The 115343-nt window shown below is 66.0% G+C and carries 46 protein-coding genes, 1 pseudogene and 1 riboswitch (2 of these 48 only partly in view); of the genes and pseudogenes, 29 read left to right on the top strand and 18 right to left on the bottom strand.

Features of this window, described 5'->3' with window-relative positions; all coding sequences use genetic code 11:
- On the top strand, window positions 1-63582 hold the 3' portion of the coding sequence (locus tag ACQP2U_RS36125) for a LacI family DNA-binding transcriptional regulator (protein WP_433711634.1). Its footprint begins 37062 nt before the window's first position; the window shows 63582 of its 100644 coding nt (coding positions 37063-100644); its start codon lies off the left edge, out of view; the stop codon is at window positions 63580-63582.
- A gap of 157 nt (window positions 63583-63739) precedes the next feature.
- Here the strand turns inward: ACQP2U_RS36125 and ACQP2U_RS36120 are convergent, their stop codons facing one another.
- Window positions 63740-64519: an ESX secretion-associated protein EspG gene (locus ACQP2U_RS36120; protein WP_433711633.1), complete on the bottom strand. Its 780-nt coding sequence runs from the start codon at window positions 64517-64519 to the stop codon at window positions 63740-63742.
- A gap of 10 nt (window positions 64520-64529) precedes the next feature.
- A complete protein-coding gene (locus tag ACQP2U_RS36115; RefSeq protein WP_433711632.1) occupies window positions 64530-66647 on the bottom strand; it encodes a hypothetical protein in 2118 nt (705 codons plus the stop codon).
- A gap of 276 nt (window positions 66648-66923) precedes the next feature.
- Between ACQP2U_RS36115 and ACQP2U_RS36110 the strand changes: the two genes are divergently transcribed.
- The 9 genes from ACQP2U_RS36110 (at window position 66924) to ACQP2U_RS36070 (ending at window position 72096) form a co-directional block, all read left to right on the top strand.
- Window positions 66924-67202, top strand: coding sequence for a hypothetical protein (locus ACQP2U_RS36110; protein WP_397047041.1), 279 nt, complete (start codon window positions 66924-66926; stop codon window positions 67200-67202).
- On the top strand, window positions 67199-67498 hold the full coding sequence (locus ACQP2U_RS36105) for a YbaB/EbfC family nucleoid-associated protein (protein ID WP_433711630.1): 300 nt from the start codon (window positions 67199-67201) through the stop codon (window positions 67496-67498). Before ACQP2U_RS36110 ends, ACQP2U_RS36105 begins: the two co-directional genes overlap by 4 nt.
- Before the next feature lie 122 nt (window positions 67499-67620).
- Window positions 67621-67932, top strand: a complete 312-nt coding sequence (locus ACQP2U_RS36100) for a hypothetical protein (RefSeq protein ID WP_433711628.1) — start codon at window positions 67621-67623, stop codon at window positions 67930-67932.
- Between the two features lie 3 nt (window positions 67933-67935).
- A complete protein-coding gene (locus ACQP2U_RS36095; protein ID WP_433711627.1) occupies window positions 67936-69261 on the top strand; it encodes a hypothetical protein in 1326 nt (441 codons plus the stop codon).
- 12 nt (window positions 69262-69273) lie between these two features.
- The gene (locus ACQP2U_RS36090) at window positions 69274-69570 is read left to right on the top strand and encodes a PE family protein (RefSeq protein ID WP_433711626.1); all 297 of its coding nucleotides are present in this window, start codon (window positions 69274-69276) and stop codon (window positions 69568-69570) included.
- A gap of 14 nt (window positions 69571-69584) precedes the next feature.
- A complete protein-coding gene (locus ACQP2U_RS36085; protein ID WP_433711625.1) occupies window positions 69585-70568 on the top strand; it encodes a PPE domain-containing protein in 984 nt (327 codons plus the stop codon).
- Window positions 70569-70593: 25 nt separating this feature from the next.
- Window positions 70594-71385 (top strand): ESX secretion-associated protein EspG, encoded by a 792-nt coding sequence (locus ACQP2U_RS36080; RefSeq protein WP_433711624.1) that lies wholly within the window; start codon window positions 70594-70596, stop codon window positions 71383-71385.
- 87 nt (window positions 71386-71472) lie between these two features.
- Window positions 71473-71769 carry a hypothetical protein gene (locus ACQP2U_RS36075; protein WP_433711623.1) on the top strand — a complete coding sequence of 99 codons (297 nt, stop codon included), beginning with the start codon at window positions 71473-71475 and terminating at the stop codon, window positions 71767-71769.
- A gap of 36 nt (window positions 71770-71805) precedes the next feature.
- Window positions 71806-72096 (top strand): WXG100 family type VII secretion target, encoded by a 291-nt coding sequence (locus tag ACQP2U_RS36070; RefSeq protein ID WP_433711622.1) that lies wholly within the window; start codon window positions 71806-71808, stop codon window positions 72094-72096.
- Window positions 72097-72156: 60 nt separating this feature from the next.
- Here the strand turns inward: ACQP2U_RS36070 and eccE are convergent, their stop codons facing one another.
- Window positions 72157-73881: a type VII secretion protein EccE gene (eccE, locus tag ACQP2U_RS36065; protein ID WP_433711621.1), complete on the bottom strand. Its 1725-nt coding sequence runs from the start codon at window positions 73879-73881 to the stop codon at window positions 72157-72159.
- A gap of 95 nt (window positions 73882-73976) precedes the next feature.
- Here eccE and eccB point away from each other — a divergent pair, with 95 nt between their 5' ends.
- The gene (gene eccB / locus ACQP2U_RS36060) at window positions 73977-75419 is read left to right on the top strand and encodes a type VII secretion protein EccB (RefSeq protein WP_433711619.1); all 1443 of its coding nucleotides are present in this window, start codon (window positions 73977-73979) and stop codon (window positions 75417-75419) included.
- A 28-nt stretch (window positions 75420-75447) separates the two neighbouring features.
- On the opposite strand, the gene eccA is transcribed toward eccB, so the two are convergent.
- Window positions 75448-77256 (bottom strand): type VII secretion AAA-ATPase EccA, encoded by a 1809-nt coding sequence (gene eccA / locus ACQP2U_RS36055; protein WP_433711618.1) that lies wholly within the window; start codon window positions 77254-77256, stop codon window positions 75448-75450.
- Window positions 77257-77373: 117 nt separating this feature from the next.
- Here eccA and eccD point away from each other — a divergent pair, with 117 nt between their 5' ends.
- From eccD to ACQP2U_RS36035, 4 genes and pseudogenes are all read left to right on the top strand, one after another.
- Window positions 77374-78846 carry a type VII secretion integral membrane protein EccD gene (gene eccD / locus ACQP2U_RS36050; RefSeq protein ID WP_433711617.1) on the top strand — a complete coding sequence of 491 codons (1473 nt, stop codon included), beginning with the start codon at window positions 77374-77376 and terminating at the stop codon, window positions 78844-78846.
- Between the two features lie 14 nt (window positions 78847-78860).
- On the top strand, window positions 78861-80264 hold the full coding sequence (gene mycP, locus ACQP2U_RS36045; protein ID WP_433711616.1) for a type VII secretion-associated serine protease mycosin: 1404 nt from the start codon (window positions 78861-78863) through the stop codon (window positions 80262-80264).
- 3 nt (window positions 80265-80267) lie between these two features.
- Window positions 80268-84338 (top strand): type VII secretion protein EccCa, encoded by a 4071-nt coding sequence (gene eccCa, locus ACQP2U_RS36040; protein ID WP_433711615.1) that lies wholly within the window; start codon window positions 80268-80270, stop codon window positions 84336-84338.
- Between the two features lie 87 nt (window positions 84339-84425).
- A pseudogene (locus ACQP2U_RS36035) lies at window positions 84426-84603 on the top strand (radical SAM family heme chaperone HemW); the annotation flags it as partial.
- 256 nt (window positions 84604-84859) lie between these two features.
- Here ACQP2U_RS36035 and ACQP2U_RS36030 read toward each other — a convergent pair.
- A complete protein-coding gene (locus ACQP2U_RS36030) occupies window positions 84860-85333 on the bottom strand; it encodes a hypothetical protein (protein ID WP_397037049.1) in 474 nt (157 codons plus the stop codon).
- A gap of 94 nt (window positions 85334-85427) precedes the next feature.
- Here ACQP2U_RS36030 and ACQP2U_RS36025 point away from each other — a divergent pair, with 94 nt between their 5' ends.
- Window positions 85428-86810 carry a cystathionine beta-synthase gene (locus ACQP2U_RS36025; protein WP_433711614.1) on the top strand — a complete coding sequence of 461 codons (1383 nt, stop codon included), beginning with the start codon at window positions 85428-85430 and terminating at the stop codon, window positions 86808-86810.
- A 7-nt stretch (window positions 86811-86817) separates the two neighbouring features.
- Here ACQP2U_RS36025 and ACQP2U_RS36020 read toward each other — a convergent pair whose 3' ends face one another.
- Together ACQP2U_RS36020 and ACQP2U_RS36015 are read right to left on the bottom strand one after the other, a co-directional pair.
- Window positions 86818-87339, bottom strand: coding sequence for a DUF4254 domain-containing protein (locus ACQP2U_RS36020; RefSeq protein ID WP_433711613.1), 522 nt, complete (start codon window positions 87337-87339; stop codon window positions 86818-86820).
- A gap of 452 nt (window positions 87340-87791) precedes the next feature.
- Window positions 87792-88967, bottom strand: coding sequence for an acyl-CoA dehydrogenase family protein (locus ACQP2U_RS36015; protein ID WP_433711612.1), 1176 nt, complete (start codon window positions 88965-88967; stop codon window positions 87792-87794).
- A gap of 100 nt (window positions 88968-89067) precedes the next feature.
- Between ACQP2U_RS36015 and ACQP2U_RS36010 the strand changes: the two genes are divergently transcribed.
- Window positions 89068-90213, top strand: a complete 1146-nt coding sequence (locus ACQP2U_RS36010; RefSeq protein ID WP_433711610.1) for a cystathionine gamma-synthase — start codon at window positions 89068-89070, stop codon at window positions 90211-90213.
- A gap of 155 nt (window positions 90214-90368) precedes the next feature.
- Here the strand turns inward: ACQP2U_RS36010 and greA are convergent, their stop codons facing one another.
- A complete protein-coding gene (greA, locus tag ACQP2U_RS36005; protein ID WP_433711609.1) occupies window positions 90369-90863 on the bottom strand; it encodes a transcription elongation factor GreA in 495 nt (164 codons plus the stop codon).
- Between the two features lie 297 nt (window positions 90864-91160).
- Complete coding sequence (locus ACQP2U_RS36000; RefSeq protein ID WP_433711608.1) at window positions 91161-91601, bottom strand: DUF4307 domain-containing protein; 441 nt, start codon at window positions 91599-91601, stop codon at window positions 91161-91163.
- Between the two features lie 141 nt (window positions 91602-91742).
- Between ACQP2U_RS36000 and mca the strand changes: the two genes are divergently transcribed.
- The 3 genes from mca to ACQP2U_RS35985 all read left to right on the top strand — a co-directional run bounded on the left by mca (window position 91743) and on the right by ACQP2U_RS35985 (window position 93722).
- Complete coding sequence (gene mca, locus ACQP2U_RS35995) at window positions 91743-92609, top strand: mycothiol conjugate amidase Mca (RefSeq protein WP_433716699.1); 867 nt, start codon at window positions 91743-91745, stop codon at window positions 92607-92609.
- Window positions 92609-92890 carry a hypothetical protein gene (locus tag ACQP2U_RS35990; RefSeq protein WP_433716698.1) on the top strand — a complete coding sequence of 94 codons (282 nt, stop codon included), beginning with the start codon at window positions 92609-92611 and terminating at the stop codon, window positions 92888-92890. Before mca ends, ACQP2U_RS35990 begins: the two co-directional genes overlap by 1 nt.
- Window positions 92891-93155: 265 nt before the next feature.
- A complete protein-coding gene (locus ACQP2U_RS35985; protein ID WP_433711607.1) occupies window positions 93156-93722 on the top strand; it encodes a TIGR03086 family metal-binding protein in 567 nt (188 codons plus the stop codon).
- A 21-nt stretch (window positions 93723-93743) separates the two neighbouring features.
- On the opposite strand, the gene ACQP2U_RS35980 is transcribed toward ACQP2U_RS35985, so the two are convergent.
- Complete coding sequence (locus tag ACQP2U_RS35980) at window positions 93744-94298, bottom strand: GyrI-like domain-containing protein (RefSeq protein WP_433711606.1); 555 nt, start codon at window positions 94296-94298, stop codon at window positions 93744-93746.
- A gap of 106 nt (window positions 94299-94404) precedes the next feature.
- Between ACQP2U_RS35980 and ACQP2U_RS35975 the strand changes: the two genes are divergently transcribed.
- Window positions 94405-95307 (top strand): serine hydrolase, encoded by a 903-nt coding sequence (locus ACQP2U_RS35975; RefSeq protein WP_433716697.1) that lies wholly within the window; start codon window positions 94405-94407, stop codon window positions 95305-95307.
- On the opposite strand, the gene ACQP2U_RS35970 is transcribed toward ACQP2U_RS35975, so the two are convergent.
- Together ACQP2U_RS35970 and ACQP2U_RS35965 are read right to left on the bottom strand one after the other, a co-directional pair.
- Complete coding sequence (locus ACQP2U_RS35970) at window positions 95259-96206, bottom strand: LysR substrate-binding domain-containing protein (RefSeq protein ID WP_433711605.1); 948 nt, start codon at window positions 96204-96206, stop codon at window positions 95259-95261. The genes ACQP2U_RS35975 and ACQP2U_RS35970 overlap by 49 nt on opposite strands.
- A gap of 23 nt (window positions 96207-96229) precedes the next feature.
- The gene (locus ACQP2U_RS35965) at window positions 96230-97246 is read right to left on the bottom strand and encodes a helix-turn-helix domain-containing protein (protein ID WP_433711604.1); all 1017 of its coding nucleotides are present in this window, start codon (window positions 97244-97246) and stop codon (window positions 96230-96232) included.
- A 365-nt stretch (window positions 97247-97611) separates the two neighbouring features.
- On the opposite strand from ACQP2U_RS35965, the gene ACQP2U_RS35960 reads away from it, so the two are divergent.
- Genes ACQP2U_RS35960 through ACQP2U_RS35950 form a run of 3 tightly spaced genes read left to right on the top strand, consistent with a single transcriptional unit; the run spans window position 97612 to window position 102987 of the window.
- The gene (locus tag ACQP2U_RS35960; RefSeq protein ID WP_433711603.1) at window positions 97612-98127 is read left to right on the top strand and encodes a hypothetical protein; all 516 of its coding nucleotides are present in this window, start codon (window positions 97612-97614) and stop codon (window positions 98125-98127) included.
- On the top strand, window positions 98124-100895 hold the full coding sequence (locus tag ACQP2U_RS35955; RefSeq protein WP_433711602.1) for an ATP-binding protein: 2772 nt from the start codon (window positions 98124-98126) through the stop codon (window positions 100893-100895). The genes ACQP2U_RS35960 and ACQP2U_RS35955 overlap by 4 nt, the downstream gene beginning before the upstream one ends.
- A gap of 31 nt (window positions 100896-100926) precedes the next feature.
- Window positions 100927-102987 (top strand): thioredoxin domain-containing protein, encoded by a 2061-nt coding sequence (locus ACQP2U_RS35950; protein ID WP_433711601.1) that lies wholly within the window; start codon window positions 100927-100929, stop codon window positions 102985-102987.
- Between the two features lie 416 nt (window positions 102988-103403).
- Here ACQP2U_RS35950 and ACQP2U_RS35945 read toward each other — a convergent pair whose 3' ends face one another.
- From ACQP2U_RS35945 to trhA, 3 genes are all read right to left on the bottom strand, one after another.
- Window positions 103404-104984, bottom strand: a complete 1581-nt coding sequence (locus tag ACQP2U_RS35945; protein ID WP_433711600.1) for an adenylate/guanylate cyclase domain-containing protein — start codon at window positions 104982-104984, stop codon at window positions 103404-103406.
- Window positions 104981-107266 carry an MMPL family transporter gene (locus ACQP2U_RS35940; RefSeq protein ID WP_433711599.1) on the bottom strand — a complete coding sequence of 762 codons (2286 nt, stop codon included), beginning with the start codon at window positions 107264-107266 and terminating at the stop codon, window positions 104981-104983. The genes ACQP2U_RS35945 and ACQP2U_RS35940 overlap by 4 nt, the downstream gene beginning before the upstream one ends.
- A 149-nt stretch (window positions 107267-107415) precedes the next feature.
- Entirely contained in the window at window positions 107416-108105 is a 690-nt protein-coding gene (gene trhA, locus ACQP2U_RS35935; protein WP_433716696.1) for a PAQR family membrane homeostasis protein TrhA, read from the bottom strand.
- Between the two features lie 123 nt (window positions 108106-108228).
- On the opposite strand from trhA, the gene ACQP2U_RS35930 reads away from it, so the two are divergent.
- Together ACQP2U_RS35930 and ACQP2U_RS35925 are read left to right on the top strand one after the other, a co-directional pair.
- Window positions 108229-109017, top strand: a complete 789-nt coding sequence (locus tag ACQP2U_RS35930; protein ID WP_397037021.1) for an isoprenyl transferase — start codon at window positions 108229-108231, stop codon at window positions 109015-109017.
- 622 nt (window positions 109018-109639) lie between these two features.
- Window positions 109640-110191 (top strand): hypothetical protein, encoded by a 552-nt coding sequence (locus tag ACQP2U_RS35925; protein WP_433711598.1) that lies wholly within the window; start codon window positions 109640-109642, stop codon window positions 110189-110191.
- Between the two features lie 33 nt (window positions 110192-110224).
- On the opposite strand, the gene coaA is transcribed toward ACQP2U_RS35925, so the two are convergent.
- Window positions 110225-111157 carry a type I pantothenate kinase gene (coaA, locus tag ACQP2U_RS35920; protein WP_397037017.1) on the bottom strand — a complete coding sequence of 311 codons (933 nt, stop codon included), beginning with the start codon at window positions 111155-111157 and terminating at the stop codon, window positions 110225-110227.
- Between the two features lie 177 nt (window positions 111158-111334).
- Here coaA and ACQP2U_RS35915 point away from each other — a divergent pair, with 177 nt between their 5' ends.
- On the top strand, window positions 111335-112531 hold the full coding sequence (locus tag ACQP2U_RS35915) for a DUF885 domain-containing protein (protein ID WP_433711597.1): 1197 nt from the start codon (window positions 111335-111337) through the stop codon (window positions 112529-112531).
- Window positions 112532-112902: 371 nt separating this feature from the next.
- Here ACQP2U_RS35915 and ACQP2U_RS35910 read toward each other — a convergent pair whose 3' ends face one another.
- Both ACQP2U_RS35910 and ACQP2U_RS35905 read right to left on the bottom strand, forming a co-directional pair.
- Entirely contained in the window at window positions 112903-113352 is a 450-nt protein-coding gene (locus ACQP2U_RS35910) for a nitroreductase family deazaflavin-dependent oxidoreductase (RefSeq protein ID WP_433711596.1), read from the bottom strand.
- Entirely contained in the window at window positions 113306-113812 is a 507-nt protein-coding gene (locus tag ACQP2U_RS35905) for a PaaI family thioesterase (RefSeq protein ID WP_433711595.1), read from the bottom strand. The genes ACQP2U_RS35910 and ACQP2U_RS35905 overlap by 47 nt, the downstream gene beginning before the upstream one ends.
- Window positions 113813-113978: 166 nt before the next feature.
- On the opposite strand from ACQP2U_RS35905, the gene ACQP2U_RS35900 reads away from it, so the two are divergent.
- A complete protein-coding gene (locus ACQP2U_RS35900) occupies window positions 113979-114578 on the top strand; it encodes a TetR/AcrR family transcriptional regulator (RefSeq protein WP_433711594.1) in 600 nt (199 codons plus the stop codon).
- A gap of 2 nt (window positions 114579-114580) precedes the next feature.
- Window positions 114581-114665: riboswitch (ZMP/ZTP riboswitch) on the top strand.
- 114 nt (window positions 114666-114779) lie between these two features.
- A protein-coding gene (glyA, locus tag ACQP2U_RS35895; RefSeq protein ID WP_396957360.1) for a serine hydroxymethyltransferase crosses the window boundary here: on the top strand, window positions 114780-115343 show its 5' end (the start). The gene runs 732 nt beyond the window's last position; 564 of the gene's 1296 nt are visible here — the first part of the coding sequence; its start codon is at window positions 114780-114782; its stop codon lies off the right edge, out of view.

Below are 115343 nucleotides of genomic sequence, written 5' to 3'. Positions count from 1 at the left end.
CAGACTCGCAGGGCGCTGCGACTATCCCTGCCATTGGTGGAGATCCTGACCCTACCCGAAGGCATGGATCTGACCAACACCGCACGGGATCGGTCTCTGGCGCGCGCCCTGTTCGCAGATGTCGATATCGACTGGGGCAATTTCGAGCCGGTGGACCGCGCGAACCTGGCCGCCTACCGGATTCCGGACACCTCCTTCGAGGTGCCGCTGATCGAATACGCCTTGGAGGGCGACCCGGCGAACTGCACCACGAATGTGGCCTGGTCCCAACATCGTAGGTGGCCGGACCGGGTTCCGGCGCCGGTGGATGCGCCCGGCCTGCACGGCCGCACGGCCGACGAATACGCGGAGCTGCTTCGAGCGGGCTGGCATCCGGGCGGCTTCCACGCCGACCCGGACGGCGGCCCCACCGCACACGACAAGATCGCCGACGAACTGCTGACCATGGGACCGGGTGCGACCGCCGCGGTGACCGACGAATACCTCGGTTTCGACCCCGAGAACCCCGACGTCGTGGGCTCGCACACCTACGAAATGTATGTCGCCGAGGACGGCAAGACGGTGAAGGTCCGCGACTGGACCTGGGAAAACCCGGTGCAGCGCACCGCGATTCAGCGTCCAGAACCCACCGGTATCACCTACGACCACGTCCGCGGGCAGCGCAAGGCCCATGTGCGGCAGACCTACGCCATCCTGCGCCACGGCGACGGCCGCCCGGCGGTCGAGCACGTGCCGCCGGGGTCCGCCGTCTCGGGCCGTGACAAGCCGAGGACCCGGATCGGGCAGGCCTTGGGCGCGTCCGACGGGAGCGGCCAGAGCCGGGACTTCCGCAACGTCCGCATCGGTGCCCGCATGGACGACGATGTGGCGGTCATACTCGCCGCCGCACATGCCAGCAGGGCTGCCGAGGAGAACCGCGCGCCGGACGAGCAGCGGCAGGCGCTGCCATGGGTCGGTGACGGCACCGCGGATCCGGTATCGGAGCAGTCGACACCCGCTGAGGAGCCCCGCGAACTGGTCGTCATTCCGGCAGAGTTCCGGGCGACCTATGAGGAGTTGATCGCCGAACAAGACCAAGCGCTCGTCGAGTTGACGGAGACGGCGCACAAGGCGAATGCCGCTGTGAAGTATCTGCAGTCGCATCAATACGACCAGGCATTGGAAACCGTGCGGCGCCGTCTGGACATGCGGGGGGCCGCCGGCGCCGCCCTCTCGGCTGATCTCTGGGCGACGACCATGCATTACCACGAGGTCGGTGCCATGATCCGCCGACTCGAGGAACTCGGTGCCGTGCGGCCGGAGGATGCGCCGGAACAGCATCGGTTGCTGACGAATCATGCTGTCGCGGTGGAGAATCGGCGTGAGCCGCTGCGCAACCTGCGCGAGGCCCTCGGAACCGACGCACAACCCGAGGCCGTGGATCGTTTTGTGGTGCACCGTGACTCGGTGCGTGAGGCGGCGCGAGTCCTCGCCGCACACGATCGTCGAGAAAAACGAGCGGTGGTCATCAAGCTCCGGGAAGATCACGGAGTCCAGTTGAAGGGTTGGGAGTACTCGGATGTTCCTCTCGACGCCCTGGTGACTCTCGATCACACCCTGCGCGAGCTGTTCGCGGAATACCGCGGAACACACACCCTCACTGAAATACGTCTCCTCGATGAGGAAGGCATGCGTGCTGTTGATGCCAGGACCCCGGTCTTCGGCAGCAAAAAGGACCGTGCCCCCCGCGCCCTGTGGCGTCTCATGTCGGCGGGCGGGCAGGTCTTCTCCGATATCTCTGTCGATCGACGAATCGTCACCGAGCGGAGATTGACCGCGAAGGCCGTGCGGGAGGCGCAGGCGAAGGGTGTGTGGGGCAAGTCGTCGGGTAAACCGATCACCGACTATCTGGTCCACGAGTTCTTGCATGCCGTCGACCAGGCTCTCCAACTGACCGCCCGCGGCACTCTCCGCAAGGAACTCCGCAACGCCTACAACGTTTACCGGCACCATCCGGTCCTGCGAGTGGACGAGGACTTCCCCACTTGGCTGCGGCGGCTGCCGCGTTATGCCTTCGAAAAAGGTAAACGCGGAAAGCTGAACGACCTGGAGGCATTTGCCGAAGGCGCCGCGACCGGGGGACGAGATCGTTCGCTGCCGCTGACCGATCCGTCGCGGATCGTGTATGCCTTCTCGCACGGCCTCGACGGTGGCGATCACGCCAGGACGATGGCGGACTGGGCATTGGCGCACGCGGTCAACCGGGACACCATGGCCGGTCTCCAGCCGTCGCTGGCGCAAGTGCGCGGCGAGGCGCCCGCCGACGAGGGCGATGCGGCCTACGTGCACCCGGACCCGCGCCGGCCGCATGCGGATAATCAGTGTGGTCCGTTGACGATGCGCGACATCGGGGTGGTGACGGGCCGCGATGATCTGGGTGAGTTCACCGCCGGGCTCGGGGGTATGCGGGTCAGCGTTATCGAAGAGAAGCTGGGCGGGCCCAAGCAGGCTTTCGCGAATATCGGCGAGGCTGTCTCGCGGTTGCAGGACTGGGGTTGGCGCGTCGATGCCGCGAACCAGGGCATCGATCCGGACAGGGCGTGGCGCAAGGGCATCGATCCGGAGGGCGACCCCCGTGACATGGTCGTGCCCGAGGCCGAGGTGGTCCTGCTGGTGCTCGATCCGACGCATGTCGATGGCACCGGTGCGCATGGTGATGTGGGGCATGCGTATTCGCTGGTTCGCAGGGTGGATGCGGATGGGACCGTTCGGATCGAGAAGCGTGACCCGGGTATGGGGGTGTTGCAACCGAATTTCGTCCCGTCGCGGGAGACAGACGAGCATGTGGTGTTCGGTATGTTCCTCGATGCCCGTGGTCAGCGGGTGGAGGTTCCCGACGCCGACGGAATGGTGCGGACCGGCAGAGACGACTTCTACGTCGGCAAGTCCGGCGGCGATGTCGGCGAGTTGCTGGCTGTCGTGCGTGCTGGAGATGCTGCGGATCCCGCTCGGCGACAAGAGGCTTTGCGTGACCTGGCGACCATATTCGGACAGCAGGTCTTCCAGCACGTGCGGGGCCAGCTCATTGATCGGCAGGCAGCGCCCCTGGCGCGTGCCGCCACCGATGACGTGCTCGCCACTGCGGCACAGCACAACTGGACCGCGCCCGCCGGGCAGGCCATCGGTGAATGGTTGCTCGCGATCGCGCCGATCGCGGTGGAGCGCCGGATCGCCCAACGCATTCGAGCCGGGGTTCTGGACCAGCTGCGAGAAGACGAGTCGAGCGACGATCCCGATACCGCCGCCCACGCACCGGTGCGCGCCCAGGCGGTCGCGTCGGCGCATCCGGCACTGATCACACGGGCATTGAACAACATCTCCCGTGCGCCACAACGAGAATGGATGCGTCGGCGGGTCGGCATGGGATTGCCGCGGGAGACGGTGGAGCCACTGGTGGTAAAGCTCGGATGGGCCACCGATATGGCGGCGCTGGACCTGAGCGCGATGCGCGCATTGGCGGATGTCCTGATCGAGATCCTCCCGATCTCGCTGCACGAAGTTCCGGCACCGGGCACACCGGAATACGAATTGCTGAACCTGTTGGTAGCGCGGCGTTTTCCTGCCGAAGTGGTGGAGGCCGTCGGCGGCGACATCGCCCGCCTGCGAGATGCGGTCGCGGAACTGACCGGCCGCAGTGCCGAATACTGCAATCTCCGGTTCTTGCGCGGTCTGTCCCCTGCTCAGGTGATGGACACCATGGGTATTGGCGTCGAGACCGAGTACTCGACACGTGTGCGCACCGCGGACAACCTGATGATTTCGCTGCTCGGTGTCCCCGAGCCGCCGGTGGTCGACATCGACGGTTGGCTGAGTCGGCTCCCCGAGGCCGGTCCCGAATACGACCGGTTGGTCGCGGAAGTCGGGGCCCGGTTGTCGCCGCCACTCGAGCGGATGATGGCAGGCGACCTGACGAAATTGGCCCAAGGGATCGCGCGTCTGCCAGCACAACAGCGGACGGCATCCTACTTGATGATCTTGAATGGCGAGTCGTTGCTCGACTCGAGCCGGGCAATGATGCAGCCCCGCCACACCGTCACCAGGTTCCACAGTCTTGCGTTGGCGGCGTTGGGCGAGTGGTTTACCGAAGTTCGACCCGATACTGAGGCGCCCGAGCTGGATGCGGGCGAGGACTCGGCAGCCGACGATTCGCGTGAGCATGCGGTTCAGCACAGCGAAATCGGCGAGGCCGTCATCGATTTCACGGAAGATGCGCCGCCCACGGCGGCCGATGTGGCGCGCATTGCGGATATCCCGCTCAGCACGGTAATTCTCGTGTTGAGCAGGAAGGCCGTCAGCCCGTGGATCCACGAGCAAGTCGTCCGGACGGCGCGGCGGATCGGGTTCGAGCTTTCCGAGGACGTCGCACGACCGCAGAAGCTGCCGCAGCCGGTTTCGGCGCATGCCGTGGGGCGCCGCGCCCGTGTGTCCTTCCGAGTCGTCTTGCGGATGGCCAGTGGGCAATCGGTCCCCGACACGATTCGGGAGCGTGTGACGGCGGCCATGCGGGAACTCGAACTCGAGTTCCGCAATGGTGAGCTGGTCTCGATTCATGAATTCACGCCCCGATTCGAGTGGCAGACTCTGGCCGCGGTAGCTGGGGTGAACAGGAAAACACTGCGCATAATGCTCAACGGTGGCTCGGTATCGGCCGAGAGTCGGCAGAAGGTCGCCGCGGCGGCAGTCGCGCTGGGCATCGAGCTTCCGCCGGAGCTGCTGATCGCACCGCCGCCCCCGCCGCCGTCACCGCCCTCTCGGACACTGCTGGCTCGTGAGGCGGGTGTATCGCACAACGAGGTCAACCGGGTCCTCAACGGCGAACGTGTCACATACACCACCTGGCGTAATGTCGTCGAGGCGGCCGCGCGCATAGGTTTCGAACTTCCGGAAGCTGCTCGGAGACCACCGATTTGGTGGAATGCCGGCGAAATCGCGCGCAGGGCCGGGGTTTCCAAAGTGTCGGTCGGCCGGGTCCGCAACGGGAAACAGGTTACTCCGGAGACGTGGGACCGGGTGGTCGCGGCCATCCGCGCAATCGCTCCCGAACTCGTAGATGACATTCCGCCTGCCCCGATGCCACAGGCGCGTCGCAACAACATGACCGATGTCGCGCGGGAGTCGGGGGTTCCGTACCACCGGGTTCGGCGGGTATTCGCGGGTCTGGAAACCGATGCACAAGTAGGACAGTCGGTGTTGGCGACCGCCGAACAACTCGGCGTTCCGATTCCCGCGGATATCAGCTTCCTGCCTCCGCCGCCGCCACGCCCCGTCACGTCGGCTGAAGTGGCGAGGGAAGCGGGTGTGAATCCGGGCAGCGTTCACCAGGCTCTCAATGGCGGGCGGGTGAGTGCGCGCGTGATGCGAGCGGTGCTGACTGCGGCAACCGCACTCGGATTCCCGCTGACATCGGTGGTTCTGGCCAGAATACGGTTGCCTGAGCAGCTTGCGGCGGACCTGGCCGAGGCCGCTGGTGTAGATCAGGCTGCGGTGCGCCGGGTGCTCGGTGGCAGTGAGGAGAATCTGGCGACTTGGCGGCGGGTGCGTGACGCCGCTACGCAGCTGAAACTGTTGCCGCCCCGGCCGACACGTGCAGATGTGGCCCGGCTGGCCGGACTGGGTGAGGTTGCGGCGGCTCGGATATTCAAACGCAGTGAGCCGAGGTACACCGAAGCCGAACAGCGGTTCCTCGTGGCAGCGCGGGTACTCGGATATCCGATTCCAGCGCGCCTTGCAGTGGCGATCGACCCGAGATTCGCGGAGGAAAGGTATACCCCCGATCACTACGTCGACGGTGAGCTCGTCAAGGCATCCTTCGCCCCTCAACCGACTCATGCGGAGGGTGCTCGCGAAGCCGGCGTGCAACAGTCCGTCTTTTCCAGGGTCTTGAGCGGCACTTCGAATGTGGACGCGAGCGTTCAGCAACGGGTGTTCGACGCGGCTGATCGAATCGGACTCTGGTACCCGCCAGTACGACGGGTGGGTGTCGAGCAAGTGCGGGCGCTGCGTGGGGAATTGGCGGAAATCTTGGGGGAGCAGGATTGGCGGGCGATAGATCGGGCTCGGGTCGAGGACGCTGTTGCCCGTCTCGCGCACGATCCAGAAGTGCCGCAACAATTCCTTCGGTTGGCTGAACGGTTCCTCGCACTCGGAGACATAGAACATGCCAAGCGGCCCACGCAAGACGACATAGCCCGGTTGGCAGGTTCCGAACAGTCGACGGTCGCAACGGTGTTCGGCAGGCAAACACCGGTGCTGGAGGAGACTGAGCAACGGGTACTTGTTGCGGCGCAATGGTTGGGGGTTCCGATTCCGGAAACCCTCCGGGCCGCAATCGATCCGTTCTTCGTGGCGAACAGGTTCATGCCGGCGCATTTCGTCGATGACCGTTTCGTGCCGGGACGTTTCGTCCCGCAGCCGTTGCAGTCCGATGTAGCGGCGCTGGCCGGTGTCTCACCGCAGACGGTTCACCGGGTGCTGCTGGAGGGCCGTGGAACCAAGAAGAATCAGAGGCTGGTCTTCGAGGCGGCCTTCGATCTCGACTACTGGTACCCGAGCAGCTATGTCCGGACCCGACAGTCCGACGTAGCGGCCCTGGCGGGGCTGTACCGGGGGACGGTTTCCGTCATATTCCGCCGGACCGAACCGGCCGGTACCGAACAGGAACGCCTTGCCGTCGCGGCAGCCCGGCAACTCGGTTATCCAGTACCACGCGGACTTCGGGTGGTACTCGAACGAGACGAAATTCCGACACAGCGCGAGATTGCGGAGCGTGCCGGTGTGGCTCAGTCCACTGTAGCCCGCGTTCTTACAGGTGAACTGTCAGCCGAAACCGACAGCGGTCGTAAGATTCTGGCCGCGATGGCCGAGCTCGGTGCCCGCGCCCCGCTGTCTGAATCGCAAACCGAGCCCCGACTCACCGCCAAGCAGGCGCAGGAACTGGTGGATCAGGCGCCGCGAGAGTTGCTGGCAGAGCTTGCCGCCGCCCTGAGATCTCCGGCTGAGCGGGAGTTGGGTGCGCTGTGGTTCGGCGACGAGCAAGTCAGCGACCGCCAAGAGCTTGCCGAGCGGATGGGTAAGACGCCGCAGGCGATCAGCGGCCTGCGGCACAGGGTCGTCGCAAAGCTGGGCAAGATTCTTGCAGAGCAGGCCCAACAGCCATCCGATCCAGCAGTTCCGGATGTCACTACCCACATTGCGCCCGCCTCCGACCATGTCCATGCGGATGGCCCCAAGAACTGCCTGCCGGTCGCGGCACGGGATGGATGGGCGGCGGTCGGGCGTCCGGCACCGGAAGGGTTGGCCGGTTTTACCGCCGGGCCCGACGGTGTGTTGCTGCGGGATGCGCCCGGGGTGGTGGGTGTCGGGTTCGACGAGAGCATCACCACGCTGGCGGGTGCGCGGGATCGGGTGGCGAATGACGGCGGCGCGGTGGTTGCGGTGCTGGTGTACGAGGGTGTCGATGGGCAGCCGGCGCAGTGGGGGCATGCGGTCGACATCAAGCGCGGCGCCGATGGGGTCGTGCGGCTGTTCGAGGAGGGAATGACCGGGGAGGGTGTGGCATTCGAGGAGTGGGAGCCGCCGGCGGGTGTGATCCCGCGCGATGCCGACGGGGAGCCCGTGGTCGTGGCCATGCGGCTGACGGGTTCGGCTGCCGACGATGTCCCGGTCAGTAGGGAATTGCCGGCTGCGGCAAGGGGATTCGAGCATATTCGGGTCGGTGTGCGCGCGCCGCAGCCGGACGATCATGTGGTGCCGCGGCCCGCGGTGCCGGCGATACCGAGCGAGGTTTCGGGGCATCAGTGGGAGAACTTCTGGGCGGGTGTGATCGCCGAGGCGGACCTGGCGGGCAGCAGGGGCTTCGGCGACCTCAACCCGCTGGCGGCGGATCTGTCGCGGTTGGTGATGGAGCAGAGGTGGGCGGATCTGCCCACGGCGGTCCAGGAGCAGATCGTGGGGCTTCTGAGTGATCCGGTGGAACGGTGGTTGGCTGAAACCGCTGGTGCACCTCTGCCGACCGCCGAGCAGTTGCCGGAGTCGATGGCCGACGAGCTGAACCGGATGCTGCTTGCCCGGCGCAGGCAGGAGTTGGAGGGTATCGAGCAGCCCAGTGCCGAGAATGTGCGAGACCTGGCCGAGGTCGACAACTGGATCAATCGGTTGCTGATCGCCGAGCGGTGGGCCACCCACCTGCCGGGACATCCACGGGTTCGGTTGCTGCGCTTGAACTTCGGCGACCCCCAACAGGTGGTGCTCACCATTGGGGACCCGAAATCCACGCAGGTGCCGGAAGTTCAGGTCCACGTCTTCGGCAGCGAGTCCGACGTGGCAGCCGATGACGGTCTGAATACAGTGCTCGACCACGCCTCGCGGGCGACGCCCGCGGATCCGCCGACGGCGGTGCTGTGGTGTGGACGGGACGCGAGGGGACTCGAGGCGTTCGTGACGGAGCTGGCGTCCGTACGTGGCGTGCAACCCTGGTCGAACACCGATATCACAGTTATCGGGCACGAAGAGGCTTCCCGAGATGTGATGCGTCCCCTGAACAGGGTTGGACTGAGCACTCAACGCCATCAGGTTTCCTCCAGCGCATCCATGCCCGAGGCGACGGTGTCGCCGGTGAACGATCCGGAAAAGATCATCCGCGACGCATTGCGGTGGGCCGGGATGTCGAGCCTCCAGGACATGGTGCTGCCCGCCGGTGCGACTGCGGACGAGGCGGCCCAGGTGGGTGCGGCCAACGCGAGGAGGTGGCGCGGGTGGCCGAGTTACGTGCGAGAGCTGCTCAGGAGGCGCCATCCGGAGGTCTTGGCCCAGGCCGTCGGTCTACCCCACGAGGTGCGTCACGAGGCCAACCAAACAACATTGGCGACCGATACGGCCGAAGCCGACGCGGCAATCGCCGCTGGGGCGCCGTCCGATGTCGCACACCGGCGGCGAGTCGCGGAGGTCAGCGACACGGACCGAGCGATAAAAATGGTTCGACAGCTCCTGCGGCGTGAGTTGGACGAGCATGGGGTTCAGTTGTTGTCGCGCACCCGCCTCCCGGACGGCGATCTGGAACTGAGGATCGGCCTCGGAAAGCCCAGCGCTGCGGACACAGTGCAGTGGCTCATGCTGGGCAGCGCGAAGACCGGCAATCTGAATTCGCCGATCTCCCTGGTGACCACGCAGTTCCGGATGCTGCGGCGGTCGTCGCCCGATGCCGCACTGGTCTTCACCGTCCGGGTGGCCGACACCGATCGGCCCGCGGGTTCCGGTGGTGTGGCCGAGTCGGCCACGGCCGAATCGGCAGCCGAGCGGTTCGTACTCGAAATCGTGGCCGAGCATGCTGCCCGCCGGGCGCTGCACCCGTACGGACAGCGCCCGTACGGCCATCTTGTCGGCCTGCCGGCCGGTGTACCGGGGCTACGGCATGCCGCGGCGCTGCTGTATCGGCGGCGCGAGATCGACGCTGTATCAGGGGATTCGGCTCCGGTCCGGTCCTCGACCCCCGTCGAGAGTGTCGCCCTGTTGCTGGCGGACGCTCAGGCAGAGGCGGCCGAAATCCGAGGCGAGATCGATCGGCTGATCGCAAACCTGCGGTTCGGCGGCTCCGCTCCGCGGCTGCCTGCGCAGGCACTGGAACCCGACCGGATAGATGACACCTTGCAGGATCTGCTCGCCGCGGGAAATCCCGCTGCGGGCAATGCGGCGATTCTCGACGAATGTGCTGGGCTCGCAGCACAATTGCGACTGGCTGCCGCGCTGCGGAACCGCCTCGGCGAGTATCGGCGCACGGGGCGTGACGCACAGCTCTCGACCGCGCTGAACCACCGCCGACAGATTCGGGAAGCGGTGGGTGCGCTCGCTCGGCGCCAGGTCCTCGCGGTGCGGATCGCCGATGTGATCCAGGAAGCGTTGTCCGACAGCACCAGCGAGCTCGACGCGGGCTCGGAGCTCTGGACTCTGGAAACGCTGAACGAGCTGGACCTGCGCCGGGTTCGGGACTGGGTCTCCGAACTGTCGGCCTCGGCACGCGCTCCTGAGCATCGGAACCGTCTTGTCGAATTGATAACCCTGGCAGCCGAATTGGCGATTATCGATATCGAAGCCGCGTATCTGCGCTCCCAGACTTGGGACTCGGTCGAGATGTCGAGCATCGGCACTCTGGAAAATGCCGTGGCGGAGGCCTATGCGCATCGTGGCGCCCTGCGGCGGGGACTGGAAGGGCAGTGCGGGGCCCTTGATGTGCCCATCGGCACGGGCACCGACCCGGATCGGGTGAGCAGGCTGCATGACGAGTTGCTCCGGGATCTGGGTGAACGGTTGCGGCTGCCGGACAGGGAAGTGGATCCGCGTCGGATACATGTCGCGATCGAGTTCCTGAAAACCATGAACGACCCGCGCGTGGCCGAGGTGTCCAGGCTGGAAAGCCGCCTGCGCGGTCTGAATCAACTGCTGGCGAGCTCCAAGCGACATGCCGCAGCTGACGAGGAGCTGCGATGGTTGGTGAATCAAGCAGACCTGCTGGCCGCCGGTCGTACCGTCGACGTCGCGCCTGACGACCTGGCCGTTTTCGCCGTCGGCATCGGCGTCGACATGGACGTGTGGGCGGAGGAACAGCTCGAGACCGCGCTGGCCGAGATCACCGAAAAGTACCGGCCCGCACTGCCTCCGCAGGCCCCCGAGGCGCCCACGATCCGGACCGTCCCCGAGGCCGACATGGCCACGACTGCTTACGATGTGGATGCGGCTCATACTCCCGAACTGGTGTGCGGCCCGAAGGTCCAGCAGGTGATCGTGGCCGGTGCAGGGGAGGAGGCCGCCGCCGGAATGAATCCGGCCTCGGTCGACGACTGGGAGATCATTACAGCGGGGATGACCGGGGCGGTGTTCGCGAAGGGTTTGGATGCGGACTGGGAGTCGAACTCGTCGTTGACGGGGCCGGCGGCGCTGGCCGACTTGGTGTGGCAGGTCGGTCTGGACGACAACGACGTGTCCATGGCCGCGGCGGTGCTGGATATCAGCGGTCAGGGTTTCGCGCACGCGGTCGCCGTGGTGTGGGTGAATCAGGCGCTGATCGAGGAGTTCCCGCAACTGCAGGGGCAGATCGGTCGAGTCGCGGTGTTCGACAATGGGTACGACGAGACCGACGGTGGGTGGATCGTCGGTGATGTCGCGATCACCCGGTGGATACACCGCGCCGGTCCGGATGTGCGGAAGGTGCACCGCCTGCTGTTCGGTGACGACGGCGCACCGAAGCAGAGATTGGGCGATCGGCAGCCGATGTCGCTGCTGGGACCCGCGAAGCCGGTGGGTGCGCGGATGGCCGGGCCTCCGAATGAAGACTCCGGCGGGGGAGACCCACCACAACTACCGCTGTGGCGTGCTGTGGCTGTGGATGCCGCGGTGTCGGTCCGGACGGTGTTGTCTGTGGTCAAGGGAATGCCGGTACCCGGTGTGATCGGCGCCCGGGTCGCCGCGGCGGCGGACGACCACGGCCTGGAGTTGACCGCGCCGGTGTCGGCGGATCCGGAAGTGGAAACCGAGTCGGATCCGTGGGCGACGGCGTGGGATGTGGCCGCTGCGGCTGGGGTTTCGCCCGCGACGGTGCGAGAGGTGGTGTCCCGGCGTGCGTCGGTGCGCGACCTGTCGCACCGTCGCGTGCTGGCCGCCGCCATGCAGTTGCGCTACCCGGACCTGCCGATCAGCCTGCATGCCGTCATGCGCCGAACCGCGGCGATCGCTGCGGCTGCCCGCGTCGACGAGGACGTTGTCGTTTGGGTGCTCGATGGGCGGCTCTCGGTCGAAACTGCGTCCGGGGCAAAGGTTTTCGAGACGCTATTGCAGCTGGTCGAATGGGAGGCTCAGCCGGCGCGCGGTGTCGAAGGATTGATTTCCGCCTCGGCACCGGTATACGCGGCAGCACCGAGGAGAATGCCGGATGCGCAGCCACCGGAAGGGGTGGGAGACGGCGTAACATCCTCGGCCGCAGGTGAATTCGATGCTTATGATGCGTTGGAGCAGCTACCCGAGCATGCCCGCATAAAGAAGGTGGCGGACAAGGCCGGGGTAGCCGAGGTCACCGTCGTGGATCTGCTGGCAGGTCTGGAAATCGACGAGCGTGTCGCGCAACGGATTCGGCGCGCCGCCACCCGGATCGAGTCTCGGTTGCCCCACCCGCGGACACCGGAGGCGGTCGCGTGGATTGCCGGGACCTCGGTGAACGCGGTCATGAAGGTGCGCAACGGTCAGCCGTTGCACAACGAGTCCGTCGAACAGCGCGTTCGTGATGCACTCGGGCTCGTCGGGCCCCTGGTTCCCGGGCAGCGCCGAGCAGACGCCACACCGGGTGCGGACCGAACTGTGCCGGGGCAGCGGCAACCGGAGACCGGGCCGGGTCGTGCGGATGGGCTGCTGCCCGGACAGCGGCAGCCGGAGGGCGAGTCGCCCGGCCGTCCACGCGGTTTCGTCGAATTGATCGCCGCCATGCTGCCGCAGTGGGCGACGGCGCAAATCGTCGGTGAGCAGGCGGCCGGCACCACCCAGGACGGTGCCACCACGCCGGTGACCCCGGATTCGGACGACCGGCGAGCCGCGTTGCTGCGCGCCGCGCAGAGCGGAGATCGCGATGCCGTCCGCGAATTCCGTGCCGCACAGGACGCCGCGCTGCTGGAGTGGCTGAAGTTCGAGGTGGAGGACAAGGAGGTAGCGGCCCGGCTGCGAGAGCGGGTCTTCGATCTGGTCTTCGCCAAGACGCTGCCGTCGGGACAGCGATCCAACACCTGGTTCATGAGCCAGATCGGCCTGGTGGTGGCCGAAGAACGGGCGCGCCGAGCACTCACCGAACGGGTGTGGGCGTCGTTCCTGCGCGCGGCCGGGGTCGACGACGACCTGATCGCCGGTGCGGCTTCGGGATCGGCCCCGGGCGGTCCGCTGACCGCCGTCGCGCCCGAGGTGCTCCAGGCCGCGCTCGCGTCGTTGGCATCGCCGGACGAGCGGTGGATCGTGTGGGAGCACCACGTCCATCGGCATGATCTGGATACCCTCGCCGCGGCCACACAGCGGTCGGTATCGGAGCTCGAGGAGCTGGAACGCCGGGCGGTGCGAGCGTTCGTCACCGAAGTGCGGTTGCTGTCGGACCCGAATGCGTTGATGCGCAGCGTCGATCGGGTCGAGGGTGAGGACAGCGAAAACGACCGGCTCGCGCACGACATGGAAGCGCGGATCGAACAATTGGCCGGCGAGGTCGCCGTCCAGCTGCACGAGAGCTTCCGAGAGCTGTTCCGCGACACCGAGACGACCTACACCAAGCAGCTGCGAATGCCGGACGGTTCGAAGATCCCGGCCGGCACACCGAAGAGCGCGCAAGTCGATATCGCGAATCTGACCTTCGAGAAACTGCCGCAATACTTCCAGAAGGTGAACCGGCGCCGGGCCGAGATCGCAGTGCGGATCGCGCTGGCGGTGCAGGCTGGTGGCGTGGATCTGTCCACACCGACGGCACTCGAGTTGGTCGCCGCGCAGATTCACGAAACATGGGTCGACGAACAGGTTTTCGTGCAGCGCGACCCCGACGTCACCTCCGAGCAAATGCAGCCGTTCGAGGGCCTGACCGTCGATGAGGACCTGCACGCCACAGACCGAGCGCAGAGCATCCTCGCCGCCGAGCTCGCGATCCGAGCACTGGCCCCACCGGCACTGGATCGCGCCGGTTGGCAACAGCGCCGCCACGAGGTTCTCGAAGAGTGCGCCGACCTGATGTATTGGTACGGCTGGCACGATTCGCCCGACACCCAGGCCGCGCTACCGCCGACGGAACCGACGGACGGACTGCCCGCGAAGTCGCTCCCGAAACCACCCGCGGTACTCGGGCTGGCGGCAACTGTCGTGGACGTGGTGCTCGCCCACACTCCAGGAGCGCGGGTGACGCTGCGGCCGCGCGTGGAGGGCAGCGCGGGTGGCCGGGAAATGCGGATCGATGTCGTCTTCACCGGGGCGGCATTGTCCGACGAGGCGATGATCGCGGCCTCCCGGGCGCTGGGGGAGTTGCCGGACCGCTGGCGATTCGAATCCGACAGTGACACCGATACTTTCCGGATCGAATTCGTGGAGCGTCCAGGGACCGGCCTGGAGGAGGACCGCCGCAAGCACGAGCAACTACTCGTCGGAATGGGGACCGGTGAGCGGCGGGCCGAGCTCTCGAAGGTGCGGGCCTGGCTGGTCGCGATCCTGAAAAAGGACAAGTGGCCGCAGGATTCGATAGACCAGGCCGAGCTGGCGATCTCCGAGTGGGCCTCCAACGCGTTGGACCACACTCAGGGGCCGGTGCTGGTGCGCGCGACGATTATCGAGACGCCGGGCAATGCGCGGGCTCCGAAGCGCGTACTGGTGGAAGTCCTCGATGTCAGCAGCCACTTCCCGCCACCGATGCCGAGCGGCGGGAAAGCCGCGGAGCAGGAACAGATCAGCGAGATCCCCGACGATGCCTCGTCGGGCGAGCGGGCCGACCTGTTCCTGGCCAGCTTGGAAGAGGGCGGTGACTTCGACCTGGGTTTCGATTTCGATCTGTCGGCAGCCGACGACCTCATGGCGGCCGAAGACGAAAGCCCGGCCGCCGCCACCGAGACGGAACCCGAAAAGCCGGTCGAGGACCGGAAGGTGGAGCGCAACCGCGGCCGCCTCATCGTCGCCGCGAGCGTGGATCAGCTGGGCGGATATGTACTCGTTCAGGACCGGCGCCATCCGTATCGCAAGGCGATGTGGTTCAGCATCTTCGCACCGGCCCAGGAAACCTCGCCGGCCGCCGATCCGCTCGAGCCGGTACCCACCGACATCTACGGAACCCGTGCTCTGCTGGCCGAGAACACCGATATCGACCCCGATACCCGGGCCCTGGTGGCGGCTGCCGTCGACACCGCGGTGGTGACGTCGGCATTCGAGATGGAGCGCGATCCCGCAACCGGCGCCGAGCGCGACGTCACCGCCGGTACGGAGCGCGGCTCCGGTCTCTATCGCTACGACCTGTACCCGGCCAGCGAAGTGCGCACCGAACAGCACCGGCCCGGGCACACCGCGGATGCCCCGGACTCGTCGGGCACCGGACAGAACGAGTCCGCGTACACCGGGTACCGGCTGGATCTGCTGGATATGGCCGAGACCGGCACGGCCCGGATGAGCTTGCGGGTAGTGGGCGGCGAACAGCTGGCGCTGGAAGTATCGGCGCGGCTCGATGACCGCCACCCGAGGCGTATCACCGCACTGGAACAGGTGATTCGCCGCCTGACTCAGGACTGGGCGACACCACGCCAGGCAGCCGACGCCGCAATGGCCGGTGTCGGCCGTCGGATCCGCGACGCGGTCGCCACGGGTGCCGCGTACGCGCACGCGTCGATATCGGGTGCGCCGGGCGAGCGAACCCTGACCGTCTGGAGCAGAACCGCGCAGGGACTCACCGGTGTGACGGTGACCGAAGCCGACGGAGCCGTCGCGGATGCGGATCTGGCAACGGCTCCGACCCAGGTGAATCAGGAAAGTGCCGAAAAGCCGGTCGGGACAACGAATTTCGCAAGCGGATTCGCCGATCTCCTGGGCGCACCGGTAACGGTGCGCGCCGCGAGGCGCAATGGCCCCCCGACCGAACACGCCAAGGTATGCGGTCGCGAAGTAGAGCTGAAATTCCAGCAACTGCTGGGCGCCAACGGATCTCGGATCACTCCCGCACCCTTGACCGGCGAGCTGGTAATGGACGGCATGACCGACCGGTCCTTCGCCGCCGGTCTGGCCGCGGGCTGGCGCGAGCAGCCGTTCGGCCGGGGCGTAGCCGGGCTGGAGAAGGCCCTAGACGCGGTGCGCAACGGCGAGATGCGCCGCGGAGACCGGGCCGCCATCGCGGGCGTAGTCGATCACGGTGCCATCGGCGCGCACGCCTTCGCTATCATGCGCGTGAACACGGCACTGGCCGAGACGAACTCGCAACTGCGCGAAGGCGATGTGGTTGTGTTCGACAACGCCGATCCCGTTGCGGCCCGCAATGGTGGCTGGGTTGTCGGAGATACGGCGATCGCGGCCTGGATGCAACGCGTGACCGCCGGCAGCGACGCCGTGATCAGCGGTATCGAGTTCGACGAAAACCTCGACGCGGTAGTCGATTTCGCTGAGCGCCCGAGTATCGGCCTGGCCGGTATGGTCGGCGCGCCGCCGGAAGCCGCAGACAATAACTGCGCCACTCGGGTGGAGCAGGCGGCTCGTATCCGGTTGGGCGCCCACGGCGCGAAGATCCGGCCGGTAATCGTCGAAGCGGGTATGGACGGTCAGACCGACGAGGAGTTTGCGACCTCCCTGCGCGGCGGTTGGCGCCGAGATCCCGATGGCAGCCCGAGTCCCTACGGACACGGCGTCGTGGGCCTGCGAATGGCAGTGAACGCGGTGAAGTTCGACCATCGGAGCATGGTCGCGGCGGTGGTCGAAGTCCTGCAGCCGGTCCTCGACCGCGGCGTGGGGCGGACCGAGCAGATCGGCCATCACGCCATCGCCGTCACCAAGGTCGACGAGGCTTTGGCCGACGCCTATCCGGTCCTGCACGACCGGGTGGGCGAGATCGCGGTTCTGGATTCCGGCGATCCGGAGGCGGTGAACGGCTGGATCGTCGGCGAAACCGCCGTATCCGACTGGCTTGCGCGCCAAGCCGACGCTGTGGGCCGGGTCGATGTCATCGAATTCGACAGCGAGGGAGAGCCGGTCGAACACTGGAGTCGCCGCGCCGCCCGGCTGTTCCCGGCCGGTGAAGAGCATTGGATCGCCGGGCGAGCGGATCTGAGCGTCACCGCGGATCCGGTCCGCCCGCATGAGCTGATGCCGGCCCCGCCTGCCCGGGTCTCCGACCCGACCACCGATTATCGACGTCCGAAATCACCTGGCGCGGCGGCTGCCGCACGCGAGACCGACGTGGCGGCGGAGCTGAATCGGCGGTATGGCAAGCAGCTCACAGATCGGCTGTCGGCCCAGACTCGCGGCAACCGTGAAGTCGTGGCAACCGTTGCGCGCGACACGTTCGAGCGAGCGGCCCGGGAATATCTGACACGCGGGCAACTCACCTCGAAGCGGATTCTCGCCATCGCGTCGGAACGGCTCGCATTCGACCACTTCCGACGCGAGTACTCGCACTTCCAACGCCGGATGTCCGAATTCCTGAGGTACTCTCCGCTGGCCGAGCGGCTGGCGCAGGTGGAAGCGGACCGGATGTGGGACGCGTTGATCGGACTGCGCAGCCAGGGCGAACGCACGATCGTACTGGGCCGGTTCCGCGACGGGGAAGCTCTCACCGCCCTGGCCGAGACCACCGGTTTCGACGGGTCCGTATTGGTCGACATGCTTCGTTCTGCCATTGCGGAACTGGCCGGAGCGCTCGATATCGAGGCGGCGCCGGTGCAGGCACCCGTTGAGCGGGAGCCACGTCCTTCGAGCCGTCCGTCGATCGCCGCGATCGCACAGGAAACGGGCCTTTCCGAGAGCGCGGTGCACAGGGCTCTGAGGAAGCAGCAGGGGTCCGCGGAGACCAAGCGCGTTGTGCGGCAAGCCTATGAGGATCTGGGCGGCACGCTCGCTGATCTCGACGACAACGCATCCCACCCACTCTTGGACCACGCGGGCCGACCGTCGGCCTTCGCGATCGCGCGTGAGACGGGGCTGTCCGAGAGCATTGTGTACAAGGTTCTCAACCAAGGGGGCGGTTCCGCACAGGCCAGGCGCGTCGTGCTGCAGGCATTCCAGGATCTGCAGGCCAGGGCGGCCGCCATCGCCGAGCAGGCATCACACACCGACACCGAGCAGACTTCGCGTCCGGCGGTTCGACCGTCGATCCCCGCGATCGCGCGGGAGACCGGATTGTCCGAGAGCACGGTGTACCGGATTCTCGGGCAGCGCAAGGGCTCCATCGAGAACAGACGGGTTGTGCTGCAGGCGTATTCGGATCTGGGCGGTGCCCTCGCCGATATCGCCGACCTTGTCGATGCGGCGCCGGCGGACAAAGTCCGGACCGTAACGCTTCAAGATGTGGCAAGGGCGGCCGGGGTTGTCCCCAGCACGGTCAGCAGGGTGATCAATGGTCTGCCGGTGTCCGAGGAAACGCGGCAGAAGGTGACCGAAGCGATCGCCGAAACCGGTTACCAGCCTCGCAAGCGGGGGCCGGTACGTCCGGGCGTGCGAATGCGGGTCGGGCTGGCCGAGGTGGCGGACGCGGCCGGAACCGGCCTGGCACAAGCACACCGAGCCCACCACGGACGTCCGGTGGCCGCGAATACCGCGCGGCGGCTGGCAACAGAAGGGGAGCGGCTCGGTTTCGACGTCGGCACCCCTCGCCGCCGGGTCACCATCGCTGATGTCGCCGAGCGTGCGGGAACGAGCTCGACGACTGTCGAACGGGTGCTGGCGAACCAGTCTGTCGACCTGTGGACCCGCGAGCGGGTGCTGCAGGCCATTCGTGACCTCGGCTACCAGGTGTCCGGCGGGTACGGCCGTGGCCGGGCGACCGCCGCCGACGGCAGCGTCGTGTCCTGGGAATGGGATCGGATCGGCGCCCATCAGCACCGGGGCGAACGGATCTGCGGTGCGCTCGTACAAGCGGAGGTCAAGGATTTCTTCGGCCCCTTGGGCGGTCGCATCGAACCCGCGAGGGTAACCAAAGACCTTGCAGCGCAAGGGATGACCGGGTTCTCCTTTGCCCGCGGACTCGATGCGAACTGGGAGGATTCGCCGGCCGGTCACGGCCTGAACGGCTTGAAAGCCGTGGTGGAACACGTGTGGTCGCATGGCGGTGCCATCGCCGGCACGATGGACTTCGCGGACAAGGGCGCGCACGCGTTCGCGGTATTCAAGGTCACCGCGGAATACGCGGCCCGCAACGCACATCTGAACCTGAAGCCCGGCGAAGTCATCGTTTTCGACAATGCCGTGGGCGGCATCGTGCGCGGCGCCGATGCGGACACCTGGATCGCCGAGGCCGCGGCCGCCGGTGCGACCGAGATCAACTGGATCATCTTCGAAGAGGCCGGTCGGCCGAAGGATCCACTCGGCCCCGAACGCCGGCCGAAGCCGCGCCGTGGTCCCAAGGGACCGATCGGCGCGCGCCCACCTGTCGAAGCGTCAGGATCCGACGGCGACCGCCGTGCCATGCAGCGCGCCGTGGAGGAGGAGCTCGAGCGCACCGGTGGCGGCGAGCAGCTCACCGGTCAGATCGCCTGGTTCCCGGAGCTGAACCAATTGTTCGTGGTGGCGCGGCGTGACCAGCATGTGGCGGCATTGAACGAATTGCTCACCGAACATGAGGAATTCGCCGACGCGCTGTGGCGGCCCGGATTGGGGATCCGGTATGTGCGAGCCACAGCATGGCCCCGCGGCGAGGTGGAATTCGAGCCCATCACCCGTGACGAGGCGGAGGGCCCGTACCGCCGCGCGACATTTGAGGAAGCCTGCGGGGCTTTGGTCGAAGGCTACGTGCAGGCCCGCAAGGCAGGCACTACCGCGGACTCTCTCGAAGACTGGCTGCTGTTGCTCGGCGACAATGTGTTCTACCAGAAGAAGGACGTACCGACCCGGCTCCGCAAGGGCGCGTACAACGCGCGGAAACCGGAATACGATGCGCTCCGCCAGGATCCGACCGCGATCAACCACGTCAACGACGAGTCGACAGCCGACCTCCCGGATACAGACGACATCTTCGTCGGTCGGCTCCGCAGCAACATCATGGGGATCGGCTACCGGATGGCGGAGGCGGACTCGATGGTGGTGCCTGGCCATCCCGCGGAGGTGCTGCACCGCCTCTACCTGCGCCAGATACCGCTGCCCGAGCTGACGCGACCGGAATTCCGATACGACGAGGAGTGGTCGCTCGGTGTGCGCGCTCTCGGGTACCCCAAGGTCGCGGTCAGCCGCGACTACACCGGCTACGGGATGCGTGTTTCCAAAAAACAGAATGCGTTGTCCGCCTTCCTTGCTCGTGAAATAGATTTCGCGGACCGCTACTCCTTTGAGGTGATGGACAGGATTCGTGCGGCGCTGCAGGGCGCTACCAAAGACCTGCCCGCGCGCCGTCGGGCGGTCGCACCACCACCGCGGGCGGTGTCCGCGCTGCCCGCGGCAGCCAAACCGTCGCTACTCGCCCCGACCGAGTCGTTCGAAAAGAATGCCTGCAGTCGGGTTATCGACCAGGAGATGAGTCACTACCACAGGCGGAACGACGGCTGGCGCCTGGACCGCAAGCTCAGCCACCATGTCGTGTCGTATGACGGTATGGGGTTTCTGCTGGTCGTCGCCGCTGAGAAGGGCAAGCACCTGGAGGCGCTCGCCGAGCTGGCCATGGACAGCGACTACTACCGAGACGTGCTGTGGCGCTCCGGAACCCACATCCAGTACTTGGAAGTAACCGCGCACCCGGACGGCAGGGTGCATACCCGGTCGATCACCCGCGACGAGGCGGAGGGCCCGTACCGTCGTCCGACCTGGGACGAGGCCGTCGCCGGGCTGGTGTCGCAGTACCTGACCTTGTGCTGGTCGCGGCACCAGGACGGTGAGACCGCGCCCTCGTGGCGTAAGTGGCTTGGTTTGCTCGGCACGGACGCGTTCTACACCGAAGAGGAGGAGGCGAAGCGCAGGCAGAACAGTGAGGTGGACTTCAACCAGAAAAAGGAGCGAAACGACGCGCGCCGCCGCGACCCGTGGGCGCTGAACCACCAGAACGGGGCGTGGGAATCCGACCTTCCGTATTGGGACGAGGTCGTCGCCGGTCGGTTGCGCAGCGACATACTCGAATTCGGATACCGGATGGCACGCGACCACCCCGAGCTGCGGCAGTCGGATCATCCCGCGGGCGTGCTGTACAGCATGGCGATTCGAGAACGGCCGTTGCCGTCCTCGGTGGACCACTCGACCGTGCCGGACGAGAACGTCGCAGGAGACAACCGATATCCGGTTGCGATTTCCGGTCTGGGTGAGGCGATCACGCTGACGTTCGACCTCAGCAATGGCCGATACCAAGTTTCGCGTAATCAGGCCGGGGCGCCACGGGGTGCCGCGGTGTCCAGCATTCTGGCGCAGTGGTTCTCGGTGATGAGCGACTCGAAACCGGAGCGCCTGGCGCGGAAGATCGGCAAGGCACTGGAAAAGCCGCGAAAAGGGGACATGTCTCATAGCGGATCCAGTGACATCAGTGCCGCGGCGGCGGTTGCGCGGCTGGTGGGCGTTCCCGTCAACCTCGACTATTCCGTCCACGAGCAAAGATCTGACGTTGTCGACCAAGAGTACGAGGATGTGGCCGAGTGGGCGGTCGGCGAATGCGCCAACGTAAATACAGGCATCGCACAGCTCAGGACACTGCTCGGACGGGCTGCAATCGAGGTGGACGCGCACCGTGTCGGCGTGGCGTTCCCGATCGAGGAGACGATCCGCACCGGGCGGCAGTTGAACGCCATCGTGTGGCGTCTGGCCCATGAACTGTGGTTCTACACCAAAGGCATGAATCTTCGGAAGGCGGATGACCAGCAGTTGCGGCTGTTGGAAATCGCGCCGGAGCTGCCCGCGGCGGCGAACGTCGTCCTGGAACTCCTCGAGGCACTGTCGGAGCGGGTACCCGGGGCGGACTTGCCAGATTGGCCGGAACCCGAGCGACAGAGTTTCGACAGGGACCTCCGTCGGATAGCTGAGCCGGTGGCTGAGGTCCTTGCCCAGTCGGATCCCATCGAAGCGGCTTTCGTGTGGCAGGAGCGGGCGCGTCCATGGGTGGAGGCACTGAGCGCTACCTTCGACGACGGGGCCACGAACGGCCGAATTTGGGCGCGGGATGCCGACACGCAGTTGGTGGCCTACCGGCCAGATGCCCCCGACGACCCGTCCGATGGCGGCGCTGTCGGCCCACTTCCACCGGGGCCGTCGAGCACGCCGCCGCAAGATGGCGGGGCCGCATCGTCGAATGACGGGGTGTTCCGAGCGGCCGACCCCTCCGATGGTGCCGGGCGTCGGGCGTCGGAGCCGGACGACGTTGCTGCTGTACCCGAAAGGCCGGTACCCGACGGCGACACGGCGCCCGACGACGGTGCGATCTCCATTCTGGTCAATGAACTGACACAACGGCTGGGGTTGAAGCGCGGTGTGCTCACCCAGGGCAGGTTGCGGCACGCGGTGGAGATCATCCAGATGCAACTGCGGCTGATGTCGGCTCGGCAGTGGCAGCACATGGTGCTGAACCGGGACGTCGATGATGTCGCGGCGCAGGTTGCGGCATTGCTGGGCGAACGGGTGCGAGCCGACGCGAGGATCTCAGAGCGCACGATGACCGTAAACAAGGCCGCGGGGCGCTCGCATGCCGCACGCGAAAGGCTGAGGTTGTCGCTCCAGCCACAGGGAGCGGCCGACGCCGAGCGCTTGGACCGCCTGTTGTGCCGGATTCTGGCTGTGCCGGAGTTGGACCGTGGATTTGTGCTCGGAGATCCCGAACAGCCGTTGGCCGCGCTGCGGCGGATGGCCGAGGATCTGGGTTCGCCCGAGCTGGTCGAGCTGGTTGAGCTCGTCGACCGTTATCTCGCGGCCCGCTGGCATGGATCGGCCACGGCCACAGTGGATTCCGTGGTAGCTACCGATTCCGCCGGACAGGTGCCACGGCGACTGTCGAATGCCCAGGTACGGGATGTCGCGCGGCGAGCCGAGGTAGGCACCAACTTGGTCCGCCGTTTCCTGCGGGGCCTCGAGCCGGCTGATCCGGCCAAGCTGACGCGTATCCGGGAGGCGTTGGAGGATTTCGGACATACCGCGCTGTCGAATGTCACCGATATTCCTGAATCGCCGGTATCGACGCCGCCGGCGATCGGCGGCAGCGATGGTGTGCATCGTGGTGTCGGTGCGGCCGATCCGGCGCTGATCGCCGGGAGCGGCATCGAAGTCACCGGCGAGACAGCCACATTCGAACTCCCGGATGTGCTGCGGAATGCGCCGTTCAACTGTGCGCCGGCGATGGTCGGTTTCGTCAACGACTTCCAGGACGAGATCGGCGCGCCGCGCGGGCCGGGGTTGGCCGATTCGCCGGAAATCGATCAGCACGGTGTCTATGAGGAGGCGATCGCACGCGGGATCGGCCTCGAGTGGAAAGAGGACGGGTTCGGGCTCGGGACCGAAGGACTGCTCGCGGTACTGCGGTTGGTCGACGATCCGGCGGCCCGCAAGGATCCGAGTAAGCGCCGGGCAGTGGCCGGTGTCATGGAATTCGGTGATGCGGGTGGGCACGCGTTCGCCGTGAAGATGCGTGCCGACGGCCGGATCGAGGTCTTCGAGAAGGTCGGCGGGGAAGTGCAGCGCTGGGTCGGCGATGCCGAGGTCCGGGCGTGGCTCGCCCAATGGTCCGGAAAGGTCGGCCGAGTACTCGGGATTGTCGTCGAAAAGACGCCGGGCTCGGGCAAGCTGTTCGTCGAAGGTCGCGATCGTGCCGAAATCATCGCTCGCGCGGCGCCGAGGGGACGTATCCGCGGCTCGGCGGTCGGGATGCGCACCGAATCTGCCGGGGCGATCCTCGGCTCGACCGAGACTTGGAGCCGATCGCAGCGCGCGTCGGCAAAGCTGTTGGACCGGGCAGGGTTCCGGGTTGAGCGCGGCCGGGACCTGCGCCTCGACGGCCGGGAGTTCGCACACGCCGTGCCGCCGGTATCCGGTGTCCGGCCGCTGCGCTCATGGCTCGAGCATCTGGTCACAGGTCGGCAAGCCGATCGGATCGTGGTCGACCTCGTCGATGCCGGTGCCGGTGTTCAGGAGCTCGCGCGGGAGTTGAACCACCGGCCGATCGCGGGGTTGCGCGAGCTGGTGGTGATCGACCGCTACGGCACTGTCGTGCAGCTGGATCGACTCGATGTATCGGATGCGTCGGACGGAAATGGATCCGCTCCAGATGCGCACGAGCGCAAGGACTCCGATCACATCGACAGCGATGATCAGGGCAACGCCGAGTCGGGTGGGCGCGGCCGCGGCGACGACGGTGGCGACGGACCACCCTTGCCGCCGGAATTCGGCGACGAGCCGGCCGGCCCGCAGCTGCCGGTTGCCCTGGCTGCCATCCGATCCGCGGACGAACTGCGCCTGCAGCAGGTACTTGCCGAACTGGTGATCGAACACGGTTATCGCACCGAGGATCTGACCCCGGAAAAATTGCCGACGAAGCTGTCCGACTTCTATCGGGAGATGGAGGAAAAGAGCAGTCAGCCCCCCGGAACGGTGACCGATGACGCCGGGGTGCAGCGGGCTCTCACCCTGCTGCCGGAACACCTTCCGCCGGGAGTGCGGGAAACGCTCGGGCAGGCGTTGAGTGATCGGTACGGGCGGATCGCACAAGTCGATGTTCTGCATGCTCGGATCACGATGATCGACCGGTTGGACGCGCAGCTGCTCGAGACATACTCGGACAGTGAGCGTGGCGAGGAGTTCCGATCGCTGACAGCCCAGGTCGCCGAGCTCGGCGGTTTCGCTGCCGAATTGAGCGAGGCACGCAACCTGCCGCTGTTGCCGCAGCAGGTGCTCGGTGTTCCCGATTGTGGTTGGGAGCCTGGGCAATTGCATCCGGATGCGGTGGTCGAGCAGGTTGTGGGTGACCGGTTCGCGATGGCGGGTATGCAGCTTGCGGATGCGCTGCCCGGGGTGGATCTGGATGCCCCGACGGTTGCGCAGGTTGCGGTGTTGCTCGGTGACGATCTGCTCCGTGTGCTCGAGTTGGAGCCGCTGGCGGTGGAATTCGAGCGGCTGCGCGAGGCGAAGAACGCGATCGACGCCATCGAAGCACAGGCCGACCGATTGCGTGATGCTGCCCGCCGGTTGGACGATTCCATGGCGAGCATGGTGCCGGAATCGCATGGCTTGCCGGCCGCACGGATCGGGCTGGGTGTGGAGCTCATCGCGTTGCGGCTGCGAACGACGGCTGAACTGGACGCCGAGCGCGAGTATCTCGTTGGTGATGGTGCCCAATTCGGAGTAGACCCGGGCGAATTCGACAATGAGCAGTTGAAGCAGTTGCGTAATCGCCGCGCTGCGCTGGCGGAACGGCTCGCGGGGTTGCTCAGCAATGTCACCGCGCAGGATTTGACGTCCACGCGGGTCGACGAAATGGCGAAGCAGCTGGGGCCTGAGCTGGGTAGCTCCCCGGTGTTCGACGCTATTCGGCATTTGGTCCAGCTCGATGTGATATTGCGCGACGCTGCCGAATTCATCGATGAGAACAAAGCCGCCGGGTTCCGCGCCGAGGTGTTCGACAAGCTGGAGAATGCGCTCGAGGAAGCGCATGCGGAGCAACGAAATTCGGCGTATCGGCTGGCCACCCTGGGTCGTTCACAGTCCGCTGAGCCAGCTGGGCAGATGGCAGCCGCGATCATCCGGTTGCGGCAGGCGGAAGAGAGGTTGGCGCGGTTACGGGCTGAGCGCAAGAAGCTCGGTGACCTCGCGAGTGCGCTGCTCGAGACCGGGAAATATCTGGGTATCAAGATCGAAGACGTCTTGATCGAGAGCGATTTTGCCAACGAGGATCATATCGAGGCACGTAGACGGCTGGATGCGGATCCCGGGCTGGGCCGTCTCCACAACATGCGTGCCGAGCTGCATAGGCGGCTGGATGCGGCCTTGGCGCAAACCGTCGCGCTGACGACTGCCCCGCGACAGCTGCCGGACCCGAAGCCGTCGCACCCGGTCGGTCTCGAGCCTCGCGTTGATGGTCCGCCGGTTGTTGGTGAGACAGCTGTGTTCGAGGTTCCGGATGTTTTGCGGGATGGGCCGTTCAATTGCGCGCCGGCGATGGTCGGATTCATCAATGACTTCCAGGACGAGATCGGCGTAGCGCGTGGGCCGGGTCTGGCTGATTCGCCTGAGATCGACGCGCGGGGGGTGTTGGAGGAAGCGATCGCGCGTGGGGTCGGACGCGAGTGGAAAGACAATGGTTTCGGGTCCGGTGTCGGCGGGCTGCTCGAGGTGTTGCGGGTTGTCGATGATCCGGCGGCTCGGGTGGATCCGAGTAAGCGTCGTGCGGTGGCCGGTGTCATGGAATTCGGTGATGCGGGTGGGCATGCGTTCGCCGTGAAGATGCGTGCCGATGGCCAGGTCGAGGTGTTCGAGAAGGTCGGTGGGCAGGTCCGGCGCTGGGTCGGCGAAACGGAAGTCCGGGCGTGGCTGGCCGAGCGGGCCGTCGGGGTCGGCAGAGTGCTCGGGATCGTCGTGGGGAAGGAGCCCGGCGCCGGCGGGGTATTCGTCGAAGGTCGTGATCGTGCCGAGGTCATTGCTCGTGGGGCGCCGAAGGGCCGGGTTCGTGGCCTAGTTGCCAGTGCGCTTACTGCACCGGCAGATACGGCCGGTTTGGCCGGGGACCTCACTGCGGCTCAGCATGCTTCCGCAATAGTGTTGGCCCGGACGGGTTTCCGGGTCGAGTCGGGCCGTGGCGAACGAGGCGATACCGCAGCAGATCTGCGTCTCGATGGTCGGGAATTCGCGCATGCGGCGCCGCCGGTGCCGGGGGTTCGGGCATTGCGTTCGTGGCTCGAGCACACAGTGGTGGGCAAGAAGGCCGCTCGGGTCGTGGTCGACCTGATCGAGGCGGGTGCCGGCATTGGGCAGCTGGCGCAGGAGTTGAGCCGCAGGCCGATCGCGGGGCTGCGTGAGTTGATCGCGATCGATCGGTACGGCACAGTCGTGCAGCTGGATCTGCCGGTGGCGAATGCCTCGGATAGGGCGGACCGGGGTGTACCCGAGGGCGACGACCGCGCGAACTCCGAAGGCTTCGACGGTGTCCTCGGAGACGGCGATAACCACCGCGATGCCGACTCGGGCGGTCGGGGCGATGACGGCGAAAGCGGGGACGGTCCCCCGCAGCGGCCGGGGGATGGCGATGAGCCGGTCGGCCCGGAGCTGCCCGAAGCCCTCGACGCTACGCGCCGCGCCGACGAACTGCGCCTGGAGCAGATCCATGCTCAACTGCTGACCGAATATGGTTTCGGCACAGCGGATCTGGCTCCGGAAGCGCACACCGCCGAGAAGGTGCAGCAGCAGCTTTCCGTCGTCTACCGGGCGTTGGAACAAATGGGCGGATGGCCCCCGGGGACGGTGACCGATGGGGCCGGGGCGGAACGAGCGTTCGCATTGTTGCCGGAGCGGGGGCATCCGACCGAGCTGACGGCCTACTCCAGGCGGGTGTTCGACAGGCGGTCCGAGCAGCTGAAGCTGGTGCGCGAGGCCGATCGGCTGCACTTCCGGATCACGCTCATCGACCGGCTGGATGCGCTGCTGCTCGAGACATACCGGGACAGCGAACGTGCCGAGGAGTTCCGATCGCTGGCAGCTCAGGCCCGCGAGTTTTCCCGGCTTGCCGCCGAGCGCCACCTGGTCCAGGACGCACCGCTGTTGCCGCAGCAGGTGCTCGGTGTTCCCGATTGTGGTTGGGAGCCTGGGGAATTGCATCCGGATGCGGTGGTCGAGCAGGTTGTGGGTGACCGGTTCGCGATGGCCGGGATGCAACTCGCGGATGCGCTGCCGGGTGTGGATCTGGATGCCCCGGCGGTTGCGCAGGTTGCGGTGTTGCTCGGTGACGATCTGCTCCGTGTGCTCGAGTTGGAGCCGTTGGCGGTGGAATTCGAGCGGCTGCGCGAGGCGAAGAACGCGATCGACGCCATCGACGCACAGCGACTGCAGTTGCGTGATCGCGAACTCGAGCTGGACTCTGCCATGGCGCGGCAACTGTTCGCGCGACCGGCACCGAAAGAACCCACGGCCGGCTGGGGCGGGCTGGGCGCGGAGCTGATCGCCTTGCGGTTGCTGACGACGGATCGGCGAGACAGCCTGCGCGAGTTCCTTACTCGGTATGGCGCCCGATTCGGTGTGCGCCCGGATGAGTTCGATCGTGCGCAGCTTCGACAACTGCATGCTCGCCGAGCAGCGCTGGCGGCACGGCTGGCCGGTTTGCTCAGCGATGTCACCGAGGAGGATCTGACACCGGAGTGGGTCCGGAATCAGGCGATAGAGCTCGGACCCGCGGGCAGTTCGCCGGCCATCGACGCCCTGCGGGAATTGGCCGCCCTGGACGGACTGCGTCGCATCGCCTCCGAGTTCGTCGCCGAGAATGCAACGGCCACATTCCAATCCGGCGTGCTCGACCTGCTGGCAGATGCTTTGGCAGAGGCACATTCAGCGGAACGGCTCGCCGCGCGTCGGCTCGCCGCGCTGCATCGTTCCCATGCCGAGACGGGTGCGCAGCGGGCGGCGGCGGTCATCCGGTTGGAGCAGGCCCAAGAGCGATTGTCCCGGCTGCGGACCGAGCGTACGAACCTCGGCGCACTTGCCGCGCTGCTACGCGAGAGCGGGAATACCCGCGCCGAACTGCAGCAGGAACTCATCGATGCCGTAGGCAGGGGCGATCCCAGCCGACTGCAGGGTCTGGCGTTGGAGCTGATGCGACTGCAGCGTGAGCGTGCCGAACTGGAGAAGCGGCTCCTCCACGCGCTGACGAAGACAATTTTCGTGACGGCCCCGCCGGTGCTGTTCGGTGGGCAGGGTATCGATACGCTGCCGTCCTCCGGCTTCGACGGGATAGGCGGTGCCTTCGGGGCCGGTATCGGCGGCGGAGTGGCGGGCTCGTCACTCGGCAACAGCTCTGCCACGATGTGGCGGGGCGGGGGCCTCACCGGAATGACGTGGAGCCCGATACGGTCCGGAAGTGGCCCCACCGACGGCACCGGCGAACACGCGACGCCCGAGTCCGATTGGCGCGGTCGGCTGCAACGCGATATCGAACGCGAGCAGCAGGTCGATGCGCTCACCGCCGTGGTCCGCCGGGTGTTCGCGGCTCAACCCGAGGACGTGCCGGAGATTGTCGAATCGTATGTGGCGCAACCGGAGCAGACGATCGACGACTATCCGGCCGGTATCCTGGAATCCGACTACGAGGAGCTGCGCGCCGCGGCGAGCTACTTCATCGATGTCAATCGGGCCGACGAGCGAGGCGCGCAGCGTATGCGGGCGACGGCAGATCGGCAAGCGGCTCGGATAAAACTCGCCCGCGACCTTCGCGAACACGGCCTGTCGACCACCGGACCCACCGCCGGGCCGGCGGAGCCACCACCGCAGGATGGCTTGTGCGCGCCGCTGGCCGGGCAGGCGGTCAACGACTACTACCACGATGTGCGTAACGGCCGGCGAGTGGTCACCATGCCGACGGTCGTCATCGACGAGGAAGGCACCCCCGGCGCCGCGCTGTCCTGGCTGGCCGGCGGACACGCCGACCCCATCGGAACGGGAGTCGCAGGCCACGAGGCCATCGCCGCCACGCTGTTCGGCGTCGAACCCGGACAGACACCGACTGCGACGCAGCGCGAAAGCAACCACCGCCGCGGCATGTTGGTGATCGACACCTACCTCGGCGAGTCCGAACACCGCGCAAACGCCTACTTCGTGGTCAACCACCATGGCGAATTGCTGAAGTTCGACCGCAGCGGCGATACGGTCGGTGAGTTCGTTCCCGACCACGCGGACGGTCTGGTGGCCTACAGCCACATCATCGAACTCGACACGAACGGCGATCCGGTCCGCCCGCTCGAGACCACCTGGGAACAGCAGGAAGCGGCTCCGGCTCCGCGCACCGATCGGCCGCGTCGCCCCCGCGTCGGCAACGTCACCGGCAAGGGCTCCGATAGTGACGCCGGCCGTGATTCGGGCAAGGTGTCGAAGCGGACTGCGGAACGCAGCGAGAAAGCCGAAAGTGCTGCTGCACAACCAGTTCCGGGCGGCGTATTGGCCGCGTTGCGATCGCAGACGTATATCGGCAAGTCGGCTGAAGAAGTGGTCGAGGCAGCGCTGGCCGGCGATGCGGAGTCGGTGCGGGAGTTCTGGAGTGCGGTCGATCGGTTGCCAACCGAGGACCAGAAGCGGTTGATGAAGCTGACCTACGCGGGGCAGCGGGGACCCATCCGTCACGACATCGTCGACCAGCTGGTCAGGGCGAAGAATATCCGGGCGCTGCGGGTTCGTGCACTTCATCACGTGGCGGCAATGCTCACCGGCCGTGAGAATTACGTGACGCCCGTCGGTCCCCCGGTGGCGGCTGTCAGGACTGCCCTCGGCGGTGACGCGGAGTCGGTGCGGGAGTTCTGGAGTGCGGTCGGCCGGTTGACGGCGGAGAACGAGAAACGGCTGCTGCGTTTGAAATTCGCTCCGGAGCCGGGGCAGTTCGATCTCGAGCCGGGGCAGACAGAACCCACGCTGACACAGATCGCAGCGGTGATGCCCGAGGTCAAGGATCTCCGGTCGTTGCTGACGCGCGCTGCACGGCATGTGGCAGACAGGCTTGCCGAAGGTGAGCCGGACATGGATACCGGTGAGCACGCAGGACACGACAGCCTTGCAGGGGATGTGGTCCGTGCTGCTTTGCGTGGTGACGCGGAGTCGGTCGAGGCGTTCTGGCAGGCCGTCGGTGAATTGAATTCCGAGAACCAGAAGCGTTTGTTGAAGCTGAAGTTCGCTCCAGAGCCGGGGCAGTTCGTGCTGGAGCCGGGACAGACAGAACCTACGCTCACGCAGATCGCAGCGGTGATGCCCGAGGTCAGGGATATCACTTCGCTGCAGTTCCGCGCTCTGCAGGCTGTGGCGGACAGGCTCACCGGAGGTGGCAAGGAGGCTTCGAGTCCGGATGGTCCGGCAATGGACGTGGTCCGAGCCGCCCTGAGTGGTGATGCGGCGTCGGTTGCGGCGTTCTGGCAGGCCGTCGGTGAATTGAATTCCGAGAACCAGAAGCGTCTGTTGACGCTGAAGTTCGCTCCGGAGCCGGGGCAGTTCGTGCTGGAGCCGGGGCAGACCGAACCCACGATGCCCCAGATCGCGCCCCTGATGCCTGAGGTCGACGATCTCGCCTCCACATACAAGCGCGCTATTCGCTTGGTGGCGGAGGCGCTCACCGGCGGCACGCCGCCTGTGGCGTGGAGTAGTCCGGCATTGGATGCAGTCGCCGAGGCACTCGCTGGTGACGAGGAATCGGCACAGGCGGTGTGGAGTGCCGTCGAAGGGCTGAGGTCCGAGTATCAAAAGCAGTTCATGATGCTGAGGTTTGGGCCCGAGCGGCTGGAGCTGTGGCAGATCGCGCGGCGGTTGCCCCCGGGCATGGACATTTCGTCGCTACAGAAACGTGCTGTCGGTCGCGTGGCGGCGGTGCTGGCCCGGCACGAAAGCGCCGCAGGTGAAGCAGCCGAGATAGTCCATACCGGCACAGAGACTCGTCCGGCGAGTCCGGTTCCGCAATCGCGAAAAGCGTTGGCCGCGCTCGAAAAAGCCTGGGATACGAACTGGAAGCGGATTTGGCGGCTCGCTCGGCGAGAGCTGCCACCACGGCAGCTGGAGTACCTCGAGAAGCGGTTCAAGCTGGGTTTGGAACCGGATGAAGCGGCGGCGGCACTCGGACTGGACGCGGCGGCATTCACTGCCTTGCAGTACCGCGCCGTGCTCACGCTGGGGCCGTTGCTGCCCGCAGAGCCGACGGTCGCGGACGGCGCAGCGACCACGCCGGTGGCGAGCCGGGATGCTTCCACCGAGGCATCGGTTGTGCCGCAGTCGGATGGTGACCGTTTCGGCCGGTGGTTGACCGACATTGGGCATGAGCCGGGCGAAACCGAAGCCGGGCCGTTCAACTGTGGTCCGTTGGTGCAGTGTTTCGTTCGCGATGCCGCACCGGGTGACGTGGGTGCGCTGATGCGTCCGAAGGATGTGAACGACGAGGCGATCGCGCTGGCGGGTATCGGCAAGGTCGAGCTTGTCGAGGGCATGAATATCGGTTGGGGCGAACAGCATTTCGACACGGGCACAGATGGTTTGGCCGCCATGGTCGAGCGTGTTCGTCTGCGCGGTGGTGTTCTGGTCGGTGGTATCGACCCGGCGGGTGACGGACTCGGTCACGCATTTGCAGTGGCCCGGGTCGATGAGGCTTTCGCCGAGAAGTTGAACGCTTTGCCTCCCGAGCTGCGTGGCCAAAACGATGTCGTGCCCGGTGAGGTGGTTGTCTTCGACAATGCCGCCGGCGGTTTGCTGCGTGGTAGGGCGGTGCGGCGCTGGGTGAACTCCGGCTGGATCGGTTCCGCCAAAATCTATGTGGCGGGTCTCGATGCCGAGGGCAAGGCCATCGATGAGTTCGAGAGTGCGAAGGTTCAGGCTGGACGTGGTCCGGCCGGGAACCTGGGTGCGGCACGCGACGGTGGCCACGGCGAGACGAACGTTCCGTCGGATTCAACGACAGCCGAACCAATCGACGACGAGTGGGTCGGCTTCGATGATTCCGATCCGGGCGTCATCGTGCCGGTCGCACCGCCCGAGGTCACGGCGCGACTGGTCAACCCCCTCGATTCGGCGACACACCCGATGTCGACTCCAAAGCCGCCCATGCCTGCGAACAGGGCACTCGAGCCGGGCGAACTCAACCAATATGCGACTGCTCTGGATGCGCTGCCCGATCTACCCGAGGGCTATGGCCGAGTCGTTCATATAACAAAAAACCCCTCTGCCGTTCCCGGAATAATCGACAACGGATTCCGTTATGCACAGCGCGGCGCATTGAATGGGTCGGCACACATTTTCGAAAGAGCCGAAGATGTACGCTTCGACGGTAATCGCGACCCCCGCTTCTACGGTCCGGGCTCGATAGCGATAGTCATGGATGTTCCGTTCTCGGAACTGAACATGCATTCGAATTTCCGCACTGCACCCGGCACGGTACCCAGTAGGTACCTGGTCGGTGTGATCGATGTGAGCGATATCGTCAACAGCACGGCCCCTCGATCCGCGCACGTGGGTGGCCGGGCGTTGGAATTCGTCAAGCTGACCTGGCATGACGATCGGAAGGCGTTCCGGCGTGCGCTACGGCAACTGCCGGCCGATGAGCAGATGTGTATCCGTTCGCGGATCATCAGGGAGGAATCCCGTGCGCAGATGGTGGTCGCGCTGGCCGAATTGGAGCGCACCGAACAGGGTCTCGCTCAGCTGTACAAGTCAGCAATCCGCCACCTCGCCGAGGAGATCACCGGCTTCAAGCCACCCACCCCCGCCGAGGCGACCGAGCGGATCGAGGCGGCCCAGCGTTACGCCGCGACCGAGCTCGAGGAGCTCGTCCGCGATCTCGACCCGGAGCGGTTCACCGACGACGAGAAGCGTTATCTGGAACTGCGATTCGCCGATGGTTTGTCATCGGGAGAAGTCGCCGCCGCGCTCGGCAAGACCACGAACGCGGCTGCCCGGCTGCGGGCCCGTGCCGTTGTCAAACTGGCGGAAGTGCTTGTCGCCGAGCTGCTTCCCGGTGAGGATCGCGACAAGTACACGATCCTGGACACGGTACGGCCCGTCACGATAGCCGACGTGGCGAACCTCGCCGGGGTATCCGTCGGTACCGCTCGGCGCGCCTATCGCGGCAGCATCGACTCGCCCGCGGTCACGGCTGCCATCGACCGGCTCGGCTACCGGCCGTCGCGACGGGCCCGGGGCACGATGAGTGGCGGCTGGCCCATGGCGGAACGGGCCGGTGTTGGGGACACGGTTGCGCCCCAGCGGGTTCCGATGGCCGATCCAGTCCCGTCGCCGAAGCCGATGAGCGCCGGTGCCCGGCAGGCGGTTCCCGTTGATGATGGTGTGGTTGCTCATGCCGCACCGGAGGGTTCGACGGGCGCGCGGGAGGCGGGGCATGTTGCGAACCAGTGTGGGCGGCTGGTGTTGGAGTTGCTGGATTGGGTTGCTCCGGAACTGATTCCGAGTGCCGAGGAGCTCGGTCTGGGTGGCATGGTGGTCAAGGACATCGTGCGCATTGCGGGGGCGGATCCCGCGCATGTTCGGCGGTTCGAGGTTGATCCGGTTCGTCCGCATCGGGGTGTTGTGGATGCGTTGCTGGGTTTGCCGGAGTCGATGCGTGAGGGTGCGTCGGTGCTGGTGTTCGACGGTTTCGACAAGGCCGATGAGCATGGTGTGGCTGGGCACGCGTTCCGGTTGGTGGTGCGCGACGGTGAGATTCATATCGAGGATCCGGGCAGGGGGGTGTTCGGTCGGTTCGAGGATGTGATGGGTGCGGGGGCGTTGGCGGATTTGCAGGGGGTGTGGGCGGTCGGATTCGATCGTGCGGGGAACCCGCTGGATTTGCCTGGCACGCAGGCCGACGCTGCCGATCTCGAATTCGCCGTCGGTTTGTCCCAGGACACGATCGGCGACCAGGCATTGTCGATGCTGGCCGGGGCCGGATCGGAATGGCTGGCGCGGTTGTCGCGAATCGTCAAAGTTCAGCATGTTCCGAGATGGTCGGCGAAGCGTCATGCCTCCTTTGATCCCGAGACGCTGACCAACACCATCGAGACGCTAGGTGTGGATCTCGTCGTCCAGACACTGGGGCTGATTCACGAGAATCGGCATGCGCGGGACTTCGAAGACAGCCCCTGGGCGGACGCGGCCACGATGTTGCGCGGTGAGTATGTCCACGCGGCTCTGCGCTATGAAGCCAGGGCGTTTGCCGAAGAAGCGTTGGTGGCCATGGCATTACACTCGCGTGGCTATGATGTGCCCGACAATGTGAAGGAATTCACCGTCTTCGCCGAGGCATATAGGGCGGCTGTCGCCGATGCCCAGCAGGCACAAACAGATTCAACTCTTTCCGAACTGGCGACTGTCGGGTATCGAGCCGGTGTCCACGCCTTGGAAGAGTTCTTCGGCTCACCCGATAAGGACGGCAAGCCGAGAAACTATGTCCGACAGGCGCGGCGGGAATGGCTCGGTGCTCGTCGCGAGGCTCAGCAACAAACTGTGTACACGCCGACTACGCCGGAGAAGGCGATGGAAATCCGGCGGTCGGTGCTGGCGAGAACTGCTGCCGATCGGGATCTCGCCGCGGTGGACCGCGCACTCGAGCGGGAACTCGAGCGTCAGCGGCCGACTGCATCCGCCCCGCTGTCGAATGCCGATACTCGTCGCCGGGAACATGCCGCACTGCTGCTCCGTGATTTGATCGCATGGCGGGCGGCCGCGGCTCGGGATGCGACCGACCGCCATGCCGAGGTGGATTCGGTGGTCGCGAGCGACGTGCTGACCGCGATATTGCATCGTGAGCCCGGCACGATGCTGACCGCTCACGTCGCGGTAATCCGCGGTAGCCGCCCGCGCCTGGTCGTCGTGGCCGGTGACGGGGATCATGTCCGATTGCGTGCCGCCGCGATCGCAGCTCATCCCGAATTGCCGGGCCTGGAAGGTCTGGACTGTGAGTATCTATCCGCCACCAGCGACTGGAACGCAACGGTGCGAACGGACCGTCTCGAGAATCCAGAAGCCCGGCCCCAACAGCACGTCCCTGAGATTCCCTGGCTGGATTTGGCCGAACAGGCGTCGGCGCGGCGCATGCGCCGCGCTCGGCAGATGCTACTCGATATCGAGAACGGTGCGTGGGCCGATACGTTGCTGCGAGACAACGGTATTCACGTGCAGTTGGAGGCACATGCCGACGACCGGTTGTATCCGTCCCGAAAAGTCCTGGTGCTCGATGCCGGCAAGTCCGATGTCGAACTTGCCGCCGCGATGTTCGCAGGTGCCATGGATGTCTGGCATGAGCTGAACCCTGACAGCAACCCTGTTCGTGATCTGACGAATCCGGACCATGCGCAAGACCCGGACGGTACGGAATATCTGCGGGTACGACTCGAGGAGGAAGCGCAAACGCAAGCCGCGCGTGCCGAGGCGATGCGGCAACTGCGGGAGGCCGGCTACGACACCGAGCCGCCCGACGCCATCGAACTGGTCTACACCGCGGCATACCGTCATGTTCTCGACGGGGTCGGGCACGGTCGTACCCCGGCAGAGGCTGAATATCGACTCGCGTGGCAGGCAGGCGTCGCCGCCGTGCAACCGTTGCTCTATCGTGTCGGGCCACGCCTGGCCGGTGGCACCTACGCCGACTTCTATGACCAGGCCTGGGCCGAATCCCGCGGTACCGCATCGGTCGACGCCAGCGTGTTCGACCGGGTGTTGGCCGAGGCATTCCAGGACGACCTTGACCTCGCCGTCGGCGCGGATTCCGCGGCCGAGGCGCGGACCGAACTCGATGTGCGGGGGCGGCTGACCGAGCTGGGCCGGGAGCGGAGCGCGGCCCTGGAACACCGAGAGCGGGCACGCGCCGAACTGATCGAGTTGACCGATAACGAACTGGCCGAACTGGGGCCGGTTTCCGGTGAGCTGGAACTGTTGCGGCGAGCTACCGATCCGTTGAGCCGGGCATTGGTCGCCTCGATCGATACCTATCACCACTGGGACGCACAGGTCGATCTACTGGACGCCGCCATCGACGCCTATGTGGAAGCTGATCGTCAGCGGGCAACTTGTGATCTGCTCGCCTTCGAGAGGTCATACGATCCGATGCGGGCGCGACCGGGCACCACACTGATGGTCGAGCTGACTCGGCAGCGGAACACGGTTCGGGCCGAACTGGCGGAATTCCTGGACATCGAACCGGGACAGGTAACCGCGGACCAGGCATACAACCTGTTGGGCCAGGCACAGCAGCAACAGCAGTCCCCGTTGCCGCCGGATGATCCGAGGCGGTTCCTGTTCGCTGACCGGACGGTCGCGCTGTGTGAACAGTTCCTGGCAGTGGACCCGATCGTCCGGGCTGTCGATCGGTTGCGTGATTGCGAAGCACATGCCCGACAGCTCGACGAGCGGGCCCACCCCGCCGTGCCGGAGCCGAAGTCCTCGGCGACCCGGATCGCCGAACAGCTTGCCGAGGTACCGGATCTCGGCCCCGACCGCCGGGCCGCGGTCACCGCGGTGCTGGAAAAATCCTTGGCGCACAATAGCGCGGCGCTCTGGCCGGTGGAGCGTCTCGGTGCCGGTCACCGTATCCAGGTGCGCGACGGTGCCGGCCGCAAACTGGTGGACGTCGAGATCGCCGATGGCGTGGTGGTGGTGCGAGCACACCTGCACCGCGAACAGCCCGCTCGGGTCTTGGTGGCGCAACAGCTGGTGCCCGAACTGATGACCGGCTGGACCGATCCAGGTCAGGTCACCCGTGCGTTCATCACCGTCATCAAGCGGATGTCCGGCATCGGCCCTCGCCCCACGGGCCGCCTCGACGGGGGCACCGGCGTAGTGACCATGGAGCTGTCGGGGCCGCCCGGCTCCCGGCAACTCGATGTCACCGCCGACACCGACCGCGGCAACCTGGCGTTGTATTTCGATGAGGGAGACGATGATTCGGGAGGAGGCGGGGGTAATCGAGGGCCGTTCCCCGGCCCCGATATCGGTGGCCCTGCGTCGGCGGATTCCGGCATTGCACCGATCCGTTCGCTGCCGCACGGTGATGTCGATCATGTGAATGACTGTGTGCCGGTGGCGTTCGAGGCGTTGGATGAGCTGCACGGTCCTGGGTTGGTGAATTGGTCCGAGTTGGGTTCGGTGGGGCTGGGGGGTGTCTCCGGTGGTCGGATCGCTGCCGCGTTGGGGCATAGGCCGGCTGGGTTTGCCGGTCGGGCCGCAGTTGTTGATGAGCTGGCCGGTCGTGGTGAGAAGGCCGCGGCCGTGCTGTTCGAGGTGTACGACGACACCGGTATGGGGCACGCGGTGTTTTTGGTGCACAAGGGTGATGGTCGGGTTGTCGTGGTCCGCGCGGGTGGGGTGGAGACAGACTTCGAGGAGTGGGTCGAGGAGCAGCGGATCGAAGGCCGTCCGGAACCGATCGGGGTGTGGGCGGCGATCGTCGACGAGGACGGTCAGGTTGTCGAGGGGCGGGGCGAGCAGAAGTTGCCGCTGTTGCCGTCGGATAGGGACTTCGGGCGCAATCCTGATGATGCGCGCCCGTCGTCGGCCTCCCCCGGAGATTCCGATGCCGAACGCGACGGGGTCGGCAAAGAGTTCCACCATCGAGAAGACGGTCTGGAGTGGAACGCCGGTGCGAACGCCGCACCGGACATAGCCGGTGGCGGCGCGCCGTCGCCGCGATCCGGCGAGGTACTGCGTCGGCTGCGTGACTCCCTGGTCCCGCCCGCCCCACCCGAGGAGAATTGGCGTCGTGCTCCGTTGACGCTCGATTTCGACGGGCAGACCGAGTTCCGGCTGCGCCTGCGCGGTTCGCGCGGAGACCGGACGTATCGCGCCACCGCGAATATTGTCGGCCGGGACGTCACATTGGCTTTCGCGCACGGGTATTGCCACCGGTTCTCCTCCGCGCTGCACAACATGACCGGTTGGCCCATCGTGGTCCTCGGCGGGCCGTTGTCCGACGGCAGTTGGGTTCCCAAGCACAGTGCTGTGGCGATCCCGGACAGTGACGAGCTGCTCGATATCACGGGGCGCAACAGTCTGACTGTGCTCAAAGAGCGTTACGGCGCAGAGGATTTCCGCGTGGTGTCCGACGCGCAGTCGATGCTCGACGAGGTGATTACCGACGGCGCACGCCTGCGAGGCAATCGGTTCTGGTGGGCCGCTGAAGAACCCGTTCAGGTTGTCGAAGCCATCAGTCATTTCGCGCGGTTCGTGTTGCGGGACAACGGGTACGGCGATCTGGCCGATGCGGTGACGCCAAACCTGCCAGCGGTCGAGCCGAGCCGGCTGGACCAGGCCCGGGCCCGGCTGGTCGAGAACCTGGAGTCCGCTTTCCGCCATGTGTATTCGCAGTATCAGAGCACGGACGAATTCGCCCGCGAGTATCGCGACGCCTACCTCGCGAAGCGTCCGCGCGACGAGAAGCGGTTGGGAACCGGCCCGGATGCGCTCGACCAGATACGTGAGTTGCAGGCCCGCCACGACCGGGGGCGCGCTCGATCGCGGCGGATGGTAATCGGACGGGTTCTCGACTTCCTGGAGGGCCAGGCCTTCCGTAGCCAACCTGCCGACTTCTTGGCTCCGATGGCTGAGGCCATCGGGAGGCGCGAGAACTGGCTCCGGAAGTTGACGCGGTTCGAGACCCACATCCGCGACCGTGGCCTGCTCGCGACCGAGCGGCTGCCGGATGGTGAACTGGACGCCGCGCTATTGGCGGCCACCCGGTTCATCGACAACGACCACGCTGTCGCCGCGCCCCCGCGCGTCGAGCGCGACGGCCAGGATGCCGAGATGGTGGTCCATCTCGAAGGTATGGCGTCGAAGAATTGTTTCGTCGATGCCGGGGCGGCGGTGTGGCAAGCGGTGGGTAAGGAGCCGCCTGCCGAGTTGGCCGGGTTCGATGCGGGGCTTGCCGGGACGGACCCGCGAGACGGCGCGATGAAAATGCGGGCGGGCTGGCATGAGGAACCGCTGACTTTGGACGCGGTCCATGCGCATGTTCGTGATCACGGTGGGGCTGTGCTGATGGGGGTGACGTTTTCGGGGTTGACCGAGGTCACTGGTTTCGGGCATGCGGTGGCGGTGAAGCGGAACGAATACGGCAGCGTCGTGGTGGTGGAGGACGGCCATGAGGTCTGGTTCCAGGAGTGGGTGCGGCGTCGTGGGGCGATCGATCAGGTGTTCGCGATCTTCGTGGACGAAGATGGGGTGGCTGAACATCCGCTGGCTCCCGGGCAGGTGCCGTCGTTCGTGCCGCGGGCGCTGGAGGGCGTGCGCCTCGGTGCCCGGCCGGAGGATATGGGTCCTGCGGGGATTAACGAGGGCATCCTATGGTTGTCCCAGCCTCGAAAAGTCCCTGCCGAGCTACTGATACACGATTCCGACCGGGGCCGGTCCGCGGATTGGCTGTTCACCGGTCCGGGCACGGTGGCAGGCAATGCTTTTCGGGTGGAAGTCGCATCGCTGCGAGGGATCGGCGCAGCGGGTGAGAAGGGGCTCGCGGTCGAATTGACCCTGCACTCGGCGGAGGGTGCGTCCGGTCGGGTGATCCTGGAAATAGTCTCGGACGAAACGGGCGAGTGGGACTGGGATCGCGGTTATCCGACGCTGCTTCGATATCGGGAAGTCGATTTCGGTCCACATCCCGAGAGCGTTGCGCCGGTGGTGCGGATGCTGCACGAGCGGATCACTCAGCGGATGCTGAACGACAGGAATCGCTGGGCGCCCGGCAATGAGCAAGTCCCGACCGAGAACGTTGCCGCGCCTGCCGGACAACCCTGGAGCTTCGCGAACGCGTCCGAGTTGGCGGTGGAATTGTCTGTCGGGGAACTGAACCCGATGGTGACCTTTGGTGGTGAACTCGGCGCCGAGTTGGACTGGAACCCGAGGCAGTCGGTAGCCGAGCCCGATCTGTCGAGCGTTCAGCCTTGGCTGGAAGAACAGCTGGTGGGTTGGGTCGGATGGTCGGTCGGCCAGATCGGCGACCGGGTGCGTGAGCTGGCCCACGGCGTGATTTACCAGACCAGATCGGAAGACCCGGAGCACTACGGTGACCTCACCCTGGTGCTGCGCGCGGTCGCCGGCAGATTGCGGATCGAGCTGCACAACAACAGCCGAGTGTTGCAGCCGGTGCCCAATATCGGGACGAGCCGTAGCTGGGCCGGGGTGGAGCGCACCGCGGACGGTGCGGGCACGGTCACCTGGGGAGAACTCGAGTCCACCGTTCCCGATCTCGTCGCGCCCGTGCAGGACATCGTCCATCGGGCCGGGGCGTCGTCGCTGGCGGCGGCATTGTCCTCCCAGGGCGAGCCGGACGAGATCGTCACGGTATCCCGGCGGCGGGGCGGCATCGTGGCCGAAATTCTCAGCCGGGCAGGCGAGTTGGGTGTAGCACCGGCTGAGTTGCTCTCTTGGTTCCCGGAACTGGGTGAGGTGATGTGTGCGCTGCCCGCGGCGGCCGTGGACACTTGGGCGCGAGCGGACTTGCAGGAACAGATCGAGCAGCAGCGCAGGAACAGCAGGTTCGACGAGTCGCGGCAGTCGCGGCTGCACCAGTTGGAACGGGCCGCCGAGACGCTCGAGACGGTGGGCCACCAGATCGCGGAACTCGGCCTGCGGACCCAGTTGTTGTCGGCCCGGTACCTTCCGGATCACGGTCCCGACGGCGTCATGGTGCCGGACGGGGGACGGACGCAACTGTTGGTGGCCATCGGGGACACCGAGGCAGACAGCGATGCCGCCGACATCGTGGCAACGGCGGACACGGTGATCTGGTATCTGCCTGGGCCGGTGCCGGGCATCCTCGGCTTGGAAGACCTGATGTCCCAGGTCGCCTACCACCTCGAGCAGCAGAAGCAGCAGGAGCCGTCCAAACGGGTGGTATTGGTGATGCTGCTCGACAACGACATGAGCGACCAGCTTGCCTCGGCACGACCCGACAGCGAGACGCAGCGAATCCGGACGGCGGTGGATGCCCGGAACCTGGTGGATCGGGTGGCATCGATGAACGCGGCCAGGGAGGCGCTCACCGGTAGTCGGGCACGGATGCTGCTCGTCGGTCACGATGCCGGGGTGGACATCGTGCTCGAGGCGTGCGAAACGCCCGAGATGCGAACCCAGTTCGACGGTGATCCGCAGCTCGAGGATCCGTTGCTGTATCCGTTCGAGGCGCAGTTGGCGCAGTTGGCGCAGTTGGCGCAGTTGGCGCAGCTCGAGCGTGCGGTGCCGGCGCAGCCGGGCGAGTTGCGGGAGCAACGGCGACAGGAGTTGTGGCAGCTGCGGGTGCTGCTGCGCTGGCTTTCCAGCGAGGTGGGGAATTCCCTGGAGCCGCGTGCGCTGTCGCTGGGGTGGGGCGGCAGCGCGGAGGTTGTGCTCGGTGACCTCGATACCGCGCGGCGGATAGAGGTCCATGCGACCGTCGGGCGCACGAACCCGATCTCGCTGCGGGAGAGTCTGATACGCGGCCACGACCGGCACAACGCGTCGGTTGCCGAGCTGCGGTCGCCCGACGACGATGCGGCGGTGGCGACACTGGTGTGGCGGGGGCCGGATCTTGCGGCGTTTGTCGAGCGCGTCACCGGGTTGCTGGAGCCGCGGTATCGGTCCGCGCGGCGGCCGCAGGTCGTGATCAACACACATGAGGCGAACGACCCGCGGGAACAAGAGCCCGATCTCGGAAAGTTGTTGGTGACGCTGGCTTTCCAGCAAGTTGAGCGCCGTGCCCAAGCGAAGGCTGTGTTGCGGGAACTGGCCGACGACGCGAACACCAGCCTGGATGAGCTTTTGGCGCCGGGCTCGCTGGTGCGTGCGGACTGGGAACAGCGATTCCGCGAGCTGATGCCGGCGGTCGCCGCGCGTCACGGAATGTCGGTAGACGTATTCGCCGACCCGATGATCGCTCGGCGCGTGTGGCAGGATTTGGACCAGTCGATCCGTTCCCGGCCGACCGATGACATCCATGATGATGTCGTCTTCCTGAACTTGTTCGAGGCGACGCTGGCCTTCGCCACCATCCAGCGAGCCGACGCCCGCCTCACGCAACTCGTCGGCGTGGAACTGGTGCTGCGTGACGCCGCGACGCGTAGGCATGAGCGGATCGACACCCGGGATGCCTTCGTGCACTTCGCTTCGGCGGCAGCCACCCTCGATCAGCTCGCCGGCCAGCTGTTCGCGGCGGATCTCGCGGTCGCCCTGGCTCCCACGGACGAAGCGAAACTCGTCACGCGCCACCAGTTGAACAACCTGTTCGACAATCTGCTCGCCGATCTCACGCGGACCGCGAAGGCCGGGTCGGCGGCATCCCGGCCGCGGCTCGGCGACATGCTGGTGGGGTTGCGGGCGCAACTGCGTGCGGATCCGATCGCGGCACAGCGGGCCGCGCAGCTCGATGCGCTGGAACACAATCTGCGCAGCAGCCATCGGCAGCGATTGGCGGCCAAGCGGCGTTATTTCACGATCCGTACCGAGTGCATCGCGGATTTCCCCGCCGAAGTGGAGTATCTGGGCACCGTCACCGATCCGATCGACCCGGCGCGGTTGGTCGCGCGCATCGGTGAGGTCGTCGGCGAAGGTGAAAACTGGCGGTCGCGGGTGGCACAGCTGGACCGGTTGCGCACGGCCGCTGAACAATACGTCGCTTGGGAGGATCGGTTCGCCCGGTTGCGTGCCGCCGCGGACCAGCTCGAGGCGGTGGCGTTCGAGCGGCTGGTGATGGACACCGCCGATGTCGAACTCCGGTACAACCAGCGGTTGGATCAGGCTTTTGCTCAGCTGACGGAGCTGTTGGCCGAGCCGGAACCCGATATGGGTGCCCGCCCAATGCCCGGTCCGGTTCGACAGGCCGAGCGTGGTGGGTCGACGCGGGCGGTTCCGAGCGTAGGTGATGGTGCGGCCGAGCCGAGCCGAGCGCAGCTGTCGCATCGGTCCGACGACATCCCGAAGATTTGCGCGCTCGAGATCCTGCACTTCGCGCGGCTGCTCGGTGTCGAGTTGGCCGGGAATATCCCGTCGCTGTTCGACGAGCAGATCCGGTTGGCAGGTCTGAGCCCGGTCGAATTCGCGAAGCTGTTGGGGGCCGATTGGGCAGAAGAGCCCTTCGAATCCCTGGAGCAGATGCGTGCGTTGGCTGCCGAGGGCAAGTTCGTCATGGGTGCTGTCGCGCACGAACCGTTCGGCGCGCACGCGTTCATGCTGTACCGGCGTGACGATGGCCGGGTGTGGGTGCACGAACGCAAGGGCCACCAGGTTATCGATGTGCCGTTCGTTGAATGGCGGCAGCCGAAGGGCGCGCTGCACGGCATCGTGTTCGATGCGCATCGCAAGCCATTGCGACCGTTGACTCCTGGGCAGGAACCGACCGGCAGCTACCCACTCGCGAACCTCGCGGGCGCAGCGAAGGGCGTCGCACCGACGCCTGTTACTTCACTCGGACAGCTCCAGCCGGATCCGGCTGCGTCCGGTGCCGGATCAGGGCTCGGCGAGACTGCCGGGATCCTGGACGCATTGCGTGCGCACGCCACCCGTCGAGCGGTCGAGCTGTTCGGCGCCGAGCCGAAGCTCGGCTGGGTCAGCGCCGACGAGGCGTGGCGGATGGTCGAGTCGCTGGGCCGGATCGACCCGCGCCGGCTGCGGGATGGCATGCGGGTGCTGGATTTCGACATGCGCAGCAAGGTCATCGAACGGCGCATTTTCGACGGGCGATCGGTTGCCGAGACCGCCGCGGACCTGGGGATCACGACAGACCGGGTCGAAGATCTCCAGGCGAAGGTCGGGGCACAATTCGCCGAAAACCTTGCTGGTGTCTGGGTGTGGAGACCCCGTGGCGCGGCTGGCCCGCGAGTCATCGAAGCTTTGGCCGACGATCCCGATGATTTCCTGCACTGCCTGGCGCTCTTGTCCCCGGACACGGCGGAGGCGATCAAGCTTTTCCTGCTGGGCTGGTCGGATGCCGAGATTGCCGGCGAGCTGGGTGGCGAGGTCAGGACGGTCGCGAAACTGCGGCAGCGTGGGGTCGGCTTGGTGGCCGAACTGCTGGACACCGACCCCGCCGACCGGAAGCCGCAGCGAGCGATTCAACGCCGAACGGGCGCCGCTGCCACCGAGAGCGTGATCCCCTATCAGCGCCCGGCAGTCAAGGGACTTCCGAAGAAGCTGCGCGGCCTGATGAACTGCGCCCCGGCGGTGGCCACCGCAGGTAGGGATTTCATGCAGAGAGTGGCCGGCATTGTGCCGAATGCGCCTGCGCTCGTGGACAGTCCGGGGGTCAAAGCCAACGGTGTCCGGGAAGACGAGCTGGCGCGGGCACTGGGCGCCGATTGGCATGAGGGCGGTTTCGGCTCCGGTGTCGATGGTCTGCGTACGGCGCTGCGGATGGTGCGCGACGGGGAAGTCGGGTTTATCGCAGGCGCGATGGTATTCGGGGATGCGGGTGCGCACGCCTTCGCGATCGAGCGCACCGCCGACGGTGGGGTGGTGATCACCGAGAAGATCAACGGAAGGAAAAAGACCTGGTCCAGTGAGAGCGGTTACCGCACTTGGCTTTACGAGCGGGGCAGCTGGAATATCACTGCGGTGCACGGCATCGTCATCGGCATCGATGGTCGCCCCGAGGTGCGGTTCGACGAAGGACGCGACCGCAGCGAGGTGCTCGGCGACTCCGCCCCGGCGGTGCCGATCGGTGGCAGGCCGGACGATCGTGCCGAGTCCCGCGCGGGGCCGCCGTCGCCGCACCGATTGGGCACCGAGCTACGTCGGCTGCGTGAGTCGCTGGCTCCATCCGACGGTGCCGGGGAGAACTGGCGCCGTGCCCCGTTGACGCTCGATTTCGACGGACATACCGAGTTCCGGTTGTCCATATCCGATTTCCGTGGTGCGACGTACCGCTTCACCGCGAATGACATCGACCGAAACGTCGAAGTGGTGTTCGGACAGGCGCTCTGCCACCGGTTCTCCTCCGCGTTGCACAACATGACCGGCTGGGACATCGTGGTCATCGGCGAGCCGCAGCGCGACGGGACGTGGGGGCCAGTGCACAGCGCCGTCCATATCCCGGACAGCCAGGATCTGCTCGATATCACCGGCCGACACAGCCTGGCCGCACTCATGGAGCGCTATGGGGTAACCGAGTATCGCGTGGTCAAGGACGCGCGGTGGATGCCTGGGGACGTGGTGACGCGCATAGACCACCTGCGCGGCGATCGGTTCTGGTGGGCTGCCGAAGAACGCGTTCAGGTAATCGAGGTAATCAGCCACTTCGCGCGGTTTGTGCTGCGGGACAACGGGTACGGTGATCTCGCCGACGCGGTGGCAGCGGACTCCGACGTGTCCGCGATCGACCCGAAACGTCTGAGCTACGACAGGTTGGCGCGGCTGCATCGCAGGCGCGGGAAGGCCGTCGCGGAATTGGCCGCGCTGATATCCGATGACCCGGCGGCGTGGACGCCGAACCAGCTGGCCGCCCTCGGTGCCACGCTGCGGGAGCGAGGCGATCACACCGCGCTGGAGGTGTGGACGCGGTTGCGTGCAATCGACGCGAAAATCGCCGAGGGCCGTGACCATCAACGCAGCAATGCCAGGGTCCGGATACTGGAAGATCTGGAATACACCTTGCATCAGGTGTATTCGGCGTACCAGCGGGAGGAGCTGACCCTCCTCGAGCGTCGCCATGCCTACCTCGCGGAGCGGCCCCAGGACGAGGGACGGTTGGGCACCGGCCCCGACGCGCTCGACCAGATACGTCGGTTGAGTGCCCGAGGACGGTCCGGCGTGCTCAGACGGTTACGCGGTCGCCGCGAGAGCCATGAGGGTGATCGAATAACCCGGATTTTGGACACGATGGCGCAGGCCGCCGAGAACCGCGAACACTGGGCCCGACACTTCGAGCGGCTCGAAGGGTATGTCCGCGAACTCGACGCCCGCGTCGAGGAACTGCGCCCGGCCGACGAGACACACCGTCGCGGCGGCGAACTGGACACCGCGCTGCTGGAAGTCGCTCGGGCCGTTCAAGAGGATTCTCGCGTCGGACCACGTAATGACGACGGCTGGCGCGACCGGCCGGATGCTGAGATGGTCGTCCATCTGGACGGGACCGCGCCGAAGAATTGTTTCGTCGATGCCGGCGTGGCGGTCTGGCGAGCGGTGGGTGTGGCGCCGCCGGCCGAGCTGGCGGGGTTCGATGCCGGGCTCGCCGGGACGGATCCGCGAGACGGCGCGATGAAGATGCGCGCGGGCTGGCATGAGGAACCCTTGACGGTGCACGCGATACACGAGCACGTAGCCGAGCACGGTGGGGCCGTGCTCATGGGGGTGACCTTCCAGGGGTTGACCGAGGTCACCGGTTTCGGACATGCGGTGGCGGTGAAACGGAATGAATACGGCGATGTCGTGGTCGAGGAAGACGGCCGCGAGATCTCGTTCTATGACTGGGTAGGGCGTTGCTCGGTGATCGATCAGGTGTTCGCGATCTTCGTGAACGAGGCTGGGGTGGCCGAACATCCGTTGGAACCGGGGCAGGTGCCGTCGTTCGTGCCGCGGGCGCTGGAGGGCGTGCGCCTCGGTGCCCGGCCAGAAGACCTCGATGCCGACATGACTGCCGAGGTCCAGCGCCTGGAGGCCGAGCGCAACGAACTGATGCTCGATCTCGGCATGTACAACCCGCCGGGCCACGAGAACCCGGTTGTGCCGGTGCGGCAGGCGATCGCGACGCATGCCGCGCGGGTGGCCGCCGCCCGGCTGGCGCTGGCGACCGAAATCGGTGTCCCGCTCGACGATCTGGAGCAGGCCACCATGCGGCCCTTCGACCTGCGCGAGCGGGACAGCAGACCAGACCTGCGCCGCCAAGCGCAGCTGCTGACCCGGCTGACCGCGGTGCTGGATCGTCTCGAGGCGCTGTTGGAGCAGACCGGTGTGGACCAGCTGGAGTTGGTCGCGCCGCTGCCATCGAACCCCGCGCCGGCCGATGGTGAGCGGCAGATGCGCGATATCCCCATGGGTGCCCGCCCGCAGGATTCGTCCCCTGCGGTGCCCAGCGCGGAAACCGTTGGCGCGCCGGCTGATAAGCAACCGACGTATACGGCGATAGCGCGGGAAACCGGGCTCAGTCGCACCGTGGTTTCCCGTCTGCTGCGCGGGGTTTCCTTGACAGAGCTGAAAATACCCAAGGCATTCGAGGTGCTCGATGCGGCCGATCGGCTCGGCTATCGCATCCCGTCCGAGCATGCGTCGGCGGGCGGGCGAGTCGGGTTCAATTGGTTCCGGGCACGACTGCAAGAGCTCACCTGGACTGCGGCGCCGACTGCGACGGCGAAACAACAGCTGTCGTTGGCGCAGGGGATGGTGCTGGAGCGGGCGATGATCCAGCTCGATCAGCAGACACGGTCCTGGTTGCTGGCGCGATGTGGTTTGGCGCGTACGCCCGCCGAGGCCGCCGCGATGGTGGGGGTGTCCGATGACTCGGTCTCAGCTCGGGACCGGGATGCCGTCCATCAGTTGGCGGCGGCGATCAGTGGCATTCTCGACGCGGATATTCCGCGCGAGTCCGTCGACGCCATCGATCAGCCGCCGGCCGCCGAGAAGACGACCCCCGGCCCGGAGTTCGTCGCGTCGCAACCAGTGGCCGATGACGGCACCGGGCTGCCCGCAGAGCCGGCGGCGCGCGCGAAAGCACTGGTGGATTTGGTGTGGGCGGTGCGGGAGCGGCATCGGCGTACATGGAGCGGCTTCGTCCGTGGGTTGCCGGCACAGATGCGGGCGGTGATCCGGCTCCGGTTCGATGAAGATCTGTCGTTCGATGAGATCGCGGGGCGGCTCAGGATCAGTTCTGTGGCGGCCCGAAACCTGCAGAACCGCGCCATCCGGAAATTGGCGAAGAAGTTCGCCGACAGATTCGACGAGACCGAAATGTCGGTGTTGCGCGAACTGCGGCGGCCGTCGCAGCGGGATGTGGCGGAGCTGGCGGGGGTGGATCAGACAACGGTGTCCCGGTGGTTGCGTGGCGCCCGTCTGGACAGCAGATTCACCGAGCGGAAGGTGGAAGCCGCAGCACGGGTGCTTGGGTATTCGTCGAACCGCTCGATGCGTACTCGTATAGCCCATGAGCAGAACCTGCCGCCGGTTCCGGCCGATGGCGCTGGTGATGGTGCGGCGGTGCGGCCGGATGTTCATGCGCATCGCCGTGGGGAGGGGCCGAAGGATTGTGGTCCGTTGGTGCAGGGGTTCCTTTGGCGTGCTGCGGGCGACCCGGTGCGGGCCGAAGGCGGACGGGCCGCGGTGGACGGTGACGGGGGTGTACTCGGGGTGGGGGTTGGGTTCGATGCCGAATTGGGTATGGGCAAGGTCGAATTCGTGGGGGGCCTGGATATGGGGTGGCGAGAGACTGCGATCGGTGTGGGTGTGCAAGGGCTGGGGGCGGTGCTCGACCTGGTGCGGGATGTGGGGGGACATGCTGCGGTGGGTCTCGATTGGGGTGGCCCGTTGGGGCATGCGGTGGCGGTGGTGAAGGTGGATGTGGCGTTTGCCGCGCATTTGAATGGGGAGCATTCCCGTTGGTCGCAGGACGAGCGGATCCAGCCCGGTGAGGTTGTGGTCTTCGATCCTGCTGCTGGCGGGTTGATGCGTGGCACACAGATCGAGGAGTGGTTGCTGGAGGTGGGGCCGCTCGCGGTGGAAGTGCATGTGGCGGTGCGGAAAGCGGACGGGGCTGCGGAGGTGCCGTTCGATGCGGTCGAGCAGGCTGACCGTGGTCCTCGGGGTGAGCATGTGGGGTGGAATGGTGTGACCGTCGGTCGCGGGCTGGATGCTGCGGCGGCGCGGCGGCTGGTAGCGCAGGTGTCCGGGGTGCTGGATGGTCCCGTCGAGTTGACCGAGCATCCGCCGGTGCCGTCAACCGGTCCACCCCGCGTCGAGCGGGATGATGCCGCTAGTGAGCGCGGGGGTAAGCAGCATCGTTCCATTCGGGGTGCGCTGCCTGCCGTGCCGGCGTTCGGCCCGGTGCGGGTGGGGAGTCTCGATGATCTCGCTACCGCGGCGGCCGATCCGTTCGGTGGATTCGGTCGTCGTGCGTCGAAGATGGTTGTCGATGGCGCGGTTACGCATGCCGTCGGTGGGGATGACTTGGAAAGCGGTGCTTTCGGTGGTCGCGGGTCGGCGCGTCCCGGGCCACGCCCATCGTCGAAAGACCCAGCAATCGAGGCAACTCGGCCGCAGCCCGTCGCGATGCCGGACACCGCTCACATCCCGCCGAGTGAGCTCGGCATGCCGTCGGCCGATGAGCGGCCGGAGGAGCAACAGATTCCGGCAACGGAGTCGGAGGCTCCGGAAGCGACCGGCGCATCGGGTGGGCGCGCACCGCAGGGCTCGGGCGATGGTGTCACCAACTGGCGCCAGCTGCGGACCGAGAACGAGGTTGCCCTGGTGCGGGCGCTGTATCACCGGCCCGAGGTGCGTCGGGCCGCGGTCGCTGTGCTGGATCGGTTGCGTGCGGTGCTGGCCCAGCTGCACCCGTGGGCGACGCCGGAACAGATCGACTCCGCCTTCTACGCCTACAACATTCCGGGGGCGCCGGAGACGGTGCGCGATCCGGATAAATGGGGCGGCGCGGTGCCGCGGTGGGTGTCGCTGGAAGAACTGCGTCGGCACGGGAATTTGCGGGAGCTGATGTCCGCGATCCTCAACGCGCTGGTTCGCAACGCCGAGGTGCAGAGTGCGGCGGGCACCACGTTGAACGAGGGACTCGCCGCGGTTTTCAACGCGGATGATTGGGAGCTGGCAGCGGGCGCGGCGGGGTTGGACATCGATGCGCTGCGCCCGGTTCTGCGGAATATCCGGGACGCGAAACCGGACTCCGAGATCGTTGAGCTGGACTTGCGCGAGGTTTCGTACTTTGTGCGCGACACTCCGGCGGCGCAGGCCGCGGTCGAGGAATACCAGGGCAGGAATACGGCCAACCGCGACCGGATAACAGAGGCGCAGCGCCGCCGGGCATTCACCGTCGGAAACCTGTTGCACCTCGGCATGCCCTTATCGCCTCGGGAGTTGGCGGCGATTCCGCCGGAGCAGCTGCGGCTGTTGCGAAAGAAGGTGCTGGGTCCGGACTTCGTGCTACCGCGGGACGCGCGCGGCCGGGTCGATGCCGGACGCTTGGAGCGGCAGTTGCTGCGTATCCCGGGCGATCAGCACGGTCACGTCGAAGTGCTCTACACCTACGACTCCCAGGGCCGCCGGGTATACAAGTCCGGTAAGGCCGTCGTGGACCGCGTGCTCGTCTTCCACGACCAAGGGCCGATCGCTCCAGCAGCCGTCGCGAACACGGACTTCCGGCTCTTCGATATCGCATTGCCGTGGCGGCCGGGAACAGCGCTCGTCGAATTCGACAACCGCAGTGCCTGGTTCACGGAGATGGTGGCCCGGGGTATCCCGATCACCGCGGGAGTCGCGGGCAGCACTGCGCGTTTCATGGCCCCGACCGAATGGTTCATGACTCCGCAGGACTGGGCGAAGCAGGATGTCGAATGGGAGGATTTCCTGTTCGCGGTCATCGCTTTCGTGGCATCGCAACATCATTCGTTGTACGAAGTGTTGCGGGCGTTGCAGATCATCGGCATCGATCTGGTCGACGCCGACCCGAATTCACCGGAGTTCGTCCCCGTGTTGTACCGAGGCGTCGCCGACCGGGTCCGCGCACGATATGGCGCCGGGGCGCTCTCGAGCCGCCCGGACCATGCCGCCGAGGCAGCTCCCGCGCCGGCGAGCGGGGGTAGCCGGTCCCGTCCGGCGGATACGGCACAGGCGCCACGGCGCGTGCTCGATGCGCCGGATCTGTCGACGGTGCCGTCGTTCGGCGAACTCCTCGATGTCGCCGCGGCGGAGCGTGACAACGATGTATTGACCACGAAGCTCAGCGGACTGGCGGGACGATACGGTCCGGTCCAGGTCGATGGGGTAATTGCCGTATATGAAGATTGGGGCAATCGGCATATCCCGGACGCGGATATTCTCGGATTGGCGGCGTCCGGTGCTCGAATTCTGAACTCCGGGGTCCGGGTCACCACATCGGGCGTCGAAATCATTATGGCAGCGGACATCTCGAGCGAAGACAGCGCTGGGATGGGGCGACTGGAACGTGTGATCTATCGTGACGAACAGAATCTGATTGTCGTCCACAATATCGCGCTTTTCCTCCCGAAAGATCTACGCCGAAAAGGTGCGTCGGCGGCGCTCTCCGCGATCATGGATTCGTACGACGACCGCTCCGATGTCGACCGGATCTATATTCAGGCGACCGGTAAAGACGGCGGACTCGTATGGGCACTTGCCGGATACGACTGGGACCCCGAGCCGGTACTGCTGGCCAGGTCGGTCGCCGACATCTGTGCGCGGATCAGGAAGATCCGTGTCCGCGCCGCGCCCACCGATCAGCGGCGGCTGGACGACATCCTGCGGCGCTTCGAGGGGCCTATCCGCGATTACCCGTCTCCTCGGCAGCTCGCGATGACGACCGGTGACAATCCGAAGCTCGGTGAGATCATCATGCGCGGGTCGACCTGGTTCGGAGTGCGTATCCGGTCCTCAGGTGCTAACACGTCGGATGTTCTCCCGGCAAATGATCTTGCCGAATATTCGACCGGCGAAGCGCAATGGTCGGCACTGATCGAGGCACATATCGCCGCGGCCGGCTGGGTGACACAGGCGCCCACCCTGCGCACCCATGTGACCGATGCGGGAACAGTGATTCCATCGCGAAATTGGGTGGATGCAACGGCCACGGCCCCCGAACCACCATATTTTTACCGGAGCCCGGCCGGGTTCCGAGAGCTGTACAAGATGTATCTCCGCGCCGGTGTCCGATTGGATCGCTTCGAGGCCATCGAGCCGATCAATCCGCACTTCAACTGCCACGGCTACACATTCGCGCGCAATGGTGAAGCGGGCTGGATACCCGGGAGCGTGGTCGATACGATCCTGGCGGAAAACGGCTTCCGACAGGTGGCCGAGGACTCGGTAGCGCCTGGGGACGTTGTTGTATACCGAGGGAAAGGGGCACCAGCACATTCGGGGCAGAAACGTGTACCGACTCATTCAGGAGTCGTCGCATACATTTCTCCGGACGGTATCTTTGCGGACTCCAAGCACGGCGCACTCGACGTCACCAGGAATGAGGTCCATGTACCGGTCGGGAAATACGGTTCGATAATCGAGTTCTATCGCACCGATCGTCCGGGCGGGAGATTCTTGATGCCGACCGACGACGCGGAACTCGAGTCGCCGCAATGGCCTCCGGACGACGGAACCGAAACCGCAACCCACCTCGGAGAGCCGGATCCACCGCCACCGGTCGATGATCCACAGTCGCATAGATCGCCGAGGGGGACCGATACCATGGCGCGGGAGTCGAACCCCCCAGCGGGGGGCGCTGTTTCGGCTACCGTGACGCCGTCGGGTTCGGGATTGCCCTCGAACGCTTGGGCTTTCGCGGGCGGTGCTGCTGCCGCGCAAGGTGATCCGGCCGGTCTGGTCGGCGTATTCGCCGAGATCGGTGGCAGTCCACGGGATTTGCCGCTGGCTCCGATCGCGAGCCCGTTCGGCCGTGGGCGACGTGACCCGGCGGTGTGGTTCGCCGCCGACCCCGACCTGCCGCCGGAACCGCGCGACCCTGCCGATGCCGAGCCGTCGCCGCATGGCGACGGGGCGATGGCGTTTGCACGACCGGATGATGTGCGGTCGCAGGACAACGGGAACGCGCACGACAGGGACGATCCGGCCGAGCCGGAAATCAGCTCCGTGCAACAGGATCCGCGTTCGACGGCTTCGCTGCGCGACCGGTTGGCCGAGTCGGCGGGGCGGGATCTGGATATCACCCTGCGTTTCAGTCCGAACCAGAACAGGTTCGTGGGACCCGCTGTCGCCGAGTTGACCGCGGAACTGCGCAGGCAGGGATGGCTGGATTCGACCAAGCTCGATGCGGCGGCCGAGCTGATGCGCACGGCCACCTCCGATGTGCTGGATTACTTCGCCAGGATCACCGATTCGGTGGCGAGACGGGACACCGACGTTCGAGCGGCCGTCCTGCGAAAGCCGATGGCAGTGCTCGAGGTTCGGGCATCCACTACGGCGAACGGTGTACGCAAGCTGCATGTGTCCGTTGAATGCGCGCAGAACGGTCCCGAACGCGGCTACCGGCGGAAAACGACGTGGCATGTCCCGCTGCACAGCCGCGGCGAGGTGGGGGCGCACGTCGCGGCGCTGCTGAACGTAGCCGACCGGTCGGATATCGAGCAGTGGGGTGAAGTTTGGGCGGATTTCTACGGGGCGGCGGCCGAGATTTCCGATGCGCAGCAGCCGGTGGACGCCCATGCGATCAAGGCTCGAATCGTCCAAAAATTATACGACGACCATCACATCCGGCTGGTGGGCTGGGACGTCGACGACGTCGCACCGAAGGCTGTGGCGTCCATCGACCGAGCTCTGCGCGACCGGATCGCCGAATTCGGGGGCCGCTTCAACCTCCGCACCGTCGAAATCGCGGATCTCGGTGACAAAGCCAGTTCGCCCAAAACCGTGGCATATCAAGAAAGCCGGGGCACCCGAGGCACGGGGGTCAGGGACCACTCCGCATGGATCAGGCTCGACAAGGCGAGGATCATCGATCTGCAACAAGCCGAGAAGATGCTGGCGATCAATGTCGCGAAAGGATACTGGGCACGGGGCGCCGGCGGTGCGATCTATCACCTCACCTATCACGAATTCGTCCATGTGGTGGATGACGATGGCGACTGGGCACTGAGTCGGAAGCTCTCCGCGGCCCTGAAAGACGCCTACAAATACTATCGGCGGCAGGGTTTGATTCCGCCAGGTCTCCCCTACCGGGCATGGCGGCGGCGGCTTCCGGGGCGCGCTTTCAGCAGAATGGGTTACCGCGAACTCGGCCGTATTCGCCGGTTCGATCCCGTGGAAGCCCTCGCCGAGGGAACGATCGCGGGCGGTGCCGATCCGGCATTGCCGCTGACCGATCCGGCGCGGGTGGTGCACGCCTCGGCGACAGGCGTGATGTCCCCGGAGCGGATATTCGCCAGTCGCGCGAAGGCCGGGGCGCCGGGACCGTGGCGCACGGATCTTCTGGGCCGGATGTGGGAGCGGGCGATCGACTTCTCCGAGGCGATTGTGCAGGGAGCCGATGGCACGAGAGCCACAGCCGTCGCCGGGTACGCGCGGCCGAATGCGGCAGGGCGCGCTCAGGGCGGCGCGTCGAAGAACTGCCTGCCCGCCGCGGCGCGGGAAATGTGGGCGGCAGTGGGCGTCGCGGTTCCGGAGTGGCTGACGGACTTCGACGCGGGCTTGCAGGGAGTATGGGGTCCGGACGCGCCGGGTGTCGTCGGAAAGGCCTGGCATCCTGGCGGTTTCGGATCGCTGGCGCAGGCGGGGGATCTCGTCTCGGCGGAGCAGGAACAGGGGCGCAAGGCCGCGGTGGTGGCAGTGTTGGTGTTCGGCGACGGCACGGCGCACGCGGTCGGATTGAAGGCGGGGCGGGACGGGCTGGTGGTGGTCGAAGACGGGCGGGAGTTTGTCTTCGACCAGTGGATGCGGGACGCGGCGGTCATCGTCGATGCCGCGGTGGAAGTGCGAGGTTTTGTGTTGCGGGAAGGCGATGTCCCGCAACGAGAGGTGTCCGCGGCGGGGGGAGAGGACTTCTTCATCGGCGCCAGGCCGGTTGATGGTGACCGCATGTCCGGGCCACCGGATCCGGCGGATCTGGCGGCGGTTCTGCCTGCGGATCCGCCGGTCACCGAGCGAGAGCGTAGGCTCGCCCGAGCCGCGTTGGACGAGTGGGGGCCTGGAGCCGACCCGAAAACCCTACTGCACAATAACTATTCGGGCCTGCTGCTGCCGGTGCTGCTTGCCGAGGACCATGCGATGGCGGTGGCACGGTGGTGGCATGGGTTGGCGGCGAACGATTCCTCGACGCTGTCGAACGTACAGCGGGCGCTGATCCGGGTATATCCGCAGCAGATCGGCAATGCCGACGGTATTCCGGTGGCGGTGCGGCACCGGGCGAACTGCGTGTTCATCGGGCGGATGCTGGAACACTGGCATCGGCGTGGAAACGGTGTCGTCGATCGTCCGGTGCGGAATCTGTGGAATACGGTGCGGCAGTTGGCCGCCGCGCAGCGGCGCGCGGCCGCCATGCCGGGATCGCCACCGGTATATCTGCTGGCCTTCGACTTCGGCGCCCTCGGACAGGATGAACGCCTGGTATTGCTCTACGGCTGCATCGATGACAAGGACGCTCGCAAGAACGCGGCGGACATTTCGGTGCACGTGCCGGGGGTCGGCTCCACATTGGGCGCGCTGCTGGAATACAACGTGACCAATGTCGGCAACCACTACGAGGCGATGGTCGCGCTGAACCCGAGCCGACCGGTGGCATCGATGTTGTGGAACGGATACCGGACGCCCCACGGACCGCGCGTGCTCGCCGAGATGGCAGGCACCGGTTTGGCGCAATCCGGTGGCCAGTTACTGGCACGCGAGATCGCCGCACTCACCGCGTCACGCACGGTTGTCGCGTCGGAGTCCGATCAACCGCCCAATATCCATCTCTTCGGTTTCAGTTATGGCGCTCCCACAACGGGTTTCGCACTCGAGGACGGGCAGCTGGCAGATCGGCTTGCCACCGTAACGTTTCTCGCCGCCCCGGGCGCCGGCCCATTGCGGCATGCCGATGAGATCGGGATCGGCGCGGACAATGTGTTCACGCTCAGCTCACCCGACGACCAGGTCACCTGGTTCGGCGCGAACACGCCGGGAATGCGTGGCAGGGCGCTCAACCTCGGTTTGGGGGCGGATCCGGCCACCGCCCTATTCGGCGCGCGACGGGCCGGGGCCGCATTCCCGGCGGACCGCCGGTTGGCGAAGGGCCTCTGGCAGCACCTGGGGTACTACTGGTTCACCAGAGGTCAACCGGTGGAAGCCCTGGCGAATACCGCGCTCATCGGCGTTGGCCGGGGCGCCGAGGTATCGCTGGCCGAACATCGCCCCGGCATCGCCACACCGAATCTGCGGCAGCGCAGGCTCATATCCGCGACCGGCGACCCCGAACGTGGACGTCACACTCCGATCGATGACGGCACCCGCCGCTACGCGCCCGATACCCGTCCGTTGCCGAGGCCGGTCGCCAAGCCGGAGCTACCGCGGATCCCGGTGCGAGAAGGGACTGGAGGACCGGCGATTTCGGCACATCGCGGCGGTGGCGAAGAGGTCACCCCCGCAACGATGGACGCCTACCGTGACGCCCTACACAGCGGTGCGGAGTTCGTGGAGTTCGATATTCGGCGCACCGCGGACGGGGAGCTCGTCGTCTACCACGATGCTCGGGTCGATCACACCGGCCCGAAACTATCCACGCTGACCTACGCGGAATTGACGGAGCGGGCCGGCTACGAGGTACCGCTCGTCGACGAGGTGATGTCCCTCATTTCCGGAAAAGCGGTCGGACACCTGGATCTGAAAGAGGCCGGCTACGAGCACGAGGTGATCGAGTTGGCGGTGCGGCGGCTCGGCGCGGACGGGTTCATCGCTACCAGCCTGCGGGACTCCTCGATCGCGGCGATCTCGCGTGACTTCCCCGAGGTACGTACGGCGCTGTCGCTGGTGGGCGATGTGTTCCCGCTGCGCCGCATCCGAGCCTGCGGGGCCACGGGTGTCGCAGTGCATCACCTGCCTGCCCGCGCCAGAGTGCTGCGCCTGTGCGCCGAGCACGGACTGCTCGCCATGGTGTGGACGGTCAACGATGACGCGATGATGTCGGATCTGCTTCGCAATACCTGGGTGGACGTGTTGATCACCGACCGTCCCCGCGCCGCCGTCGCGGTACGCGAATCCGACCGACCGGCGCAGCCGATTGCCGGATCTACGGGCGGCCGATCGCCGGCATCCGATGCGACGCCGACGGCAGCGCCGGACCAGGCCGAGCTGCACCGAGCCGATCTCAGCGGACCGGCCGCGCCGGATCCCGGAGCCGCGTCCTCCTATGCGCCGCTGCTGGACGAAGATGCCGCAGGGGATCGGCCAGCCCGCAAGAGCCGCCGCGCCGGTACCCTCGATCCACTCGGCCTCCGCGACGGGGTCGGCAAAGAGTTCCACCATCGAGAAGACGGTCTGGAGTGGAACGCCGGTGCGAACGCAGCCCCGGCCACGAGCGATAACAGCGGTAAACCGTCATCGAACCCGCCAGACGGCACACCGAAGTCGGAGTTGACCCCGGAACAAGTGACCCTGGTCGTCAAAGAGATTGTCGCACAGGGAAACTGGGAGCAGGCCATCGATGTGCTGAAACAGCGGTTCGGCGACAAGGTGTATCGATGGATTTCGCGCCGCTACGGCGATTCACCGCTGGCACGCGAAGTCACCGAGGAAGCGTTCGCCCGCGCGGTGTATACCCTCCGGCAGATGCCTGACGACCTCGATATCGAGCGCTGGATCGTTGCCAAGGCCAGGGGGCGCATTCCGCAATACGACATGTTCGTCGAATTCCGGCGACGACTCGTCCTGGCGGTCGCTGCGTTTGGTGATTCTGATACCGCGGCCCGCCCGGTGCCGGAAACTCCGGGCCAACTCGTGGAGGTTCTCGAGACGGCGACTCTCGCACAGCTACAACATGCCATGGTATCGCCGCTCCTCAGCGACCCCCAACGCGAATTGCTCGACGCTCTCTGGCCGACGCCGCGGCACCCACGTATCGGGCCTGCTGGAATTGGAGTCGGCCAACCCGGCGGCATGAAAGTTGTGGTAGCTGCCCGCATACTCGCCCACCAGCTTCGGGTGGATATCGCACAGGTCGGACTCTCCGAGCCGGAAACAGACGCCCCTGCGACACCCGATCACGATCACAGCTCGCCCGGCGATGGGACCGGCAATATCGAAGTCGGAGAGGATGACGCCGAGTTGGAGCCTGATGAAATCGGCGAAGACGACGCCGAGTTGGATCTTGGCCGAGAATACATGGAGGTATTCGGACGGCTGAGCACATCGACAGATGCGCAAATTGCAGATGAGTTGGGCGTAACTCGACAGTCTCTGTATCGACTGTACGTCGAGATCGCCAAGAGATTGAATATCGACTACGGTCGCGCGCTCGCCCGAGTCGCCGAGGATCGAGCGGAATCCGAAGGCGCACCGAGAACGACACATGCAGCGGAAAAACAACTCCGCCCGCTGCATTTTCCACCACGCCATGCCGAACTGCTCAGACTGTTGGGTGAGGGCAAGAAGCCCGAGCAGTGTGCTGCGGCAATGGGATTGTCTGCCAACACCATTCAAAAATACACGCAGCAAATCGGCAACCGCCTTGGCCTCAAGCTCCGAGACGTCATACTTCGGCGCATAATCGAAATGGGGATTATCGAAGCATCGACCAGTCAAATGGTCTGGCCGCGATTGTCCGATCGAGAAACGCAAATTATCGAAGCGCGATCACAAGGCATGACATACGCCGAAGCGGGCGAACAACTCGGTATTTCCACAGAGGCGGCGTATGCGATCAGAAAGGATGTCCTGCACAAACTTTCCGCAGACAACTGGACGGAGGTGTTCGATTTCGCGGTCTCCGAGGGGATAATTCAAGAACCGTGGGAACCGAAACTCCAGAGAATTGTGCTCCAACTTCTCGCGGCAGGTCATACCATCGCGAATGCCGCAACAGCTCTGAACCATTCACCCGCGTGGCTGATCAGCCGCGCTGCCGCCCTCGCCACAGAGCTGGATGTTGCTGTCCGTAGCACCGCTGAACGGTGGACTGTCAACCACAACACTGCCTTGGTGGCGACCGGAATCCGGCGCGGGCTCATCGACGCGCCTGCGCAGTTCCCGATCGTCCCGACACAACAGGAACGGGCCATCCTCGCTGCGAAGGCGGAAGGCAAAACGGCTGAGCAGTGTGCAGACGATGTACACCTGTCACGCAGCGCCGTGCATCAGGTACTTGCCGAGCTGAGGGAAGTCACCCATTCGGAGACCACAACCGAACTGGTGGCGAAGACGATCCACCAGCTGGTTTCCACCTCTACCGAATCCGATGGGCGACAGCATGCCGAATTGATGCGCATCCTCACCATGATCGCCTGTGGTCACGGCCGAAAAGAGATAGCGGCAGAATTCGACCGGTCACTGGGGTGGGTGAATATTCGGTACACCGCGCTGGCAGAGGCGTTCGGCGTCGTCGACAATCAGGCAGCGCTGGTCGCTGCGGCCATTCGCGGGGAGATCCTCGCACCCCTGCCCCCGGCGCATGAGCACTCTGTCGACAATGCTCAGGACCGCCGGATTATCCTCCTCAAGGCCGAAGGCAGGTCCGACCAGGCAATCGCGACGGAACTGCAGCTCCCGTTCAAAGCTGTACGGACGACGATGGCCCGTCTGAAGAAGCTGACCGGCAGCGGCACCACCGGACAGCTGATCGCGAAAACCATTCACTTGGTTGATGCCGCCGAGGCCCGCACTGCACATGCCATCGGAGAATCGGAGTCGCCCTCGGCGAGCGGTGGCGCCCCAACGGGCAAGATCCAGCAGACTCTGGACGCTGCGGTACGCACAATGCAGCGCGGAGTTGCCCGCCCGGCCACAGCGGCGCCGGAAAGCCACGTCGACCAGACGCCGACCACACGCGAGCTGACCGCACTCCGCCAGGTCGCGGCGGGGTTGTCCCTCAACGCGATTGCCCCGAATCTAGGCGTAACCGCACCGAGGGTGCGCGCCTATCTCGATGCTCTCGCCGCCAAGCTGGGCACTGATCGACGCACACTGATCCGGGTCGCCGAGTCCGTGCATGCGGCCGCGGAGGGCATTGTCGAACCGATCGGCCCGACAGGCGATTTCGCATCACTTACCCGCCGCGAGAAGCAAGTTTTGCGGTTGCTTCCGCGCAGGCTTTCGGATGCGGACGCGGCGCGGGAACTGAGGGTTTCCCCCAGGGCGTTCCAGCAGGCGCGGAACAAGCTTCGCAGGAATCTCGGTACCTCGGATATCGACGCGATCATCGACTGGGCCGTGCAGGGCGGCTACGCCGAGGCCCCCGCCGACACAGCGGCCCGGCCCGCGCCTGCCGAAGCCATCGACCCGGCCTTGTGGACAAGCGTCGAGCACTTACTGGCAGTGGGCGAATCGGGTGGCACCGTTCCGGCCCCAGAGCCTCCGCAGGCCCTGCTGCAGGCTCGGGGTGTGCCTGCGGCAGCGGAACCCGAGGCGACGGCAGAGTGGACCGATCGGGCTGCTGTGACGACGGATGGTCTCGAGGACTATCAGTGCGGTCCGAAGGTTGTCGAGGATGTGGCCGAGTTCTTCGGCCGTACCGATATCGAGTTGCTGGGCCGGGCCGGTTTGGGTGGAGTGCTGGTCAGCGATGTGGAGAATGCGCTCGGTGGCCGGGCACAGCACGTAGCGGGGTTGGCCGATGCGGTGGCGCGGCTGCAGGCGCCGGGGCGGGCGTTGGATGAGACGGGCGAAGGTGACGGGATCGCGGTGGTGGTGTTCGAGCCTTCGTTGTCGGGTCGGCGGGGGGATTTGGGTCATGCGCGGTGGTTGATTCGTCATGTCGATGGTGATCGTGTGTGGCTCGAGTTGCGGGATCCGGGTAAGGGGGAGTTTGTTTCGGATTTCGTTGTGCCGGAGGGTATGCCGGGTCGGTCCGGCACGTTGGCGCTGTTCCTCGATAAGGATGGCTATCCGGTCTCCGAGGGCGTCCCGGATTCGGACGGTGTGCGCTGGCGTGGGCCCGCCTACGATTTCGCCGTCGGAATGGCACCTGCGGACTCCTCCGGACAGGTGCACGCCACCATGTTCCGGCCGCAGGGTGCGGTGGACGACCCTCGCCCGCCCATGCCAAGGCTGGCAGCAGAAGCCACGCTCTCCGCGGCCTTGCGCACCGGCCAATTGCTGCAGGGCCACAACAATTTCAACTACGCGGTGCCGGAACGGGGCCTGTTCGTCCGCATGCGCAAACCGTCCGAAGGCGTGGATCCGCGAGTGTTCCGCGAACACGAGCTACTGCGGCTGTTCGCGAAGTACGGGGTGGAAAATGTGCCATTGCCTTATGCGGTGCTGACCGATATGTGCCTCGATCGGTGGGTGGCGACCGAGTCCACCCCGATCGTGATCACGAGTATGCTGCCCGGTCATCAAGCGTCCACCAGTGACTATTACGGCGAGCGTGAACAGGTCATGGGCGGCTACCGAAAGCTGTGGCAACAGCTGGATCAGATTCCGGAACCGGAACTGCGGGCCCTGCTATTGGAGGAGATGCCGGAAAACCGGGACACCGCAGGGTTTTTCCGGTGGATCATCGCCAAGCAGCGGCGGCTGTTCGAGACCCTCGTGAAAAATCCGAAGGCGGCGGCAATCATCGATCAGGCAGAGATTCCGAGGAATATGTTCGATCTCGTCGAGGCCTTGGTCGACGAGGCGGAACCCGAAGACTTCACTCTGCTGCACGGAGACGATATTCCGGACAACACACAGCTCGACCCATTCGGGATGGTGGATTGGGACCTGGCCCTGCTCGGCCCCCGATGCTGGGACAAGGCCATTCTCCATCAGCGGGGTGTTGCCGGCTATCTGTCCAGCGCTGATATGACCCCCAACGTCAAGATCGCCCTCGCCATCCTCCATGCGCAGCGGCTGGCGCACGACACCGTTCCCGCTGTGCTAGGGCGGCAGGTCGATGCCAGTCGCGACACCACGTATATGGCCAGCTATGCCGCCGTGCGGGAGATGGTGGGCAAATCCACCCGCGGCTGCGCCGATCTGGTCAGAAGAGCGATGGGGTACGACCATGGTTTGATCGTCGATACCGCGTCCGATCCCACGGTGAACACCGTGCCCGTCCGCGAGGACGGCCAAGTCTTCGACGAGGCGATCATCCGGGAGATCACGCAGGAGATTCAAGCCTTCGCCCAGACGGCGATGCCGGGCTGGCCACCGGTGAAACGCCGCGCGGCGAGTAATGCCGCCGCTATCGCGGTCGGCACGGCGCTGCGCAAGTCCACCGGCAAAGTGGTGCTCACGCTGGTCAGCACCAGTGAACCGTGGTGGAATCGAGTCATGCGGTTCACTGTCCTGCACCGCAACGCCGAGGCACTCGGCATCGTCCTGCCCGCCGGTGTGCGTGATTGGACGGGGGACTTCGAGGACACCCGTTTGAGTGACAACACCGAAGGGTGGGCACGGTCCTTCACGTTCGTGATGCATATGCGGTACTTCGGGACGGCGAGCTCGGATAAGACCTTGGATCCGTTTGCGATTCCCGTCGATAGGCTGAAAGGTGCCGGTACGCTGCCGGCCCCCCGGAGAATGGCGCGGTCGTACCGGACGCTGGGAGACAACGAATCCGCGGCCCTCGAGATGGACCGGGACGAGGCACTGTCGCTGATCGACCTGATCTCGCGCGCCAGCGTCATCTGGATCGAGGGCGCCCACCGCTGGAGTGTCGTTGTCGGCGACGGCTTCTGCGTGGTCGGGGACCGTCTCGATCAGGCGGCCCGACACCGCGGCGATGGTGAGGGGCATGAGCACGAGCTGCTTGCGGCCATGCATCGTCACGGGGTGCAGCGTGTGCCGCGCCCGCTGTTCGTCCTGGATCCGGCGGTGCCGGAGGAGGGCCCGGGGCCGCTGATCGTCGAAGAGCGCCTGCCCGGTCACCCGGTATCCACAATCGACCATGTGCACGTTCTGGATGAAGTCGTCGCTCCGGTGGAAACATTGCTGGAGCAGCTGCGAAAGGTGCCCCGAGCGGAGGTTGCCGACGGACACCTCGTCGCGGACGATTCCGCGCACCTGCTGCGGGAACTCGTCGACGAGGACATGCGCTTGCTCGCGGAACACCCGGAAAGGATTGCCGCCCACAATATTCCGGACCATCCGTTCGCGCCGATACTCGCGATGGCCGACACTTTGCAGCTCAATCGCCCCCAGCTGATTCCCGCCGCGCTCACCATCGACAACATCCTGTTCATGAACGGCCAAGTGTCCGGGTTCACGGGATGGCGCCGGGTGATGTGGGCCGACCCCGACTTCGCTTGGGCGACGCTGGGGTTGTCTCTCGGGAGCGAGCCTCGCGAGGGGAACGAGAAGGTCTACCACGCCTATCTCCGCATCAGCAGATTGATCCGGGCACTGGTCGGATCGGAATCGACAGAGATGACGGCGGAGCTCACTTCCGACCTGAACTACGCCCGCGGGCTGTGGGAGGCGCCGGCTTCGGAACCTTAGGAGCCGGCCGGAACTACAGTGAGTGAGCCGCATACCGATCCCGCTGTTTCCGGAGAATCGGGTCGCTCGGCTATGTGAGCGATCTCGAGCGAAGGTGGCGGAGCAGGTAGCCGCTGCGCTACGACCCGGCGCAGGCCATCGGCCACGAGAGCTCGCGTCAGCGCCGTTCGTCCTTGATGGCCTTGATCACTTCGGCGATGCCTGAATTCACCAGGGCGGCAAGCCGTTTGGTGTCGGCGGGCACGGCAACCGGTGGAGTGGCAGTAGTGATGGCGTAGCGGCCGTCGTCGGCGAGGTCTCGCCAGCCCAATCGGCTGCGGGCTACGCCGCGGGGACCGAAGCGGGATAGTCCCTGCGCGACTTCGATGATCCCCTCGCCGGTGGCGGGGGTGCGGAGGAATTGGTCGGCCAGGCGGTCGACGGTGTCGTCGAAGGTGTCCGCTACCAGCGACTGGCCATAGGAATAGTCCAGATCGGGGTTGCGGTCGCGCGGGGCGAGTACGACATCGGGGAGCTTGCCGGGGGTGGCCTCCGGGAGTTCGGCGATGAGGAGATCCGTGAGCTCCAGTGGACCGCATTCGCTGATGGTGTAACCGCCGCTGTGCCAAGCGGTTTCGCCGGGCAACTGCTTCAGCAGATATCCGTAGCCTTCGCGGCGGACCGCGAGCAGGCGGATCTGGCTGTCGGCGTCGTCGAAGTCGCTGCCCCACCCGTGCAGTTCGATCCGGATATCCGGCCGCGCAACGATATCCAGCACCGGTGCGACATCGTCGATCCTGCTGCCCAATTGCGCACGGAGTTCCCGTTTCTCGCGCTGGAAGTCCTCGTACAGCGGCGTGCTGCTGGTGAAGATGAACGGGGATGGAAGCACATCCGCCTCCACGGCCTCCCAAGCGACGACGAACTCGAGGTCGGTGAATTTCCAGGTTCGGGTCATTTCTCCACAGCTACTTCTCCACGACGGCCTTGCCTACCGCCGGCGGCTCACCCAGCGCCTCTTCCAGATGTTTGGTGGACTCGAGGTACTTGGGCCGCTTGGACTCCTTGCTCTGCCCTTGGCCCTGGCCGGCGCCCGCACCGGGAGAACCGGGCGCACCGGTCGCGGGCACACCGGCGCCCGGCATTCCGCTGAGGCGGCCGAGTGGCGAGGCCGGTCCGGCAGCATTCGCCCGGGGAAACAACCGCGCCGCGTCGGCTTCCTTCTGCAGTGCGGCAGCCGCGCTGCCGCTCAGCCCGGCACCACCGCCGATCTTGCTGGCACCACCACCGCCGGTAGTCGATGCACCCGACCCTCCGGGGAATGCCGGCGCGTTGGCTCGGGCCGCCGTCAGCCCGCTCGCCGCTGCTTGCTGCGCGGCTTGTGCGGCGGCCTGCAACGCGCTCTGGGCGCCGCCGATACCTTGCTGGGCGAGCCCGGCCGCTTGGCTCAGACCATCCACACCTGATGTCTGGGTGGCGGATTGGGTGGGATCAGCCGAGGCCGGAGTGGTTGCCGTGTAGTTCGGTGTCTCGGCCTGGGAGGCGGTGCGGTCGTTGACTCCCTGTGCGAGCTTGGACGGGTCGACCGGACTGTAGTTGGAGGCCGCGGTCGGAATGGTGCCGGTGCCGCCACCGCTGGGCATGGGGCCGGTGCCCCCGCCGGTGGGGATGGGGCCGGTGCCCCCGCCGCTGGGGGTGGTGTCCGTGCCGCCCCCCTTACCATCGGCGCCGGTGTCTTGTTTGCCATCCGGCTGTTCGCTCTTCGGAGTGGTTACCGGCAACTTGTCCATTGATGGAACGAACAGCGATGAAGTCTGGACGCCCTGAACATAGTTGTTTTCCATGTTCTGGCGATGTATCGCAAGATTTCGTTGGTTTGCGGCCGCCATATCGACGTTATATGACGAGTTACCGGTCAACGGATCTTGTGTGTATCCGGTTACCATCACCGGCTTCGGCGGATCAGGGTTTTGAGGCATACCGACCTTGGTATTCGCCAGCCATTCCGACGTGTATTCGAGGGTCTTACCCATATCATTGATTTGCGTCGCCAGGGCCTTTGCCTTCGTGTGGTAGTTCTCGACCGCTTTGACGGCTCCGTCTACCCCGTGTCCTTCCCACAGTGACTTGTCCACCGCGTACTCGGCGAGTGTTTTGCTGGTCTTTTTCAGCTCGTTCGCCATCGATTGCCACGCCAGCGCGGCGTCGAGCACCGGTTTGACGGCGTGCCCGGCCGTCTGACCGAGGTTGTACAGATCGCGCCACGACTGGCTGGCCGGGTTCTCGGGGTTTGGGCCGGATTCGAGCCGCCAGAGCTCCAGTGCTTTCACCTGAGTCTGATTCGATCCCATGGAGTTGACGAGTGTGTCCGGGAGCCCGGCAGGCTTGACGAATTGACTGAGCTCCGCCCGGCCCGGGGCCGAATCGACGATCTGGTCTTCCGTCAGCTTCTTGCCGCCGTTGATGAAATCGCGGCTACCGAAAGGTATTCCTTGTTCTTCCAGCTCGGAAGCTGATCGTGGCTCTTTACTCTTGACGGGTACCCCTTCGTAGTTGACGTCCATGTATTCGGTTTCCGGCGCCTTGCCGCGTTTCGGCATCTTGGTTTGAAATTTTCCGGCGTCGGCGGCCGATTTCGGCTTGATTCCATCCAGATCCGCGATCATGCTCTTTTTCAGAGCCGGATCCATATCGTGCGCGGAATCCAGGTCGACCTCGATATATTTCTTACCCGCATCCTTGAACGTATTCAGCATTTCGTCCAATGCGGTGCTGTGTGTCTGCAACACCTCGCCCAAGCCGTGGCGAGTGGCATTGAACAGGGTTGCCAGCGCCGAGCCGGACTTCAATTGACTCAACGGACTGAGAGGGTTAATACCGTTGAGTTTTTCCTGGATACGGCTGATTCCGGCGAGTGCGTTCACGCATTCCGTGGCCGCCTTCGTGGCGGCAGCGGGCTCGAACCGGAGCTTGCCGTCGGCCACCTGCTTGGCGATGTCTTTCCAGGGGTCCTCGGCCTTCTTGCCGGGGGAATTGACCGGGCCGCGAACCTCGGGCGCTTCGCCATTACCGCCACCATCGATCATCGGTGCCTCCAGGTGTGGGCAGCCGACTGGGGCAAGGCCGTGGTGTCAACCATGGGTCCGCTCCTGACTGTCGCCGAGAATTCGATCCAGTCTGGCATGGACATGCACCCGACCCATGATCGACTTCTCAGTGGTGGCAATGCGTTAACGTCTGGTCGATCTTCGCCCGCAGTACACTGCTCGACAAAACCCTTTGGGGTGTCGTAACGAGCCGGCACATCACAACTGATGAGGGGTGTTATGTGGACAGCCGCATCAAGGAGTGGCTCGATCTCGGTGGAGACCACTGAACAGGGTTTGCCGGTCGGCATCAAGGTCGAACGCGGTGAATTGCGTCGTCCCCCCGCCGAGTTGGCGGCCGAGATCGTCAGATTGTGTAAGCAGTCGGCGAATCGAGCCGGCCTCGCGCGCCGGGCGGAGTTGCGGGAGGCGGGGCTGAGCAGTGATGTTCTCGCGCTGACCGGGCTCCCCAAGCCGGAAGATGTTGCCCGCCAGGAGCTCATCGAAGAATCCGAGTACGAGGTCGAGCCGCAGAGTTGGTTGCGGTCGGTATGAGTAAGGCGATGGACGATCTCGAGGCGCGGGCGCAGCGCAGCCTCGAACGGCTGCGCGACCTCGCCGACGAGATGGGTGCGGTGCGCGGCCGCGAGACCTCATCCGACGGAGTCGTCACCGTCGTGGTCGACGGGAACGGCGCGCTCCAGGAGCTCGAATTGTCGGCGGGGATCGCGAAGTTGACTCCGGCCGAGTTCGAGCGGCTCGTGGTCGACACGGCGAGTCGTGCGGCGCAACGTGCTTTTGCCGAACGTGGCGATCTGGTTGCCGCGTTCAACGAAGAGGCCGCCGAGTAGAGGGGCGCTTATCACGACAATGACCCCTTACCACCAGTGGGTGGTTCCGCTGAGGCGTGGCCACGGTAACCCGCTACATTCAACAATGCGAAACAATCATCTGCCGGCAGTGAGGGTTTGCGATGAATAAAATAGTAGCTACGACCGATGCCATTCGCCGGTACGGTGACGCCTCCGCGGCCTTGGCGACCGATGTCGCGCTGGCGGGAGCGACGAATCAGGTCGCGACCATGGCTGCCGCGATACCGGTCTTCGGGCTGATCGGCCAGGACTTCCTGGCCACCTTCGCTGTCGCGCAGGCCAACAACCTGACCTCGGTGGCCGAGCTGGCGCATGTGCACGGAATGTCGGCGGTTGCCGCTTATGAGAGCGCGGCCCTCTACGACGGCACCGAAGCCGTCGCATCCGCCGATTTCGGGCAGATAAGCGGCTGATCCATGAACGCGCCGCTGGATCAGTCGGTCGTAGACCTGTTGCGCCACAGTACCGTTGGGCAGGCACTGAACAGGCCGGTGAACGATGTCCTGAAGGATCTGGGGCTGCCGCAGTTACCGCAGGTTCCGGCGCTGCCGCCGATGCCGGAGTTCCCACCGCTACCGGTGCTCGATCTGTCCGTGCTTGCGAAACCGCTCACCGATCTGGCCGGCAGTTTCGGCACCGGCCGTATCCCCGCCGTGGGCCACGTCGGCTCAGAGGAGCTCGGGGTCAATCCGGCGGCGGCCCCCGCGATCGATCCGGTGCAGGCGCTGTCCCAGGTGTCATCGGTCGTGCAGACGGCGGTGTCGCTCGGCGCCTCCGCTCTGCAGATAGCGCAGATGTTGTGGCAGAGTGACGCAGCCACCGCCGCCGGTCAGAAGGCGACTCGGGCCGCGGCGGACGGAACGGCCGTCTCGGAGCAGAGTGCGCAGACATCGGTCGGCGTCACCGCCGCGGCGGGCAGTGTCTTTCAAGGTGCCACGATGATGTCGGGGATCATCGCGAAGTTCATGACCTCGCTGGTGGCCGCGGCTCCTTTCCTGCCCACCCCACCCGGGCAGGCGTTCGTGGTCGCACTCACGGCCGATACTCTCGCCGAGGCCACCGCCTGCGTCGCCAAGACTCGTGCCGAACTCACCGTGCACAGCGCGGCCATGACCAAAACCGGACAGAAGGTCCCGGTGACCGGCGCGCCGAAAAACGTCGATCCGTCACAGGCAGTGCAGCAGCTGATGCAACTGGTGGGGCCGCTCGGTCAGCTGGCGACCGCGGGTGGCCAGGCGCTGCAGACCGCCCAGACCGCGCTGAATCCGGCGAAGGCGATCGCCGATCCGGATGCCGATACGGAGCGGGCACGCCACGAGGCCGAGTTGCGCAACCCCGGTGGTGGGCTCGGCGGAGGTGCGGCAGGTGTCGGCGCCCCGATAGTGGGAGGGCAAGCGCGCCAGCTGACTCCGTGGGCCGGTGTTCGCGGCGGCACCTCCTTCGGACCGGCGGGTGCCAGTATGCCCGCGGCGGAGACGGCGTCCGCTGTCCAGGCTTCGCCGGTGCGCGGTGCGGCCACCTCGCCCGGCGCGATGCCGCTGGCCGGTGCCGCGGGTGCGGCCGGTGCGCGTGCGCAAGAAGAGCAAACGACCGAGGGCCTGCGCGGGCTACTGGTCACCGGGCAGCACGGCGACGAGGTCGTCGGTGCTGTCGAAGGTGTAGCGATGCCGGTGGTCGGCGCACCCGAACAAGTTTCGGGGCCACTGGATTCCGATCCGCCGGACAAGGCACTCACCCTCTGACGGGAGATCATCATGGAATTCGAATCGACGCAGGCCCGCAAGTCGGCGACGGCATTGGACGCGCTCGCGGCGCGGCTCGAGGCCGACCTGCGTGCGCGACTGCCGGTACTCGCCGTCGAACCGGCCGGGACCGACGAGGTGTCGGTGCGCGCCGCGCAATCGCTGCGCTCGGTCGCCTCGTCCTATGACGAAGCCGCCACGGCGGGCATTCTCGAGGTCCGCAAGCTGGCCGCCACACTGCGTTCCCAGACCGATGTGATGGATCGGATGGACGACGACAACGCGGCCGGCTTCCGGGCGGTGAAATAGCAACGGGAGCAGGGATGGTCGAGCCGCCGGTAATCGGCTTCACCGGTGTGGTCTGGCCCGCCAGACCCACCGAACAGCTGGCACGTGATTTGACCACGGGTCGCGGCGCGGCGCCGATGGCCGAAGCCGGTACGGCATGGACGCAGCTGGCCGCCAGCTTCGGTGCGGCGGTCGTCGAATACGACCAGATCGTGGCGGAGCTGCGGGAGTCGTGGCGGTCGGACAGCAGTGATCTCGTCCTGGAGCGGATCGGCAAGCTGCGTGATTGGCTCGTCGATGCGGCCGCATCTGCGGGCCGCAATGCCACCAGTGCGGCGGGCCAGGCCGCCGCCTATGAGGTGGCCAGGCTCGCGATGCCGCATGTCGCCGAGATCGCGGCACTGGAAGCTGTCAAACAGAGTATCGAGCACGCGGGTGCCGCGCTCGGCGCGCCACTGGTCGCCGCGGCGGCGCAGGTCGACAGCGAACAGGATCTCGCGAAAGCCGATGCCGCACGGGTGATGCAGAGCTATGAGTCCGCGACCACGCCGCTGGCGACTCCCTGGGTGCAGGACCATCCACCGGTGATCGCGACCAGTGTCGCACTGGACGCCGAGCAGAATGCGGCGGTGGCATCGACGGCCGCGGCGATGCCCGCGATGCCCGCGATGCCCGGCGGTGGTTTCATGCCCGTCCTCCCAGGGCTGTCCTCGATGCCGCTGGCGCAGACGGCGTATCGGGCACAGACCGTCACGCAGTCGGTGTCCGTTGAGGAAGCCGTTGCGGCACAACCGGTGCCGGTGCACGCGGAGGATGCCACCGGCCGGATGGTGCCCGGCGGCATGGCCCCGGGTGGCGCGGGCATGGGCGAGGCCGAACGCACTGTCCGTGCGGGGGCTGCGCCGACACCACGCCCCGGTGATGCCATGCATTTGGAAACCGGTATCGAGGCCGCACCGCCGGTACTCGGTGGTGTTGCCGAGCAGAACGCGCCCGCGCCGGGGAAGGCACAGCCATGACGCCGCCCGGCGGGAGGAGATCGATATGCCGACGTTGACCAACGACGGGCTGCTCGCAGTGTCGGACATGCTCGGCGTGCAGACCCTGCCGACTGTACTCGGGGCCTGCCCGCAGCAGGATTCGGTCGACGCCTGGCATGCCGCGCAACAGCACGCGTTATCGGATCTGCGCGGCGCCGGCCTGATCGACGGCTACGACGAGGTCGAGTCCGACCTCGCGGCCGCACTGCATGTATTGGCGCAGCCGGATCGGGAATTGGTGGCGCGCATCTACACCGAATCGGGGCCGATACGAATCTGCCTGGCGCGCAGAGGGTTCGAACACGCGCTGGCCATTCGTCAAGGCGGCGATTTCGATATCCGCACCACTTGGGCCGACGACAGCGGAACCGCGTTGGCCCGTCCGATACTGTCCGCCCTCGGCGCATGCGAGCCCGCGCCCATCGCCAATTTCAGCGCGCTCGCCGAGGATCTGCGACTGTTGTTCGACGGCGCAACGACCTCGAGCGACTTCACCCAGGCGCTGTATTCGCTGGGAGTGGCCGACGAACGCGATGCGATCGAATTCGGGCTGGCCATGTCGACCTGCTTCGCACACGCCGAAATCGTCGCCTACGCCACCTCCGACGCGGTGACGACCCGGGCCCTCGGATCGGTCGCGGTGTACGACACCGCACGCGGCCGCATCGTCGCCAGCCCCGGAGCAGCCCAGGACCTCCGGGTCTGGTCCACCTTCACCCCGGGCTCCGATCACCGGATCGCACAGTCGATTTCGGCTCTGATCGATTCCCTGCCCGGAGGAAGGTGGATGCCCTAGCTCACGCGCTGTCGAGGGCTGACTGTGCGAATACCGGCAACACCAACTGAATACACCCGACACCGCAGAATGAGTAAGGACTGAACAATGAGCAAGGTAAGTCTCGACGATGCCGCCGCCGCCCAGGTTGTGAATGATTTCATGACGGCGGTGGGAGAGATCAAGAAGACGATCGGGGGAATCGGCGACGACATCAACGCCGCCAAGCCCGGCTGGCAGGGTGACGCCAACACCGCATGTGGTAAGGCCGCCGATGCGTGGGCGGAGGAAGGCGAGCGGCTGCGGATCAAGCTCGACGATATGACGTCGAAGATCTTCGAGGGCGGCAAGACCAAGACCAGTGTCGATGCCGACAACGTCGACAACTTCACCAACCTGGTGTAGCACCTCGTCGACCATCACATCCGGAAAGGAATCGACATGCTTTACGACCCCAAATTCCTTGTCCCGCTGCTGGGACAGCTCGACGAGCATTACAAGAACCTGCACACCCAGATCGCGCACCTGGAGTCGGCCGCGGATAAACTGATCAAAGTTGGCTGGGAAGACAACGACTCGGCCATCGCATTCAGCAAGGCGCACAAGAACTGGGAGACCGAGTTCTCCGACACCGCAACGAAGCTCGAAAATCTGCGTGATGCGGTCGATCGGGCGCTCGGCAATGCGCAGCATGCCGACCAGAAGATCTACCAAAGTTTCGAAGGGATGTAGTCGCGTCGATTCCGAACGGCCCGTGTGCGATCGCGTGCACGGGCCGGTGGCGTTGTTCTGTCAGTAGGCCATAACCATTCCGGTATCGAGATACTCCATCTCTGCGGGAGTCGCGACCATGTGGACCGAGGTCTGCTCCGTCGCAGTGTGGACGGTGACCAGATTCGCCGTCTGTGGATCCTCGGTCAGTACGATGTCGGCGGTGAAGTTCTCGATTCCGTGACTTCCCTGCGGGCGCAACAGGATGACGGTCGCGTCGGAATGATGCGTGGAGGGCACGATACCGTCGTAGACGATTACCGTCGCCGATCGATACGAACTCGCCTGCTGTGAACTGGCCGACCATCCGGCCAGCGACAGTGCCTGTGGTGCATCGACTCTCGCCACCATGGCACGCCAGGCCTCATGGCGATTGGTGTGCACGACGACGGTCGCTCCCAGCGCGATCGCGCGCAGAATCACCTGTTTCACGATGAGCAGCGATCCGATGATCTCGACCCTGCGGATGTACTGACCGACCAGCGGCAATGCGACGCCCTGTCCGGAGAAATCAGCGCCGACGATCTGCCCGCATCCGGCGATCGGGGTGAACAGATCGGCCAGCGAATCCGGCGTTCCCAGATAGCTCTCGATCGGCAGTGCGGGCCCTTGGACGTTGATCGGCAGCCGATCCAGCATGGCGCGACGGTGTTTACCGGACAGGGCGACCAGACCTGGACTCGATACCTTGGCCGGCTGATCGCGAGCATCGAAACGCACCGTCGCCGACACCGAGATGGTTGCCGGTCCGCGATCGGCCCGGTGGGTCGGAGTGCCGGTGGCGCGACGTAGCCGCAGGGTGACGGTGGTCGCCAGACTCGGGGTCGCCCATACCTCCGCCAGTCCGCGTGGGCCGAGCGCTTCGGGAGTCACACGGTAAGTGGCGGAATGGATTCCGTTGTGCTCGACGCTGTGCGCGGTCTCGTCGAGCCGGGTGAGGTCGGCATTGAAGGTGAGCTGGTGCACGGCCGCGGTGATCTCGGTCGCCGACAACACCGACACCGTCAGATCGCGGGCCGCGAGGCGGTTGGCCACGCGCCGGGTCGCGACGATCGCGGACCGCAATGTGCCGGCCGGGCCGCCGCCGCGACGGTCGATCGCGGGCGCATTGGCCAGCGGGTCGAACCGCAGCACCACCCATGCCGTGCGGTGCGCGACCGCGGGCAGCGGGCCCAGGATCTGCTCGTACAGCTGGGCCACCCGGCCGGCATCGGAAGTGCGCGAACCGGTGGTGATCACGTCGATCGAGTCGAGGTCGATATCGAATTGGCTCAGGCAGCGGGCGATTTCGGGCAGTGGCACCATCTCGCCGGTATTCAGGCCGCTCGGGCTCAGCAGTGTCACATTCTGCGGCGGCGCGTCGATGCGCAACATGGTGATCAACCGGGCACCATCCCAGCGCATACCGTAACTCCCGCTGTCGGGGGCCGGTACGTCGAACGGGGTGTGCTGGGTGTTGGATCCCCAACGCTGGGAATGCCAGCGGAAAGCGAATGCGTCCGCGAGGGAGGCCGCCGCACAGGTGCCGCGCACTCGCACAAGCCCGATCAGTGCGACCGCCACACCACTGGCGGCTGCCGCGTACCAGGGTGCGCCACAGGCGATTACCGCGAAGGCGACAGCGATCGCGACCAGAAGTACGGGAACCACCAAGTGTAGCGGCAGCACCCGGAACAACCAGAATTGCGGTGAACTCAGCGGTGGGGCAGCGGGTTGCGCCGCGGGGCCGGCAGTCGTCGTCGCCATGCGCTCATCATGGACCGAACGTCGGTGGCTTCGCTACTGTAGTCACCTCAGGTGGGTATATCCCCTCGTTACCCCAGATCTGTTTCGGAGGAATCGTGCCGGCCCAGCTGACTACACGTGCCCAGGTCAACGGGTACCGGTTCCTGTTGCGCCGCTATGAGCACGCGCTGGTGCGCCGGGACGTCCGTATGCTGCACGATCCGATGCGGTCGCAGTCGCGCTCGCTGATCGTGAGTGCGGTACTCGGCATCCTGATCATCGCGGGCGCGGCGATCCTGTCGTTCCTGCGTCCGCAGGGTTCCATCGGCGACGCGAAGATCGTGATGGCCAAGGACAACGGCGCGCTGTACGTGGTCGTCGACAACACGTTGCATCCGGTACTGAATCTGGCTTCGGCCCGATTGATCACCCAGAGCAACGAGACGCCGACCTCGGTGAAGGAGTCCAAACTCGGCAGTATGCCGCGCGGTCCGTTGCTCGGGATCCCGGGCGCCCCGGCGACGCTGCCCGGATCCTCGGCGGGCAACCGGCCGACCTGGACGCTCTGCGATGCCGTGCCGTTGTCGTCGGCGGGCAGCGTCACCAGGGCCTCGGGCGCGGAATCGACCGTGATCGCCGGTGGACTCGACACGTCAGCGGAAACCGCTGCCCGGCCGCTGAATCCGGCGCAGGCACTACTGGCGACCCGGGACGGAAAGAACTTCCTGATCTTCGACGGCAAGCGCGCTGAGGTCGACCTGAACGATTCGATCGTGGCCAGGGCACTCGGGGCGGGCAACGTTGCGCCGAGGCCGATCAGTGCCGGCCTGCTGAATGTCACTATCGAGGTACCGGCTTTGACACCGCCCCGGCCGATCGACCGAATCGGTGAGCCCGGTCCTGGCCGGTTGTCCGATGTTCCGGTCGGTGGTGTCATCCGGGTGCGCGGGGTCGATTCCGATGCGCTGTATGTCGTGCTCTCCGCCGGGGTACAGCGGGTGTCGCCGTTCGCCGCCGAGATGATCCGCAACGCGAATTCCCAGGGAATGAGCGAGATCACGACCGTGCCGCCGGACCGGCTGGTCGGCGTTGCGCTGCTCACGGTGCTTCCGGTCGACCACTTCCCGAAACAAACGCCGGTGATCGTCTCCGCCGAGAAGGCGCCGGTCGGATGTGTGTCCTGGACGGCGAATGCCGCGGGGGAGGGGGCGGTGGTGACGGTGCTCGCGGGACGTGAGTTGCCACTGGCGAAGTCGTCGATTCCGGTCGAGCTCACCACCGCCGATGGTATCGGTGACCGCCTCGATGCCGCCTTCATACCCCCGAGCACCGGGGAGTTCATTCAAGCCGCCGCGATCGATTCCGACAGCGAGCGTCGCGGCACGCTGTTCTATGTGGGCGACAACGGTGTTCGCTATGGCATCCCCGACGCCGAAACGGCAAAGATCCTCGGTTTGGCGGACAAGCCGCTGCCGGCCCCGTGGCCGATCGTCGGTCAGCTGGTCCCCGGGCCGACCCTGTCCGCCCAGCAGGCCCTGGTGAGTCACGACATTTTGTGAGGTCCCGGCAACGGCGCCGACTACCCTGCTAGCCCAGAATATTCGCGAGTGCGTTGCGCATATCCGCCGCCTCGATGCGCATCAGGACCGCTTCGTCGATATCGGTCAGGTCCAGGGTCTCGTCATTGGCCAGCCGGAATTCGCGCTCCTCCTCGGCCGATTCGATGAGGTTGCGGATGAAACGTCCGTTGCCGACCAGGTCGATGCCGCGGCGCGGTTGCCCGTTCTGGTCGGTACTCTGGCGGTTGTACAGCTCGGTGCACGCCTCGACCAGTAGGTCGAGCGCCTCATCGGTGATCGACGAATCTCGTTTGCGCGCAATGTATTCCCCGATCTCGCCCAGTTCGTCCGGTGTGTAGGAATCGAACTTCACCCGCTTGGCGAACCGGGAGGCGAGACCGTCGTTGGCCGCCAGCAGCCGATCGATCTCGCCCTCGTATCCGGCGATGATGACCACCAGGCGGTCTCGATCGTCCTCCATACGGGCCAGCAGGGTATCGATCGCCTCACGTCCGAAGGCGTCGCCGCCCTGCAGACCGGACTGCACCAGGGTGTAGGCCTCGTCGATGAACAGCACACCGTCCATCGCGCTGTCGATCAGCTTGGATGTCTTGATCGCCGTGCTGCCCAGATGCTCGCCGACGAAGTCGGCGCGCTTGGCCTCCACCAGCGAGTCGCTCTTCAAGAGGCCGAGCCCGCAATAGATCTTGGCGACCACGCGGGCGACCGTCGTCTTGCCGGTTCCGGGCGGGCCGGTGAAGGCCAGATGCTGGCCGCGCGGCATGCTGGCCATCCCCTTGCCGGCGCGGATCTTCGCCAGCTGTGCGGTGGCCTGCAGTTTGGCCACCTGGGTCTTGACCGCTGACAGGCCGATCTGTTCGTCGAGTTCCGTGCGCGCGGCATCGAGAATCAGCTTGGCCTTGTCGTCGCGCTCCTCGCGATCGATCTGCTCGGCCGACGGTGCCGAGGACGGATCCCATCGGTTGGTGCGAGCGTCGATCCGTTCCTGGGTGGTGGTCGTGATGCGATACCTGCGGTCCCGCATCGCCTGCGCATTGGCCTCGAAATCCGGAGCCTCGGAGAACACCTTCTCGAACAATGCCTGTGCCTCGGTTTCATGTCCCGTTTCGCGCAGGCACAGGCCGCGGCAGAATCGAGCGGCGACCGCGGCGGCGGGGATCGGGCCCTGCTCGGCTTGCTCCATACGGCGGATGGCCTCGCCGAACAGTCCCAGCTGGGCACAGGCGGTGCCGACCATCACATGTGCGGCCGCGGCCATATAGGGGTCGTCCCACTCCGCGGAGCCGGCCAGTACCGTCATCACATCGGGCCAGCGCTGGGTCTGATAGTGCAGCGAGCCGCGGACATATGCGCAGATGCGGTCGTCGGCCGAGCGATCCTCTTGGGACAGTTGAGATTTGCGATGCCGGGCGAGGTCGTCGAGTACCCGCTCGGCTTCGTCGTAGTCGCCGTCGGCGATCAACGTCGCCGCCTGTGCCACCATGATCTCGACGAAACTGGCGAGCGGATAGTCGATGTACTGGCCTATCACGAAGCGGCCGGCGAGCTCGCGGGGACGCAAACCGAGACGGCGTTGTTCCCGGAACAGGGAAGTCGAACATGTTTTGTAGAGGTTGAAAATGACCTCGCGAGTGACCTCCCCGGCCGCCGCGCGGCCCAGCCACGCATCGCACATGTCGGGGTCCCATTCGGTTGCCCGGGTGAACGCGAGCTGGGCATATTCCAGGTCACGGGCGGATTCCTGGCCGTCGATGGCAAGGCCCAACGACAATACGCCGGCGTCGAAAGCGCGTTGTGCTTGGCGATTGTCAGTCATATGGGAGAGCCCCCAAAGCGTGCGATGCGGACGAGATTTGCTCAGCATACGACAGGCGCAGGTATAGATTGAGAGCCTTATCCTGCTCGAGAGCGTGAATGAGGAGCCTGCAGACTCGTGAGGGAGCCTTCGACCGGGAGCGTGGGAGCCGCGGATCCGGAATTGTGCCGTGTGTCGATCATCGGTGGAAATACCCAGCTGGACATGGGATTGCCCGCGACCGTTCCGATCGCCGCGTTCATCACCGATGTGGTCGGACTGATCGAATCTCGCACACCCGATCTCGCCGCGGATGACGAGGGCGCCCCGCTGCGCACCGAGCACTGGACTCTTGCCAGGGTTGGGCACGATCCGATCCCGCCGAACCAAACCTTGACCGACGCACAGATTTTTGATGGTGAACTGCTTGTGCTGCGCTCGGTGACGGCGAAGGAATCCCCGGCGCTGTTCGACGATGTCATCGACGCGGTGTCCCGGCTGACCTCGGAGTCGTTCCGCGGTTGGTCACCGGTCGCGGCCCGCTGGACGGGGCTGATGACCGCGCTGGCCGGGATATTGGCGGCGATCGGGCTGCTGGTGGTGGCCAAACAGGACGGCACCAGTGGCTTTCTCGGATTTCTCCCGCTCGGTGTCGGTATCGCCGCCGTCGTCGCGGCGGTGATCGCGATCCGCCAATACGCGGCCCGGGTGACCGCGATGATGCTGTCGCTGTTCGCGACACTGCTGTGCGCCGCGTCGGCGGCCCTGTTCGTGCCGGGTGATCTCGGCAGTCCGCATCTGCTGTTGGCTTGTGCCACAGCACTGTTCGTCGCCGTGATCGCCTACAGCGTCACCGGTGTGGGTGCCATGCTGTGCGCGACGGTGACCACCTTCGTACTGTTCGGTGGATGCGCGGCGCTGGTTCGCCTGGTGTGGGACGCCGGCACACCGAAGATCGCTGCGGGGGTACTTGTTGCGGCACTGATCGTCATCACCATGGCGCCACGGCTCGCGGTCGGTGCCGCGCGACTGCCGGTGCCGCCGGTTCCGACCGCGGGCGGCGCGATCGACCCGGCCGATCACGAACCGCGGCCGACAATCGCCGATATCGGCGCCATCGGTGCGACCGCGCTGCCGTCGGCGGCGGGCCTCGAACTGCGGGCCAACGCCGCCAACCACTATCAATCCGGTCAGCTGCTCGCCAGCACGCTCGCGGCCTTTCTCGCCGCGGTGCTCGCCGCCGATCAGCTGGGGTCCGCGCGATGGCAGGGTGTCGCGCTCGCGGTCGTCGTCGGACTGATCCTGTGCCTGCGCGGGCGATCGTTCGCGGACCTGGTCCAGGCTGGGACGCTGATCGTCGGCGGCGCCGTCACACTGCTCGCGGCGCTGGTCACCGCCGGGCTCGGGCAATCGTCGTATCTGGTGCCGATCGCCGCGATCGTGCTGGCGGTCTCGGCGGCGATGATCGCCTTCGGTGTCATCGCACCGCACACCGAGTTCTCGCCGGTGGTCCGCAGGGCCGGCGAGATCTTCGAATATCTCCTGATCGTCGCCATCATCCCGCTGGCGCTGTGGATCATGGATCTGTACTCGGCCGCTCGGAATCTGTGACCCGAGGTTCTCGCATGCGACTTGTGCTAAGACTGGCCGGAGCGATATTGCTGCTCGCTCTCGCCACGATCGGGTTTCCCGCTCCGGCCTTCGCCGCCGGGCCGCCCGTCATCGATGGCGGTGCGCTCGGTGCGGCGATAGCGGCCAGTGGGGGCGGACCACCCGAAGCCACCGAACAGCGCTCGGTGTGCGCCGAACCGAAACTCGCCGGCGCCCCACCGCGTGATCCGCCGCAACCACAGCGGCTGCTCGACCTGCCCGCCGCCTGGCAGTTCAGCCGCGGTGCCGGCCAGAAGGTCGCGGTGATCGACACCGGCGTGCGGCGCCACCCACGCCTGCGCGCCGTGCAGCCGGGCGGGGACTTCGTGTCGAATTCGGATGGCACCGACGACTGCGACGGCCACGGCACCCTGGTGGCCGGCCTGATCGCCGCTCAACCCAGCCCGGAGGACGGATTCGCCGGGGTCGCACCGGATGCGGAGATTCTCGCGATCCGGCAGTTGAGCCTGGCCTTCGAAGCGAAGGATCGAGGTCGTGGCGACGAACCGGGCAAGATCGCCTCGGCCGGTTACGGCAATGTGTTGACTCTGGCCGCATCCGTCGTCCGCGCGGTCGATATGGGCGCGACCGTGCTCAATATTTCCGAAGTCGCCTGTGCCGCAGGCGGGTCCGATCCCGCCGATGCGGCACTCGGCGCCGCGGTGAAATACGCCTACGACCGCAATGTGGTGGTGGTCACCGCCGCCGGCAATATCCAGCAGGGCGGTGCATGCGCCGCGCAGAACGACGGCACTGGCTGGGGCGCGGTGAAGACCGTGGTGAGCCCAGCCTGGTTCACCCCCTATGTATTGTCGGTCGCCTCGGTGGACCCCGATGGGAAGCCGTCGGATTTCTCCATCCACGGCCCCTGGCTCGGTGTCGCGGCACCCGGCCGGGGCATTGTCTCCCTCGACAGCAAACCGGGTGCGGCCGGTGTGGTCGACTCCGTGCAGACCAGCGAGGGCACCGGATCCATCGCCGGCACAAGCTTTTCCAGCGCCTACGTTTCCGGGCTGGCGGCATTGGTGCGGGCCAGATTCCCGCAGCTGTCGGCCCAGCAGGTGATGGATCGAATCACCCGCACGGCGATGCAACCCGGCCCGGGCCGAGATGACCGGCTCGGCGCCGGGCTGATCGACCCGCTCGCCGCGCTCACCGCACAACTACCCGCACAGCCGATCGCCGCCGGCGCCGATGCGGCGCGAGCGCTGCCGGCACCGGCGCCACCGCCGTATGTCGATCCGGTGCCCGGCCGGGTCGCGATCATCGGAACGCTGGTTCTGCTGGCACTGCTCACCATCGGCTTCGCGCTGTCGATTCCGTTCCGTGGACGACGCAATCGCGTCGATCCGGCGGAAGAAGACCGAGAAGGACTGTAGGACATGGTTACCGAAGGATTTGTGCGCCGCCCGCGTATCGCGCCGCCTCGCCCGCCGGGTGGTGAGGTCGCACTGTCGGCACCGCCGGAGATCCCGCGGCCGGTGCCGACCGGGCTGCTGATGAAGCTCATGCCGGTGGTCATGGTGGTCGCGGTGGTCGGCATGATCGCGATGATGGTGATGATGGGCCGCAACCTGCTGGCCAATCCGTTCATGATGATGTTCCCGATGATGATGCTCATGTCGATGGTCGGCATGGTGGCGGGTTTCCGGGGTGGCGGCGGGACGAAGAAGGCCGCCGAACTCAATGAGGAGCGCAAGGACTATTTCCGCTACCTCGACCAGGTGCGCGCGGATGTGCGGGAGACCGGTAAGTCCCAGCTGGCGGCGCTGGTCTGGAGCCATCCGGAGCCGGCGGATCTGCAATCGATCTCCGGAACCCGCCGGATGTGGGAACGCCGGCCCAGTGACCCGGATTTCGGGCATGTGCGCGTCGGTTCCGGCAGCCACCGGCTCGCGACCAAACTCGCCCGTCCCGAGACCGGTCCGCTCGAGGATCTCGAACCGGTATCGACCGTGGCGTTGCGCCGGTTCGTCCGCACCCACTCGGTGGTGCACAACCTGCCCACCGCGATCTCGCTGCGCGCCTTCCCCGCGATCAATATCGAAGGTGATGCCGACGAGGCCAGAATGCTGGTCCGGTCGATGCTGATGGAGTTCGCCACCACACACGGTCCCGATCACACCGCGGTGGCGATCATCTGCGCCGACCCCGACAGTGAAGCCTGGTCCTGGGCCAAATGGCTACCGCACCTGCAACATCCGGTCGACCGGGACGGACTCGGCTCGCGGCGCATGATGTACCAGTCGCTGGCCGAACTCGAAACCGCCATGTCCGCCGAACTGATCGAACGCGGCCGTTTCATGCGCAATGCGCAGCCGACGGCGGGACGCGTCCATCTGCTGGTCATCATCGACGACGGATTCGTCAGCGGTCGCGAACGTATCGTCAGTGACTCGGGCCTGGACTCGGTCACCGTGCTCGACCTCACCGCGCCACAAACCGGGCTCGCCGCGCGCCGCGGACTGCAACTGGTCGTCGGTGATGGCATGGTGGCCGCCAAATCGGCCGCGGGTATCGAGAAATTCGCCACCGCGGATACCGTCACGGTGCCCGAGGCCGCTGCCCTGGCCCGAGCTCTGTCTCGCTACCGGATCGCGACCGCGGCGCAGATGGTGAGCCTCGGCGACGAAACCCGCGCGGTGGCGGGTTTGATGTCGCTGTTGAAGATTCCCGATGCCGCGCAGATCAATCCGGCGGTGGTGTGGCGTTCGCGCAGCGACCGCGAGCGCCTGCGGGTGCCCATCGGGATAACCCCGGACGGCACTCCGGTCGAACTCGATATCAAGGAGTCCGCCGAGAACGGAATGGGACCGCACGGACTGTGCATCGGCGCAACCGGTTCCGGTAAATCGGAGTTCCTGCGCACCCTGGTGCTGTCGCTGGTGACCTCGCATTCTCCGGATCTACTGAATCTGGTTCTGGTCGACTTCAAGGGTGGTGCGACCTTTCTCGGCCTGGACTCGCTGCCACATGTCGCCGCGGTCATCACCAACCTCGAGGACGAACTCTCGATGGTCGACCGCATGAAGGACGCGCTGTCCGGCGAGATGAACCGCCGTCAGGAACTGCTGCGCTCGGCGGGAAATTTCGCCAATGTCACCGAATACGAGAAGGCGCGCGTCGCGGGCGCTCAGCTCGATCCGTTGCCCGCACTGTTCGTCGTGGTCGACGAGTTCTCCGAATTGCTCTCGCAGAAGCCGGATTTCGCCGATCTGTTCGTGATGATCGGCCGCCTCGGCCGCTCGCTGCGGGTGCATCTGCTGCTCGCCTCGCAGCGGCTCGAGGAGAACAAGATGCGCGGACTGGACAGTCACCTGTCCTACCGCATCGGTCTGCGTACCTTCTCGGCCAATGAGTCCCGCGCGGTGCTCGGTATCACCGATGCCTATCACCTGCCCAGCGTGCCCGGTTCGGCCTATCTCAAGAGTGACGCGGACGATCCCCTGCGCTTCAACGCGGCCTACGTCTCGGGACCGTATGTCTCGCCGCAGGGCGCTCAGCAGGTCGGCGGCCGGGAAATCGGCGGACAGGTGCCGTTGATCTTCACCGCATCGGAGGTCGAGGCACCCGAGCAGCCGGCCCGCCGGGAAAGTGCCGGGCCGCGCGGGCTTCCGGCCCTGCCACCCCCGCCCGGTGCCGTCGAGGCGGAGCTGCCGGAGCCGATCGGCGGACAGGGGGAGGGCGGCGTCCCGGCGACCCTGCTTCAGGTGGTTGTCGCACGCCTGAATGGGCACGGACGGCCGGCGCACGAGGTGTGGCTGCCGCCGCTGGACGAATCGCCCTCGGTGGATATGTTGCTCCCCGATCCGGATTGGAAGTCGCCGGTCAACCGGCACGGTCAGCTCTGGATGCCGATCGGTGTCATCGACAAGCCCTACGAGCAGCGTCGTGACGTACTGATGATCGATTTGGCCGGCGCACAGGGCAATCTGGCCGTGGTCGGCGGACCGCAGTCGGGCAAATCCACCGCGCTGCGCACCGTCATCATGGCGGCCGCGGCCACCCACACCCCTGAACAGATCCAGTTCTACTGCCTGGACTTCGGCGGTGGCACGCTGTCCGGTCTCGCCGATGTGCCACATGTCGGTTCGGTGGCCGGCCGGTTGGAGGTCGATCGGGTCCGGCGCACCATCGCCGAGATGAATACGCTTTTGCATCAGCGTGAGGAGCGTTTCCGCGCGCTCGGCATCGAGTCGATCGCCGAATTCCGCAAGCGCAAGGCCTATCTCGCCCAGCTCCCGGAGGCCGAACGTGCGGCCGATCCGCTGTCGGAGGATCTGTTCGGCGATGTGTTCCTCGTGGTGGACGGGTGGGCGACCATCCGCGACGAATTCGACATACTCGAACCGGCTTTCAATACACTGGCTGCTCGCGGTTTGTCCTACGGCATCCATCTCATGCTCGCCGCCGGCCGCTGGGCCGAGATCCGGCCTGTCGTCAGGGATCTCATCGGTACTCGCCTCGAATTGCGACTCGGTGATCCGAGTGATTCCGAAATGGACCGCCGCACAGCCGTGCTCGTCCCGGTGGGCCGTCCGGGCCGCGGACTGACACCCGACAGCCTGCATATGCTGATCGCGCTGCCCCGGCTGGATTCCGACTCCGACGCGCAAACACTCTCGGAGGGGGTGGGCGAGGCCAAACGGCAGTTGAACGAGCTCTACGGCAGCAGGCGGGCCCCGCAGGTGCGCATGCTCCCGATGGAGATTCCGCGCGAACAGGTAATGGAAACCGCCCGCCGTCAGCGCATCGAGCTCGGGCCGACCCGCGTCGTCGTCGGAATCGACGAATCCGAATTGCAGCCGGTAGTCCTGGATTTCGGCGCGCAGCCGCATCTCATGGTGTTCGCCGATGTCGAATGCGGGAAGACAACGATGCTGCGCAATATCGTCATGGGGGTGGTCGAGAATGCGAATGCCGAGCAGGCGCGGGTCATCCTCATCGATTACCGGCGCACCATGCTCGGGGTCATCGAAGGGGAGCAGCTGGCCGGATATTCGACCTCGTCGCAGACCTCGGTCGGCATGATCAAAGAGGTCGCGCGCTATCTGTCCAAGCGGATTCCCGGCTCGGATATCACCCCGAAGGAGCTGCGCGAGCGCAGCTGGTGGAGCGGGCCGGAGATCTACATCGTCGTCGACGACTACGACATGGTCGCCACGGCGGAGAATCCGCTGGCGCCGCTGCTGGAATTCCTGCCGCAGGCGCGCGATGTCGGAATGCATCTGATCGTGGCCCGTCGCTCCGGCGGCGCCTCGCGCGCACTGTACGACAAGGTGCTCGGCGGAATGAAGGATCTGTCCGTCGACGCGCTGATGATGAGCGCTCCCAAGGACGAGGGCAAGATCATCGGCGATATCCGGTCGACGAAGTTGCCCGCGGGGCGGGGCACACTCGTGACCCGAGGCGGCAACGAGATGATTCAGGTGGCCTACCTCCCACCGGTGTAGTGCCTCAGGCGGGGGAGTCGCGGTAGTTGGCCAGCACCACCGCCAGGCAGCCCGCCGCGATCACCGCGCCGGCGGCGAACATCAGCGGGTGGCGACTGGCTTGGCGCGGGCCCCGGTGCGCACAGCCATATGGGCGGGGTTCGATGGTGGAATGTGAAGCATCCGGGGCCGCTATGCCGAACGGGTCTCCCACGGTGGTCTTCCTGCTGCGGGATGGGAGGCGCTCACCGTTGCGGAGCGCTACACCGAGCGGGCGACAATGTCGACATCCGCCTGACGCTCAGGGAGGCAACGCGGTAGCGCCGTCGGTGACAATCTTCGAATCTGGGATCTGATGAGCGCTGAGGTTGTGACAGCGCCGGCCGCAAATTCCGGCCGCGCTGGGGGACAGTTCGCGGCAGCAATCCGGTCGATCGTGGTGGGCAGCGCTGGCCGCGGTGTCGGGCGGTGTGTCGGTTCACGGCCCGACGGTCCCCGAGGTACGCACCATCAGGGCTGGCGCAGAATTCGTGATGCGCGGCTCAGACGGGTGGGTCGCCGGGAACGTCGAACCACGCGTGCGCGGGGACGCTGGCGGTGTCGGTGGTGACGGTGACCTCGACGCGGCCGGGACCGGTGTCCTGGAACAGGGCGTACTGAATGCTGCCGTAGAGGCCGGTGACCACGTTGTTGTCGTAATTGCCCGTGGCGCCGGTGTTCAGGTTGCGCCAGGCGACGGTGGTGTAGACCTCGCACAGCGGAGCCAGTGGATAGTCACCGGGTCCCAGACCCATCGCCGGATCCGCGCGCACATTGAGTACTGCCCGGCCCGGCCACTGCGCACTGGTATCGGCCCAGGTGCGGATCGTGGTCCAGCACAGGCCGCCATGCGCCAGTGTCGGCACCTGCGGGAATTGCACGGTCGCGGCCTTGGCTGGCCCGGCCCCGACGACTCCGGCGGCCACTGCCGCTCCGGCCAGAACTGTCGCGACGCGAGCGATGTTCGGCTGCTTCATGTTTGCGATCCTAGGGAAGTGACCGCCGTCATGTGCCATTTGTCGCGCTGGACGCGCGCGCACCGATACCGACTCCTTCTGCAACGATAGGGGCATGCGCATCGCTGATCACGTCGTTGACCTCATCGGCAATACGCCGCTGGTTCGCTTGAACTCGGTGGTGGGCTCCAACGCCGGCATTGTCGCGGCCAAGATCGAATATTTGAATCCGGGCGGTAGCTCCAAGGACCGCATCGCCGTGAAGATGATCGAGGCGGCCGAGGCCTCCGGCGCGCTGCGGCCCGGCGGCACCATTGTCGAGCCGACCTCTGGAAATACCGGTGTCGGACTCGCGCTTGTCGCGCAACAGCGCGGCTACAAGTGCGTATTCGTCTGCCCGGACAAGGTCAGTGAGGACAAGCGCAACGTGCTGCGCGCCTATGGCGCCGAGGTCGTGGTGTGCCCGACCGCGGTGCCCCCGGATCACCCGGACAGCTACTACAGCGTCTCCGACCGGCTGGTCCGCGAGATCGACGGCGCGTGGAAGCCGGATCAGTACTCCAACCCCGGCGGTCCGGACAGCCACTACGAGACCACGGGACCGGAGATCTGGCGCGATACCGACGGCAAGGTCACCCACTTCGTGGCAGGCGTCGGTACCGGCGGCACCATCACCGGCGCCGGTCGGTATCTGAAGGAGGTCTCCGGCGGCAAGGTGCAGATCGTCGGCGCCGACCCCGAGGGGTCGGTGTACTCCGGCGGCACCGGTCGGCCGTACCTGGTCGAGGGTGTCGGTGAGGACTTCTGGCCATCGGCCTACGACCCGGCCGTGCCCGACGAGATCATCGCCGTCTCCGATGCCGATTCCTTCGATATGACCCGCAGGCTCGCGCGCGAGGAGGGCCTGCTGGTCGGCGGCTCCTGCGGTATGGCGGTGATCGCGGCCATCGAGGTCGCCCGCCGCGATCCGGATGCGCTGGTGGTCGTGCTGCTGCCCGACGGCGGCCGCGGCTATCTGTCGAAGATCTTCAACGACCAGTGGATGAGCTCCTACGGCTTCCTGCGTGATCGGATGGACGGCGCGGCGGAGCCCCTGGTCGGCGATGTGCTGCGCGGTAAGTCGGGCGCATTGCCGGATCTCGTGCACACCCACCCCTCGGAAACTCTGCGCGATGCGATCGAGATCCTGCGCGAGTACGGGGTTTCGCAGATGCCGGTCGTCGGCGCCGAACCGCCGGTAATGGCGGGTGAGGTCGCGGGCAGCGTGACCGAACGGGACCTATTGTCCGCGGTCTTCGAAGGCCGCGCGCAGCTGACAGACTCAGTCGCCAAGCACATGAGTCCATCCTTCCCGCTGATCGGCTCCGGCGAACCCATCTCAGCCGCCACCAAAGCCCTCTCCGACACCGATGCCCTCATGGTCGTCGAAGACGGCAAGCCCGTAGGCGTAATCACCCGCCACGACCTCCTCGGCTTCCTCAGCACCGGCTCCATCTGAATCAAGATCAGGTGGAAGCTGTGGCGGCCCGAGCGAGAAGACCACGCCACCAGAGCCACCTGATCTTGATCTCACGCGGTGCGGCGTTGGGGGCGCCGATTGTGAGGTCGGTCCAGTGGTCGGCGAGTTGGGCCAGGCGGTACCAGGCGGCGTGGACGCGATCGTCGGAGACTTTTTCGGCGGTGTGCAGTAGGTGGCTGGCGTGGACGTAGGCGGCGGCCATTCGATCCATGGTCGCGCCGATGGATTCGGCGCGGATTTGCGCGGTCGACTGCCGCTGCGGCACTCGTCTGATCACCCAGGTGTCGATGGCGGAGACGAGTTCGGCTCGGCGGCAATCTATTCCGGCGGTGGCGAGCGGATCGTCGTGGCGCTGCCGGTGCAGGTCGGCGAGTGCGTGTGCCAGCGGAATGAGCGGATGATTTTGCCCCGGCTCGACCGGATGTCCGCCGAAGGCGGCGACCAATTCGCGTTGATCCGGCAGTGCTCGCGCGCCGTGGATGATCGGGGCGCTACTGCGCACGAACATGGCTGGCTCCCAACGAGTTCGAGGCGGCGGGTAAGAGCGCGTGCATCGTATACCTCCAGGGACATTTCGATGCGATATAGCTTGCGCCTCGTTCCTTGGCAATTCGGTGACGTCGAGATGGCACCACGATGACAGGCAGTAACAATGTTCTCTACGCGGTGTAATCCGGGTTGTGAAAGAAGGGCGACCAGTCTGCGATGGTGAATATGCCAGTCGCGCACGGGGATTCGCGTGATTTGCCGCGCGGGAGTGGTCAGCGTTCGGCAGGGGAGCATAGCGGTGTAAGTCCGGTGTGGCGGGGGTCGGCCGCTCGAAATCAGGCTTGAAGTCCGCGCGTTGCCCATCGGGAAACGCGGGGATGAGTGACAGCACCTGCTTATGTCAGCAACCAGGGCCAGCAGCTATGAAACTGTGGCGTTTTCATCCAAGCGGCCGCCCGAACAATAGGACTCCTACCGAAACGCATTCGAGTCGGTGAGCGCCTTTCCGAGTACCAACTGGTGCACCTCCGCCGTGCCCTCGTATGTGAGCACCGACTCGAGATTGTTCGCATGCCGCAGCACCGGATAGTCCAGTGTGATGCCGTTCGCGCCGAGAATGGTCCGGCATTCGCGCGCGATGGCGATGGCCTCCCGGGTGCTGTTCAGCTTGCCCGCGCTGATCTGCTCGGCAAGCACCTCGCCGCGATCCTTCAACCGGCCGATCTGTAACGCGAGCAACTGGCCCTTGCCGTACTCGAGCGCCATATCCGCGAGCTTCGCCTGGGTCAGCTGGTAGGCGGCCAGCGGCTTGTCGAATACCTCCCTGGTCCGGGTGTACTCGATGGTCGCGGCCAGGCAGTCGCGGGCCGCGCCGAGAGCGCCGAAGATAATGCCGAAGCGCGCCTCGCTCAGGCAGGCGAGTGGGGAACTCAGCCCGCGCGATTGCGGCAGCACCGCATCGGCGGGCAGCCGCACATCGTCGAAGTCGAGCTCCGCGGTCACCGACGCGCGCAGCGACAATTTGTGATGCATCTCGCGCGCGGTGAATCCGGGCGCGCCCGCCGGGACCAGGAAGCCGCGCACCACTTGCTTGCCCTCATCCTCGGTCTGCGCCCACACCACCGCTATATCGGCCACCGACCCATTGGTGATCCACATCTTGGAGCCGTTGAGCACCCAGTCGGTGCCGTCGCGTTTGGCCCTGGTTCGCATGCCACCCGGATTCGAGCCGAAATCCGGTTCGGTGAGTCCGAAGCAGCCGAGCGCGCGCCCGGCCGCCATATCCGGCAGCCACTGCTGCTTCTGTTCCTCCGAGCCGAACCTGTGGATCGCGGTCATGGCCAGTGAACCCTGCACCGAAACCATGCTGCGCACACCCGAATCGGCCGCCTCGAGCTCCTGGCAGGCCAGACCGTACGCGGTCGCCGACAGTCCCGCGCATCCGTAGCCATCGAGGTGCATGCCGAGCAATCCGATATTGCCCAGTTCCGGCGCGAGCTCACGGGCCGGAAACGTCCCGGACTCGAACCATTCCGCGATCTGCGGCCGCAACCTATGGTTGGCGAACGTGCGGACGGTATCGCGGATCTCGCGCTCGTCCTCGGTCAACAGGGCATCGATCGCGAATAGTTCATCAACGCTCAGCATGAGCTCAACCTACCGCCGGTCGCCGCGCCGAAAACCGGGATCGGGCACAACGGGTGATCCAGTCGATAGCCCGCAGATCGCCCGGGGTTAGGCTGACCCCATGACCGAGCTGGGATTCTCCACCAGAGCCGTGCACGCCGGATACGAACCCGAAGCGCGGACCGGTGCGGTGAACGTGCCCATCTACGCGAGTTCGACGTTCGCCCAGGACGGGGTGGGCGGATTGCGCGAAGGCTACGAGTACGGCCGTACCGGCAACCCGACCAGGACCGCGCTCGAGGCGAACCTCGCCGCGCTCGAATCCGGCCGCTACGGACGCGCATTCGCCTCCGGCATGGCCGCCACCGACTGTGCGCTGCGGGCGACGTTGCGCCCCGGTGACCACATCGTCATCCCGGACGACGCCTACGGCGGCACCTTCCGGTTGATCGACAAGGTCTTCAGCCAGTGGGGAATCGAGCATTCGCCCGCGCACGTATTCAACGTCGACGAGATGCGCGCCGCGATCCGCCCGAACACCAAGCTGATCTGGATCGAAACACCGACCAACCCGCTGCTGAGCATCGGCGATATTCCGGCGCTGGCCGAGGTCGCGCATATCGCGGGCGCGAAACTGGTGGTGGACAACACTTTTGCCACACCGTACCTGCAGCAGCCGCTGCTGCTCGGTGCCGATATCGTCACGCATTCGACCACCAAATACCTCGGCGGACACTCCGATGTCGTCGGCGGTGCGCTGATCACCAACGATCCGGAACTCGATGCGGCATTCGCCTTCCTGCAGAACGGTGCGGGTGCGGTGCCCGGCCCGTTCGACGCCTATCTCACCCTGCGCGGCACCAAAACCCTCGCGGTGCGGATGGATCGGCACTGCGACAACGCCGAGACCATCGCCGAGTTCCTGACCAGGCATCCGGCCATTTCGCAGGTCATCTATCCCGGCCTGGCCGAGCATCCGGGCCACGCCATCGCCGATAAGCAGATGAAGCGCTTCGGCGGCATGATCTCGGTGCGGCTCAGCGGCGGCAAGGATGCGGCGCACGAGTTCTGCTCGCGCACCAAGATCTTTACCCTCGCCGAATCGCTCGGCGGCGTGGAATCGCTGATCGAACATCCGGCCGCCATGACGCACGCCTCCACCGCCGGCACGCAGTTGGAGGTGCCCGACGATCTGGTGCGACTCTCGGTCGGCATCGAGGACGTCAGCGATCTGCTGGCCGACGTCGAACAGGCACTGGCGAACTGATGGAACCAGGTCGGGGCGCCGCGGCGAATGCGATGACCCCGACTGTCAGCACAAAGAGCGGCCGCATCCGGACTATCCGGGCGCGGCCGCTCTTGTCTGGCTGTGGGGCGGCTTCGGGCGGATTCGGCTCGGGCCGAGTTCGTCCCGACCCGCGCTCAGCTGTGGTACGGCTCGGCGCTGACCAGCGTGACCTTCATGGTCTTGCCGTTGGGCAGCGTGTACTCACGGGTGTCGCCGACCTTCGCATCGATGAGCGCGCCACCGAGCGGCGAATTCGGCGAGTAGGTCTCGAGCTTGGAATCGTTGAGCCCTTCTTCGCGGGTCGCGATGAGGAAGGTCTCGGTGTCGGATTCGTCACCGTCGTAGTAGACCTTGACGACCGAACCCGGCAATGCGACGCCGGCCTTGGTGGGCGCAACGCCGACCTTGGCGTTGTTCAGCAGCTCCTGCAGCTGCCGAATGCGCGCCTCCTGCTGACCCTGCTCTTCACGAGCGGCGTGATATCCGCCGTTTTCCTTGAGGTCGCCCTCTTCGCGGCGCTCGTTGATCTCGGCGGCGATGACCGGACGATTGGCGATGAGCGCGTCGAGTTCACCCTTGAGCCTGTCGTGCGACTCCGGGGTCAGCCAAGTCACTTGCGTCTCAGTCATCTCGATCACTCCCTAGTAGTTGTTCCCGACCGAGGCCGGGTTCCCTGATCCGCTGCAGTGCCCACAGGGGGCGGGCACGCACCAGCCGACGGCTAGTGCCATCCTGGGGAAGTTCATCGAACCCCGACAGGCTTCAGGTCCGGCAAGCTCACTAACCCGGACCAGACAGCGCTGGCCGCCAATGCAGCAAACACGGCTCCGAGCCCCGGAACCGTGTATCACACCATTTTAGCATGAATCACAAACATGCAGGTCGGCGTTCATTTTGTGGACGCCTCGGTTGTTTATCGCCCCGAATCAACCCGCCCGCAGATATTTCGGCACGTCATCGCTACAGCCGTAGATGCTGCTCGACACCGGCCGGGCGGAGGCGCGAACGACGGTCGTCAGCTCGATGGTGCCGCTGCCGGACGGCTCGATCAGCACCTCGCGGCGGCCCAATTCGGACCCGTCCCTGGCCATCGCGCGCACGAAACACACGACCGGCTGCTGCGGATCCTTGCGGGTGACCTTGAGATGGACCGAGATGGTGGAGTCGTCGACGACGGTGTAGCCGAGCTGTTCGGCGTCGATATCCTCGGGTCCGTACTTCTGGAAGCCGACGTAGGCGACCCCGAGACCCGCGGCGAGCACGACCGCGCCCAGTGCTAACGGAATCCAGCGGCGTGTCGAGCGTGGCGCGGTTCCGTACCGGTCGGCACGTCGGTCGATCGGCGTGTCGCCGGGCGTTTCACTCATGCCGTCTCACTCCGGGGGGTACGTCGGAACAAAAGTCTGTCGAATGGAACTATAGGGACAGGCAGATCGGACCCCGCGGCGGAGAGCACGAGGTATGACGGTGGTTGATGAGGTGAACGAGACGTGAGTGGCTTTCGGCTCATGGCGGTTCATGCGCACCCCGACGACGAATCCAGCAAGGGTGCCGCGACGACCGCACGGTATGCCGACGAGGGCCACGATGTCCTCATCGTCACGCTGACCGGCGGCGAACGCGGCAGCATCCTCAACCCGGCAATGGACACCCCCGGCGTGTTGGACCGGATCGATGAGATCCGGCGCGAGGAGATGGAGGCCGCGGCCGCCGCACTCGGCGTGCGCCAGACCTGGCTCGGTTTCGTGGACTCCGGCCTACCCGAGGGCGATCCGCCGCCGCCGCTACCCGAGGGCTGCTTCGCGCTGGTACCGCTGGAGGAGGCCGTCGAGGCACTGGTCCGCGTGGTACGCGAATTCAAGCCGCACGTGATGACCACCTATGACGAGAACGGCGGCTACCCGCATCCCGATCACATCCGCTGCCATGAGGTGTCGATGGCCGCGTTCGAGGCGGCGGGCGATCCGGACCGTTTCCCGGATGCGGGCGAGCCGTGGCAGCCGCTGAAGATCTACTACGACCACGGTTTCACCATGGCGCGCCTGGATGTCTTCGCCGCCGAATACGAGCGCATCGGCGAGCCGTTCCCGCTGCAGGAGTGGCTGGAACGCACGCGCGCCTACCGCCAGGGCCGCCCCGACGGCATGACCAGGGTGACCACCCAGATCGAGTGCGCCAAGTACTTCCCGCAGCGCGATGACGCCCTGCGCGCGCACGCGACCCAGATCGATCCCAACGGGGCGTTCTTCGCGATTCCGATGGAAATGCAGCAGCGGCTGTGGCCCACCGAGGAGTTCGAACTGGCCAAGTCCAGGGTCGACTCCACGCTGCCCGAGACCGATCTGTTCGCCGGTATCGAAGACGAGCACCGGTGATGTTGGTTTTCCTCGCGCAGTCTCCCGGCACGCCAACCGGACCCGAATTCGGCAAGGCGTCGCCGCTGGGTCTGGTGATCATTCTGTTGTTGCTCGCCGGAACCGTACTGCTGGTGCGCTCGATGAACCGGCATATCAAAGGCCTGCCCGCGACCTTCGAGCCCGACCATCCGGAGCCGGATCAGGCGGCGGACGAGGGCACCGAACCCGGTATAACCCGGCTCGACAACACCGACGTCGAGTCCGATGAAGGGCCTGATAGCGCGACCCGCGGTAGGTGATCCGCGCCAACTATCCCGTTCTCGGATAACGGTTTTCGCCTACGTCACCGCGTACCGTCGGCCCTGTTGGCCGGCGGTACGCAATGCTGGGCGGAACTTGTCATGGCTCGGTGCATTCGACCATATGCTGCGACGGAAAGGCATCGGCGCAACCCTTTTGGGTCCTTGTCGTGCTGGATACCGTGGTCTGTGCGGGGTTGGATCGAGTTTGGATGTCGGCTGATTGTGCTACCTCTTCTGCTGACGCTTCGAGCGAAGGATGCCTATGGACAATGTGATCGGACAGATCGACCGCGCACTGGATATGACGGGTGCGATCGTGATCGCCGCCGTCGATGGGGACCGGCTCGCGGCGCCGACGCCTTGTCAGGATTGGGATGTGCATGCGGTGCTCAATCATGCCGTCGGCAATATGCACCGGTTCGCGGCGGAGGTCAGCGGCACCGATGCGGGCGCCGGAATCGAGGACGACTGGCTCGGCGTCGATCCGCAGGGTGCCTTCGCCGCGGCCGCCGAGGTGGACCGCGCCGCCTGGCATCGCCCCGACGCCCTGACCGGCACCGTCCTCCTGGCGCTCGGTGAGCTACCTGGGCCGGCGGCCGCCATGGTCCATCTCACCGAGGTCGTCGCGCACGGTGTCGATATCGCCGTGGCCATCGACCGCCCCGACCTCGCCGATGACGAACTGTGTGCCGAAGTGCTGACCGCCATGCACGCCATGGGTGGGCTCGACAGGTTCCGCGATCCGGGGATATTCGACGAGGAGGTCACGGTACCCGTGGACGCACCCGCGCACCGTCGACTGCTCGGCTATCTCGGCCGGACCTGGTAACCGCTTGCCGCACAGTCGATCTCAGGCGCGACGCACGGGATGACGCAGGATGGTGCGGGTATTCGCGTCGGGTGATCGGCGCGGATCCGAGAGGTAGATCTCGTGATGGCGGCCGTTCATGACCAAGCCCTCGCCGGCCATGAACGCTTCCATCTTGGCCAGTGTCTGCGGTTCGGTGGCATACGGTCCGATATGCATGACGTGGATCGCGGCACCCTCGGTCAGCCGCTCGAATGTCGCGCCGGACACCATTTCGGCGCTGATCACCTCGGGCATGCGGATCATCAGCTTCCATTGCCACTGTTCGCGTGGCACCGACAGCGGCGGCTCATCGGAGTTCACCCACCACTGGCCCTCGAGTTTCGGGACCACGAAATCCTGGCCGTCTGCCTTGGCGATCTTCTTGGCGGCGTAGGCGGTTCGATACAGCGTCCGCACTGCCTCGGTGTAATTCTCGCCGCCGGGTGCGCCGGAGCCGGTGACCGTCAGGTAGCCGTAGGTGTCGAAGGTGCGCAATTCGGGTTCGGGGGTGGCGGCGTAGTAGTGCCGGTCACTCTTTGCCAGATCGAGTTTCATCGTGAGCCCTTCGGTATCGAAATCTCGGACGGTGACGAGCCTGAACCCTCCATCGGTGGGAGAGTCAAGCTGACTCGGCGCGATTCCATGTGGAAGTTTGGCAGTCGTGGAGGAGATCTTCGGTAAGGCCGGTGTCCAGGGTTGGGTGCACGCCCGATGCTTCGATTGCGCCGGTGAGGTGGGGCTCGGTGCCGATGAACCGGTGGTGCTCGCTTCGGTGGTGAAGGTGCCGTTGGTGCTGGAGTTCGCGCGGCAGGTGGTCGCGGGCCAGCTCGACCCGACGGATCGGGTGCGGGCCACCGCGGTCGACCGGCTCGGTGGCATCGGTACCGCCGGATGTCTGGACGATGTCGAATTCAGCCTTCGCGATGCGGCGTTCTTCGCGCTGACCGTGAGCGATAACACCGCCGCCGACCTGCTCTTCGAGCGCGTCGGCCTGGACAATGTGCGCTCGCTGGTGCGCGAATTGGGGCTCACCGAGACTCGAATCGTCGGCTCGCCCAGATACATCGTGCAGACCATGGCGGAGGATATCGGCGCCTCCGATACCGCCGAATTCGCGCGGCGCTTCCCGACCCTGAGCGTGTCGGATGTGCTCGGCACCCGTGCGATGGATCCGTTGCGTACCACCGCGAGCACGCCGCGGGAGATGACGCGCCTGCTCACCCTGCTCGGCCAGGATCGCGCAGGCGATCCTGCCGCCTGCCGGTGGGTGCGCGAACTCATGGGCCAGCAGCTCAACTGGCACCGTCTCGCCGCAGCTTTTCCGCCGGAGGTGTCGGTGTGGGGCAAGACGGGATCACTGCCCGCGATTCGCAATGAGATCGGCGTGGTGGCCTATCCGGGTGGAAGTCGTTATGCCGTAGCCGTTTTCACCAGGGCGGATACGCTTGCCCAGCGGTTGCCGGAGGTGGATCATGCGATCGGCGCGGCCGCTCGGTCGGCGATTCACCGCATCCGTCACGATCTGCCGAATACGACATTCCAGGGTCGCTGCGCCACCTCCTGAGCGGGCGCGGGCCGTGATGCGCCGTCGCCCTTGATGACCGTCACGATCAGCTCGGCCAATTCGCGCACCAGCGGATGCGGTGCCGCTGCTGGCCAGGCCAGTGAGAGTCGCCAGCTCAGTGCGTCGGTCAGCGGTCGCCAGACGACGCGCGGTTCCTTTTGCGCGACCATGCCCTGGTCGAAGGCGACGCCGCGACCGGAAAGCACCATGCCGAGCACGAATTCGGGATTGCGGGCGTGCTGAACGCGGGTGGGCCGGAAGCCGTGCTCCCAGCAGGTGCGCAGGGTCGCGTCGTAGAGGCCGGGCGCGGCGGCGCGCGGAAAGATCACCAGACCGAGTCCGGCCAGGTCGGCGAGGGTGAGCGCCGAGCGGGTGGCCAGCGGCGAATCGCGCGGCAGCACCACGCCGAGCGGTGTTTCGACCTCGGGGCCGAGTTCGAGTCCGACCACGTCGACCGGATGTTGCAGCAGTCCGGCGTCGAGCTGACGGTCGGCGAGCAGCCGGATCTGCTCGGCGGTGGTCAGTTCCTGTAGGTCGACTCGGACGTCACGGCTTTCGAACGCCGTAAGCATCGCGGCGAGCACCCGCCCGGCCAATTCGGGTGGGACACCGACCCGCAGCGCATCGATCTCACCTCGATGCGCCTTACCAACCAGCCGCTGTGCCCGATCCCAGCGGGCGAGCAGATCGCGGGCCTCCACCAGCAGAATCTGGCCCGCCTCGGTGAGTTCGACGCGTCGGCTGTCCCGGTCGAACAGCCGAGCGCCGAGATCCTGCTCCAGCTTGCGGATGCGCTGGCTCAGCGGCGGCTGCGCGATACCGAGGCGTTCGGCGGCCCGTCCGAAATGCAGTTCTTCGGCGACGGCGACGAAGTACCGCAGCTGGCGCAGGGAGTTCACGCTGCGACGATAACGGTTTCGATTCAGCGGTCGGCGGCGGCGCCTGCTGGTCCGGAAATCGCCAGTCGAGGGAGTGCAGGTGCGGCGTGGCCGGTCAGTCCCTGGCGAAGTTGGCCGGGGGTGGTGTCGAAGCGGCTGCGGAAGGCCTTCGTGAAACTGCTGATCGAACCGAAGCCAAGGTCGGAGGCGATATCGGTGATACTTCGATGCTGGTAGGCGGGGCTGCGCAGGCGATCGCGCGCCAGCTTCAGGCGTTCTTCCCGGATGACTTCACTGGGTGTAGTGCCGACATTGCTGAACGCCATTTGAATTTGACGAAGCGACCAGCCGAGCTCACCGGCGACGCGCGTGCCGGTGAGTCCGGGATCTGCGGCATGGTCGTGGATATATCGGCGCGCGATCGCTTCGACATGGGTGAGTTGGGACGGTGAGGTCGCCGGGTCGCCGAGGATCTGCATGCACAGCAGGTCCACCATCCGTTCGAACACCGCGTCGAATTGCAGGTCGGTGAGCGCGGTGCATTCGGTGTACAGGCCGTCGAGGATCCCGTCGGTCACCCGCCCGAGCCCGGAGGTGAGATCCAGCGGGTGGTTGGGCGGCACGATGCGGTTGAGGCGATGCCGTATCTCCTTGCGCGGGATCGTGATGATCATCCCCCGTGTGCCGTCGGACATGGACATCGCGTACGGCCGGTCGACCGCCACCAGGCACATTGTTCCTGGGGCGAGGATCCCGTACCCGTCGTCGGTGCGGAAGGACAGTCGCCCGGCGAAAGGAACGATCAGCCGATAGTCGTCATCGGGGTCGGCACGGATGTGGCTCGGATTGCGCAGGTAGGTGACGGCATCCGAGTTCCATCCGACGAGCTGGTAGGCGGCGGTGCGCCGCAGTTGGGTATGGCCCTTGAAGTCCGTTCGGCGCGGAAATCTATAGCCGAGCCGGCAGTGGTATGTGCTGATCAGATCGGCCCAATAGTCGGCTCGCTCATGGGGATCCACCACACTTGTCGTGGTGGAGTCGGCGATAGCCGCTGAAGTCATGAATATCGCCTCCGGACTCGACGATCATCGGTGGCCTGGATGCCGACCCCGATTCGAGAAGAAGTTTAGAGCAGAACCGCGCGGATCACCGCCGGAGCGAGAATTTCCCGTTTCCGAGGTGTGCGCATTCGGACAATGCTCATGCGCTTCAGGACAACCGAGGCAGCCGCGGCGGCGGTTACGGTCCGATAGCTGATGTCCGGATCGGGCCGCCGCGGCGCTCGGTGCCGACCCGATTCAGCTGGTTGCGGATGATAGTCAGGAGTTCACATGCGCGGAATCGTGGTCGCCGACGACAGAACCGGACCGGGACGGGTACTGACCATGACCGAGCTCCCACAGCGTCCACGGCGGGGGACCCTTGGATGAGGGCAGTCGGGAGTCGTTGGCACAGCTTCGAATACACCCCGGTGGCACCCGGTCCGTGCGCCGTAGCCGTCGATCCATCGACGGTGGGGGTGACGCAGCTGTTCGTCGATTGTCTGGTAGTGCGGGTCGTCGTCGAGCCGGGCGATTGTCCCCTGACCGCCGAGGCCGTTCGCGCGATCCGGTACCTGTGCCTGGTCAGCGAGGCTGCCTATGTCGTGATCGCCGGAACCCCGCACAGCGCGACGGCGGGTAGTCGATTCAGGCCATCCGCCCAGCCACCAGATCTTCTCACCCACATCGCCGACACCATCGATGTGCTGTCGGATCTCGCCGAACGACTGGGGGAATACGGGGAACGCGTCCACCTGATGCCGTTCGGATGGAAGATCGTCTCTCGCGCCGAAAAACCGGCACGCCAATGGGATTTGCCGTCGGTCACCGTCTCCCCCTCGGGGCACGTCGACGTGGTGGCGGATCCGGATCATCGAGCTGCGGCATGTGCGGTTCGTTGACGGCCAGGCCTGCCAAGGAGTCCCGCACGACAGTGCTCGTCGGTCGTGACGGCGAGATCGAGATGCTGACGGCGCTCACACACCGGGTCGTAGCGGGACACGGTGCCATGGTGCTGGTACAGGGCGAACCCGGTATCGGCAAGACATCTCTATTGGACGCGGCAAGGGTGCGGTGCGCTGCGGCGGGCCTGCATATTCGCATCGGGGCCGCCCGAGAACTTCAGCAGGCCGTGCCGTTCGCCGCACTGGCCTCCTGGCTCGATCACAACACCGACACGTCGGGAATAGATCCGATCCGGCGTCTGCTCGACGGCGACGATCGAGCGGTCGACGTCCTGGCGATGTCCGAGAGCGCCATCGCCGAGGCGATCCTCGAGCACATCGAAACCTGTTCGGCCAGCGGCCCCCTCGCACTGATCATGGACGACGTCCACTGGGCCGACCCGTGGAGCGTGTCGGTGTTGCAGCGGCTGTCCGCGCGCATCGGTGATCTGCCGCTCCTGCTGGTACTCGGGGCTCGTCCACAGCCTCAGGACTCGCCGTTGACCGCACTATCGGCCGAACGCCGCGCCGCGCTGATCCGGCTCGATGGCCTGACCGACGCGGCGGCCGCGGAAGTGGTGTCGCATATCGTCGGAGCCGACCCAGGACCCGCGTTGCTGCGGGAGGTGGCGGGCGCGCGCGGAAATCCACGCTACATCACCGAATTGGTGCTCTCCCTGCTGCGTGAACAGGCGATCACGGTGGTCGCCGCCACCGCCGAGGCGGTCGCTGGGCGGCGTCCGTCCATCGGACTCGCCCAGGCGATTTCGCGCCGCCTGGACTTTCTGCCGCGCCGGGCATGGAACGTGTTGGCTACCGCGGCCGCGCTCGGCCCGGTCGTCGACGTCGCCGAATTGGCGGCGGTGCTGAACCACCCCCTCCTCGATGTCTGGGGCGTCGTCAGTGATGCGATGGTGACCGGACTGCTCGAACTCGTCGACTCCGAGGTGGTGTTCCGGCACGACTTGATCCGCCAGGTGCTCTCCGATCAGCTGCCCGCCACGGTGCGCGCCCGTCTGCTGCGCCGGACCGCGGAGGTTCTGCAAGCGACCAATGCGCCCATCGAGCGGATCGCACATTATCTGGCGGTTGCCGACTACGAACTGGACGACACCAGCGTCGAATGGCTGGTAGCCGTAGCCGACAAGCTGGCCGTTCGGGCACCCGAGCTGGCGGTGCGGCTGTTGCTGCGCGCGAGGACGGCCGACAATCCACGGCTGATCCGCCTGTATGTCGAGGCGCTGCTGCGGAGCGGACGAGCTGCCGAGGCCGCGGCCGAAGTGCGTGTCGCCCTCGCGAAGTACGGCGACGATATCGAAATGCGCTGGCTGCTCGGCCAAGCCTGTCAGGCTCTGGGTCAGGTCGCCGATGCCGTCGATACCGCCGAAACAGCACTGCGCACAATGACTCTCGATGTCGAGGCGGCTGGCCGTTTCCAAGGTATGTCCGCGGTGCACAATGTGCTCCTCGAGCGGTTCGATGCGGCCGAGTGGGCCGGGCGAAAGGCGATCGCGATGGGGGAATCCAGTGGGAATCCCCGCACCATCGGCTACGGCCTCGCGGCCGTTGGTGCGGTCCGGTACTCCCGGGGCCATCTCGCTGACGCGCTGGAGCTGAGCACTCGGATACCCACTGCCTGGGCCGATGGCACCGGCGCTGACCAGTTCGATCCATATGCGCTGCGGGCACACTGTCTGATCGAGCTCGATCGCCTGACCGATGCCGAGGATGTGCTGGGACAGGCGATAGCGCACAATCGTCGCATCCATGGCGTGTATCTGTCCTCGAACCTCGTCGCCAAGGCGCGGCTCTATCTGCTGGCGGGTCGCTGGGATGACGCCGAAGTCGAATGCCGCGCGAGCACGGCGGAACCGGACGCGCTCGGGTACTCGACCGTCGCGCAAACCATGGCGGCGCTCATCGGTATTCACCGCGGCACGTTCCTGCCGGACGTGGACAGCATTCCCATCCGCGACGACCTCGCGGGCACCACCGGATACGCGCACTTGCACCTATGGGCCAAAGCGTTGGCACACGAGGCGCACGGCCATCCGGACCTGGCGTTGAAGCTGCTCGTCGACACCCATCAGCGACTGGCCGATCGCTTGGCCGCGGCGACGCTGTACTACATCTTCCCGGATATCGCTCGACTGGCCGCGGACCTCGGCGATACGGATGCGGCGCTGTCGGTGGCGGCCGCCGCCGACGAACTCGTGGCGCGAGCACCGACCGCATCGAGGACTGGGACCGCGCTGCTGTGTCGAGGTCTGGCCGAGCGCGATCCCGATAGCCTGCTGTCGGCCGCCGCGGCCTTCCTGCGGTCCGGACGGCCGCTCTACGAAGCGCAGGCACACGAGAACGCCGCCGTACTGCTCGCAGCCGAGGGACGTGATCGCGACGCCCGCCACTCGCTGGACACCGCGATCGGCATCTACAGCCGACTCGGCGCATCGTGGGATAGCGCCCGTACGGTCGCACGCGTGCGACCGTACGGGCTTCGGCGCGGTGTGCGCGGTCGGCGCAACCGCCCAAAATCCGGCTGGGCGGCGCTGACCGATACCGAACGCAAGGTCGCAGCGCTGGTCGCCGATGGCTGCTCCAATTCCGGTATCGCGGCGCAAATGTTCCTGTCCCGTCGCACGGTTCAATCCCACGTATCGAATATCCTCGCCAAACTCGACCTGCGATCACGGCGTGAGATCGCCGTGCACATGCCGCATACCTGACGTGGACCGCATGCCGTGAGAAGCTGACAGGGTGAACCGGCTCGGGAACGCAACCTCTCCGTACCTTCGCCAGCACGCGGACAATCCGGTGCATTGGCAGGAATGGGATGTCCGGGCGCTGGCTGAGGCCAGGGAGCGGGACGTGCCCGTCCTGCTGTCGATCGGATATGCGAGTTGCCACTGGTGCCACGTGATGGCGCACGAATCGTTCGAGGATGCGCACACGGCGGCGCAGATGAACGACAACTTCGTGTGCGTCAAGGTGGATCGTGAGGAGCGGCCGGATCTGGACGCGGTCTATATGAATGCCACCGTGGCGATGACCGGTCAGGGCGGTTGGCCGATGACGTGCTTCCTCACACCGGACGGTGAGCCGTTCTACTGCGGCACCTACTACCCGAAGGTGCCGCGCGGCGGGATGCCGTCGTTCACCCAGTTGCTCACGGCCATTACCGATACCTGGAACACCCGGCGTGACGAGGTGGACAAGGCATCTGCGCAGGTAGCCGATGCGCTGCGGGCGCAGGCCGCCGGGCTGCCCGAGGCCGATCTGACGATTTCGGCCGAACTGCTCGATCATGCGGTCGCGGCGGTGCTGCGCGATGAAGATCCGAAGCACGGCGGGTTCGGTGGTGCGCCGAAGTTTCCGCCATCGGCGTTGTTGGAGGGGCTGTTGCGCAGTTGGGAGCGCACCGGCGATGCCGCGACGTTCGATGTGGTGAATCGGACGGCCGAAGCCATGGCGCGCGGTGGCATCTACGACCAGCTGCGCGGCGGGTTCGCCCGTTACTCCGTCGATGCCGCCTGGGTGGTGCCGCATTTCGAGAAGATGCTCTATGACAACGCGCAACTGCTGCGCGCCTACGCACACCTCGCACGCCGACGCCCCGAGCGAGAGTCCTTGGCACACAGGGTTACTCGCGAGACAGTCGAGTTCATTCTCGATGACCTCGGCACCGACCAGGGTGGATTCGCGTCCGCGCTGGATGCCGACACCCACTTGGAGCCGGGCGGACCGGGTGTCGAAGGGGCGACCTATGTTTGGACCCCCGCCGAGCTGATCGGTGAACTCGGCCCTATCGAAGGTTCTTGGGCGGCAGAGATTTTCGGGGTAACTACCGCTGGGAACTTCGAACAGGGCACTTCGGTGCTCACCAGGTATGCCGATCCGGATGCATTGTCCGACAATGGGACTGGTGTCGAACGCTTCGAGCGTGTCCGCGCCACACTGGGCGAGGCCCGTGCGCGACGCCCGCAGCCGGACCGCGACGACAAGGTGGTGACTGCCTGGAACGGCATGGCCATAACCGCGCTTGCTGAAGCGGGTTCGGCACTGCGACAAGATGATTGGGTGCAAGCCGCGGCCCGCTGCGCTCGCTTCCTGCTGGCCGAGCATGTGGTCGACGGCCGGGTCCGCCGTGCCTCGCTCGGCGGAGTGGTCGGCACATCTGCAGGCGTTCTGGAGGACTACGCCTGGCTGGTCACCGGCCTGCTCGCCCTACACCAGGCCACCGGTCGACTCGACTGGCTCGAACACGCACAGCGCCTGCTCGACAAGGCGATCCAACACTTCGCCGACCCCGCCGCACCCGGCAGTTGGTTCGACACCGCCGACGACGCCGAAACCCTCGTCGCCCGCCCTCGCGATCCCATCGACGGTGCGACCCCCGCGGGCGCATCCGCCTTGGCCGAGGCCCTGCTCACGGCCGCCGCCATCAGCGCCGCCGACCCTGCCCTCCGCTACCGCGAACTGGCCGACCAAACCTTGCAACGCGGTGCCGTCGTCCTCGCCCGCGCCCCACGCTCGGCAGGCCAATGGCTGACCGTAGCCGAATCCGCCCTCCGCGGCCCCCTCCAAGTAGCTATCGCGCTCGCCGACAACGCGAGCCCGGCAACAGAATTGCTCACCACCGCCCGCACCGAAGCCCCGGGCGGCACCGTCATAATCGCCGCACCCCCGAACTCCGTACCCCTCCTGACCGACCGCTCCCCAGTCAACGGCGCCCCCGCCGCCTACGTCTGCCGCGGCTCCGTCTGCGATCTCCCAGTAACCACCCCACCCGAGCTACGCGCCTCCCTGCACCGCCGCTAGGCCCACAGCCGGGGTCGAGGTGCGGCCTTGCGCCCACAGCGGGAGTGGGCCGATGGCCGCGACGTCTCCGATATCGCGCGGAGTTTGTCGTCCTTCCGGCTGATTTCCCCGAACGACCCGTCGGGATGATTGAAATCAGGGCTCGCGCAGGCGGTGCCGTCACCGCGATCCGGCTATCAGTGATCTACGACGGGATTCGGTTGTCGCCCTCGACCAGCTGGTCGCCCTGAACCCGGCCGAGCCACCCGGTCCAGCGATCAGCGATTCTGGGAAGCGGATTCGGTTGTCGCCCTGCCCGGCCCGCTGCTCTGCTCCGTTCCGAAGGCACCGCGATCCGGCGACTGCGACGAAATTCGATCGTTCGCTCCTGATCGGCTGGTTGCCCTGAACCCGGTCGAGGCGCCATGATCCGGCGGTCAGTGATTCTGCGAGGGGGATTCGGTTGCCGTACGTACTTCGGCGATCCCGCTGATGGCTGCCGCATCGCTAGGGGGCTCTGCGCCATCAGGGGTCGTAGCGGCCTCCACATCGGTCCAGCACGCCGTGGGTTCGGGCATTCCGCGCAGCGAAATGTTGTCGTAGAGAACCCATTTCGCGCGCTCGTGCGCGGCTGCGGCCTCGATGACCGCACCGCTCACCAGGATTCGGCGCGGCACCTCCTTCGCCTCGGTGGTGAGCCGTGCCGCTGCATTGACCGCATCGCCGATCACCGTGTACTCCAACCGCGTATCGGAGCCGATATCACCCGCGAATACCCGCCCGCGTGCGACGCCGATGCCGATATCGAGTTCGCCGGTGGCCGTGACCTCGTCGCGAATGCGCCGCGCTGCCCGCAGCGCGGGTGTCGCATTATCCCGCAATGCGATCGGCGCACCGAAGATACACAGTGCCGCATCGCCCTCGAACTTGTTGACCAGCCCGTTGTTCTCCTCGGTCGCCGCAACCACGATGGCGAGCAGTCGATTGAGTTTGGCTACGAAATCGTGCGGAGTCAGACCGCTGGACAGCTCGACGGATCCGGTGACATCGACGAACAGCGCCGACACCTCGCGCACGTCGCCGGTCAGATCGACACCCGCACCGGCCAGTGCCCGCTCGGCGACCTCCGCACCGACGTGCCGACCGAATACATCCCGCATTCGCTCGCGTTCACGCAGATTGACGGCGAGTTCATTGACCGAATTCTCCAGCCGCCCGATCTCGCTGGTGCTGCCGACGGGAACCCGAACGTCGAACTCGCCCTTGGTGATCCGATCGAGCGCCCGGCGCAGCGTGCGCATCGGGGTCGCGACCGAACGGGCCAGGATCGCGGTCGCCAGCGCGCCGGATCCGATGCCGACAATGGAGAGGTAGATGGCGGCGCGGACCCGGTCCGGTGCGCCGGAGGCCGGATCGGCGAGCACCGTGATCAGCATGAGCAGCGGCATCGCACCCGCCACCGCCCAGGTCATCACGACTCGCATCAGCACCGAGGAACTCCAATGCGCGGTGGGACCGAGCACCCTCGACACCACCGGAATGGTCGGGCGGATCAATCTGTCGACGATCAGGAAAGTGAATCCGGCAGATTGCAGCGCGCCCAGGGTGAACAGCGCCGTGGTCACCGCCGCACTGTTGTGCGCGGATAGATGCGAGAGCATCGAGGCCGCCACGATCACGCCGGGCAGCCATATCGCCAGGGCGCGGGCGGTGATCGCGATCGGTAGGCGCAGCAGTCGTCGCGCCTCCTCGACGGCGGGCTTGCGCCCGTCATCGAGCCACCCGAAATATACGGTCCGATCGCGCACGGCGAGCCCGACCCCGGCCAGGAAACCCACCACCGGATAGATCGACGCCAACCCGATGACGCGCCGCCAGTCATCCCCGATCCGGCCGAAAAATCCACTGAGCCACAGCTCGGTCACGATCACCGCGAGCCCACCGAGATTCGCGGCAATCACCACCGCCGCCAACCCCCACCGCGCCTTCAGCGCCCAAACAACCAGCTTGGTGATCACGGTGCCCTGACATCCGGAGCGGAACCAGCCTGCGCTGGCGCCTGCCTGCGCACCGAAACCCCGACGTGCACGGGCGCCCCCGCCCCGGGCAACCACCAGTTCCACGTTCCGAACAACTTCATCAGCGCGGGCACCAAGACCAATCGCACGAGCGCCGCATCGATCGCGACGGCCACCGCGAGCGCCAACCCGATCTGCTTCAGCTCCAGCACGCTCGCGGTCAGGAAGCTGCCGAAGATCACCACCATGATCGCCGCCGCCGCGCTGATCGGGCGGGCCGTGTGTTGGAGCCCGGCCGCCACGGCGTATTCGTTATCGGTCGCGGTGCGCGCGGAGTCCTCCCAGAATTCCTTGATCCGGCGGATCAGGAACACCTCGTAGTCCATCGACAGCCCGAACAGAATTGCGAAGACCATGGTCGGCAGGAATACCTGAATGAATCCGGTGCTGCGGAATCCGAGCAGTGACTCCGCGCCGCCCCACTGGAACACCGCCACGGTGATGCCCAAGGCCGCGCCGGTGGCCAGCAGATTCATCACTATCGCCTTGATCGGTAGCGCGATGCTGCGGAAGGCAGCAATGAGGAACACGAACGAGCAGCATAGAACCAGCGCGACCACCAGTGGCAGTTTCCCCGTGATCTCGTCGGACATATCCGCGAACTCCGCCGTCGCACCGCCGACCAGCACGTCTGAAGGCAGTGCGGTGGCCCGGTCGCGAATCTCCCGGACGAGTTGATCGGCCTCGGTGGAATCGAATGCGGTCTTGGCCACCACCATCGCGAAGACGCGTCCGTCTCGCTGGATCGGCAGCACCTGTTGGATGCGCTCATCCGAGCGCAGTGCGGTCAGGAAGTTCTGCACCTCGCCGTTCGCCGCGGCAGGCAGCGGCGTATCACCGGAACCGGTGATCACGATCGTAATCGGCGCGAGTAGTCCGGGCGCGAAATTCTCCGAGGCGACCTTGCTCGCCTTACCGGACGCGGTGTCGCCCATCGCCGCGGTGCCCATATCCATGCCGTAGCGAATTCCGGTCAGCGGCGCGGCCGCCACCACCAGCACCAGCACGGCCGCGAGACCGAATATCACCGGCCGCGCCATCACGGTCCGACTCCACCGCGCCCAGCGCCCGCTTGCCGGATCGGCATCCGATCCGGGCCGGGTCTCCAACGGCTGCCACCGCGCGGGCAGCGCGCCGCGATTCACCCGGGGCCCGAGCATTGCCAGCACCGCGGGCAGCAGTGTGAGCGCCACCATCAGCGTTGCCACCACCGCGATAGCGACGCCGACCGCGATGCCGCGGAACACCGGTGCGCGCACCACAATCAGCGAGCACAGCGAGATCACCACGATGAAACCCGAGGCGACGATCGTCTTGCCCGCCGTGGCGATCGCGATCCCGCAGGCATGCGCCACACCGGCCGCGGAACTGCCGCCCGGCTTCGCGAGCTCTTCACGGAACCGGCTGACCACGAACATCGCATAGTCCAGTCCGATGCCGGTGCCGATCATCGTCGCGACCGCGAGCAACAACGAACTGGTCGCCATCACATGCGACAGCAGAAACAGTCCGCCGAACGCGAGCAAGAGCCCGCTCAACGCCACCATGACCGGTACCAATGCCGCGACCACCGTGCCGAGCGCGAGGATGAGCAGCACGAATGCCACCGGCAGGCCCAGCGCCTCGGCCTGCCCGGAATCGGCCACCTCGATTTCCATGAGATCCCGCAGCACCGGTGAAAAGCCGGTGAGCCCGACGCTCACCCCATCAGCGGAAAACCGTCGCGCACGTTCCTGAAGCTCACCGGCCAACTCCGCCCGCGCCGGAATCGAGCCGTCGATTCCGATCACCGCGAGCGCCGCATGCCTGCTCACCGAGATCTGTGACTGCTGATCCCCTTGGAACGGACCCACCGCGACCCGCACCCCGGGCACTCCACGCAAATCCGCTACCGCCCGCTCCACGATCGCCCGATAGGCCGGATCATCGACGGTCCGCTGCTCGGAATCGAAGACCAGTGCAACCTGTTCGGCTCCCAGATCGGGATAGTGCGCGGCGAGCAGTTCCGTGATCCGCGTCGATTCCGCCTTGTCGGCATGGAACTCCATCGCCTCCAGGCGACCGTTGAGCTGCGGGTAGGCGATCGCGCACGCGGCGATCAGCACCAACCACACCGCGACGACGACCCGCCGATGCTGCGCGATCGCAACGCCCCAGCGGTAGCCGATCCCCCGCTCGCTCACGGCCTGCTTTCTACCGGTCTCGATCGTCTGCTGTGCCATATCGCCCCGCCATCTTCTGGATCTGTCCCCAACTCTATTGCCGCAAAGGGCAATTCGGCGTATCCGCGATGTTCCGGCTGGCCGGCCAGGTTAGGCCCGGGCATGCTGGGTACGGGGTGCCCGGTCAATAAGGGGATGCCCAGACGCTCTCAGCGCAGCACGACCAACCAGATCGCGGCGTAGTGGCAGAGGGCGGCGAGCACGGTCGCGGCATGGAAGAACTCGTGGTGGCCGAAGACAAGAGGCCACGGGTTCGGCCATTTGGTCGCGTAGAGGATCGCGCCGCCGCTGTAGACCAGGCCGCCGATGAGCAACAGGATCAGTGGTGCGACGCCGATATTTGTATTGAGCTGTCCGGCCACCGGCACGATCGCCCAACCCAGCAGCAGATATAGCGGTACTCCGACCCAGCGGGGAGCGGTCGGCCACAAGAGTTTCAATGCCACCCCGGCCAGCGCGCCCAGCCACACCACCAGTAGCAGTATCTGTCCGGTCCGTCCGGGCAGGCCAAGTAATGCGAACGGCGTATAGCTGCCTGCGATGAACAGGAAGATCATCGAATGATCGGCACGCTTCATCTGAATGCGTGCCTTCGCGGTGGCCCAGGTCACGCGGTGGTAGACGGCGCTGATGCCGAACAATCCACAGACGGTCCACCCGTAGACCAGAGTGGACCAGCCTGCCGTCGCTGAGACGCTTGCGGCTTTCAAGACCAATACGAGCACCGCGATCGCCGCGATGCCGACCGCCCAGGTGTGAATCCACCCTCGCATCCGCGGTTTGAGCAGTGCTGACGTGCCCGGGATCGCTACCGGTGTCGCATCGGTCGCGCCGACCATTTCGGACACGAGTTACCTCCTAGTGATACCCGTCGGTAACCTACGGTACCGTAACTTTTGGCGTTCCGCGAACGCTGTAGTCGAACACAGTCGATGCCGAGATCGCGCCGCTGAGGCGTAGGGTTGGTCGCCGTGGAGCTTCCGAGTCAGGTGCGTGGTTTGCCATACCGCATCTACGAGGCGCGGCTGTCCAAGCAGCTGGCCGGCAAACAACATCCTCGGCACGTCGCGGTGATGTGCGATGGTAATCGGCGCTGGGCCAGAGAAAACGGTTTCACCGATGTGAGCCACGGACATCGGGTCGGCGCGCTGAAAATCGCCGAACTGGTCGGCTGGTGTGCGGACGAGGGCATCGAGATGGTGACCGTCTATCTACTGTCCACCGAGAATTTGCAGCGCGATCCCGACGAACTGGAGACCCTGTTCGAAGTGATCACCGATGTCGTCGAGGAGCTGTCCGCACCGGAACAGAACTGGAGTGTGCGCATCGTCGGCACGCTCGACGGCTTCCCGGAACTGGTCGCCAAGCGACTGCGCACCGCGGCAGAACGCACCAGCGGACGCGACGGTGTGCATGTGAACGTCGCGGTCGGCTATGGCGGCCGGCAGGAGATCGCGGATGCGGTCCGCAAGCTGGTCCGCCAGGAGATCGCGGCGGGGGAGACCGGCGAGGATCTGGTCCAGTCGATATCGGTGAACTCCATCGGCCAGCACCTTTACACCTCCGGTCAGCCGGATCCCGATCTTGTCATCCGAACCTCCGGTGAGCAGCGGCTCTCCGGATTTCTGCTGTGGCAGAGCGCATACTCGGAAATATGGTTCACCGAGGCGTACTGGCCGGAATTCCGGCGGGTGGATTTCCTGCGCGCCTTGCGCGACTACGCCGCTCGACACCGCCGCTTCGGTGTCTGATTTGCAGCGCCTGCGGCGCTGCGTGTTCGCGGCCCCCTTGGTCTCGCGTCCGAGCCGTCGAGACTCGCGCCTGCGGCGCATGCGCTTCGACGGCTCGGACGCGAGACGGGCCGCGAACGGTCGCTCGTAAGACTCGCTCCGTTGTGGTCGGTGATGGCGGCGGCGTTCGGCACCTGGTGTATGCGTCCCGGAAGGTCAAGTGTCGCGCCTGCGGGCGTATGCGTTTCGACGGCTCGGACGTGAGACGGGCCGCGAACGGGTCGCTTGTAAGACTCGCTCCGTGGTGGTCGGTGATGGCGGCGGCGTTCGGCACTTGGTGCACGCGTCCCGGAAGGTCAAGTGTCGCGCTTGCGGGCGTATGCGTTTCGACGGCTCCGCCGCGAGACCGGCCGCGAAATCCTCGCTCGTAAAACGAGCTCCGTGGTGGTCGGTGATGGCGGGGGTATTCGGCACTTGGTGCACGCGTCCCCGAAGGTCAAGTGTCGCGCTTGATGGAGCATGCGCTTCGACGGGGACGTGAGACGGGCCGCGAAATCCTCGCTCGTAGGACTCGCTCCGTTGTGGTGGTCTCGGCGATGCGAGTTGGGGCCGAAAAGTGAAGCCGCAGTGAGTGGATGGGGATATGTCCTATATCGGGTATGAGGAATTCGGTCGGCGCTTTCTGGAATACGCGGCCTCGGAGCAGCGCATCTCCGGTGCGTTCGACCAGTTGACCGGTGCCGCCTTCGATTTCGGCCCGATCGGTGTCGGGCCGGCCAAGTTGGCGAAGGTCGCCGCGCAGGTGCGACTCGGGGAGCCGAAGCTGCAACGGTTCGTCGACGAGGTCATCTCCTTCGAACTCGTCATCCCGCTCGATGTCGACCTGCTGCTCGATCTCGCCGTCGACCGGCACCGCTTCCACATCGACGGCAATATCCACCTGCACCTGAGCGTGCGCACGGCCGAACCGCTGCGCGTCATCATCGATATCGCCGAACCGCGCCCGAGCGACGTCCGGATCAATGTGGCCACCGCCACCAAACGCGGACAGTTGCTGCGCATCCTGGCCAGCGTCGATCACGAGATCAGACGCTTCGTGGCGCGCTATATCGCGACCGAAATCCGCAAACCGCATATCGCCGCGGTACGCGATATCGACGTCGCCGCCCGATTGGACGCGGCCTGGCGGCTGTGAGCCCTTCGAGCGACCTGCAAGCAGTCGCTTCGGTTAGAGCTTGCGCAACCGCAGCCGGTTGATGCTGTGGTCGCCGTCCTTGCGCAGCACCAGTGTCGCGCGCGGCCGGGTGGGCAGAATGTTGTCCACCAGATTGGGGCGGTTGGTGGAGTTCCAGATCTCCTTCGCCGCGGCCGTCGCCTGGTCGTCGGTGAAGCCCGCGTAGTGGTGGAAATGCGCGTTCGGATCCGCGAAGGCGGTCTCGCGCAGTGTGAGAAACCGTTGCACGTACCAGTTCTCGATGTCCTCGATGCGCGCGTCGACGTAGATCGAGAAGTCGAACAGATCCGAGACCATCAACCGCGGACCGGTCTGCAGCACATTGAGACCCTCCACGATGAGAATGTCGGGTTGAGTCACGCAGTGGAACTTGCCCGGCACGATGTCGTAGGAGATATGTGAATACACCGGTGCACATACTTCGGCCGCACCGGATTTCACTTCGGTGACGAAGCGCAGTAGTTTGCGGCGGTCATAACTTTCTGGAAAACCCTTGCGGTGCATGAGGCCGCGGCGAGTCAGTTCCGCGGTCGGATATAGGAATCCGTCGGTTGTGACCAAATCCACACGCGGATGGTGATCCCACCGCGCGAGCAGCGCCTGTAGTACACGGGCAGTGGTGGATTTTCCGACCGCGACGCTGCCCGCGACACCGATGACGAATGGCACCTGCTGATCGGGATGGGTCTCCCCGAGAAAGGTCGCGGTCGCGGCGAACAGCCGCTGACGTGCGGCGACCTGCAGGTGGATGAGGCGAGCGAGCGGGAGGTAGACCTCGGCGACCTCTTCCAGATCGATCTGTTCGCCGAGGCCGCGAAGACCGATCAGTTCTTCCTCGGTGAGCACCAGGGGAGTCGATTTACGCAGCGTCCGCCACTGTTTCCGGTCGAATTCCACATAGGGACTCGGCTCGCTCATTCGTGCCACTTACCCGACACTCCGTTCGGACAAACACGCATACGTCGCGCGCCGACTGTATGAGATTCGGTCCAGCTCTCGCATAGGCGAATTCTGCTCTGCGTCAACATCGCGGGAAACGCGGGGTGCCGATAGGGGGTGGTGACCGGTCGATGACATGGCCGTCAGCGGCTAATGTCGGCGGACATGGAAGCGCATCCCCTCGTGACCGAGTACCTGCGGCTCGGTTTGGCATTCGACCGGCTGGAGGAAGGTTTCGTCGACGCATATACCGGTGATCCGGCGCTGCGTCGCGAGGTGGAGAACGCGCCCGCTCCCGAACCGCGCGACTTGGCGCGTCGGGCGGCAGCTTTGCGTGCGGAACTACCCGCGGCCGGATTGTCAGGGCAGCGGACCGAATTCCTCGATGTGCACCTGCGCGCGCTGGAATGCTCCGGTCGCAAGTTCGCGGGCGACGATATCGGGTTCGTCGACGAGGTACGCGCGTACTTCGATGTCGATATCGCGCCGGGCGATGTCGAGGACTACCGCGACGCGCACCGCCAGATGGACGAGGTGCTGGTCGGTGACGGCCCCCTCGCCGAACGGGTGACCGCTTTCCGCAAGGCCGATGAGATTCCGCCGGAGCGCTTGAGCGTATGCGTCGAGGCGTTCTCGAGCGCGTTGCGGGAACGGGTGCGCGAGCGTTATCCGCTGCCCGACCATGAGCACGTCACCTATGAGGTGGTGGGGGATAAGCCCTGGTCCGGGTTCAATTATTACCTGGGCAACTATCACTCCCGGGTGGCGATCAACTCCGATCTCAAACAGCATATGGCGCATCTGCCCGGCCTCATCGCGCATGAGGCCTATCCGGGCCATCACACCGAGCACTGCCGCAAGGAGGCCGGTTTGGTGGCCGATGGGCAGGCCGAGCAGACGCTGTTCCTGGTGAATACCCCGCAGTGCCTGATGGCGGAGGGGCTGGCGGATTTGGCGCTGCGCTCGATCGTCGGGCCAGGCTGGGGCAAGTGGGCGCAGGAGATCTACGCCGATCTGGGGCTGCGTTTCGAAGGTGAACGCGCCGAACAGCTTTCGAATGCTTCGGCCAAATTGCTCGGGGTCAGGCAGGACGCCGCACTGCTGTTGCACGACCGGCGCCGCGACGCCGACGAGGTCGCCGAATTCCTCCAGCGCTGGGGCCTGACCACCCAGGAACGCGCCCGCCAATCGCTGCGCTTCCTTTCCTCACCCCTGTGGCGCGCCTACATCAGCACCTACGTCGAGGGCTACCGCCTGCTCGGCAGCTGGCTGGACCGCGCCGTCGACGCCGACGACCGCGCCGACCGTTTCCGCCGCCTGCTCGATGAACCCCTCACCCCCGGAGCCCTTCGCGCCATGTGATTACTGGATGACCGCGCAGCCGCCACTGGAGATGGTGCAGATCACCTGGGACAGGGCGCGCAGGAGGGCATCGAGCGGGGACGTGGGCATCGAGATCGGGTTCAGCATGGCGTGTCCTCGGGGTCGTGGCGTGGACAATCTCGCCATTGAAACCGGTGGCGCAGGCCGTGGCGTTAACGCCGTCTACCCCAAGAACTCGCGCCCCTGCGCACAGGCAGGCTCGACCTGCGGTTTCTGCCGAAAGCGGTCGGCACAGCCGCTCGCGCTCTCCGTGAGCCCGCGCCCTCAGTGCAAAGGGTGTGCCGTCGCCACAACGTGTGTGCACTTGGACACTGCGCGAATGCCCCGCTCGGCGAGCGTGGGAGGCATCCTCAGGCTGATGTAAACGTGATACGGACCGAGATCGGGTCGGATTCCAGTGCCTTGATCGTCCAGGCTGTGGCCGATTCGGCGGCGTGGCTCTTGGCGAAGGAGCGGGCGCGGGCGATCACATCGTCATCGGGGACGAAGGCCGCGGTGCCGGTGTGCCAGCGCTTGCCCTGACGCAGCCGGACCTGCGGATTCGCTGCGATATTGCGTGCCCAACCCGCGCGATGGCCGTGCTGGGAGATCAGCCATGCGCCATCGTCATCGATGGAAACGGTGACCGGCACACGGCGCGGCTGTCCGGATTTGGCGCCGATGGTCTCCAACTCGGCGATCATCGAGGAGCGGATACCGATTCGATCCAGCAGTCCGACAGTGGGATTGACGAGATAGCGCCCGACAAGCCGTTCACGACGGAACTTGCGCGCCGCTGCTGCTGTGCTGCGTTGAGTCATGGCTGTGCTCCTTCGAGCGGAAGATGACGCAGGTCGTGGTGCCGTGTGCGACCAACTTGCCCTGGTCGTCCACGACGCGACCCTCGGCGGTCGCGGTGGTGCGGCCGACGTGGATGGTGGTGCCGGTCGCGATCAGGCGGCGGCCGTCGGTGGGTACCGCGCGGATGTAGTTGATCTTCAGTTCCAGCGTGGTGTAGCCGACACCGGCATCGAGTGTGGTGTGCACCGCGCAGCCCATAACCGAGTCGAGCAGGGTGGCACAGATGCCGCCGTGTGTGGTGCCGAGCGGGTTGGCGAAATCGGGCCGGGTTCGCAGCGCGAAGACCGCCTTGCCGAATTCCAGTTCCTCGACCTCGAGGCCGAGCAGATCGCCGATGAACGGCGGCCGCGAGTCGGTCGTCATCGCGATACGCAGCAGTTCGAGTCCCGACAGCTGCGACAGGTCGGTCGGTGCGCTCATGACTGCGCCTCGCTGGCGCTCGGGTTCGCCATGACCGCCTGGGCGGCTGTGTCGATTTTTCGCTCGCTCATGAATCCCGTCCTTTCGGTGAACCGATTGGTCCACATCTGTCATGATTGCAGCATGGACCGATCGGTTCATGCAAGCATGAGTAAGGAGGATGGCGATGACCTTGCGTCCGCGCGACCGGCTGATCGAGAGCGCCATCGAGCTGGTGCGTGAACAGGGCGTGCACGCCGCCGGGCTCGCCACGCTGCTCGAACGCAGTCATGCCTCCCGCAACTCGCTCTACCAGCACTTTCCATCCGGTAAGAGCGAGTTGGTCGAGGTCGCGACCAAGACGGCGGGCGCGCGTCTGGTCGCGGTGACCGACAAGATCACCGGCTCCGGAACCGCCGAGCAGTGGATCGCGGCGCTCATCGGCTGGTGGCAGCGCACGCTCGAAAGGTCCGCGTTCTCCACGGGATGTCCGATCGTCGGTGCCGCACTCGCCGAATCCGAGCCGCGGGTGCAGGCCGCCGCGGGGACTGTCTTGACCGAATGGACCGACCGACTCGCGAACGCCTTGTGCGACAAGGGTTTACCCGCCGAGGACGCGCGTTCGCTGGCCGGATTCGTCATCAGTGCGCTGGAGGGCGCCATCATCCAATCGCGGGCGCTGAAATCCACCCGGCCGCTCGACGATGCGCAAGTGCACCTCACCGCCTTGTTGCGGTCCGCCGTACCTGGGGCTCGAGGTCTCGGCCCGTCACCGACCCACGGATAAGATGATGGGACCGCGACTGGCGCACTCGAGGTGGAAGCAACCACCGGGAAGCACCCTCGCCCCGCACCGCGCGCCTGGGTGCTGGGCTCATGGGCCTAGGGGCGCGCACTCCGAGGCACCCGGACCACGGAGGTTGCGATGCATACCGACACACAGAACCCCCTGATCGGCGCGGCGCGGCCGGACAATAGACTCGGCCAGGTGACGCAGACGACCGCCTCTGTCAATACCCAATCCCTCGGTGAGCTCGATCCCGAGCTCGCTGCCGCGATGGCAGGCGAACTCGCCCGCGAACGCGACACCCTCGAGATGATCGCCTCGGAGAACTTCGTGCCGCGCGCGGTGCTGCAGGCGCAGGGCAGCGTGCTCACCAATAAGTACGCCGAGGGTTATCCGGGCCGTCGCTACTACGGTGGCTGCGAGCATGTCGACGTCGTCGAGACCCTCGCCCGCGACCGCGCCAAGGAACTCTTCGGCGCCGAATTCGCCAATGTGCAGCCGCACTCCGGCGCACAGGCCAATGCCGCGGTGCTGATGGCGCTGATGGAGCCGGGCGACCGGCTGCTCGGCCTCGACCTTGCGCACGGCGGCCACCTCACCCACGGCATGCGGCTGAACTTCTCCGGCAAGCTCTACGAGGTGCACTCCTACGGGGTCAGCAAGGAAGACCACCGCATTGATATGGAGGAGCTGCGCAAGACCGCGCTCAGCTCGCGCCCGAAGGTGATCGTCGCTGGCTGGTCGGCCTACCCCCGGCACCAGGAC

The organism is Nocardia sp. CA-084685 (genome assembly GCF_050955785.1).
In the GTDB taxonomy this organism is placed as follows: Bacteria; Actinomycetota; Actinomycetes; order Mycobacteriales; family Mycobacteriaceae; genus Nocardia.
Note: the sequence above shows the minus strand (reverse complement) of the source record. Positions and strands in the feature narration are given on the sequence as shown.

Excerpts from the sequence above, each read along its gene's own strand:
- ACQP2U_RS36085 (WP_433711625.1), top strand. The coding sequence starts at position 69,585 with ATGGTCGAGCCGCCGGTAATCGGCTTCACCGGTGTGGTCTGGCCCGCC.
- ACQP2U_RS35985 (WP_433711607.1), top strand. The coding sequence starts at position 93,156 with ATGGACAATGTGATCGGACAGATCGACCGCGCACTGGATATGACGGGT.
- eccE (WP_433711621.1), bottom strand. The coding sequence starts at position 73,881 with ATGGCGACGACGACTGCCGGCCCCGCGGCGCAACCCGCTGCCCCACCG.
- ACQP2U_RS35965 (WP_433711604.1), bottom strand. The coding sequence starts at position 97,246 with ATGACTTCAGCGGCTATCGCCGACTCCACCACGACAAGTGTGGTGGAT.
- ACQP2U_RS35915 (WP_433711597.1), top strand. The coding sequence starts at position 111,335 with ATGGAAGCGCATCCCCTCGTGACCGAGTACCTGCGGCTCGGTTTGGCA.
- eccCa (WP_433711615.1), top strand. The coding sequence starts at position 80,268 with ATGGTTACCGAAGGATTTGTGCGCCGCCCGCGTATCGCGCCGCCTCGC.
- ACQP2U_RS36095 (WP_433711627.1), top strand. The coding sequence starts at position 67,936 with ATGAACGCGCCGCTGGATCAGTCGGTCGTAGACCTGTTGCGCCACAGT.
- ACQP2U_RS35940 (WP_433711599.1), bottom strand. The coding sequence starts at position 107,266 with ATGGCACAGCAGACGATCGAGACCGGTAGAAAGCAGGCCGTGAGCGAG.
- ACQP2U_RS35980 (WP_433711606.1), bottom strand. The coding sequence starts at position 94,298 with ATGAAACTCGATCTGGCAAAGAGTGACCGGCACTACTACGCCGCCACC.
- ACQP2U_RS36080 (WP_433711624.1), top strand. The coding sequence starts at position 70,594 with ATGCCGACGTTGACCAACGACGGGCTGCTCGCAGTGTCGGACATGCTC.
- ACQP2U_RS35990 (WP_433716698.1), top strand. The coding sequence starts at position 92,609 with ATGTTGGTTTTCCTCGCGCAGTCTCCCGGCACGCCAACCGGACCCGAA.
- eccA (WP_433711618.1), bottom strand. The coding sequence starts at position 77,256 with ATGACTGACAATCGCCAAGCACAACGCGCTTTCGACGCCGGCGTATTG.
- greA (WP_433711609.1), bottom strand. The coding sequence starts at position 90,863 with ATGACTGAGACGCAAGTGACTTGGCTGACCCCGGAGTCGCACGACAGG.
- ACQP2U_RS36010 (WP_433711610.1), top strand. The coding sequence starts at position 89,068 with ATGACCGAGCTGGGATTCTCCACCAGAGCCGTGCACGCCGGATACGAA.
- ACQP2U_RS35900 (WP_433711594.1), top strand. The coding sequence starts at position 113,979 with ATGACCTTGCGTCCGCGCGACCGGCTGATCGAGAGCGCCATCGAGCTG.
- trhA (WP_433716696.1), bottom strand. The coding sequence starts at position 108,105 with ATGGTCGGCGCGACCGATGCGACACCGGTAGCGATCCCGGGCACGTCA.
- ACQP2U_RS36100 (WP_433711628.1), top strand. The coding sequence starts at position 67,621 with ATGAATAAAATAGTAGCTACGACCGATGCCATTCGCCGGTACGGTGAC.
- ACQP2U_RS35905 (WP_433711595.1), bottom strand. The coding sequence starts at position 113,812 with ATGAGCGCACCGACCGACCTGTCGCAGCTGTCGGGACTCGAACTGCTG.
- ACQP2U_RS35925 (WP_433711598.1), top strand. The coding sequence starts at position 109,640 with ATGTCCTATATCGGGTATGAGGAATTCGGTCGGCGCTTTCTGGAATAC.
- ACQP2U_RS36025 (WP_433711614.1), top strand. The coding sequence starts at position 85,428 with ATGCGCATCGCTGATCACGTCGTTGACCTCATCGGCAATACGCCGCTG.
- ACQP2U_RS36075 (WP_433711623.1), top strand. The coding sequence starts at position 71,473 with ATGAGCAAGGTAAGTCTCGACGATGCCGCCGCCGCCCAGGTTGTGAAT.
- ACQP2U_RS36030 (WP_397037049.1), bottom strand. The coding sequence starts at position 85,333 with ATGAAGCAGCCGAACATCGCTCGCGTCGCGACAGTTCTGGCCGGAGCG.
- ACQP2U_RS36000 (WP_433711608.1), bottom strand. The coding sequence starts at position 91,601 with ATGAGTGAAACGCCCGGCGACACGCCGATCGACCGACGTGCCGACCGG.
- mycP (WP_433711616.1), top strand. The coding sequence starts at position 78,861 with ATGCGACTTGTGCTAAGACTGGCCGGAGCGATATTGCTGCTCGCTCTC.
- ACQP2U_RS35960 (WP_433711603.1), top strand. The coding sequence starts at position 97,612 with ATGAGGGCAGTCGGGAGTCGTTGGCACAGCTTCGAATACACCCCGGTG.
- ACQP2U_RS36090 (WP_433711626.1), top strand. The coding sequence starts at position 69,274 with ATGGAATTCGAATCGACGCAGGCCCGCAAGTCGGCGACGGCATTGGAC.
- ACQP2U_RS36105 (WP_433711630.1), top strand. The coding sequence starts at position 67,199 with ATGAGTAAGGCGATGGACGATCTCGAGGCGCGGGCGCAGCGCAGCCTC.
- mca (WP_433716699.1), top strand. The coding sequence starts at position 91,743 with ATGGCGGTTCATGCGCACCCCGACGACGAATCCAGCAAGGGTGCCGCG.
- ACQP2U_RS36070 (WP_433711622.1), top strand. The coding sequence starts at position 71,806 with ATGCTTTACGACCCCAAATTCCTTGTCCCGCTGCTGGGACAGCTCGAC.
- ACQP2U_RS36120 (WP_433711633.1), bottom strand. The coding sequence starts at position 64,519 with ATGACCCGAACCTGGAAATTCACCGACCTCGAGTTCGTCGTCGCTTGG.
- ACQP2U_RS36015 (WP_433711612.1), bottom strand. The coding sequence starts at position 88,967 with ATGCTGAGCGTTGATGAACTATTCGCGATCGATGCCCTGTTGACCGAG.
- ACQP2U_RS36020 (WP_433711613.1), bottom strand. The coding sequence starts at position 87,339 with ATGTTCGTGCGCAGTAGCGCCCCGATCATCCACGGCGCGCGAGCACTG.
- ACQP2U_RS35910 (WP_433711596.1), bottom strand. The coding sequence starts at position 113,352 with ATGACTCAACGCAGCACAGCAGCAGCGGCGCGCAAGTTCCGTCGTGAA.
- ACQP2U_RS36115 (WP_433711632.1), bottom strand. The coding sequence starts at position 66,647 with ATGATCGATGGTGGCGGTAATGGCGAAGCGCCCGAGGTTCGCGGCCCG.